General features: G+C 71.4%; 108 protein-coding genes and 2 pseudogenes (2 of these 110 cut by a window edge). 67 read left to right on the forward strand and 43 right to left on the reverse strand.

The window, feature by feature from the left end:
- Nucleotides 1–756, reverse strand: the 5' portion of a protein-coding gene (locus FCN18_RS12110; protein WP_113642476.1) for a GntR family transcriptional regulator. Its footprint begins 153 nt before the window's first position; only the first 756 of its 909 coding nucleotides appear in the window; the start codon lies at nucleotides 754–756; the stop codon falls past the left edge of the window.
- 133 nt (nucleotides 757–889) lie between these two features.
- On the opposite strand from FCN18_RS12110, the gene FCN18_RS12115 reads away from it, so the two are divergent.
- Nucleotides 890–2,302 (forward strand): amidohydrolase family protein, encoded by a 1,413-nt coding sequence (locus tag FCN18_RS12115; RefSeq protein ID WP_206077871.1) that lies wholly within the window; start codon nucleotides 890–892, stop codon nucleotides 2,300–2,302.
- Between the two features lie 39 nt (nucleotides 2,303–2,341).
- Here FCN18_RS12115 and FCN18_RS12120 read toward each other — a convergent pair whose 3' ends face one another.
- Nucleotides 2,342–3,136, reverse strand: a complete 795-nt coding sequence (locus FCN18_RS12120; RefSeq protein ID WP_112275096.1) for a carbon-nitrogen hydrolase family protein — start codon at nucleotides 3,134–3,136, stop codon at nucleotides 2,342–2,344.
- A gap of 93 nt (nucleotides 3,137–3,229) precedes the next feature.
- On the opposite strand from FCN18_RS12120, the gene hisD reads away from it, so the two are divergent.
- From hisD to FCN18_RS39500, 4 genes are read left to right on the forward strand one after another with little or no spacing between them, the layout of a single operon-like run.
- The gene (gene hisD, locus FCN18_RS12125; protein WP_113642478.1) at nucleotides 3,230–4,555 is read left to right on the forward strand and encodes a histidinol dehydrogenase; all 1,326 of its coding nucleotides are present in this window, start codon (nucleotides 3,230–3,232) and stop codon (nucleotides 4,553–4,555) included.
- Nucleotides 4,552–5,688 (forward strand): histidinol-phosphate transaminase, encoded by a 1,137-nt coding sequence (locus tag FCN18_RS12130; RefSeq protein WP_112275098.1) that lies wholly within the window; start codon nucleotides 4,552–4,554, stop codon nucleotides 5,686–5,688. Before hisD ends, FCN18_RS12130 begins: the two co-directional genes overlap by 4 nt.
- The gene (gene hisB, locus FCN18_RS12135) at nucleotides 5,685–6,284 is read left to right on the forward strand and encodes an imidazoleglycerol-phosphate dehydratase HisB (protein WP_112275099.1); all 600 of its coding nucleotides are present in this window, start codon (nucleotides 5,685–5,687) and stop codon (nucleotides 6,282–6,284) included. Before FCN18_RS12130 ends, hisB begins: the two co-directional genes overlap by 4 nt.
- Nucleotides 6,285–6,443, forward strand: a complete 159-nt coding sequence (locus FCN18_RS39500) for a hypothetical protein (RefSeq protein WP_170200543.1) — start codon at nucleotides 6,285–6,287, stop codon at nucleotides 6,441–6,443.
- A 113-nt stretch (nucleotides 6,444–6,556) separates the two neighbouring features.
- On the opposite strand, the gene FCN18_RS12140 is transcribed toward FCN18_RS39500, so the two are convergent.
- From FCN18_RS12140 to FCN18_RS12170, 7 genes are all read right to left on the reverse strand, one after another.
- Complete coding sequence (locus FCN18_RS12140; protein WP_137094971.1) at nucleotides 6,557–7,105, reverse strand: RNA 2'-phosphotransferase; 549 nt, start codon at nucleotides 7,103–7,105, stop codon at nucleotides 6,557–6,559.
- 41 nt (nucleotides 7,106–7,146) lie between these two features.
- Nucleotides 7,147–7,611: a redox-sensitive transcriptional activator SoxR gene (soxR, locus tag FCN18_RS12145; protein ID WP_110342489.1), complete on the reverse strand. Its 465-nt coding sequence runs from the start codon at nucleotides 7,609–7,611 to the stop codon at nucleotides 7,147–7,149.
- 54 nt (nucleotides 7,612–7,665) lie between these two features.
- Nucleotides 7,666–7,854 (reverse strand): hypothetical protein, encoded by a 189-nt coding sequence (locus FCN18_RS12150; RefSeq protein ID WP_112275101.1) that lies wholly within the window; start codon nucleotides 7,852–7,854, stop codon nucleotides 7,666–7,668.
- A gap of 95 nt (nucleotides 7,855–7,949) precedes the next feature.
- A complete protein-coding gene (locus FCN18_RS12155) occupies nucleotides 7,950–8,759 on the reverse strand; it encodes a sugar phosphate isomerase/epimerase family protein (RefSeq protein ID WP_170200544.1) in 810 nt (269 codons plus the stop codon).
- Entirely contained in the window at nucleotides 8,759–9,916 is a 1,158-nt protein-coding gene (locus tag FCN18_RS12160; RefSeq protein WP_137094975.1) for a dihydrodipicolinate synthase family protein, read from the reverse strand. Before FCN18_RS12160 ends, FCN18_RS12155 begins: the two co-directional genes overlap by 1 nt.
- Before the next feature lie 87 nt (nucleotides 9,917–10,003).
- Entirely contained in the window at nucleotides 10,004–11,140 is a 1,137-nt protein-coding gene (locus FCN18_RS12165) for a mandelate racemase/muconate lactonizing enzyme family protein (protein ID WP_137094978.1), read from the reverse strand.
- A gap of 5 nt (nucleotides 11,141–11,145) precedes the next feature.
- The gene (locus FCN18_RS12170; protein ID WP_112275105.1) at nucleotides 11,146–12,174 is read right to left on the reverse strand and encodes a LacI family DNA-binding transcriptional regulator; all 1,029 of its coding nucleotides are present in this window, start codon (nucleotides 12,172–12,174) and stop codon (nucleotides 11,146–11,148) included.
- Between the two features lie 145 nt (nucleotides 12,175–12,319).
- On the opposite strand from FCN18_RS12170, the gene FCN18_RS12175 reads away from it, so the two are divergent.
- The 29 genes and pseudogenes from FCN18_RS12175 to FCN18_RS12315 all read left to right on the forward strand — a co-directional run bounded on the left by FCN18_RS12175 (nucleotide 12,320) and on the right by FCN18_RS12315 (nucleotide 47,658).
- Nucleotides 12,320–13,207, forward strand: a complete 888-nt coding sequence (locus FCN18_RS12175; RefSeq protein WP_137094980.1) for an ABC transporter permease — start codon at nucleotides 12,320–12,322, stop codon at nucleotides 13,205–13,207.
- 26 nt (nucleotides 13,208–13,233) lie between these two features.
- Nucleotides 13,234–14,262 carry an ABC transporter substrate-binding protein gene (locus FCN18_RS12180; protein ID WP_113642483.1) on the forward strand — a complete coding sequence of 343 codons (1,029 nt, stop codon included), beginning with the start codon at nucleotides 13,234–13,236 and terminating at the stop codon, nucleotides 14,260–14,262.
- Between the two features lie 10 nt (nucleotides 14,263–14,272).
- Complete coding sequence (locus tag FCN18_RS12185) at nucleotides 14,273–15,049, forward strand: ABC transporter ATP-binding protein (RefSeq protein ID WP_137094982.1); 777 nt, start codon at nucleotides 14,273–14,275, stop codon at nucleotides 15,047–15,049.
- A gap of 12 nt (nucleotides 15,050–15,061) precedes the next feature.
- A complete protein-coding gene (locus tag FCN18_RS12190; protein WP_137094985.1) occupies nucleotides 15,062–16,222 on the forward strand; it encodes a Gfo/Idh/MocA family protein in 1,161 nt (386 codons plus the stop codon).
- A gap of 107 nt (nucleotides 16,223–16,329) precedes the next feature.
- Complete coding sequence (locus tag FCN18_RS12195) at nucleotides 16,330–19,509, forward strand: ThuA domain-containing protein (protein WP_137094987.1); 3,180 nt, start codon at nucleotides 16,330–16,332, stop codon at nucleotides 19,507–19,509.
- Complete coding sequence (locus FCN18_RS12200) at nucleotides 19,506–20,354, forward strand: sugar phosphate isomerase/epimerase family protein (RefSeq protein WP_113642486.1); 849 nt, start codon at nucleotides 19,506–19,508, stop codon at nucleotides 20,352–20,354. Before FCN18_RS12195 ends, FCN18_RS12200 begins: the two co-directional genes overlap by 4 nt.
- Nucleotides 20,355–20,482: 128 nt before the next feature.
- Nucleotides 20,483–21,442, forward strand: a complete 960-nt coding sequence (gene pip / locus FCN18_RS12205; RefSeq protein ID WP_137094989.1) for a prolyl aminopeptidase — start codon at nucleotides 20,483–20,485, stop codon at nucleotides 21,440–21,442.
- A gap of 9 nt (nucleotides 21,443–21,451) precedes the next feature.
- The gene (locus FCN18_RS12210; RefSeq protein ID WP_112275120.1) at nucleotides 21,452–22,405 is read left to right on the forward strand and encodes a threonine ammonia-lyase; all 954 of its coding nucleotides are present in this window, start codon (nucleotides 21,452–21,454) and stop codon (nucleotides 22,403–22,405) included.
- Nucleotides 22,406–22,445: 40 nt separating this feature from the next.
- Nucleotides 22,446–22,853, forward strand: a complete 408-nt coding sequence (locus FCN18_RS12215; protein ID WP_137094991.1) for a nitroreductase family deazaflavin-dependent oxidoreductase — start codon at nucleotides 22,446–22,448, stop codon at nucleotides 22,851–22,853.
- Nucleotides 22,854–22,874: 21 nt separating this feature from the next.
- Complete coding sequence (locus FCN18_RS39050) at nucleotides 22,875–23,048, forward strand: hypothetical protein (protein ID WP_158303091.1); 174 nt, start codon at nucleotides 22,875–22,877, stop codon at nucleotides 23,046–23,048.
- Nucleotides 23,049–23,107: 59 nt separating this feature from the next.
- A complete protein-coding gene (locus FCN18_RS12220; RefSeq protein ID WP_407675770.1) occupies nucleotides 23,108–23,758 on the forward strand; it encodes a lysophospholipid acyltransferase family protein in 651 nt (216 codons plus the stop codon).
- Nucleotides 23,759–23,766: 8 nt separating this feature from the next.
- Nucleotides 23,767–25,167, forward strand: a complete 1,401-nt coding sequence (gene lpdA / locus FCN18_RS12225; RefSeq protein ID WP_137094993.1) for a dihydrolipoyl dehydrogenase — start codon at nucleotides 23,767–23,769, stop codon at nucleotides 25,165–25,167.
- A 450-nt stretch (nucleotides 25,168–25,617) separates the two neighbouring features.
- Nucleotides 25,618–25,854, forward strand: a pseudogene (locus FCN18_RS40850) (LysR family transcriptional regulator substrate-binding protein); the annotation flags it as partial.
- Nucleotides 25,855–25,867: 13 nt separating this feature from the next.
- Entirely contained in the window at nucleotides 25,868–26,044 is a 177-nt protein-coding gene (locus FCN18_RS40115; protein ID WP_137094995.1) for a type 2 periplasmic-binding domain-containing protein, read from the forward strand.
- A 444-nt stretch (nucleotides 26,045–26,488) separates the two neighbouring features.
- Nucleotides 26,489–27,760, forward strand: a complete 1,272-nt coding sequence (locus FCN18_RS12245) for a lytic transglycosylase domain-containing protein (protein ID WP_158303092.1) — start codon at nucleotides 26,489–26,491, stop codon at nucleotides 27,758–27,760.
- A gap of 70 nt (nucleotides 27,761–27,830) precedes the next feature.
- Nucleotides 27,831–29,351 (forward strand): ArnT family glycosyltransferase, encoded by a 1,521-nt coding sequence (locus tag FCN18_RS12250; RefSeq protein ID WP_137095002.1) that lies wholly within the window; start codon nucleotides 27,831–27,833, stop codon nucleotides 29,349–29,351.
- A 172-nt stretch (nucleotides 29,352–29,523) separates the two neighbouring features.
- Nucleotides 29,524–31,011: a sugar ABC transporter ATP-binding protein gene (locus FCN18_RS12255; protein WP_112275134.1), complete on the forward strand. Its 1,488-nt coding sequence runs from the start codon at nucleotides 29,524–29,526 to the stop codon at nucleotides 31,009–31,011.
- A complete protein-coding gene (locus tag FCN18_RS12260; RefSeq protein WP_137095004.1) occupies nucleotides 31,008–32,066 on the forward strand; it encodes an ABC transporter permease in 1,059 nt (352 codons plus the stop codon). Before FCN18_RS12255 ends, FCN18_RS12260 begins: the two co-directional genes overlap by 4 nt.
- Complete coding sequence (locus FCN18_RS12265; RefSeq protein ID WP_112275138.1) at nucleotides 32,063–33,118, forward strand: substrate-binding domain-containing protein; 1,056 nt, start codon at nucleotides 32,063–32,065, stop codon at nucleotides 33,116–33,118. Before FCN18_RS12260 ends, FCN18_RS12265 begins: the two co-directional genes overlap by 4 nt.
- Before the next feature lie 29 nt (nucleotides 33,119–33,147).
- Nucleotides 33,148–34,263 carry a Gfo/Idh/MocA family protein gene (locus tag FCN18_RS12270; protein WP_369973632.1) on the forward strand — a complete coding sequence of 372 codons (1,116 nt, stop codon included), beginning with the start codon at nucleotides 33,148–33,150 and terminating at the stop codon, nucleotides 34,261–34,263.
- Between the two features lie 48 nt (nucleotides 34,264–34,311).
- On the forward strand, nucleotides 34,312–38,898 hold the full coding sequence (locus tag FCN18_RS12275) for a ThuA domain-containing protein (protein WP_113644406.1): 4,587 nt from the start codon (nucleotides 34,312–34,314) through the stop codon (nucleotides 38,896–38,898).
- Nucleotides 38,899–38,912: 14 nt separating this feature from the next.
- Nucleotides 38,913–40,061: an inositol-3-phosphate synthase gene (locus FCN18_RS12280; RefSeq protein WP_113644407.1), complete on the forward strand. Its 1,149-nt coding sequence runs from the start codon at nucleotides 38,913–38,915 to the stop codon at nucleotides 40,059–40,061.
- 80 nt (nucleotides 40,062–40,141) lie between these two features.
- On the forward strand, nucleotides 40,142–40,993 hold the full coding sequence (locus FCN18_RS12285) for an SCO3242 family prenyltransferase (RefSeq protein WP_112275329.1): 852 nt from the start codon (nucleotides 40,142–40,144) through the stop codon (nucleotides 40,991–40,993).
- Nucleotides 40,990–42,384, forward strand: coding sequence for an EboA domain-containing protein (locus FCN18_RS12290; RefSeq protein ID WP_137095007.1), 1,395 nt, complete (start codon nucleotides 40,990–40,992; stop codon nucleotides 42,382–42,384). The genes FCN18_RS12285 and FCN18_RS12290 overlap by 4 nt, the downstream gene beginning before the upstream one ends.
- Nucleotides 42,381–43,244, forward strand: a complete 864-nt coding sequence (locus FCN18_RS12295; RefSeq protein ID WP_112275147.1) for a TatD family hydrolase — start codon at nucleotides 42,381–42,383, stop codon at nucleotides 43,242–43,244. The genes FCN18_RS12290 and FCN18_RS12295 overlap by 4 nt, the downstream gene beginning before the upstream one ends.
- Nucleotides 43,244–44,341, forward strand: a complete 1,098-nt coding sequence (gene eboE, locus FCN18_RS12300; protein ID WP_137095009.1) for a metabolite traffic protein EboE — start codon at nucleotides 43,244–43,246, stop codon at nucleotides 44,339–44,341. Before FCN18_RS12295 ends, eboE begins: the two co-directional genes overlap by 1 nt.
- Nucleotides 44,338–45,738 carry an alkaline phosphatase family protein gene (locus FCN18_RS12305; protein ID WP_113644410.1) on the forward strand — a complete coding sequence of 467 codons (1,401 nt, stop codon included), beginning with the start codon at nucleotides 44,338–44,340 and terminating at the stop codon, nucleotides 45,736–45,738. The genes eboE and FCN18_RS12305 overlap by 4 nt, the downstream gene beginning before the upstream one ends.
- The gene (locus FCN18_RS12310; protein WP_113644411.1) at nucleotides 45,735–46,742 is read left to right on the forward strand and encodes a sugar phosphate isomerase/epimerase family protein; all 1,008 of its coding nucleotides are present in this window, start codon (nucleotides 45,735–45,737) and stop codon (nucleotides 46,740–46,742) included. Before FCN18_RS12305 ends, FCN18_RS12310 begins: the two co-directional genes overlap by 4 nt.
- 34 nt (nucleotides 46,743–46,776) lie before the next feature.
- Entirely contained in the window at nucleotides 46,777–47,658 is an 882-nt protein-coding gene (locus FCN18_RS12315; protein WP_112275151.1) for a sugar phosphate isomerase/epimerase family protein, read from the forward strand.
- 266 nt (nucleotides 47,659–47,924) lie between these two features.
- Here FCN18_RS12315 and FCN18_RS12320 read toward each other — a convergent pair whose 3' ends face one another.
- The 12 genes from FCN18_RS12320 to FCN18_RS12375 form a co-directional block, all read right to left on the reverse strand.
- Nucleotides 47,925–48,827 carry a prenyltransferase/squalene oxidase repeat-containing protein gene (locus FCN18_RS12320; protein WP_228713893.1) on the reverse strand — a complete coding sequence of 301 codons (903 nt, stop codon included), beginning with the start codon at nucleotides 48,825–48,827 and terminating at the stop codon, nucleotides 47,925–47,927.
- A 91-nt stretch (nucleotides 48,828–48,918) separates the two neighbouring features.
- Nucleotides 48,919–49,347, reverse strand: a complete 429-nt coding sequence (locus FCN18_RS12325) for a hypothetical protein (RefSeq protein WP_112275152.1) — start codon at nucleotides 49,345–49,347, stop codon at nucleotides 48,919–48,921.
- A 42-nt stretch (nucleotides 49,348–49,389) separates the two neighbouring features.
- On the reverse strand, nucleotides 49,390–49,761 hold the full coding sequence (locus FCN18_RS12330; RefSeq protein WP_112275153.1) for an STAS domain-containing protein: 372 nt from the start codon (nucleotides 49,759–49,761) through the stop codon (nucleotides 49,390–49,392).
- Between the two features lie 168 nt (nucleotides 49,762–49,929).
- Nucleotides 49,930–51,216 carry a UDP-glucose dehydrogenase family protein gene (locus FCN18_RS12335; RefSeq protein ID WP_137095011.1) on the reverse strand — a complete coding sequence of 429 codons (1,287 nt, stop codon included), beginning with the start codon at nucleotides 51,214–51,216 and terminating at the stop codon, nucleotides 49,930–49,932.
- The gene (locus tag FCN18_RS12340) at nucleotides 51,209–52,141 is read right to left on the reverse strand and encodes a glycosyltransferase family 9 protein (protein ID WP_137095014.1); all 933 of its coding nucleotides are present in this window, start codon (nucleotides 52,139–52,141) and stop codon (nucleotides 51,209–51,211) included. Before FCN18_RS12340 ends, FCN18_RS12335 begins: the two co-directional genes overlap by 8 nt.
- Entirely contained in the window at nucleotides 52,132–52,806 is a 675-nt protein-coding gene (locus tag FCN18_RS12345; RefSeq protein WP_112275157.1) for an SDR family oxidoreductase, read from the reverse strand. The genes FCN18_RS12340 and FCN18_RS12345 overlap by 10 nt, the downstream gene beginning before the upstream one ends.
- Entirely contained in the window at nucleotides 52,803–54,164 is a 1,362-nt protein-coding gene (gene rfaE2 / locus FCN18_RS12350; protein WP_113644416.1) for a D-glycero-beta-D-manno-heptose 1-phosphate adenylyltransferase, read from the reverse strand. The genes FCN18_RS12345 and rfaE2 overlap by 4 nt, the downstream gene beginning before the upstream one ends.
- Entirely contained in the window at nucleotides 54,161–54,724 is a 564-nt protein-coding gene (locus tag FCN18_RS12355; protein ID WP_112275161.1) for a D-sedoheptulose-7-phosphate isomerase, read from the reverse strand. The genes rfaE2 and FCN18_RS12355 overlap by 4 nt, the downstream gene beginning before the upstream one ends.
- Nucleotides 54,721–55,728, reverse strand: a complete 1,008-nt coding sequence (locus FCN18_RS12360; protein ID WP_113644417.1) for a glycosyltransferase family 9 protein — start codon at nucleotides 55,726–55,728, stop codon at nucleotides 54,721–54,723. Before FCN18_RS12360 ends, FCN18_RS12355 begins: the two co-directional genes overlap by 4 nt.
- Nucleotides 55,725–57,212 carry an HAD-IIIA family hydrolase gene (locus tag FCN18_RS12365; RefSeq protein ID WP_137095016.1) on the reverse strand — a complete coding sequence of 496 codons (1,488 nt, stop codon included), beginning with the start codon at nucleotides 57,210–57,212 and terminating at the stop codon, nucleotides 55,725–55,727. The genes FCN18_RS12360 and FCN18_RS12365 overlap by 4 nt, the downstream gene beginning before the upstream one ends.
- Nucleotides 57,212–58,843 (reverse strand): carbamoyltransferase family protein, encoded by a 1,632-nt coding sequence (locus FCN18_RS12370; protein ID WP_137095018.1) that lies wholly within the window; start codon nucleotides 58,841–58,843, stop codon nucleotides 57,212–57,214. Before FCN18_RS12370 ends, FCN18_RS12365 begins: the two co-directional genes overlap by 1 nt.
- 122 nt (nucleotides 58,844–58,965) lie before the next feature.
- The gene (locus tag FCN18_RS12375) at nucleotides 58,966–59,922 is read right to left on the reverse strand and encodes a UDP-glucuronic acid decarboxylase family protein (RefSeq protein ID WP_137095021.1); all 957 of its coding nucleotides are present in this window, start codon (nucleotides 59,920–59,922) and stop codon (nucleotides 58,966–58,968) included.
- A gap of 60 nt (nucleotides 59,923–59,982) precedes the next feature.
- Here FCN18_RS12375 and FCN18_RS12380 point away from each other — a divergent pair, with 60 nt between their 5' ends.
- From FCN18_RS12380 to FCN18_RS12395, 4 genes are all read left to right on the forward strand, one after another.
- A complete protein-coding gene (locus FCN18_RS12380) occupies nucleotides 59,983–60,849 on the forward strand; it encodes a polysaccharide pyruvyl transferase family protein (protein ID WP_112275171.1) in 867 nt (288 codons plus the stop codon).
- Nucleotides 60,846–61,676, forward strand: coding sequence for a glycosyltransferase family 2 protein (locus FCN18_RS12385; RefSeq protein WP_137095023.1), 831 nt, complete (start codon nucleotides 60,846–60,848; stop codon nucleotides 61,674–61,676). Before FCN18_RS12380 ends, FCN18_RS12385 begins: the two co-directional genes overlap by 4 nt.
- On the forward strand, nucleotides 61,673–62,563 hold the full coding sequence (locus tag FCN18_RS12390) for a glycosyltransferase family 2 protein (protein WP_112275175.1): 891 nt from the start codon (nucleotides 61,673–61,675) through the stop codon (nucleotides 62,561–62,563). The genes FCN18_RS12385 and FCN18_RS12390 overlap by 4 nt, the downstream gene beginning before the upstream one ends.
- Nucleotides 62,564–62,629: 66 nt before the next feature.
- Nucleotides 62,630–65,161: an ATP-dependent Clp protease ATP-binding subunit gene (locus tag FCN18_RS12395; protein ID WP_137095025.1), complete on the forward strand. Its 2,532-nt coding sequence runs from the start codon at nucleotides 62,630–62,632 to the stop codon at nucleotides 65,159–65,161.
- A 425-nt stretch (nucleotides 65,162–65,586) separates the two neighbouring features.
- Here the strand turns inward: FCN18_RS12395 and FCN18_RS12400 are convergent, their stop codons facing one another.
- The 5 genes from FCN18_RS12400 to FCN18_RS12420 are packed head-to-tail and all read right to left on the reverse strand — an operon-like array spanning nucleotide 65,587 to nucleotide 69,532.
- On the reverse strand, nucleotides 65,587–66,795 hold the full coding sequence (locus tag FCN18_RS12400) for a glycosyltransferase (RefSeq protein WP_137095027.1): 1,209 nt from the start codon (nucleotides 66,793–66,795) through the stop codon (nucleotides 65,587–65,589).
- Nucleotides 66,796–66,812: 17 nt separating this feature from the next.
- Entirely contained in the window at nucleotides 66,813–67,757 is a 945-nt protein-coding gene (locus tag FCN18_RS12405) for a glycosyltransferase (RefSeq protein WP_112275181.1), read from the reverse strand.
- 36 nt (nucleotides 67,758–67,793) lie between these two features.
- Nucleotides 67,794–68,225 carry a DUF4383 domain-containing protein gene (locus FCN18_RS12410; RefSeq protein ID WP_113644423.1) on the reverse strand — a complete coding sequence of 144 codons (432 nt, stop codon included), beginning with the start codon at nucleotides 68,223–68,225 and terminating at the stop codon, nucleotides 67,794–67,796.
- The gene (locus tag FCN18_RS12415; protein WP_113644424.1) at nucleotides 68,222–69,046 is read right to left on the reverse strand and encodes an SDR family oxidoreductase; all 825 of its coding nucleotides are present in this window, start codon (nucleotides 69,044–69,046) and stop codon (nucleotides 68,222–68,224) included. Before FCN18_RS12415 ends, FCN18_RS12410 begins: the two co-directional genes overlap by 4 nt.
- A gap of 42 nt (nucleotides 69,047–69,088) precedes the next feature.
- Entirely contained in the window at nucleotides 69,089–69,532 is a 444-nt protein-coding gene (locus FCN18_RS12420) for an ATP-binding protein (protein ID WP_137095029.1), read from the reverse strand.
- Between the two features lie 126 nt (nucleotides 69,533–69,658).
- On the opposite strand from FCN18_RS12420, the gene FCN18_RS12425 reads away from it, so the two are divergent.
- From FCN18_RS12425 to FCN18_RS12445, 5 genes are read left to right on the forward strand one after another with little or no spacing between them, the layout of a single operon-like run.
- Nucleotides 69,659–70,075, forward strand: coding sequence for a phage holin family protein (locus tag FCN18_RS12425; RefSeq protein WP_112275189.1), 417 nt, complete (start codon nucleotides 69,659–69,661; stop codon nucleotides 70,073–70,075).
- Nucleotides 70,072–70,428, forward strand: coding sequence for a DUF3618 domain-containing protein (locus tag FCN18_RS12430; RefSeq protein ID WP_112275191.1), 357 nt, complete (start codon nucleotides 70,072–70,074; stop codon nucleotides 70,426–70,428). Before FCN18_RS12425 ends, FCN18_RS12430 begins: the two co-directional genes overlap by 4 nt.
- Nucleotides 70,428–70,691, forward strand: coding sequence for a DUF4235 domain-containing protein (locus FCN18_RS12435; RefSeq protein WP_112275193.1), 264 nt, complete (start codon nucleotides 70,428–70,430; stop codon nucleotides 70,689–70,691). The genes FCN18_RS12430 and FCN18_RS12435 overlap by 1 nt, the downstream gene beginning before the upstream one ends.
- Before the next feature lie 5 nt (nucleotides 70,692–70,696).
- The gene (locus tag FCN18_RS12440; RefSeq protein ID WP_137095031.1) at nucleotides 70,697–71,347 is read left to right on the forward strand and encodes a HemK2/MTQ2 family protein methyltransferase; all 651 of its coding nucleotides are present in this window, start codon (nucleotides 70,697–70,699) and stop codon (nucleotides 71,345–71,347) included.
- Nucleotides 71,322–71,528: a CDGSH iron-sulfur domain-containing protein gene (locus tag FCN18_RS12445; protein ID WP_112275333.1), complete on the forward strand. Its 207-nt coding sequence runs from the start codon at nucleotides 71,322–71,324 to the stop codon at nucleotides 71,526–71,528. The genes FCN18_RS12440 and FCN18_RS12445 overlap by 26 nt, the downstream gene beginning before the upstream one ends.
- 67 nt (nucleotides 71,529–71,595) lie before the next feature.
- Here the strand turns inward: FCN18_RS12445 and FCN18_RS12450 are convergent, their stop codons facing one another.
- Complete coding sequence (locus tag FCN18_RS12450; protein ID WP_112275197.1) at nucleotides 71,596–72,069, reverse strand: carboxymuconolactone decarboxylase family protein; 474 nt, start codon at nucleotides 72,067–72,069, stop codon at nucleotides 71,596–71,598.
- Between the two features lie 101 nt (nucleotides 72,070–72,170).
- Nucleotides 72,171–73,109 (reverse strand): iron-containing redox enzyme family protein, encoded by a 939-nt coding sequence (locus FCN18_RS12455; protein ID WP_407675774.1) that lies wholly within the window; start codon nucleotides 73,107–73,109, stop codon nucleotides 72,171–72,173.
- A 174-nt stretch (nucleotides 73,110–73,283) separates the two neighbouring features.
- Between FCN18_RS12455 and FCN18_RS12460 the strand changes: the two genes are divergently transcribed.
- The 3 genes and pseudogenes from FCN18_RS12460 to FCN18_RS12470 all read left to right on the forward strand — a co-directional run.
- Nucleotides 73,284–74,168, forward strand: a complete 885-nt coding sequence (locus FCN18_RS12460; RefSeq protein WP_206077872.1) for an RNA polymerase sigma-70 factor — start codon at nucleotides 73,284–73,286, stop codon at nucleotides 74,166–74,168.
- Nucleotides 74,169–74,251: 83 nt separating this feature from the next.
- Nucleotides 74,252–75,382, forward strand: coding sequence for an NAD(P)/FAD-dependent oxidoreductase (locus tag FCN18_RS12465; protein ID WP_206077873.1), 1,131 nt, complete (start codon nucleotides 74,252–74,254; stop codon nucleotides 75,380–75,382).
- A 20-nt stretch (nucleotides 75,383–75,402) separates the two neighbouring features.
- Nucleotides 75,403–75,990 (forward strand): annotated as a pseudogene (locus FCN18_RS12470) (thiamine pyrophosphate-dependent enzyme); the annotation flags it as partial.
- Between the two features lie 4 nt (nucleotides 75,991–75,994).
- Here FCN18_RS12470 and FCN18_RS12475 read toward each other — a convergent pair.
- On the reverse strand, nucleotides 75,995–76,525 hold the full coding sequence (locus FCN18_RS12475) for a hypothetical protein (RefSeq protein WP_137095036.1): 531 nt from the start codon (nucleotides 76,523–76,525) through the stop codon (nucleotides 75,995–75,997).
- Between the two features lie 251 nt (nucleotides 76,526–76,776).
- Entirely contained in the window at nucleotides 76,777–77,583 is an 807-nt protein-coding gene (locus tag FCN18_RS12480) for an alpha/beta fold hydrolase (protein WP_206077874.1), read from the reverse strand.
- A 69-nt stretch (nucleotides 77,584–77,652) separates the two neighbouring features.
- On the opposite strand from FCN18_RS12480, the gene FCN18_RS12485 reads away from it, so the two are divergent.
- From FCN18_RS12485 to FCN18_RS12495, 3 genes are all read left to right on the forward strand, one after another.
- Entirely contained in the window at nucleotides 77,653–78,978 is a 1,326-nt protein-coding gene (locus FCN18_RS12485; protein ID WP_137095038.1) for an aminotransferase-like domain-containing protein, read from the forward strand.
- A gap of 51 nt (nucleotides 78,979–79,029) precedes the next feature.
- Nucleotides 79,030–79,350, forward strand: coding sequence for a DUF2795 domain-containing protein (locus FCN18_RS12490; RefSeq protein ID WP_112275206.1), 321 nt, complete (start codon nucleotides 79,030–79,032; stop codon nucleotides 79,348–79,350).
- An 89-nt stretch (nucleotides 79,351–79,439) separates the two neighbouring features.
- Nucleotides 79,440–79,835: a hypothetical protein gene (locus tag FCN18_RS12495; RefSeq protein WP_112275208.1), complete on the forward strand. Its 396-nt coding sequence runs from the start codon at nucleotides 79,440–79,442 to the stop codon at nucleotides 79,833–79,835.
- Between the two features lie 12 nt (nucleotides 79,836–79,847).
- Here FCN18_RS12495 and FCN18_RS12500 read toward each other — a convergent pair whose 3' ends face one another.
- The 8 genes from FCN18_RS12500 to FCN18_RS12535 all read right to left on the reverse strand — a co-directional run bounded on the left by FCN18_RS12500 (nucleotide 79,848) and on the right by FCN18_RS12535 (nucleotide 88,311).
- Nucleotides 79,848–80,915 (reverse strand): NAD-dependent epimerase/dehydratase family protein, encoded by a 1,068-nt coding sequence (locus tag FCN18_RS12500; protein WP_206077875.1) that lies wholly within the window; start codon nucleotides 80,913–80,915, stop codon nucleotides 79,848–79,850.
- Nucleotides 80,912–81,349 (reverse strand): SRPBCC family protein, encoded by a 438-nt coding sequence (locus tag FCN18_RS12505; protein WP_112275341.1) that lies wholly within the window; start codon nucleotides 81,347–81,349, stop codon nucleotides 80,912–80,914. The genes FCN18_RS12500 and FCN18_RS12505 overlap by 4 nt, the downstream gene beginning before the upstream one ends.
- A gap of 297 nt (nucleotides 81,350–81,646) precedes the next feature.
- Nucleotides 81,647–82,612: an ABC transporter substrate-binding protein gene (locus FCN18_RS12510; RefSeq protein ID WP_113644429.1), complete on the reverse strand. Its 966-nt coding sequence runs from the start codon at nucleotides 82,610–82,612 to the stop codon at nucleotides 81,647–81,649.
- 40 nt (nucleotides 82,613–82,652) lie between these two features.
- On the reverse strand, nucleotides 82,653–83,660 hold the full coding sequence (locus tag FCN18_RS12515) for an ABC transporter permease (protein WP_112275212.1): 1,008 nt from the start codon (nucleotides 83,658–83,660) through the stop codon (nucleotides 82,653–82,655).
- Nucleotides 83,657–85,231, reverse strand: coding sequence for a sugar ABC transporter ATP-binding protein (locus FCN18_RS12520; protein ID WP_113644430.1), 1,575 nt, complete (start codon nucleotides 85,229–85,231; stop codon nucleotides 83,657–83,659). The genes FCN18_RS12515 and FCN18_RS12520 overlap by 4 nt, the downstream gene beginning before the upstream one ends.
- Nucleotides 85,228–86,088, reverse strand: a complete 861-nt coding sequence (locus tag FCN18_RS12525) for an amidohydrolase family protein (protein WP_137095041.1) — start codon at nucleotides 86,086–86,088, stop codon at nucleotides 85,228–85,230. The genes FCN18_RS12520 and FCN18_RS12525 overlap by 4 nt, the downstream gene beginning before the upstream one ends.
- Nucleotides 86,085–87,041 carry an aldo/keto reductase gene (locus tag FCN18_RS12530; protein WP_137095043.1) on the reverse strand — a complete coding sequence of 319 codons (957 nt, stop codon included), beginning with the start codon at nucleotides 87,039–87,041 and terminating at the stop codon, nucleotides 86,085–86,087. The genes FCN18_RS12525 and FCN18_RS12530 overlap by 4 nt, the downstream gene beginning before the upstream one ends.
- Nucleotides 87,034–88,311, reverse strand: a complete 1,278-nt coding sequence (locus FCN18_RS12535) for an L-fuconate dehydratase (RefSeq protein WP_113644433.1) — start codon at nucleotides 88,309–88,311, stop codon at nucleotides 87,034–87,036. The genes FCN18_RS12530 and FCN18_RS12535 overlap by 8 nt, the downstream gene beginning before the upstream one ends.
- A 178-nt stretch (nucleotides 88,312–88,489) precedes the next feature.
- Between FCN18_RS12535 and FCN18_RS12540 the strand changes: the two genes are divergently transcribed.
- Together FCN18_RS12540 and FCN18_RS12545 are read left to right on the forward strand one after the other, a co-directional pair.
- Nucleotides 88,490–89,338: a fumarylacetoacetate hydrolase family protein gene (locus FCN18_RS12540; protein WP_137095046.1), complete on the forward strand. Its 849-nt coding sequence runs from the start codon at nucleotides 88,490–88,492 to the stop codon at nucleotides 89,336–89,338.
- 13 nt (nucleotides 89,339–89,351) lie between these two features.
- Entirely contained in the window at nucleotides 89,352–90,104 is a 753-nt protein-coding gene (locus FCN18_RS12545) for an SDR family NAD(P)-dependent oxidoreductase (protein ID WP_112275224.1), read from the forward strand.
- 183 nt (nucleotides 90,105–90,287) lie between these two features.
- Here the strand turns inward: FCN18_RS12545 and FCN18_RS12550 are convergent, their stop codons facing one another.
- The gene (locus tag FCN18_RS12550; protein WP_112275226.1) at nucleotides 90,288–90,968 is read right to left on the reverse strand and encodes a FadR/GntR family transcriptional regulator; all 681 of its coding nucleotides are present in this window, start codon (nucleotides 90,966–90,968) and stop codon (nucleotides 90,288–90,290) included.
- A gap of 116 nt (nucleotides 90,969–91,084) precedes the next feature.
- Here FCN18_RS12550 and FCN18_RS12555 point away from each other — a divergent pair, with 116 nt between their 5' ends.
- The 10 genes from FCN18_RS12555 (at nucleotide 91,085) to FCN18_RS12600 (ending at nucleotide 101,858) form a co-directional block, all read left to right on the forward strand.
- The gene (locus FCN18_RS12555; RefSeq protein WP_137095048.1) at nucleotides 91,085–91,696 is read left to right on the forward strand and encodes a TetR/AcrR family transcriptional regulator; all 612 of its coding nucleotides are present in this window, start codon (nucleotides 91,085–91,087) and stop codon (nucleotides 91,694–91,696) included.
- Nucleotides 91,697–91,812: 116 nt separating this feature from the next.
- On the forward strand, nucleotides 91,813–92,094 hold the full coding sequence (locus FCN18_RS12560; protein ID WP_110342568.1) for a metal-sensitive transcriptional regulator: 282 nt from the start codon (nucleotides 91,813–91,815) through the stop codon (nucleotides 92,092–92,094).
- Nucleotides 92,095–92,140: 46 nt separating this feature from the next.
- Complete coding sequence (locus FCN18_RS12565) at nucleotides 92,141–92,347, forward strand: heavy-metal-associated domain-containing protein (RefSeq protein WP_112275230.1); 207 nt, start codon at nucleotides 92,141–92,143, stop codon at nucleotides 92,345–92,347.
- Between the two features lie 31 nt (nucleotides 92,348–92,378).
- Nucleotides 92,379–93,260 (forward strand): hypothetical protein, encoded by an 882-nt coding sequence (locus FCN18_RS12570; protein WP_137095050.1) that lies wholly within the window; start codon nucleotides 92,379–92,381, stop codon nucleotides 93,258–93,260.
- Nucleotides 93,257–95,506 (forward strand): heavy metal translocating P-type ATPase, encoded by a 2,250-nt coding sequence (locus FCN18_RS12575; RefSeq protein ID WP_137095052.1) that lies wholly within the window; start codon nucleotides 93,257–93,259, stop codon nucleotides 95,504–95,506. The genes FCN18_RS12570 and FCN18_RS12575 overlap by 4 nt, the downstream gene beginning before the upstream one ends.
- 354 nt (nucleotides 95,507–95,860) lie before the next feature.
- A complete protein-coding gene (locus FCN18_RS12580; protein WP_228713895.1) occupies nucleotides 95,861–96,973 on the forward strand; it encodes an ABC transporter substrate-binding protein in 1,113 nt (370 codons plus the stop codon).
- Nucleotides 96,970–98,067 carry a FecCD family ABC transporter permease gene (locus FCN18_RS12585; protein WP_228713897.1) on the forward strand — a complete coding sequence of 366 codons (1,098 nt, stop codon included), beginning with the start codon at nucleotides 96,970–96,972 and terminating at the stop codon, nucleotides 98,065–98,067. Before FCN18_RS12580 ends, FCN18_RS12585 begins: the two co-directional genes overlap by 4 nt.
- Entirely contained in the window at nucleotides 98,064–98,885 is an 822-nt protein-coding gene (locus FCN18_RS12590) for a heme ABC transporter ATP-binding protein (RefSeq protein ID WP_206077876.1), read from the forward strand. The genes FCN18_RS12585 and FCN18_RS12590 overlap by 4 nt, the downstream gene beginning before the upstream one ends.
- Nucleotides 98,886–98,901: 16 nt before the next feature.
- A complete protein-coding gene (locus FCN18_RS12595) occupies nucleotides 98,902–99,999 on the forward strand; it encodes a hypothetical protein (RefSeq protein WP_137095055.1) in 1,098 nt (365 codons plus the stop codon).
- Nucleotides 99,996–101,858, forward strand: coding sequence for an HtaA domain-containing protein (locus tag FCN18_RS12600; protein ID WP_137095057.1), 1,863 nt, complete (start codon nucleotides 99,996–99,998; stop codon nucleotides 101,856–101,858). Before FCN18_RS12595 ends, FCN18_RS12600 begins: the two co-directional genes overlap by 4 nt.
- Before the next feature lie 83 nt (nucleotides 101,859–101,941).
- On the opposite strand, the gene FCN18_RS12605 is transcribed toward FCN18_RS12600, so the two are convergent.
- Both FCN18_RS12605 and FCN18_RS12610 read right to left on the reverse strand, forming a co-directional pair.
- On the reverse strand, nucleotides 101,942–103,855 hold the full coding sequence (locus tag FCN18_RS12605) for a primary-amine oxidase (protein WP_137095059.1): 1,914 nt from the start codon (nucleotides 103,853–103,855) through the stop codon (nucleotides 101,942–101,944).
- A 21-nt stretch (nucleotides 103,856–103,876) separates the two neighbouring features.
- Nucleotides 103,877–105,298, reverse strand: a complete 1,422-nt coding sequence (locus tag FCN18_RS12610; RefSeq protein ID WP_137095062.1) for an APC family permease — start codon at nucleotides 105,296–105,298, stop codon at nucleotides 103,877–103,879.
- Nucleotides 105,299–105,539: 241 nt separating this feature from the next.
- On the opposite strand from FCN18_RS12610, the gene FCN18_RS12615 reads away from it, so the two are divergent.
- Together FCN18_RS12615 and FCN18_RS12620 are read left to right on the forward strand one after the other, a co-directional pair.
- A complete protein-coding gene (locus tag FCN18_RS12615; protein ID WP_112275248.1) occupies nucleotides 105,540–106,991 on the forward strand; it encodes an APC family permease in 1,452 nt (483 codons plus the stop codon).
- Entirely contained in the window at nucleotides 106,988–107,743 is a 756-nt protein-coding gene (locus FCN18_RS12620) for an IclR family transcriptional regulator (RefSeq protein ID WP_112275250.1), read from the forward strand. The genes FCN18_RS12615 and FCN18_RS12620 overlap by 4 nt, the downstream gene beginning before the upstream one ends.
- A 164-nt stretch (nucleotides 107,744–107,907) precedes the next feature.
- Here FCN18_RS12620 and FCN18_RS12625 read toward each other — a convergent pair whose 3' ends face one another.
- The gene (locus tag FCN18_RS12625; protein WP_112275252.1) at nucleotides 107,908–108,759 is read right to left on the reverse strand and encodes a helix-turn-helix domain-containing protein; all 852 of its coding nucleotides are present in this window, start codon (nucleotides 108,757–108,759) and stop codon (nucleotides 107,908–107,910) included.
- 103 nt (nucleotides 108,760–108,862) lie between these two features.
- On the opposite strand from FCN18_RS12625, the gene FCN18_RS12630 reads away from it, so the two are divergent.
- Nucleotides 108,863–109,411 carry a YceI family protein gene (locus FCN18_RS12630; protein ID WP_137095065.1) on the forward strand — a complete coding sequence of 183 codons (549 nt, stop codon included), beginning with the start codon at nucleotides 108,863–108,865 and terminating at the stop codon, nucleotides 109,409–109,411.
- Nucleotides 109,412–109,424: 13 nt separating this feature from the next.
- Nucleotides 109,425–110,384: an aldo/keto reductase gene (locus tag FCN18_RS12635; protein WP_137095067.1), complete on the forward strand. Its 960-nt coding sequence runs from the start codon at nucleotides 109,425–109,427 to the stop codon at nucleotides 110,382–110,384.
- Nucleotides 110,385–110,410: 26 nt separating this feature from the next.
- Here FCN18_RS12635 and FCN18_RS12640 read toward each other — a convergent pair whose 3' ends face one another.
- Nucleotides 110,411–111,043: a TetR family transcriptional regulator gene (locus FCN18_RS12640; RefSeq protein ID WP_407675771.1), complete on the reverse strand. Its 633-nt coding sequence runs from the start codon at nucleotides 111,041–111,043 to the stop codon at nucleotides 110,411–110,413.
- A 107-nt stretch (nucleotides 111,044–111,150) separates the two neighbouring features.
- Between FCN18_RS12640 and FCN18_RS12645 the strand changes: the two genes are divergently transcribed.
- Nucleotides 111,151–112,215, forward strand: a complete 1,065-nt coding sequence (locus FCN18_RS12645; protein WP_137095070.1) for a ferredoxin reductase — start codon at nucleotides 111,151–111,153, stop codon at nucleotides 112,213–112,215.
- A gap of 13 nt (nucleotides 112,216–112,228) precedes the next feature.
- Nucleotides 112,229–113,176, forward strand: the 5' portion of a protein-coding gene (locus tag FCN18_RS12650) for a fatty acid desaturase family protein (RefSeq protein ID WP_137095071.1). Its footprint extends 174 nt past the window's final position; the window shows 948 of its 1,122 coding nt (coding positions 1–948); it begins with the start codon at nucleotides 112,229–112,231; its stop codon lies beyond the right edge, outside the window.

Here is a 113,176-nt window from a genome sequence, read left to right on the forward strand (position 1 = left end):
CGCTGCTTCGGCCTCGATCGTCGCCCACCACTGCTCATTGCGCAGGCGCGTCTCCTTCTCGGCGTGGAGCTCCCGCAGCGCTCCGAGCGCGAGGCCGTGGACCAGTGCCGGAAGGGCCAGGGCGGCACGCATCCGGGTCCGCGGGTCGAGGTCGAGGTCGGCCAGCGCTGCGAAGGTCCACTCGCTGTGCAGCATCGCCTCCGGCGCGAGCGGTGGCCGGGTCACCAGGGTTAGCTCCGCCAGCCAGGGATGAGACCGGTAGAGCCGCCACTGCAATCGGTACACCGCTTCGAGCCGCTGCCGCCACCCCGCCGGCATCGGGCGCGGGAGCGGGCTGGACCTGAAGACCGCGCGCACCATCAGGATCTCCAGCTCCTCACGCCCCGCGATGTGCCGGTACAGCGCCATGGGAGCCACTTTCAGCACACCGGCCAGCCGGCGCATCGAGATCGCCTCCAGCCCCTCGTGGTCGGCGATCCGCAGAGCGGCCGCGAGGATGCGGCTCCGGGTCAGCGGAACGGGTTCGGGCCGGCGCCCACCGCGCACCACCGTGCCCGAGCCCGTCCGCGTGATCACCACGCCCTCGTCCCGGAGCATCGCCAGTGCACGGCTCGCCGTTGCCATCGCGACACCCCAGTCGCGGACGAGCTGTCGCGTGGACGGGACTCGATCGCCGGGTTTCAGCTCTCCGTTCGCGATCTGCTTGCGCAGTGCGGCCGCGATTCGCCGCGACGGCAGGTCGGTCGGTTCGGGCACAGCACGATCGTACTAGAGCACTTGGCCGCCCGTATCGGGCTTCGGCCAAGTCGTGAAGAGGCGTGAGTGCAGCAAGGACAGGAAGTGCACTGTCCGAGCTACCGCGTTGTGAGTGCGTTAATACGCTGTACACATGACCCGACCCGAGATCCACGCCTACGTCGGCGCGACCGTGATCGACGCGACCGGCGCCCCGCCTCGACCGGACCAGTCCGTGGTCGTCGTCGACCGCACGATCACGATCGTGGGGCCCGCGGCGCAGGTTCCGATCCCGGCCGGAGCTCTGGTGCACGACGTCGCAGGCAAGTACCTCATCCCCGGTCTCACCGACATGCACGTGCACAGTGAGCCGGAGACCGGCGACCCCAGGCATTTCGCCGCGCTGTACATCGCCAACGGCGTGACGGCGATCCGCGAGATGTGGGGCAGGCCCGTGCTGCACGACGTCCGCAGGCAGGTGCGGTCCGGTGAACTCCTCGGGCCACGGATGACCATCGCCAGCCCGCTCCTCGACGGGGAGCCCGCCCTGTGGTCCGACGTCCCCGATGCCCCGGTCGTGCCCATCGGCTCATCCGGCCAGGCACGGCGCGCCGTGGCCGAGGCGATCGACACGGGCGCCGATTTCATCAAGGTGTACTCCCGGCTTTCCCCGGAGGCCTACCGCGCTGTTATCGCCGAGGCACGCCGGCGTGACATCACCGTCGCCGGCCATCGATCCGACAACGTGCCGTTCCTGGAGCAGATCGAGTCGGGCCAGCGGTCGTTCGAGCATCTGTTCGGTGGGATCTGGCCTGCCGCGTCACCGGACGTGGACCGGCTCGAAGCCGCGATGGCCCGGATCCAGACGTCCCCGGAGTTCCACCTCGGCAGTTGGCTGAAGCAGGTCACCCAGGTCGAGTGGGACGCGATCGCGTCGTACGACCGTGCCACGGCGAACTCGGTGTTCGAACGGCTCGTCGCCGCCGATGTCGCCTACACGCCGACCCTCGCGGTGCACGCGGTCATCGACCAGCCTGAGTCGATCCGGCTCGACGACAGCCGCATGGACTACCTGGTCCCCGGCACGCCGGAGTCGTGGGACTTCCTGCGAGAGCGGATCTACTGTGGCGGCGGCCGGTCGGCTGAGGAAGCCGCGCGACATCGTGAGCTGCTCGACTGGCGACGCGCGACCGTGGGCGCCATGAACGAGGCGGGGGTGCGGTTGCTCGCCGGTACCGACTCGGTCGGCCCCGGCCTGTTCCCTGGATTCAGCCTGCATGTCGAGCTGGAACAGCTCGTCGCCGCCGGCCTCACCCCGATGCGTGCTCTGCAGTGCGCCACGCTGGAGCCGGCCAGGTTCCTGGGCCGCGAGCACTGGGCCGGCACTGTCGAGGTGGGTCGCGTGGCCGACCTCGTGATCCTGGACGACGATCCACTTGTCGACATTCGAAACACCCAACGGATCCACTCCGTCGTCGTCGACGGCCGGCACGTCGGACCGCGCGAGCGTGCGGAGCTACTGAGGACAGCCGAGCGGATCGCAAGCGAGCAGCCCCTTCCGCAGTGAAGGTGGCCCTCACCGCGGAAGGGGCTCGCTGAGGAAGGGCTAGCCGAGACGGCGGTTCGCCAGCACGCCGGTCGCCGTGCGCGATTTCTCGGCTACGGAGGGGTCGATGTCGGTGACGAGCAGCTCGGGCGCGGCGCCCAGCTGGGCGTGTACCCGGCCGAACGGATCGGCGACCGTCGAGAAGCCGATGCCGGTGGGCGCCTTCGGGTTCACCTCCACGCCCGCTGCCTTCGGGTCGGCCTGCCCGCAGCCCAGCACCCAGTTGCCCGAGTCGAGCGCACGCGCCCTGACAAGGACCTCCCACTGGTCGCGCTTGCCCTCGCCCGCGCCCCACGACGTCGGCAGCAGCACCGCGCTCGACCCGGCCTTCGCGAGCGCCTGGAACAGCTCGGGGAACCGCACGTCGTAGCACGTCGCGACACCCAGCGTGACACCGTCGACGTCCACCGTGACGACCTCTGAGCCGCCCGCGACCGTGTCGGACTCGCGGAAGCCGAACGCGTCGTAGAGGTGGATCTTGTCGTAGCCGCGGTGCTCGCCGAGCCCGGTGATGAGCAGCGTGTTGCGCACCCGCTCGCCGTCCGGGGTGAACATCCCCGCGACCACCAGCACGTCGTGCTCGCGCGCGATCTCGCCGACCGCGCTCGCCCACGGCCCGTCGACCGGCTCGGCCAGCGGGGCGAGCCTGACCCCGAACCGTGCCATCGCCGCCTCGGGGAACACCACCACGCGGGCGCCCTCGCCCGCTGCCTTGGCCGTCCAGTCGCGGATGAGCGTCAGGTTCTCCGCGGGGTCGGCGCTCGACGTGAGCTGGCACAGGGCGATCCGGAGCACGGCAACCTCCTCGCACGTGTCGTCGTGTCGGCAGTATGCCAGCCATCAGGGCCGTGAGCTGGGTGGTCACACTCACCTCGTACCCTTGAGGGCATGTTGAACCGCACCGACCTGCGAGGTCGCGTCCCCGCACCCGGACAACTGCGCGCGGTGCTCCCGCGCGCCGAGGTGGACGTGGACGCGGCGGTGCATCAGGTGCGTCCGGTGGTCGAGGCGGTCCGCGATCGCGGTGTAGAGGCCGCGCTGGAGTACACCGAACGGTTCGACAAGATCCGGCCCACGTCGGTCCGGGTCCCCGCGGCCGAGCTGAAGCGCGCGCTCGCGGAGCTGGACCCGGCCGTGCGCGAGGCCGTGGAGGAGTCCATCGCCAGGGCCCGCGTCGTGCACGCGGACCAGCGCCGGGAGGACGTCACCACGCGGGTCGCCGAGGGCGGCACGGTCACCGAGCGCTGGGTGCCGGTCGGCCGCGTCGGGCTGTACGCGCCCGGCGGGCTCGCGGTGTACCCGTCGAGCGTCGTGATGAACGTGGTGCCCGCGCAGGCGGCCGGCGTCGGCTCGCTCGTGCTGTGCTCGCCGCCGCAGGCGGAGTTCCGCGGGCTGCCGCACCCGACCATCCTCGCCGCGGCCGCGCTGCTGGGCGTCGACGAGGTGTGGGCGGTCGGCGGCGCGCAGGCCGTCGCGCTGCTGGCCTACGGCGGCACCGACACCGACGGCGCCGTGCTCGACCCGGTGGACATGGTCACCGGGCCCGGCAACATCTACCTCACCGCCGCCAAGCGCATGCTGCGCGGCATCATCGGCATCGACTCCGAGGCCGGTCCCACCGAGATCGCGATCCTCGCCGACGAGACCGCCGACCCGGTGCACGTGGCCGCCGACCTCATCAGCCAGGCCGAGCACGACACCCTCGCGGCGAGCGTGCTCGTCACCACCTCGCCGGCGCTGGCCGACGCCGTCGACGCCGAGCTGGCCAGGCGCGTCGCGGCGACCAAGCACAGCGAACGGGTGGGGGAGGCGTTGCGCGGCAAGCAGTCCGGCACCGTGCTTGTATCCACTGTGGACGACGGCCTCGCCGTGGTGGACGCCTACGCCGCCGAGCACCTCGAGATCCAGACCGCCGACGCCGCGGGCGTCGCCGCACGGGTGCGCAACGCGGGCGCGATCTTCGTCGGCCCGTATGCGCCGGTGTCGCTCGGCGACTACTGCGCGGGCTCCAACCACGTGCTGCCGACCGGCGGCTTCGCGCGCCACTCCTCGGGCCTGTCGGTGCAGAGCTTCCTGAAGGGCATCCACGTGATCGACTACAGCGCCGACGCGCTGCGCGAGGTGGCGGGCAAGGTCGTGGCGCTCGCCAACGCCGAGGACCTGCCCGCACACGGCGAGGCCGTGACGGCGCGGTTCCCGGAGGGTGCCGCGTGAGCCCCGCCGAAGCACGTTTTCCCGCTGAGGCGGCATCGGGCGCCGAGGAGGTGACCCTGGAGCAGCTGCCCCTGCGCGAGGACCTGCGCGGCCGCAGTCCGTACGGCGCGCCGCAGCTGGACGTCCCGGTGCGGCTCAACACCAACGAGAACCCGTACCCGCCGCCGCCCGAGCTGGTGGCCGACGTGACCGAGGCGGTCCGGGCGGTCGCGGCGGAGCTGCACCGCTATCCCGACCGCGACGCGGTGCGCCTGCGGGAGGAGCTCTCGGCGTACCTGTCGGTGTCCACGCGCGTGCCGCTGACGGAACGGAACCTGTGGGCCGCCAACGGGTCCAACGAGATCCTCCAGCAGATCCTGCAGGCCTTCGGCGGGCCGGGCCGCAGCGCGCTGGGCTTCGAACCGTCGTACTCGATGCACCCGATCATCGCCGCGGGCACGCGCACCGACTGGGTGCCCGCGCCGCGCAGGCCGGACTTCACCCTCGACACGGCGCGGGCCGCGGAGATCGTGGCCGAGCGCGCGCCCGACGTGGTGTTCGTGACGAGTCCCAACAACCCGACCGGCGGCTCGATCCCGATCGAGGACCTGGAGGCGGTGCTGCGGGCCGCGCCGGGGATCGTGGTGGTGGACGAGGCGTACGCCGAGTTCTCCTCGCAGCCGAGCGCGGTGAACCTGCTCGACGCCTACCCCGCGAAGCTCATCGTCTCGCGCACGATGAGCAAGGCGTTCGCCTTCGCCGGTGGCCGCCTCGGCTACCTCGCCGCCGCGCCCGCCGTGGTGGACGCGCTGCAGCTCGTGCGCCTGCCCTACCACCTGTCGGTGCTCACGCAGGCCGCCGCGCGGGCCGCGCTGGCCCACGCCGACCAGACCCTCGCGTCGGTGGCCAAGCTCGCCGCCGAGCGTGATCGGGTCGCGGAAGCCTTGCGAGGACAGGGTTTCGCGCCGGTCCCGAGTGACGCGAACTTCGTCCTCTTCGGCCGCTTCGCCGACGCGCCGGCGAGCTGGAAGTCCTATGTAGACAACGGAGTGCTGATCCGCGACGTGGGCATCGAGGGCCACCTGCGGGTCACCATCGGCACCCCTGAGGAGAACGACGCCTTTCTGCGGGCGAGCAAGGAGGTTCCGAGGTGAGCCGGGTAGGCAAGATCGAGCGCACCACGAAGGAGTCCTCGATCCGCGTCGAGCTCGACCTCGACGGCACCGGTCAGGTCGAGGTGGCGACCGGGGTCCCCTTCTACGACCACATGTTGCACTCGTTCGGCGTGCACGGCTCGCTGGACCTGCGGGTGGAGGCCGAGGGCGACGTGCACATCGACGCCCACCACACCGTGGAGGACACGGCGATCGTGCTCGGGCAGGCGCTGCGCGAGGCACTGGGCGACAAGAAGGGCATCCGGCGCTTCGGCGACTGCTGGATCCCGATGGACGAGACGCTCGCGCACGCCGCGATCGACGTCTCCGGCCGCCCGTACTGCGTGCACGTCGGCGAGCCGGAGCAGTTCAACACCTTCACGATCGGCGGCAACTACCCGTTCGTGCTCACGCGGCACGTGTTCGACTCGCTGTCGTTCCACGCGCAGATCGCGCTGCACGTGCGGGTCGAGTACGGTCGCGACCCGCACCACATCGCCGAGGCGCAGTACAAGGCCGTGGCGCGGGCGCTGCGGGCGGCGACGGAACCCGACCCGAGGGCGGGCGGGATCCCCTCCACGAAGGGTGTGCTCTAGATGTCGGGTCAGTGGGTGGCTCTGCTGTTGCTCGCCGTCGCCGGTTTCCTGGCGGGCGGCGTCTGGAGCGCGTGGAAGAACGGCTCCCGCGGCCTCGCGGCAGCGCTCGGCGCCGCCGCGCTGCTGGCGATCGGCGGCGCCGTGGCCTGGCTGGCCTAGGACGGCCCGACCGCAGTGAAGGCCACCATGCCTGCGCCCACCCGTCTCCCGCCACCACCCAAACGGAGGCGCTGCGCGCCGCTGTGTTCGGTTCAACGCAGTGAAGGTGGCCTTCACTGCAGCTGGGTGAGATAGCCGGGTGGGACGTGGCGGGTGAGCCACACGCCGTTGGCGCTCACCCGGAACTCGTGGCCTGCCGTCACGATTGCTGCCGCGTTGACCAGCAGGAGCACCGGCTCGCCGCGGCGGGCGCCGACCGTCATCGCGGTGGAACGGGTCGCCGACAGGTGTACGTCGTGACGGCGCATCGGCCGTAGCCCGTCCCGCAGGATCATAGGCAGGAACCGGGCGACCGTGCCGTGGAACAGCGTCGCCGGAGGGACAGAAACGGGCAGGTCGAGCGCGACGGCGACGCTGTGTCCCTGGCTGGCGCGGATACGCGTGCCGGAGTCGTCGAAGGTGAACCGCTGCTTGTCGTTGCGTTCCACCACCTCGGCCAGCTCGGCGCGGGTGAGCGGAAGCCCGTGCCTGCCGAGGGCGGCGAGCAGCGCGTCGACGGCGACCCAGCCGCCTTCCTCCAGTTCGATGCCGATGCGTTCGGGCGCATGGCGCAGATGCAGTGCGAGTCGCTTGGACACGCGCACAAGATCACTGTTCTTCATCTCGGGCACCATTGGCCCACGCCGGTCAGCGCGTCCGCAACTCAAATACCGCCTTCCGCGGCGGGCTTGAGCAGGGGAGCGCCGGGGCCGAACCGGGCGAGCCGGTCGTCGACGTTGTGCAGACCGCACGTGCGCAGCGAGAGGCAGCCGCAGCCCACGCAGCCGGTGAGCTGGTCGCGCAGGCGCTGCAGGGCGTCGATGCGCGCGTCGAGCTCGTCCTTCCAGTTGCGGGACAGCCGCGCCCAGTCGGCCTTGGTCGGCGCGTGGTCCTTCGGCAGCGAGGCGAGCGCCTGGCCGATCTCCTCGAGGCTCAGGCCCACCCGCTGTGCCGCGCGGATGAACGCGATGCGACGCAGCACGGCGCGCGGGTACCTGCGCTGGTTACCGGCGGAGCGCTCCGAGAAGATCAGCCCCCGGTCCTCGTAGAAGCGCAGCGCCGTGTGGGGTACACCGCTGCGCTCCGAGACCTGTCCGATGCTGAGGTGGTCGGCAAGCTTCGTCGTCACAGCCGCCACAGTACCCCGAGTTATACCTAGGTCGAGGTTGCCTTGCGGTGCAGGTCAGGAGCTTGTCGAGGTCCAGCCGGGCTTGTGCCGGTCGGGCGGACGCGAAGTGTGATCGGTGTCATCCCGCAGCCTGCGACGTATCTGCCGGGGCAGCACGACATCACTGATCACCGGGAAGGGCTCGCTGTCGATGTCCTCGCGCCAAGCCCGCAGCAGGCGGTCGAGTGTGTCTTCCTGGGCCATCGTGGCCTCCTGAGGCAGAACGTGTTCATTCTACTACCCAGAAGGGTGAGGCCCTAAACCTCGAGTTCAGGAAATCTTCCCCCGCCGTTCCAACTTCACGCAACGTGTTCGGCGTAGGACGTGATCATCTGGCGAATCACCTGGTCACCGGGCTGCTGCCACAGCTGCGCGTTGAACACCTCGACCTCGATCGGCCCGAGGTAGCCCGCCGCCTCCACGCACGAGCGGAGCCGGCGATGGTCGATCGGGCCGTCGCCAGGGAGCGCCCGGCCGAGGAACGTGTCGGTGAGGGGCACCAGCTGGTCGCACACGTGGAAGCCGAGGATCCGGCCGGCCGCCTTCGCGATGGATTCCTCGACGCGGGGGTCCCACCAGACGTGGAACTCGTCCACGACCACGCCCACTGCCTCGGCGGGGTGCTCCTCGGCGAGCGCCAGCGCCTGGTCCAGGGTGGAGAGCACCGACCGTTCGGCGCACTGCATCGGGTGCAAAGGCTCCAGGCCGAGCCGCACACCGCGCTCGAGCGCGTACGGCGCCAGCTCGCCCAGCCCGTCGGCCACCCGCTGCCGGGAGCCGGCCAGGTCGTTGTCCGCGATGCCGCCGACCACGAGCACGAGCACGTCGGTGCCCAGCGCCGCCGCCTCGTCGATCGCCTCACGGGTGTCTGCGACGCCGTCCACAGGGGACCCTTCCGGCGTGATGCCGGTCAGAAACCCACCGCGGCACAGGGAGGAAACGCGCACCCCGTGCTTCTTGAGCAGCTTCGCCGCCTCGTCGACGCCGATCTCGGCGACCTTGTCGCGCCACGGGGCGATCCAGCCGACGCCGTTCTCGGCGCAGCCCGCGATGGCCTCGGGCAGCGACCACCGCTTCGTCGTGATCTGGTTCAGGCTCAGCCGCTCCATCACGCCACCCCCGCCACGCTCAGCAGCGGGCGCATCCGCGCGACCGCCAGTTCCGGATCCGTCAGCACCCCGGCCTCGTCGGCCAGCCGCAGCACGTCGGCCAGGTGCACGATCGAGCGCGCCGACTCGAGGCCGCCGACCATGCGGAAGTGGGGCTGGTGGCCGTTCAGCCAGGCCAGGAACACCACGCCGACCTTGTAGTGCTGGGTCGGCGCGCGGAAGATCTCGCGCGAGAGTGCCACGGTCGGGCCGAACAGCTCGTGAAAACCCGCCGGGTCGCCGGCGTCGAGCCGGGCGAGCGCCGCGCCCGCGACCGGGGCGATCGGGTCGAAGATGCCGAGCAGCGCCTCGCTGTGCCCCTGCTCGTCGCCCGCGATGAGGTCGGGGTAGTTGAAGTCGTCGCCGGTGTAGCAGGCGACTCCCTCGGGCAGCGCGCGGCGGAACTCGGTCTCCACGTCGGCGTCGAGCACGGAGACCTTCACGCCCGCGATCACGTCGGCGTGCTCCGCGCACAGCGAGGCCAGCTCCGCCGCCGCGGCGCGGACGTCGGAGTGACCCCAGTAGCCTGCCAGCGCGGGGTCGAACATCTCACCGAGCCAGTGCAGCAGGACCTTGCCCTCGGCTCCGGACAGCAGTTTGCCGTACGCCGAGCGGTAGTCGGCGGGCCCGGACGCGACGGCGGCGAGCGCGCGGCTGGCCATGATCACCGGGGTCGCGCCCTCACCGCTCACGAGTTCGAGCTGCTCGCGCCACGCGGCCACGATCTTGTCCACAGTGGATGGCCCTGGCGGGAGCTGGTCGGTGCCGACTCCGGCGCACCAGCGGCCATTCGACTCGCGGGCCGCCGCTCCGGTGCGCCGGATCAGCTCCTGGGTGGCGGCCCAGTCGAGGCCCATGCCGCGCTGCGCGGTGTCCATCGCCTCGGCGACCCCGAGCCCGCACGACCACAGGTGGTGGCGGAACGCGAGCGTGCTGTCCCAGTCGAGCGCCACCGCGTGCGCGGGATCGCCGGGGGAGAGCGGGTCGGCCACGACGTGGGCGGCGGCGTAGGCGACGCGCGAGCGTGGCGGTTCGGCGGGAGCCTCCGGAACCGTGCGGCCGGACGGCGACCAGTTTTCGAGCGTGCCGTCCCTTGTGGGTAGCAGCAACCCAGTCATGACAACTCCGTCTCTGCTGAAAGCGCTTGCAAGAAAGCGTTTTCAGACACCATAGGACACCGCCCCGAGCCGGGACAAGGACAAGGACTACGCCAGTGGATCGACGGCCAGCTCGCGCACCACGGCCTCGTCCACCTCGACGCCGAGCCCTGGGCCCGTGGGCACGTCGGCCACGCCGCCCTTGACCTCGACGCCGGAGGCGTACACGGAATCGACGAACTGCCTGCCGTTGAGGTCGACGGGTGTGTCGATGCCGAACGCGGCGAACAGGTGCAGCGAAGCCGCGAGCCCGAGGTCGGAATCGGTGAGCCCGGAGCCCATCAGCCGCACGCCGCAGTCCTCGGCGAGCTGGCACAGTCGCAGCGACAGCGTGAGGCCGCCGCTGCGCTGCACCTTGGCGATCGCGACGTCCACGGCGTCGAGCTTCACGAACGTCGCGAGGTCCGTCGGGTGCCGCAGACTCTCGTCGAGCGCGACGGGAACGGGGGAGTCCGCGCGCAGCCTGCGCAGACCCGCGATGTCGTTGGCGGGCAACGGTTGTTCGAACGCGGTGACGCCGAGCGCGTCCAGCTCGCGCGAGAGCCGCAGTGCCGCGTCGACCGTGAAGCCCTGGTTGGCGTCGACCCACAGTGGGGCCTTCGGCGCGGCCTCGCGGACGGCCCGCACCACGGCGAGGTCCTCGCGTTCGCCGTGCAGCCCGATCTTGACCTTGAACGCGTCGTAGCCGAGCTCCCTGCCCTCGGCGACACAGTCGGCGACCTCGTTCGCCGTCTGCCCCGACACCATCCAGCCCAGCGTGATGCGGTCGCGCCGCCGCCTGCCCCACAGGGTGCTCACCGGCACGCCGAGCGCGCGGCCGAGCAGGTCGTGCAGCGCCATGTCGACGGCGGCCTTCGCCAGCGGCGAGCCGATCGTGAAGCCGCGGTTGATCGCGCGATCGAACGCGGTGGTCAGCCCGTCGAGGTCCCAGCAGGGCCTGCCCAGCACGGCGGGTGCGAGGTAGCGGTCGATCGTGGTGACGATCGACTCCGTCGTCTCGTACGTCCACGCGGGAATCGGCGTGGCCTCGCCCCAGCCGTGCACGCCGTCGGCGCTCACCTTCACCAGCACGCGGATGCTCGGGGAGCCCGCGACGGCGACGGAGCCGCCGGAGACGCCGAAGGACCGGAGCGTCGGCAGGGCCACCGCGAACGTCTCGATCTTGTCGATCGTCAGGTCTCGCATCGTTGCTACACCTCTCTCGTACTGGCTCTGACCACGACCTCGCCGGGCAGGCGCAGCACGCGGCTGCGAGTGCCGCGGTTGCCCCGGAACGCCAGCTCCATGGCCCGCTCGCCGAGCTCCTCCAGCGGGAGCTTGACAGTGGTGAGCGGCGGGGACAGGTCGCGCACGACGGGAATGTCGTCGAACCCGGCGAGCGACACGTCGTCGGGCACGGAACGGCCGGACTCGCGCAGTGCCGTGAGCGCGCCGATCGCCATCACGTCGGTGACGGCGAACACGCACGTCGCGTCGAGCCCCCTGGCGAGCAGCTCCGACATCGCGGCGTGGCCGCCGTCGCGGGTGAAGGCTCCCTCCACCACGGCCGATTCGGGCAGCTCAACGCCGGCCTCGGCGAGAGTCTCGCGGAACCCGGCGAGCCGGTCGACCACGGTGGTGAGGGCGCGCGGGCCGGTGAGCACCGCGAACCGGCGGTGGCCCAGCTCGAGCAGCGCCTTGGCGAGCGCCGCGGCGCCCTCCTTGTTCTCCGGCTGCACGCTGTCGACGCGCAGGCTGCGGTGGCGGCTCACCACGGCGACCTGGCCGCCGCCCCTGCGGTAGGGGTCGATCTCGGCGGCGAGCGCGCGTTCCCACGCCTTGTCCTCGAAGCCGGAGCCGACCAGCAGGATGGCCGACGCGCGCTGGGCCCGCAGCATCGAGATGTAGGCGATCTCCTTCTGCGGGTCGCGGAAGGTGCTGGCGAGCATCACGAGCAGCCCGTTGTCGCCCGCCACCCGCATGACCCCGCGGGCGATTGCCGCGAAGTACGGGTCGCTGACGTCGTGGCAGATGACGCCGACTGTGCGGTGGGATGCCCCGGCCAGCGCCTGCGCGTGCGCGTTGGGCGTGTACGCGAGCTTCTCGGCCGCCGCGAGCACCCGCTCGCGCAGGTCCGTGCGGACCTTGGTGGTGCCGTTCAGCGCTCTGGACGCGGTGGCCAGCGACACCTCCGCGGCGCGGGCGACGTCCTCGAGCGTGACGTGTGGGTGAGCGTCCATGCGCAACTCCCGGTTAAAGAAAGCTTGACCGAGTTTCCCGGTCTGCATACTCTACCTGAAAGCGCATTCAGAAAGCGCATTCAGAGATCCGGGTCCCGGTCTCGATCAGGTGCTTTCCGACACGTTCGCAGGCGAACGGAGGGTCATGGTCACGCACAGTCAGTCGGCACGCACCGAGCCCGCAGGGCCACCAGGTCCGACATCCTCGGCAGGAGTATCCGAGCGGGCGCGGCCAGGGATCGCGCAGCGTATCCTCGGCTTCACCGAGCGCGGCTGGCGGCCCATCGCCCTGCTCGTGGTGCTGTTCTTCGCGTGGTGGGCGGTGACGGCGGCGGAGCTGATCGAGCCCTACCTGGTGCCCTCGCCCGGCGACACGTTCGACGCGATCGCCAGCCGCCCGGACTACTTCTGGGAGCACACCTGGGCCACGACCTACGAGACGCTGCTCGGCTTCGTCATCGCCGCGGCCGTCGGCGTCTTCGCCGCCGTGGTGATGGTGCAGTCGGCGACCGTCGAGAAGACGCTGTACCCGCTGCTGCTCTTCGCACAGGTCATCCCGAAGATCGCCATCGCGCCGCTGTTCGTGGTGTGGCTCGGCTTCGGGATCGGCCCCAAGATCGTGGTCGCCGTCCTGATGGCGTTCTTCCCCGTGGTGATCTCGATGGTCACCGGGCTCAAGTCCGTCGACCCCGAGATGCTGCAGCTCTCGGCCACGATGGGCGCCAAGCCGGGGCAGACGTTCTGGAAGATCCGGTTCCCGGCGTCGCTGCCGCACCTGTTCTCCGGGCTGAAGGTCGCCGCGACCATGGCCGTCACCGGCGCGGTGGTCGGCGAGTTCGTCGGCGCCGACGCCGGGCTGGGCTTCGTCATCCTGCAGGCCAACGGAAACCTCGACACCCCGGTGCTCTTCGCGGGGCTGCTGATCATGTCGCTGCTCGGTGTCCTGCTGTTCGTGCTCGTGGAGTGGCTCGAGCACCTCGTGCTCCCGTGGCACGCGAGCAGGCGCACCGAAGGCGTCACCACAACGCTGTGAGATCCCTTGCGAGACAAAGGAAAACCATGAAACTTCCCGCACTAGTGAAGAGTGCCGTCAGTGTGGCCGCCGTGCTGCTGCTCACCGCGGGCTGCGGCGGCTCCGAGCCGGAGACCACCACCAACGCCCAGGGCGAGACGCTCGACAAGGTCACGCTGACCCTCAACTGGTACCCCTACGGCGAGCACGCGCCGTTCTACTACGGCAAGGCGCAGGGAATCTACGAGGAGCACGGGATCGACCTGGAGATCAGGGCGGGCCAGGGGTCGCAGAAGACCGTCCAGGCCACCGCGGCCGGGCAGACCGACTTCGGCTGGGCCGACACGCCGGCCCTGCTCGCGGGCGTTTCGCAGGGCCTCGACGTCAAGAGCATCGGCGTGTTCCTGCAGACAACGCCGTCGTCGGTGCAGTTCTTCAGCGAGCAGAACGTCTCCTCGCCTGCCGACCTCAAGGGCAAGACCATCGCGAGCACGGCGGGTGACGCGCTGACCAAGACCTTCCCGGCATTCCTCCAGGCCAACGGGCTCGCCGAGGGCGACGTGCGCATCCAGAACACCGACGCCGCCGGGAAGATGGCCGCCGTCATGTCGGGCCAGACCGACGCGCTGCTCGGCTACGCGACCGACCAGGGCCCGACGATGCAGGAGAAGGCGGGCAAGGAGGTCTCCTACCTCCGCTTCGCCGACAACGGGCTGAACTTCTACTCGAACGGCCTCATCGCCTCGCAGGAGGTCATCGACGACCGGGGCGACCTCGCCCAGCGCATGGTCGCCGCGACGAGCGAGGCGTGGACCGCGGTGCAGCAGGACCAGCAGGCCGCCGTCGACGCCATGCAGGGCTCCTCGGAGCAGCTGCCGTCGAAGCAGGTGCTCGCCGAGCAACTCGCCTCGACGCTGGAGCTGCTGCACACCGACGCCACGGAGGGCCAGGCGCCCGGGGTGAACAACGAGGAGGACTGGAAGAAGACCATCCAGATCTTCGCCGACGCCGGCGTGATCTCCAGTGCCGAAGAGCCCAGCGCCTACTGGGTCAGTGAGCTCGCACCGAAGGAATGAGTTGAGGCAGATGACTGGCTACGCGGTCGAGATCGAGGACGTCGCGGTGCGGTTTCGCACCAAGAAGCGGGACGTCACCGCCCTGCGCGACGTGACGATGCGGGTGGACCCCGGTGAGTTCGTCGCGATCGTGGGGCCGTCCGGCTGCGGCAAGTCCACGCTGCTGAAGCTGTCGTCGGGCCTGCTGGCGCCCTCGTCCGGCAGCGTGAAGCTGCTGGGGGAGAGGGTCAGCGGCCCGCGCAAGGACGTCGGGTACGTCTTCCAGAAGGCGGCGCTGCTCGAATGGCGCACGGCGCGCAAGAACATCCTCCTGCAGGCCGAGATGCGCGGCATGCCAGCGAAGGAGGCGAAGGCGAGGGCCGACGAGCTCATCGAGATGACGGGGCTCACCGGGTTCGAGGACGCCTACCCGCACGAGCTGTCCGGGGGTATGCAGCAGCGCGTCGCCCTGTGCCGCGCGCTGCTGCACCGCCCGCCGGTGCTGCTCATGGACGAGCCCTTCGGCGCGCTCGACGCGCTCACCCGCGAGCAGATGAACGTCGAGCTGCGCCGGATCTGGCAGGAGACCAAGACCACCGTGCTGCTGGTGACCCACTCGATCGCCGAGGCGGTGTACCTGGCCGACCGGGTCGTGATGATCACGGCGCGGCCGGGCACCGTCGCCGGGGTGATCGAGGTGAACCTGCCGGTGGACCGTGACTACGGCAAGACCATGTCGGAGCCGGAGTTCGCCAAGGCGACCCGGCACATCCGCGACCACCTCGGCGCCGCCGCGGTGGCTGAGTGAGAAAGGTGTTCCATGGCGGCGAACGAGGAACGGTCCGTCGGGATCGTCATGAACGGGGTCACCGGTCGCATGGGCTACCGGCAGCACCTCGTGCGGTCGATCCTGGCGATCCGGGAGCAGGGCGGGCTGCGGCTGCCCGACGGCACGGCGTTGCGTCCTGAGCCGATTCTGGTGGGCCGCAACGAGAGCAAGCTCGCGTCCATCGCGAAGGAGCACGGTCTCGACCGGTGGACGACCGATCTGGACGAGGCGCTGAAGGCACCCGGAGCCGAGATCTACTTCGACGCCCAGGTGACCAGCCGCCGCGTCGACGGCGTGAAGAAGGCCGTCGCCGCGGGACTGCACGTGTACACCGAGAAGCCGACCGCGGAGGACACGGAGACGGCGCTGGAGCTGGCCCGGATCGTGAACGCGGCGGGCGTGAAGGCGGGCGTGGTGCAGGACAAGCTCTTCCTGCCCGGCCTGCTCAAGCTCAAGCGGCTCGTCGACGGCGGCTTCTTCGGCAGGATCCTCTCGGTGCGCGGCGAGTTCGGCTACTGGGTGTTCGAGGGTGACTGGCAGGAGGCGCAGCGGCCCTCGTGGAACTACCGCGCCGAGGACGGCGGCGGCATCATCATCGACATGTTCTGCCACTGGCGGTACGTGCTGGAGGAGATCTTCGGTCCGGTCCGCTCGGTGCAGGCGCTCGCGGCGACCCACATCCCGGAACGGGTCGGCGAGGACGAGCAGCCCTACACCTGCACGGCCGACGACGCCGCGTACGGCATCTTCGAGCTCGACGGCGGCATCGTCGCGCAGGTCAACTCCTCCTGGACGACGCGGGTGTTCCGCGACGAGCTGGTGGAGTTCCAGGTGGACGGCACCGAGGGCAGTGCCGTCGCCGGGCTGCGCCGCTGCCGCGTCCAGCACCGCTCCACGACCCCGAAGCCGGTGTGGAACCCCGACCTGCCCGCGACCGAGGACTTCCGGTCGCAGTGGCAGGAGGTGCCGGACAACGCCGACTTCGACAACGGGTTCAAGGCACAGTGGGAGATGTTCCTCCGGCACGTGGCGGCTGACGAGCCGTTCCCGTGGGACTTCCTGGCCGGCGCGCGAGGCGTGCAGCTGGCCGAGCTCGGGCTGCGGTCGGCAAGGGAGGGTCGCAGGATCGCGGTCCCCGAGCTCACTCTCTGATCCACTTTTCCCTGTTTCACCTTTCCCGGCACGACAACTGAATATCTCCCGGCATGTACGAAGTGAAAGCGCTTTCGGTAACGCTGAAACTCAATGGAGAGGTACACATGTCCGGTCGCAGACGTGCCAGGACACTGGCCGCGCTGCTCGCGTTCCTGCTCGCCGCGGGGGTGGCGTCCGCGCTCCCCGCGGCGGCGCAGGCACGCTTCAGCGTGCTGGTGTTCTCCAAGGTGACCAACTTCCATCACGACTCGATCCCCGCGGGCATCGCGGCGATCGAGCAGCTCGGCGCCGAACACGGCTTCAGCGTCGAGTCCACCGACGACGCGGCGGCGTTCACCGACGAGAACCTCGCCCGGTTCGACGCCGTCGTCTTCAACAACACCAACTCCACCCCCGAGTCGGGCGACCTGCTCGACGCCGCGCAGCGCGAGGCGCTCCAGCGCTACGTCCAGGCGGGCGGCGGCTGGGCCGGCGTGCACGCCGCGTCGGCCAGCGAGCGCGACTGGGAGTGGTACGAGGGCCTGGTCGGCGCCATCTTCGACCACCACCCCGCCCCCCAGGTGGGCCGGGTCAAGGTGCTCGACCGCGTCCATCCGTCCACACAGGACCTTCCGGAGCTGTGGGAGCAGACGGAGGAGTGGTACAACTGGCGGGTCAACCCGACCGGTGCGGTGCACACACTGGCCCAGATCAAGGTGCGCGACGGCGTCACCGGGCTCGACGAGGGAGTCGACCACCCGTACTCGTGGTGCCAGAACTACGACGGCGGGCGGTCCTGGTTCACCGCTGGCGGCCACGCCGCCGAGAAGTTCTCCGACGAGCTGTTCCTCTCGCACCTGCTCGGTGGCATCGAGTGGGCCGCCGGGGCGGTCGAGGGTGACTGCTCGGCGACCCAGACGGGCAACTTCCAGCGGGTCCCGCTCGTCGACGCGGACCTGGCCGACCCGTTCGAGCTGGCCGTGGCCCCCGACCGCCGCGTGTTCTGGATCCAGCGCACCGGTGCGCTGAAGGTCGTCGACCAGGAGACGCTGAACGTCACGACGGCACTGGACTTCCAGTACACGCCCGAGATGACGAGCCAGTCCGACGGTCTGCTCGGCCTCACGCTCGACCCGGCGTTCGCCGAGAACAACTGGCTGTACCTGCTGTACTCCGACCCGCAGGAGAACAAGCTCAACCTCTCGCGGTTCACCGTCGCGGCCGACAGCACGATCGACCTCGCCACCGAGAGTCGCCTGCTGGAGATCCCCACGTTCCGTGGCGAGGGCAGGGCCAACTCGCACATGGCCGGGTCGATCACCTTCGACGGCGACGGCAACCTCTACGTGGCGACCGGCGACAACACCGACCCGTTCGCCTCCGACGGGTTCTCGCCGATCGACGAGCGCGAGGGCAGGAGGGCCTGGGACGCCCAGGGCACGTCCGGCAACACCAACGACCTGCGCGGCAAGATCCTGCGCATCACGCCGCAGCCGGACGGGACCTACACCATCCCGGAGGGCAACCTGTTCGCGCCGGGCACCGAGCTGACCCGCCCGGAGATCTACGCGATGGGCCTGCGCAACCCGTTCCGCATCACGGTCGACCCGCACACCAACGCGTTGCTGGTGGGCGACTACGGCCCCGACGCGCGGCAGGCCGACCCCGAGCGCGGTCCGGAAGGGACGGTCGAGTTCCTGCGCATCACCGAGGCGGGCAACCAGGGCTGGCCGTACTGCACCGGGAACAACACGCCGTTCGTCGACTACGACTTCGCCACCGGTACGTCCGGGGAGACGTTCGACTGCGGCAACCTGGTCAACGACTCGCCGAACAACACCGGCCTGCGCGAGCTGCCTCCCGCCCAGCCCGCGTGGATGTGGTACGCCTACTCGGCCTCGCCGGAGTTCCCCGAGCTGGGCACGGGCGGCGGCGGTCCGATGGCCGGCCCGGTCTACGACTACGACCCGGACAACCCGAGGATCTCGAAGTTCCCCGAGTACTTCGACGGCAAGTGGTTCAACTACGAGCTGACCCGCCGGTGGTTCAAGGTGATGTCGGTGCAGCAGCACGAGCAGACGTTCACCGATCCCCGCTTCGCGCCCGCCCGCCCCGGCGACCTGCTCTCGATCAACGGGATCTTCGCCGACCTGCAGTGGATCCAGCCGTTCGACGCGCACTTCGGCCCCGACGGCTCGCTCTACGTGATCGACTTCGGTGAGGGCAGCGGCACCGGAAGGGGTGGCAGCAACGACGGCGCCGGCATCTACCGCATCGACTACGTCGCCGACGGCCGCCCGCCGACAGCGGCGATCACGCCGTCGACCGACTCGGGCAAGGCTCCGCTCAAAGTGTCCTTCTCCAGCGAGGGTTCCGCGGGCGGCGACGGCGAGCCGGTGACCTACGCGTGGGACTTCGACAACGACGGCACGGTGGACTCGACGGAGGCCAGCCCGACGCACAAGTACAAGGAGCTCGGGCAGTACACCGCCCGGCTCACGGTGACGAGCACCGAGAACCCGGACCTCACCGCCGTGGCCGTCACCGAGATCACGGTGGGCAACACGAGGCCGGAGGTGCGCATCGTGCTGCCGCCGGACGGCGGAATGTTCGACTTCGGCGACACGATCCCCTTCCGCGTGGAGGTCACCGACCGCGAGGACCGGACGATCGACTGCTCGAAGGTGGTGGTGCAGTCGCAGCTCGGCCACGACGACCACCTGCATCCGATGGACAACGTCACGGGCTGCGTGGGTGAGATCGCGACCGACGCCGGGGACAGCCACGGTCCTGGGCAGAACCTGTACGCGGCGCTGAGCGCGCAGTACACCGACGGCGGTGGCAAGGGCGGCGTGCCCGCGCTCACCGGGTCGGCGCACGTGACGCTGGAGCCGAAGCACAAGGAGGCCGAGCACTTCGAGGACCACAGCGGCATCGAGGTGCTGAGCCGCGCCGACGCGTCGGCGGGCAAGCGACTGGGCGAGATCGAGCACGGTGACTGGGCCGCCTACGACCCGATCCACCTGCAGGGCATCGACTCGCTGACCGTCAGCGCCAGCTCCGGTGGCATCGGCGGCACCATCGAGTTCCGCGCCGACGCGCCGGACGGCGAGCTGCTCGGTTCGGCGGAGGTGCCCAACACGGGCGGCTGGGGCGACGTCGTCGACACCGACGTGGCCCTCACCGATCCGGGAAGAACCGTGAAGCTCTACCTGGTGTTCGTCAACCCGGCCTGGACGCCGGACCAGGCGGACCTGCTCTCGCTGGACGTGCTGCAGTTCAACGGAAAGGGCGTGACCTCATGAGTACGCGACGGGATTTCCTGCGACTGGCCGCCGGTTCGGTGGCGGTCGCCGGGGCGAGCGGGCTGCTGGGCGGCACTGCGCTCGCGTCGGGGCCGCGCCGGGTGCCGCCAGGGCACATCGGAATCCAGCTCTACACGGTGCGCTCGCTGATGAGCACCGACGCGCAGGGCACACTCGACGCGCTGGGGCGGATCGGTTACTCGACGGTGGGCGTGAGCGGACTGTACGGGCACACGCCACAGCAGTTCCGCGCGATGCTGGACCGGGCGGGGCTGCGGGCCGTGCTCACGCACCTCTCGCTCGACGCGATCCGTGGTGACTGGCAGCGGGAGCTGGCGAACGCCCACGTGCTCGGCGTGAAGTACGTGGTGGTGCCGTCGCTGCCGAGTTCACTGTGGACACCGGCGGGCTACCGGCAGGTGGCCGCCGAGTTCACCGAGGCGGGCAGGGCGGCGCGGGCCGCCGGGCTCGGGTTCCTGTACCACAACCACGATTTCGACTTCCGGACCGTCGAGGGCGAAGTGCTCTACGACATCCTGGCGAGCGAGACCGATCCGAGGTACGTGGACTTCGAGATCGACCTGTACTGGGCGATCAGGGCGGGCTACGACCCCGTGGAGTACTTCGAGCGCTACCCGGGCCGGTTCCCGGTGTTCCACGTGAAGGACATGGCGCCCGACGGGTCGTTCGAGGATGTCGGCCACGGCACGATCGACTTCCGCCGCATCTTCCGGCGCCGGGACGTCTCCGGCGTCCAGGAGTACGTGGTGGAGCACGACCAGCCGGCCGACCCGCTCGCCAGCGCGGCCCGCAGTTACCGGACCCTGCGCACGATCCGCTTCTAGTAAAGCTCCCCAAGGCCACCTTTGCTGCGTTGAACGCAACAAAGGTGGCCTTGGGGGCAGAATCGGTTCCCCCTTTCGGCGCACGTCGGTTAGGCTGCGGCGCGCGTGCCCTGGGAGGGGAGCCTGCTTTGCCCGAGCCGTACCCCGAGATCGAGCCACGCGATCATGGCCTGCTCGCCGTCGGCGACGGGCACGAGATCTACTGGGAGGTCTGCGGCAACCCGCACGGCAAGCCCGCGGTGTTCCTGCACGGCGGGCCGGGCGGCGGCAGCTCGCCCGCCCACCGCAGGCTGTTCGACCCCGCCCGCTACCAGATCGTGCTGCTGGACCAGCGCGGCTGTGGCCGCAGCATCCCGCATTCCGCGGAGCAGGCTGCCGACCTGAGCGCCAACACGACGTGGCACCTCGTCGCGGACCTCGAGCTGCTGCGTGAGCACCTCGGCATCGACCGCTGGCTCGTCCTCGGCGGCTCCTGGGGCAGCACCCTCGCGCTCGCCTACGCGCAGACGCACCCCGGCCGCGTCACGGAGCTGGTGCTGCGCGGCATCTGGACCATGCGGCGCAAGGAGCTGGACTGGTTCTACGGCGGGGGAGCGGGGTTCCTGTTCCCCGAGCGCTGGGAACGGTTCCTGGAGCCGGTGCCGCCCGAACGCAGGGACGGCGACCTGATCGCCGCCTACCACGACCTCCTGTTCGACCCGGATCCCGCGGTGCACGGGCCTGCCGCGGTCGCGTGGAGCACGTGGGAGGCAGACACGGTCACCCTGCGCCGCCGCCCCGAGCTGGTCGAACAGTTCTCCGACCCCCGGTTCGCGCTGGCGTTCGCGCGCATCGAGAACCACTACTGCGCGCACCAGGGCTTCCTCGCCGACGAGCAGCTGCTCCGCGATGCGGGCAGGCTCGCGGACATTCCGGGCGTGCTCATTCACGGCCGGCACGACGTCTGCACGCCGCCCGTGGGCGCGTGGGACCTGAAGCGGGCCTGGCCGGCCGCCGAGCTGATCATGGTGGAGGATGCCGGGCACGCCTACGACGAACCCGGCATTCTGCGGGAGCTGCTGCGGGCCACCGACCGGTACGCGGAATAGGCTCGGGTCGTGGAACTCGTGACGATCGACGACATCCGTGCCGCGGCCGACCGGATCAGCGGTGCCGTCGTGCGCACCCCGTTGCTGCCGAGCCCGTGGGCGGACGCCGACCGCCCCCTGTGGCTGAAGCCGGAGAACCTGCAGCCGATCGGCGCCTTCAAGCTGCGCGGAGCCCAGAACGCGATCGCGCGGCTCGACGAGCGCACGCGGAACCGGGGTGTGGTGGCCTACTCGAGCGGCAACCACGCGCAGGCCGTGGCCTACGCCGCGCGGACGTTCGGCATCCCCGCCCACATCGTCATGCCGGACGTGACACCGCAGGTGAAGGTCGACAACACGCGCGGTTACGGCGCCGAGGTGGTGCTCGTCCCCATCGGCGAGCGCGAGTCCGCCGCGCTCGAGCTGGTGGAGAAGCTGGGCGCGGTGCTGGTGCCGCCGTTCGACCACCCGGACATCATCGCCGGTCAGGGCACGATCGGGCTCGAGATCGCCGAGGACCTGCCCGATGTCGAGCTGGTGCTGGTGCCGGTGAGCGGCGGCGGGCTCTCCTCGGGCATCGCGACGGCGGTCAAGGCGCTGTGCCCGGAGGCGCGTGTGGTCGGCGTGGAGCCGGAGCTCGCGGGCGACGCGCGGGAGAGCCTGCGGGCCGGGGCGCTCGTGGACTGGCCGATCGAGCGGCGCGCGCGGACCATCGCCGACGGGCTGCGCTCGCAGCTGTCCGAGCTGACGTTCGCCCACCTGCGCGCGCACCTCGACGACATCGTCACCGTGAGCGAGGACGAGATCCGGGGCGCGATGGGCGTGCTGGCCACCAGGGGACGGCTCGTCGCCGAGCCCAGCGGTGCCGTTGGCCTCGCCGCGTATCTCAACCGGGCGGGCGACCTGCCCCGTGGACGCACCGTGATCGTGGTGTCCGGTGGCAACGTGACCCCGTCGCTGCTCTCCGACGTTCTCGGCGCCTGAGCATTAGGGTGGGAGCCATCCGACGAAGGGATTTTCGCTCATGCTGTTCGGAGACGAGCACGTCCGCCGTTATGAGGAGACCGACGGGGAGGTCGGCCACGACTGGGAGAACGGTGCGCCGGTCCTCATCCTGACGACCAAGGGCCGCAAGACCGGCAAGGAACGCAAGTTCGCCTTGATCTACCAGGAGCACGAGGGCGACTACGTGATCGTCGCGTCCAAGGGTGGCGCCGACGAGCACCCCGGCTGGTACCACAATCTGGTGGCCGACCCCCAGGTGACGGTCCAGGTGAAGGCCGACAAGTTCGCGGCCAAGGCCCGGACGGCCAGTGAGAGCGAGAAGGCCGTGCTGTGGCCGAAGATGGCGGCGGTGTGGCCCGCCTACGACGACTACCAGAAGAAGACGGATCGTGATATTCCCGTCGTAGTCCTGGAGCGTGTGGCCTGAACCTCGACGAAGGGGACGAACATGGCGCAGCAGTCGACAGTCGACGTGGCCGGCCTGCTGGCGAAGCTGGCGGAGGCGGAGCATCAGGCCGAGCGCGGGGAGCTGAACCCGGCCGAGCTGCCCGGACTGGTGCGGGCCCAGCGGCTGGTGCGGGACTTCGCGGGCTGGCCGAAGGAAGTCGACTCCGACCGCTGACCGCGCTGCGCCGGTTTCCCCGTCGGGGCCGGGGCAGGTGGTTCAGCCTCGCGATCGACGTGATCGCACCGTTCCTGGCGATGGGCACCCGCCTGCGGGTGACGGGTGCCCACCACCTGCCCCGCGAGGGCGGCGTGCTGGTGGCGAGCAACCACCTGTCCAACGCCGACCCGATCATGGTCACCGTGGCGTGCCTGATGGGCGGTCGCGTGCCGAGGTTCTTCGCCAAGGCGGGGCTGTGGCGGGTGCCGGTGGTGCGCGCCGTCATGACCTCGGGCAGGCACATCCCCGTGCACCGGGGCAAGGCGAGCGCGCTCGAGGCCTACCGCGACACCGTCGACGCCGCGCTGGCGGGCGACTGTGTCGTGGTGTTCCCCGAGGGCACCTTCAGCGACCGCGCCGACGAATGGCCCATGAAGGCCAAGACGGGACTCGCGCGGGTCGCGCTCACCACAGGGACGCCGGTGGTGCCGCTCGCGTGCTGGGGCTCGCAGCACGTGCTGCCGCAGAGCGCCCGGTTGCCGCGCGTGCTGCCGAGGCGCAGGGTGGAGCTGCTGGCCGGGCCACCGGTGGACCTCTCGGATCTGCGGTCGGACAAGCCCACCGCGTCCCAGCTCAGGGAGGCGACCGAACGCATCATGACGGCGATCACGTCGTTGCTGGCAGAGGTGCGCGGGGAGAGCCCGCCACCCGGAAACGTGAAGGCATAATCGCGACCATGAGTGAACACTTCGACGTTGTGGTGCTGGGCGCGGGTCCCGGCGGGTACACCGCCGCGGTCCGCGCGGCGCAGCTCGGCTACGACACCGCCATCATCGAGGAGCGTTACTGGGGCGGGGTGTGCCTGAACGTCGGGTGCATTCCGTCGAAGGCGTTGCTGCGCAACGCCGAGCTGGCACACCTGTTCACCACGGAGGCCCGGACCTTCGGCATTCGGGTCGACGGCGAGGTGTCGTTCGACTACCAGGCCGCGTACCAGCGCAGCCGCAAGGTCGCCGATGGCCGCGTCAAAGGCGTTCACTACCTGATGAAGAAGAACGCGATCACGCAGTTCGAGGGGCGTGGCACGTTCTCCAGCGACAAGGCGATCGAGGTGCGGCGTGCCGACGGCGAGACCGAGACGGTCACGTTCGACCACTGCATCATCGCGGCGGGTGCCACGCCGAAGCTGCTGCCCGGCACGTCGGTCAGCGACCGCGTGGTGACCTACGAGGAGCAGATCCTCTCCTCGGACCTGCCGGAGAGCATCGTGATCGCGGGCGCGGGCGCGATCGGCGTCGAGTTCGCCTACGTGCTGCACAACTACGGTGTGAAGGTCACGATCGTCGAGTTCCTCGACCGCATGGTGCCGCTGGAGGACGAGGAGGTGTCGGCCGAGCTGGCGCGGCGCTACCGCAGGCTGGGCATCGACGTCCTGACGTCCACGCGCGTGGAGTCCATCGAGGAGACCTCCGACGGCGTGCGGGTCACGGTGTCGAAGGACGGCGAGCAGCAGGTGATCGAGGCCGGCAAGGTGTTGCAGGCCATAGGCTTCCAGCCCAATGTGGACGGTTACGGCCTCGAGAACACCGGTGTGCGGCTCACCGAGCGCGGCGCGATCGACGTGGACGGCCGGTGCCGCACGAGCGTGCCGCACATCTTCGCGATCGGTGACGTGACGGCGAAGCTCATGCTGGCGCACGCAGCGGAGTCGATGGCGATCCTGGCGGCCGAGACCATCGCCGACGCGGAGACGATGGAGCTCGACTACCGGATGATCCCGAGGGCGACGTACTGCCAGCCGCAGATCGCGAGCTTCGGCCTCACGGAGGAGCAGGCGCGTTCGGAGGGCCACGACGTCCAGGTGGCCAAGTTCCCCTTCAGCGCCAACGGAAAGGCCCACGGCCTCGGCGACACGGTGGGCTTCGCGAAGATCATCAGCGACGGCAAGTACGGCGAGCTGCTGGGCGCCCACCTGATCGGCCCCGAGGTCACCGAGCTCCTGCCGGAGCTGACGCTGGCCCAGCAGTGGGACCTGACGGTGCACGAGGTGGCCCGCAACGTCCACGCGCACCCGACCCTCGGCGAAGCCGTGAAGGAAGCGGTCCACGGCCTGGCCGGCCACATGATCAACATGTGACCGTTTCGCGAGTCCCCCGCTCAGGCCCGCGAGTCCCCCGCTCGGGCCCGCGAGTTGCCCGCTCGGGCCCGCGAGTTGCTCGTTCGGGCCCGCGAGTTGCTCGTTCGGGCCCGCGAGTTGCCCGTTCGGGCCCGCGAGTCTCGCCTTCCGGACGCCGAGTTGTGCGTTCCGCGGTCCGGCCGGACCGGATGGCGAGTAAGAAACCCTCTCTGGTGACGGCGAGCGGCCGGCTCACCGTCGGGAACGCGCAACTCGGCGGCCTGAGTGCGCAACTCGGCGTCCTGAGCGGGGGACTCGCGGGCGGGAGCGGGGGACTCGCGCGGAACGCGAGCTCACGCGCGCGGGCCTGCTGGCGGCGGAGCAGGCGAGGGCCGTGCTCAGGGAGTCCGACGAGCTGCACAGCATCAGCCAGGTCCTGCGCGGTGAGCTCTCCGGCACCCTGCGGATCGGCTGCTCACCACCCTCTCGCCCTGGCTCCTGCCGCGCATCATCGCCCATTTCGCGCACCGGCTCCCCGGTGTGCGGGTCGAGGTGCTGGAAGCCTCGTCCGATGGGTTGCAGCAGCGCCTTCAGGACGGGGACCTCGACGTCTGCCTGATGTGCGCCCAGCACATCCGCACCCGGCTCGACCACGAGGAGATCGTGCCGGTCCAGCTCGTGCTGCCCGCCGAGCACCGGCTCGCGGATCGCGACGAGGTAGGTGGCGTTCCGCGAGCTCGGCGACGAGCCGGCGGTGCTGCTCGCGGTGCTGCCCGCGCGGGACCTGGTGGAGGAAATCCTGCGCAAGACCGGCTTCACGCCGAACGTGGCCTGGCGCATCGCGAACGTGGAGACCATCCGGTCGATGGTCGGGAGGGGCTCGGCTACTCGGTGCTGATGGCAGACCCGTGCCCGACAACGCCGTGGTGCTCGGCTACCGCACGGCAGCGTTCCGACGGCGAAGGTCCGTGCGCTCGCCGACTGCTGCCGTCGCGAGTTCGCCGAGGAAGGGCATCCCGTGCAGCGACGGCCTCCGGAACGCGCAACTCGTCGTCCGGAACGCGCAACTCGCTGTCCTGAGCGGGCGACTCGCGGGCGGGAGCGGGCGACTCGCGGGCGGGAGCGGGCGACTCGCGCGCGGGCGTAGCCAAAGCCGGGGTGCATGGTGCAGGCTGGCTCTGGCATTCGGCGGATTCATCGTGGCGGCTGCTGGGGCGACAATCCTTTACCGGCGCTGGTGACGGTTCCGGCGGGCGACGACGTTCAAGGGGAGAACAGCATGCACCGATCCCACCGCAGGGCCCTCGCTCGTCGCAGGCGTGCGAACGCGAGAAGAGCCCGAGTGGCCTCGCTGGCCGCCGTGTCATTGGCCTTCGTGCCGTTCGTGGGCGGTGGCGCCGGATCGCTGCCACTGGCCGGAACCGGACTCCAGCAACCCTTCGGCGCCACCGGCGAGCGGCCCGCACAGCAACAGCTCAGCCCGCGGGTCCTTGCCGACGCGGGTGATCCGCTGGCGCTGGCGAGGGGCGGGGCGCCGCTGGGCGTGCCGATTCCCGAGCTCGCGGACGGCACCGGCGTCTCGGGCTCGTCGGCGACCGGCTCGCTCGGCATCCCCGGCGCCGTGCTGAAGGCCTACCACGACGCCGAGCGCTCACTCGCCTCGCTCAGCCCCGGCTGCAACCTCGACTGGAGCCTGCTGGCCGCCATCGGCCGGATCGAGTCAGGGCACGCGAGCGGCGGGCACGTCGACGGCGACGGCCGCACGCTCTCGCCGATCCTCGGCCCCCAGCTCAACGGTGCGGGCGCGTTCGCCGCGATCGCCGACACCGACGGCGGCGCGCTCGACGGCGACCGCGTGTGGGACCGGGCGGTCGGGCCCATGCAGTTCATCCCCGGCACGTGGCGCGCCTACGCCGCGGACGGCAATGGCGACGGGGTCGCCGACCCGCACAACGTCTTCGACGCCACGGTCGCGGCAGGCAAGTACCTGTGCGCGGGCGGCGGCGACCTCGGCAACCCGCAGGACCGCGCGCGGGCCGTCTTCCGCTACAACCAATCGGACTCCTACGTGCGCACGGTCCTGCTGTGGGCGAGCCTCTACGCGGGAGGCGTGACGCCGACGGCGAGCGCGCCCGGCCCGATCGTCCTCGCCGACGGCGGGCCGGTGCCCGGATTCCACCGCTCGCCGAGGGGCCAGAGCGCGCCGCCGCCATCGGCGCCGAGCGTGCGGCCCGGCCCCGCTCCCAGCAAGCCTCCCGCCACGGGCGCCCCTCCGGCCACGGACGCGCCTCCTGCCACGGGCGCCCCTCCGGCCACGGGCGGTCCCGGCACCACCACACCGCCGCCCGGCACCAGCGAGCCGGACCGCACCACGCCGACCACGCCGCCACCCTCCACGGACGAGCCGGATCCCACCACGCCACCGCCGACGTGCGAGCCCACAGAGCCCACAGAGCCGACCGAGCCCACCACGACGGAGCCCACGGAGCCCACCGAGACGACGGAGCCGGCCGAGCAGCCCGCCGGCACGGAGCCCACCGAGACGCCCACGAGCACCGAGCCGACGGAGCCCACCGACACCACGGAGCCGCCTCCGCCGTCCTGCACACCCTGAGAGTGGCCCACGCCGCCGGTGGCGAGCCCCTCGCCGAGCGGGGGGAGGCCGCCACCTAGGGTGCGGCGGCATGGTGGGACAGGGCACGGCTCACGCGCCGCGCGCGGGAGCGCAGGCCGCCGTTCCCACCTTCGCGCGCCTGCCGGTGCTCGCCGTCGCGGGCGCTGCGATGGCCGTGCTGCTCGCCGTCAGCGGCCGCTACGGCTACCACGGCGACGAGCTGTACTTCATCGCCGCCGGGCGGCACCTCGACTGGGGCTACGCCGACCAGCCGCCGATGCTGCCGCTGCTCGCGCTGCTCACCGACACGCTCTTTCCCGGCTCGGTGACCGGTTTCCGGCTGCCCGCGATCCTGTTCACCGGTGCGGGCGTGGCGATCGCCGCGCTCATCGCGCGCGAACTCGGCGGCAGCGCGCGAGCGCAGGCCATGGCGGCCGGTGCCTACGCGTGCTCGCCGTTCCTGCTCGCCGGCGCGGGCCACATCCTCGCCACGCACATGGTCGACGCGTTCCTGTGGACGGTGATCTGCTGGCTCGTGGTCCGGTGGGTGCGGGTGCGCGACGACCGGCTGCTGTTCGCCGCCGCGCTGGTGACCGCCGTGGACCTCCAGGTGAAGTTCCTCATCCCCGTGTTCTGGGCACTGCTCGCGGTGTCCGCGCTCGTGCTCGGGCCGAGGGACCTGCCGCGCAGGCCGCTGCTGCTGGCCGGTGGCGCGATCGCCGTGCTCACGTGCGTGCCGACGCTCGCGTGGCAGGCGGCGCACGGCTGGCCGCAGCTGGAGATGAACGCGATCGTCGCGAGTGAGGTCGCGTTCGCGGGCGGGCGAGCCACCTTCCTGCCCATGGCGCTGGAGCAGGCCGGGATCGGCGTCGGCGCGCTGGCGCTCGTGCTCGGTGTGTGGTGGCTGCTGCGCTCGCCGCGGTTGCGCCCGTACCGGTTCCTCGGCCCCGTGGTGCTCGGGGTCACGACCGTCTTCTGGTTCACCGCGGGGCGGCCCTACTACGTCGGCGGACTGTTCGCGCTGTGTTTCGCCGTCGCCGCCGTGGAGCTGGACCGTGTGCTCGTCCCGCGCTGGCGGCCGGTCGTGCTGCTCGCCTACGCGCTTTCGGCCGTGGTCGCGGTCAGCTGGCTGCCCGTCAAGCCCGTCTCGGACTACGCGGGCAAGCCGTACAGCCCGATGAACATGGCGCTCGAGGAGTTCGGCTGGGAGGGCGTCGCGCGCAGTGTCGCCGCCGCCTACACGTCGCTGCCGCCGGGCGACCGGGCCCGCACGACGGTGGTCACCGAGACCTACTGGCAGGCCGCCGCGATCGAGAAGTTCGCTCCCTGGCTGCCGGAGCCGTACAGCGGAAGCAGGGGCTACTGGTACTTCGGTTCGCCGCCCGAGCAGGCCGTGGACGTCGTGTTCGTCGGCTCGACGCGTGAACGTCTGCTCGGCTACTTCGCCGGCGTGCGCAAGCTCGGCGAGGTCGACAACGGCCACCGGATCAACAACGTCACGCAGGGCGAGCCGATCTGGCTCTGCGAGGGTCGCGTGGCTCCGTGGACGGAGCTGTGGCCGCGGCTTCGCCACATGTCTTTCACCTGGTAGAGCCGCTTTTCTCCGACGACTACGCCAAGTAGTTGTTCACAAGCGCGCAACTTCACCTTGACGGGTGTTGTGGGTCACTCTACTTTTGCATGTCACAGGAGGAAGTGGGGCTGATGTGGATTTAAGTCTGCATGCGGCGAGCGCTGACGAGGGCGTCGAGCCACTGCTGGCGATGCGCGGCATCGTCAAGCTCTTCCCCGGGGTCCGTGCGCTCGACGGCGTCGACCTCGAGGTTCGCGCAGGCGAGGTGCACTGCCTGCTCGGCCAGAACGGCGCGGGGAAGTCGACGCTTATCAAGACGCTGGCCGGGGCGCACCAGCCCGACGCGGGCGAGATCGTGTGGCGCGGGGAGGCCATCACCCTGCCCTCGCCGGTGGCCGCCCTCAAGCGCGGCATCGCGACGATGTACCAGGAGCTCGACCTCATCCCGAGCCTCTCGGTGGCGGAGAACGTCTTCCTCGGCCACGAGCGGGCGCGGTTCGGCTTCACCAGGCCCGCCGCCGCCCGCGCCGAGACGGCCGCGCTGCTGGAGCGGCTCGGCCACGCCGAGATCTCGCCGGACGAGGAGGTCGGCAGGCTCTCCGCGGCGGGCCAGCAGCTGGTCTCGATGGCGAGGGCACTCGCGCACGACGCGCGGCTCATCGTCGCCGACGAGCCGACGGCCGCGCTCGCCAGCGACGAGGTGGACAACCTCTTCCGCATCATCGCCGAGCTGACCGCCTCGGGCGTCGCGGTGGTCTACATCTCCCACCGGCTCGAGGAGATCCGCCGCATCGGCCACCGCGTCACCGTCATCAAGGACGGGCGCACGGTCGCGGCCAACCTCGACGCGCGCGAGTCGCCGACCTCCGACCTCGTCGACCTCATGGCGGGCCGCAAGGTCCAGACGGCGTTCCGCGAGGTGGGCGAGGCGACGGTCGAGTTGGGCGACGTGCTGCTCGACGTGCGCGGGCTGAGCCGCGACGGCGAGTTCCGCGACGTCACGTTCTCCGTGCGCGCGGGCGAGATCGTCGGGCTGGCGGGGCTCGTCGGCGCGGGCCGCAGCGAGGTGCTGGAGACGATCTTCGGGGCGCGCAAGGCCGACGCGGGCACCGTGTCGGTCGACGGCAGGACGCTGCGACCCGGCAGCGTCGCGTCGGCCGTCAAGGCCGGGGTGGGCCTCGCGCCCGAGGAGCGCAAGAGCCAGGCGTTGCTGCTCGACATGTCGGTGACCCACAACGTCACACTCGCGAGTCTCGACGAGTACAGCAGGCTCGGCTTCTCGCAGCGGGGCAGGGAGACCAGGGACTCGGCGTCCACTTTGGATCGGCTCGACCTGCGGCCGGCCGACCCGTGGCGGCTCGTGCGCACGCTTTCCGGCGGCAACCAGCAGAAGGCCGTGGTGGCCCGCTGGCTCGTGCACGGCTGCCGGGTGCTGCTGCTCGACGAGCCGACGCGGGGTGTCGACGTCGGCGCCCGCGCCGAGCTGTACCGGCTCATCCACGAGCTCGCGGCCACCGGGGTCGCCATCGTGCTGGTGTCCAGCGAGATCCCCGAGGTGCTCGGACTCGCCGACCGGGTGCTCGTGCTGCGGGAGGGCGACGTGCTGGCCGACCGGCCCGCGAACGAACTGACGGAAGGCGACGTGCTGGACATGGTCATGGAAGGAAGCGCAGCGTGACGAAGGCACTCGACAGACCGCCGGTGCGCTCCGCGGGCGTGAGCGCACTGCGCCGCTCGGTGCGGTTCGACGTGCGGTTGGTGGGCCTGGCCGGTGTGCTGGTCCTGCTGTGCGTCATCGGGCTCATCACCAGGCCGGAGACGTTCCTGACGCAGGACAACCTCTCCACGATGCTGCGGCTCGCCGCCGCGATCGGCGTGGTGAGCGTCGGCATGACGTTCGTGATCATCGCGGGAGGTATCGACCTCTCGGTCGGCTCGATCGTCGCGCTCTCCAGCGTGTGGATGACGACGCTCGCCACGCAGTCGTACGGACCGGTCGTGATGGTCCTGTGCGCGTTGCTGGTCGGCCTCGGCTGCGGACTGATCAACGGGGCGCTGGTCTCCTACGGCAAGGTCGTCCCCTTCATCACCACGCTCGCGATGATGGCCTCGGCCCGCGGTCTCGCCGAACGGCTGTCGGGCAGGCAGACGCAGGTCGTGACGGAGACCGGGTTCACCGACTTCTTCCGCGCGTCGGTTCTCGGCATTCCGGTGCTCGTGATCATGCTCGCGCTGGTGTTCGCGGTCGGCTGGATCGTGCTCAACCGCACCACGTTCGGCAGGCGTACCTACGCCATCGGCGGCAACGCCGAGGCGGCCCGCCTCTCCGGCATCAACGTGAAGCTGCACACCGCGCTCGTCTACGGAATCAGTGGCCTGTGCTGCGGCATCGCGGCGATCATGGTGGTCGCGCGGACCACCTCCGGTGCCTCCACCAACGGCCTGTTCTACGAGCTCGACGCGATCGCGGCGGTGGTCATCGGTGGCACGTTGCTCTCCGGCGGCCGGGGCAGCCTCATCGGCACCCTGATCGGCGTCCTGATCTTCACCGTGCTCAACAGCATCTTCACGCAGAACAACCTCGACACCGACATCCAGAACATCGCCAAGGGCGCGATCATCGTCGGCGCCGTGCTCCTGCAGCACACGACGGCGAGGCGGCGCAAGCGAAAGCCCCCCGCTCGAACGGACCCCGACCCGCAACCGACCAACACCAACGGGAGCCAGTCATGATCCAGACCAACTTAGCCCGACGCGGATTCCTCTTCGGCGCGGCCGGACTCGGCGCTGGCGCGGTGCTGGCCGGCTGCACGTCGAACGAGCCCGAGCAGCAGAACAACCCGCAGCAGCAGAACCTCGCGCAGGGTGACAACGCCCAGCCGGGGCAGCCGGTGACCATCGGATTCTCCGCGCCCGCCGCCGACCACGGCTGGATGGCGGCGATGACGATCAACGCGAGATCCGCCGCCGAGCAGTTCTCCGACGTCACCCTCAACGCCACCGAGGGCACCAACGACGTCAACCAGCAGATCGCGCAGGTCGAGTCGCTCATCAACGCCGGGGTCGACGTGCTCGTGATCCTGCCCTTCGACGGCAAGGCGCTGACGCAGGTCGGCCGTCAGGCCATGGACGCCGGGATTCCCGTCGTCAACGTCGACCGGGTCTTCGACACCCCGCTCGCGTACCGCGCGTGGATCGGCGGCGACAACTACCGCATGGGCGTCAACGCCGGCAACTACATCGCCGAGCGGCTCCAGCGAGAGAACGTCAACAACCCCGTGATCGGCGAGGTCGCCGGCATCGACTCCCTGCCACTGACCCAGGAACGCAGCCAGGGCTTCCGCGACGCCCTGCAGCGCCACGGGCTCAGCGTGGGCCCGCGTGTCTCGGCCGAGTTCACGCCGGAGTCCGGCGAGCGGCAGACGGCGAACCTGCTGCAGGGCGCGCAGACCCTGCACGCGCTGTGGAACCACGACGACGACCAGGGTGTCGGCGTGGTGGCCGCGATCGAGAACGCGGGCCGCAACGACTTCTTCATGGTCGGCGGCGCGGGTTCCACGAACATGATGAACCTGATCAAGGCCGACTCCGGCCCGGTCAAGGCGACGGTGCTCTACAGCCCGTCGATGGCGTCGTCGGCGATCGCGATGGCCCGGCTGCTCGGGCAGAACAAGGGCCTCGGCGACCTCGCCGAGCACGAGATCCCCTCGGAGATCACGACGTACTCGGCCGTCGTCACGAGGGAGAACGTGGACAACTACATGGACGTCGGGTTCGACTCGTGACGGATGGTGCACAGTCGCTCGGCATCGCCATGGTGGGGCACGCCTTCATGGGTGCCGTCCACTCGCACGCGTGGCGCAACGTCCACCGCTTCTTCGACGTCCCGCTGAGCCCGCGTCTCGTGGTGCTCGGCGGGCGCGACGAGCAGCGGGCCAAGGAAGCCGCCGGCCGCTTCGGCTGGGAGTCGGTGGAGACCGACTGGCGGGCGATCATCGAGCGGGAGGACGTCGACCTCGTCGACATCTGCACGCCGGGTGACACGCACGCCGAGATCGCGATCGCCGCGCTGGAGGCGGGAAAGCACGTCCTGTGCGAGAAGCCGCTCGCCAACACGGTCGCCGAGGCCGAGCGCATGGCCGAGGCGGCGGCCCGCGCCGACGCACGCGGCGTACGGTCGATGGTCGCGTTCAACTATCGCCGGGTGCCCGCGCTGTCGCTCGCGCGCAGGCTCGTCGCCGAGGGCAGGCTGGGCGAGCTGCGGCACGTGCGTGCGGTGTACCTGCAGGACTGGCTCTCCGACGCCACATCGCCCATGACGTGGCGGCTGCGCAAGGAGCAGGCCGGTTCCGGGTCGCTCGGCGACATCGGGGCGCACATCGTGGACGCGACGCAGTTCGTCACCGGTGAGGTGATCACCGGTGTCGCGGGCCTCACGGAGACCTTCGTGCGCAGCAGGCCCGGCGCGGGCGGCGCCGAGGAGGCCGTGACGGTCGACGACTGCGCGGTGTTCCACGGCAGGCTCTCGTCGGGCGCCGTGGCGACGTTCGAGGCGACCCGGTACGCGCTCGGCCGCAAGAACGCCATGCGCATCGAGGTCAACGGCTCGCGTGGCAGCCTGGCCTTCGACTTCGAGGCCATGAACGAGCTGTGGTTCTACGACGGCGACGAGCCGGGGGAGACCGCGGGCTTCCGCCGCATCATCGCCACCGAGCCGGAACACCCTTACGTGAGCGCGTGGTGGCCGCCCGGCCACGGCCTCGGTTACGAGCACACGTTCACCCACGAGATCGCCGACCTCCTGCGGGCGATCGGCGACGGACAGTCCCCCGAACCCGGTTTCGCCGACGGCCTGCGCGTGCAACGCGTGCTGGACGCGGTGGAGAGCAGCGCGGCCGACTCTTCGCGCTGGAAACAAGTGGAGGAATAGACGACCAACGGCACGGTCCCCGCCGGTCGAACAAGAGGAAAGGTACAAGTGCGACGAAGCAGTAGTACCACGCAACGTAGACGATCTCCTCGCAGTTGGTGGCGCTTCGGCGCCGCCGCATTGGCCTTCTGCACCGGTCTCGGCGGGTTCGCGTTCAGCGCGACCGCCGAGACCGCGCAACCCGAGACCCAGCAAACCGCCAGCGTCCTGGTCTTCTCCAAGACCGCAGGCTTCCGGCACGACTCGATCCCCACGGGAATCGCCGCGATACAAGAACTGGGGGCTGCCAACGGCTTCACGGTCGAGGCAACCGAAGACTCCGCGGCGTTCACCGACGACAACCTCGCCCGCTTCGACGCGGTGGTGTGGCTGTCGACCACGGGCGACGTGCTGAACGACGAACAGCAGGGCGCCTTCGAGCGCTACGTGGAGGGCGGCGGCGGGTACGCGGGCGTGCACGCCGCGTCCGACACCGAGTACGACTGGCCCTGGTACGGCGACCTCGTCGGGGCCTACTTCGATTCCCATCCGCAGATCCAGGAAGCCTCGATCGACGTCGAGGACCACGAGCATCCCTCCACTGTGGACCTGCCGGACCGGTGGACGCGCACCGACGAGTGGTACAACTACCGCGAGAACCCGAGGCAGGACGTCCACGTGCTGGCCACGCTGGACGAGTCCAGCTACGACCCGGGCTCCGGCGCGATGGGCGACGACCACCCGATCGCGTGGTGCCACGAGAACAGCGGCGGCCGGGCCTGGTACACCGGCGGCGGCCACACCGTCGAGTCCTACGCAGAGCCCGAGTTCCGGCAGCACCTGCTTGGCGGCATCCGTTACGCCACGGGCCAGGCCGAGGGGAACTGCGCGACCGAACCCGGCGGCGAGACCCCGGTCGACGAGGACTTCGACCAGATCACGCTCGCGCAGGGCGCGGCGGTGACCGGCGAGCCGATCGCGCTCGCCGTGCTGCCGGACCGCCGGGTGCTGCACACCTCACGCGACGGCCGGGTCTTCCTGACCACGCCCGACGCGACCACCACGGTGGCCGCGACGATCCCCGTCTACAACCACGACGAGGACGGGCTGCAGGGCATCGCGGTGGACCCGGACTTCGAGAACAACAGCTGGGTCTACCTCTACTACGCGCCCCCGCTGGACACTCCGCCCGGCGACGCGCCGGAGAACGGGACCGCGGCGGACTTCGAGCCGTTCAAGGGCCACAACCAGCTGTCGCGCTACAAGCTGACCGAAACGGGCACCCTCGACCTGGCCAGCGAGCAGCAGATCCTGCGGGTGCCCGCCGACCGCGGCATCTGCTGCCACGCCGGTGGCGAGATCGACTTCGACGCCGACGGCAACCTGCTGCTGTCCACAGGGGACGACTCCAACCCGTTCGCCTCGGACGGCTACACGCCGATCGACGAGCGGGCCGACCGCAACCCCGTCTTCGACGCGCAGCGCACCTCCGCCAACACCAACGACCTGCGGGGCAAGATCCTGCGCATCAAGGTCGGCGAGGACGGCGGCTACACCGTTCCGGAGGGCAACCTGTTCGCGCCGGGTACGGAGGGCACGAAGCCCGAGATCTACGCGATGGGCTTCCGCAACCCGTTCCGGTTCGCTGTCGACAAGGAGACCGGCTGGATCTACCTCGGCGACTACGGCCCGGACGCCGGTTCGGCCAACCCCGAGCGCGGCCCCGGCGGCACGGTCGAGTTCAACCTGATCAAGGAGCCCGGCAACTACGGATGGCCGTACTGTGTCGGTGACAACCAGCCGTTCGTCGACTACGACTTCGCCACAGGCGCCTCCGGCGAGCCGTTCGACTGCGCGGCGCCGAAGAACGAGAGCCCGCACAACACCGGGCTCGTCGACCTGCCCCCGGCGCAGCCCGCGTGGATCCCATACGACGGCGGTTCGGTGCCGGAGTTCGGCACGGGCGGCGAGTCGCCGATGGGCGGCCCGACGTACGACTACGATCCCGAGCTCGACGTCGTGACGAAGTTCCCGGAGTTCTACGACGGCAAGAACTTCGCCTACGAGTGGGACCGCGGCTGGATCAAGACGATCGAGGTCGGGGAGAACGGCGAGCGCGGCGCGATCGAGCCGTTCTTCGAATCGATGCAGCTGACCAGGCCGATGAACATCGAGTTCGGCCCCGACGGCTCGCTGTACGTGCTCGACTACGGCAGCGGCTACTTCGGTGGCGCGGCCGACTCGGCGGTGTACCGGATCGACTACACCAAGGGCAACCGGACCCCGCAGGTGAGCCTGACGTCCGACCGGACGTCGGGACCGGCTCCGCTCGAGGTGACCTTCGAGCCGGCCGGCACCAGCGACCCCGACGGGGGCGAGCTCGCCTATGCGTGGGACTTCGACGGTGACGGCACCACCGACTCCACCGAGGCCGGCGCGGTGACACACACCTACACCGAGCCCGGCCAGTACACCGCGCAGCTGGCGGTGACCGACGAGACCGGGCTGACGGGCGCCGCGAGCGTGGTGGTGACCGTGGGCAACACGGCGCCGACCGTGACGCTCGAGACCCCGGTGAACGGCGGGTTCTTCGGCTTCGGCGACACGGTGCCGTTCAAGGTCACCGTCACCGATCCCGAGGACGGGCCGATCGACTGCTCGCGCGTGACCGTGGAATACATCCTCGGCCACGACAACCACGGCCACCCGCTTTCGCGGGCCACTGGTTGTGAGGGCGTGCTCGAGACCCCCGCCGACGAGGGCCACGGGCTCGACGCGAACGTGTTCGGCGTCATCAACGCGAGCTACACCGACAACGGTGCGGGCGAGGTGCCCGCGCTGCCCGGCTCGGACGAGGTCGTGCTGCAGCCCAAGCTGAAGCAGGCCGAGTTCTTCACCGAGCACAACGGCATCCAGGTGGTCGACGCCGCCGGGGCCAGCGGTGGCAAGCGGGTCGGCTACATCGAGGACGGTGACTGGATCTCCTTCGACCCGGCGAACCTGAAGGGCATCGAGGCGATCGGCTACCGCGTGTCCTCGGGTGGCGCGGGCGGCACGATCGAGGTGCGCTCCGGCGCGCCGGACGGTGAGCTGCTGCAGACCGTTCCGGTGAGCAACACCGGCGGCTTCGACAACTACGCCGACATAGCACCGGTCCCCGTGACCGACCCGGGCGGTACCAAGCCGCTCTACCTGGCTTTCAGGGGAACGGGCGTCGGCGGTCTGTTCGATGTGGACAACGTCCGGTTCACCGGAGCGGGCGTGGCCGAGCCCGGCACGCCGCCCGCGTGTGAGCCCGCGCAGCCGGAGGAGGGCTACTCGATGCTCTTCGACGGCACCGCGGCGAGCATGGAGGCGTGGAACCAGGCCGGACCCGGTTCGTTCGAGCTGCAGTCCGACTGCACGATCAAGTCGGTGGGCGGCATGGGCCTGTGGTGGCACGAGAAGGAGTACGCCGCCTACAGCCTGAAAATGGACTGGAAGATGGCGGGCGACGACAACTCCGGTGTCTTCGTCGGGTTCCCCGATCCCGGCAACGACCCGTGGATCGCCGTGAACCAGGGCTACGAGATCCAGATCGACGCCACCGATGCCGACGACCGCACGACGGGCGCGATCTACACGTTCCAGTCCGCCGACCTCGCCGCGCGCGATGAGGCGCTCAACCCGCCGGGGGAGTGGAACTCCTACGAGATCGTGGTGCAGGGCCAGACCATCAAGGTCTACCTCAACGATGTCCTCATCAACGACTTCGTGAGCACCGACCCCGCCAGGGACCTGGCCCAGGGCTACATCGGGATCCAGAACCACGGCAACGGCGACGACGTGTTCTACCGTGACATCCAGATCAAGGAGCTGGACGTCACGGCGCCGGTGACCGAGGCGGCGTTCGCCGAACCGGGTTCGGCGGGCTGGCACCGGGGTGAGGTCGCCGTGACGCTGTCGGCGACCGACACCGGATCCGGGGTCGAGCGCATCGAGTGGAGCCTCGACGGCGGCGAGTGGACGACGTACTCGGAGCCCGTGGTGGTCTCCGGCGACGGCGAGCACACGCTGCTGTACCGGGCGGTGGACGCGGCGGGCAACGTCGAGTCGGACAAGGCCGCGTCGATCAGCATCGACGCGACCAAGCCCACGGTGATGGTGGCCGGGGTCGCCGACGGACGGGTCTACGGTGACGCCACCGATCTGGTGGTGTCGTGGCTGGCGGGCGACGAGACGTCGGGCGTGGCGAGCCAGTCGGCCACGCTCAACGGGCGGCCGGTGACCTCGGGCGCCACGGTGCCGCTGCACGAGCTGCCGCTCGGCGTGCACTCGCTGACGGTGACGGCGACCGACACGGCCGGCAACACGGCTGAGCGGTCGGTGACGTTCGCGTCGACGACCTCGCTGCGGGACATCGGCCAGCTCGTCGAGCGGTTCCGGGCGGCCAACCGGTTGTCGCTGGCGGACTACGTGGCCCTGTCGTCCCAATTGTCCAAGGCCCGCAAGGCGGAGGCGAACGGCAACGACGGAAAGGCGGTCAAGGAGCTACGAAAGTTCGTCGACCGAGCGGAATCGGTGCCGGACAATGGAGTTCGCGACACGCTCGTGCGTGACGCGGAGGCAGTCATCGGGCACATCGAGGGTGGCGCACCACTCGCCGCCGCGAGTTAGAAGGGCCTAGCTCCATGGAACCCACAGGGTTGTGGTTGATCGGTGCACGCGGTTCGGTCGCCACCACGGCGATCGCGGGACTGCTCGCACTGCGGGCCAGGGTGGTGGAACCGACGGGCTGCGTCAGCGCGCTGCCCCGGTTCTCCGACCTGGGCCTGCCCGGCTGGGAAGAGCTCCACGTCGGCGGGCACGACATCGCGGACCTCGCTTTGGACAAGCGTGCGGAGCTGCTGACCGATGCCGGGGTGATCCCGCACCGGGTCTTCGAGGCGGTCCGCCCTGCGCTGTCCGAAGTGGACTCCGAGCTGCGTCCGGGCTATCACCCGGCCACCAACCCGGGTTCCCAGGCCGACGCCGCGCGGCGGCTCGCCGACGACATCGGCGAGTTCGCCGCGCGGAACGGGCTCGCGCGCGTCGTGGTGGTCAACGTGTCGTCGACGGAGCCGGTGTTCCCTGCCCTGCCGGAGCACGGCACGCTGGCCGCGCTCGAGGCCGCGATGGCCGTGCCAGGGCGTACCGTGCTGCCGCCGAGCTCGGTGGCTGCGTACGCGGCCCTGCGGGCGGGCTGCCCGTTCGTCGACTTCACGCCGTCGACGGGTATCCGCCTGGCCGCGCTGGAGGAGCTGGCGGCGGTGAAGGGGCTGCCGTACGCGGGTTCCGACGGCAAGACCGGCGAGACGCTCGTGCGGAGCACGCTCGCGCCGATGTTCGCGGCGAGGGCGTTGCACGTGCGGTCGTGGTCGGGCACGAACCTGCTCGGCGGCGGCGACGGGCTCACGCTCGCCGACGCCGAGCACGCGGGCAGCAAGCTCGCGTCGAAGGGGCGGGGGCTGGCGACGCTGCTGGGCGGCGACGTCACCTCGCCGCTGCACATCGACAACGTGCCCGATCTCGGTGAGCAGAAGATCGCGTGGGACCACGTGTCGTTCGAGGGGTTCCTCGGCGCGCGGATGAGCCTGCAGTTCACGTGGAGCGGCTACGACTCGGCGCTGGCGGCGCCGCTGGTGCTGGACCTGGCGCGGTTCGCGGCGCTCGCGCACCGGCGCGGTGAGTCGGGCCCGATCGGCGCCCTTGGCTTCTTCTTCAAGGACCCGATGGGCACCGAGGAGCACCGCCTCGCCGAGCAGTTCGCCGCGCTGACGGCGTGGGCGGAGGCGCGATGACCGCGGTGACGGCCCCGTTCGCGACGGTTCCACCTTCCCCCAAGGCCACCTTTGTTGCGTTGAGCGCGCCTAAGGTGGCCTTGGGGGCCGTCGCCGAGCTCGTGCGGGCGCCGGCGGCCTTGACAGTGCTGGGGGACACGGTCGCGGGTGCGGCGGCTTCGGGGTCGCCGTTGCGGGGCAGGCGCTGGACCCTGCCACTCGCGTCGGTGGCCCTCTACTGGGCGGGGATGGCACTCAACGACTGGGCCGACCGGGACCTCGACGCCGTCGAGCGCCCCGAGCGGCCGATTCCCTCCGGTCGGCTGAGTGCGGGCGCGGCCCTGGCCACTGGGGGTGTGCTGACCGCTGCCGGGCTGGGGATCGCCTGGTTCGGCGGCGGTCAGCGCTCTCTCCGGGTCGCCCTCCCGCTCGCGGGCGCGATCTGGGCGTACGACACCAAGCTGAAAGGAACGGCTGCGGGACCCTGCGGCATGGCGGCGTGCCGGGCGCTGGACGTGCTGCTGGGCGCGGGCGGCCGGTGGCGGGACGCCGCCCCGGCCGCCATCGCGCTCGGGGTCCACACCCACGGCGTCACCGCGCTCTCGGCGGGGGAGGTCCACGGAGGGTCCGCCCGCACGGCCCGAACCGCGCTGGCGGGCACGGCCGTCGCCACCGCGCTCGCCGTGGCAGGGCGACGGGGGAGCAGGCGTGACCGGCTGGCCGCGCTCGGCTTCGCGGGCGGGTACGCGGCGACGGTCGGCAGGGCACAGTACGGCGCCGCCGAGCGGCCGTCCGCGCCACGGGTGCGCGCTGCCACGATGGCCGGCATCCACGGCATGGTCCCCCTGCAGGCGGGACTCACCGCCCGGTACGGCGCGGCCAGGGTCGCCGCCGCGCTGGCGACGGCGTTGCCGCTCGCCCGCCGCCTCGCGAGGAAGGTGAGCCCCACGTGAGCGCCCTGCGATTCGGCTACGGCACCAACGGTTTCGCCAGCCACCGCCTCACCGACGCGCTCGCGGTGATCGCCGACCTCGGCTACAGCGGCATCGCGCTGACGCTGGACCACGACCACCTCGACCCCTTCGCCAGGGATGTCGCCGAGCAGACGCGGCGCGTGCGCGCCCGGCTCGGCGAGCTGGGGCTCGGCGTGGTGGTGGAGACCGGCGCGCGGTACCTGCTCGACCCGTGGCACAAGCACCAGCCCACGCTGGTGTCGGCCGACCCCGCGCCGCGCATCGACTTCCTCCGGCGCGCCACGCGCATCGCCGAGGACCTCGGCGCCGAATGCGTGTCGTTCTGGTCCGGCGTCAAGCCCTCCGATGTGGACGACGAGACGGCGTGGCGGCGGATGCGCGACGGCGTCGCCGCCGTGCTGGAGACCTCAGGCGTGAAGCTCGCGCTCGAACCGGAGCCTGGGCACTTCGTGCAGCACCTGGCGCAGGCGCTCCGGCTCCGCACGGAGCTGGGCTCGCCAGAGCTGCTCGGTATCACTCTCGACGTCGGGCACTGCGTGGCCGTGGAACCGAGGAACGCGGCCGACTGCGTGCGCGAGGCCGGGGACCTGCTGTTCAACGTGCAGCTCGACGACATGCGGCCAGGCGTGCACGAGCACCTCGAGTTCGGCGAGGGCGAGCTCGATCTCACCGGCACGCTGGCCGCGCTCACTGAGATCGGCTACGAGGGGCTGGCGGCGGTCGAGCTGCCCCGGCACAGCCACGCCGCACCGGACGTGGCCCGGCGCAGCATCACCGCGCTGAGGGCGGCCGACTGGCTCGCGGGCGCGGAACGGTCTGTGCGTGCCGACCCGGTGAAGATCCGCACGCTGTTCCCCGCCGTGGGCCGCAAGGTGGGCCGGTCGCCGCTGGATGCCCGCGGTCTCGTGCACGGCACCACCGACGACCACGCCAGGGCCCGCCTGCTGGCCGCGCTCGCCGATGCGCTCTCGGGAGGGGAGCTGGCCAAGGAGGTCGCCGGGCTGTACCGCTACGGCGACGGCGCCGAGCGCAGGGGAGTGCTGCGCGGATTGCACCTGCTGCCAGCCGACGACGAGGTGGTCGACACGGGCCTGCGGCTGGTCGAGGACGCCCTGCGCGCCAACGACATCGGGCTCGTCGCCGCGGCGCTCGGACCGTTCGCGCAGCGGCACCTCGACGCGCACACGTGGCGGCATGGCGTGCTCAAGTGCCTGTTCACCGGCGTGCCGGTGGCGGCGGTGAGCGGGCTGGCGCAGCGGGCCGACGCCGAGCTGGTCCGCATGGTCACCGACTACGTGGCCGAACGGAGGGCCGCGGGCCGCGACGTTCCGCCGGATGCCGATCTCGTGCTCCAGGAGGCAGGACAATGAGGATCTTCGACCCGCACATCCACATGACCTCGCGCACCACCACCGACTACGAGCAGATGTACGAGGCCGGGGTGCGGGCGCTCGTCGAGCCGGCGTTCTGGCTCGGCCAGCCGCGTACCAACGTCGGCTCGTTCACCGACTACTTCGACGGTCTCATCGGCTGGGAGCGGTTCCGTGCCTCGCAGTTCGGCATCCGCCACCACTGCACGATCGCGCTGAACCCCAAGGAGGCCAACGATCCCCGCTGCGTGGACGTGCTGGACGTGCTGCCGCGCTACCTCGCCAAGGACGGCGTGGTCGCGGTGGGCGAGGTCGGCTACGACTCGATGACCGAGGCCGAGGAGAAGGCGTTCGCCCACCAGCTGACGCTCGCGATCGAGCACGAGCTGCCGGTGCTGGTGCACACGCCGCACCGCGACAAGCTCGCCGGGACCAAGCGCACGCTCGACGTGGTGCGCGAGTCCGGAATCGCGCCCGAGCTCGTGGTTGTGGATCACCTCAACGAGCTGACAGTCGGCCTCGTCGCCGACGCGGGCTGCTGGATGGGCTTCTCGATCTACCCGGACACCAAGATGGACGAGCACCGCATGGTGACGATCCTCAAGGAGCACGGCACGGACCGGGTGCTCGTGAACTCCGCCGCGGACTGGGGGCGCTCCGATCCGCTCAAGACCCTGCGCACGGGCGAGGCCATGCTCGCGGCAGGCTTCACCGAGTCCGATGTGGACAAGGTGCTGTGGCAGAACCCCGTGGAGTTCTACGGTCAGAGCGGCAAGCTCATGCTCGACCCGCTGGAGACCGATGCGCCGACCGGCGAGACGTTCGAGGGCAACTCGGTGCTGCGCGGGGCGAGACAGTGATGTTGTCCTACTGCACCAACGTGCATCCCGCCGAGGACCTCGACGGGATTCTCGCGCAGCTCGACACCTACGCGGTCCCGGTGCGCGAGAAGCTGGGCCAGGACCGGCTCGGCGTCGGGCTGTGGCTCGCGGCGGGGGTGGCCGCGGGCCTCGCAGCCGACCCTTCGGCGAGGCGCAGGCTCGCCGCGGAGCTCTCCGCACGCGGCCTGGCCGTGCAGACAATGAACGCCTTCCCCTACGGCGGTTTCCACGCCGACGTGGTGAAGCACTCCGTCTACCTGCCTGCGTGGACCGACCCGCGCCGCCTGCGCTACACCCTCGACTGCGTCACCGTGCTCGGCGACCTGCTGCCCGAGGACGCGGCCTACGGCAGTATCTCGACGCTGCCGCTCGCGTGGCGGGAGCCGTGGAGCTCCTCGCACGACGTGCGCGCGGGCATCGCGTTCGAGGAGGTGACCCGGGTCCTGCGCTCCGCGCTGGCCCGGAACGAGCAGCCGATCAGGCTCGCGATCGAGCCCGAGCCGGGGTGCGTCCTCGACACCGTGAGCGACGCCGTCGCGTGGCTCGCCGGGCGCGTCGATCCCGAGTACATCGGGCTGTGCCTGGACACCTGCCATCTCGCGGTGTCCTTCGCCGACCCCGCGAAGACGGTCGAGGACATCCAAGCCGCGGGTCTGTCGGTGGTCAAGGTGCAGGCGTCGGCAGCGCTGCACGTCGAGCGGCCCGGCACCCCCGAGGCCGTCGCCGCGCTGAAGGCGTTCGCCGAACCCCGCTACCTGCACCAGGTGCGCGAGCTGCTGCCGACGGGCGAGGTGCTGGCCGCCGACGACCTGCCCGCCGCGCTGGAGACCCTGCCCGCGCGCGGGCCGTGGCGCGTGCACTTCCACGTGCCGCTGCACGCCACGCCGGCCGCGCCGCTGGAGTCCACCACCGGCGTGCTCACCGGGGCGCTCGGCGCGCTGGCCGCCCAGGGTCCGCTGCCGCACGTCGAGGTGGAGACCTACACCTGGACCGTCCTTCCCGAGAGCGGCCGTCAGGAGCTCGCCGCCGGCATCGCCGACGAGCTGCGCTGGGCACGCATGGAGGTGCACACATGAAGAAGCTCGTGGTGATCGACGTCGTCGGACTGACGCCGAAGCTGTTGCGCCACATGCCGAATCTCACCGCGCTGTCGACGCGGGGCTGGCAGGCCGAGCTGGGCACGGTGCTGCCCGCGGTGACGTGCAGCGCGCAGTCGACGTTCCTCACCGGGCGCATGCCCGCCGAGCACGGCATCGTCGGCAACGGCTGGTACTTCCGCGACCTCGGCGAGGTCTACCTGTGGCGCCAGCACAACAGGCTCGTCCAGGGCGAGAAGCTGTGGGAGACCGCGCGGGCGGCCTCGCCCGGCTACGTCGCCGCCAACGTGTGCTGGTGGTACGCGATGGGAGCCACCACCGACTTCACCATCACCCCGCGCCCGATCTACCACGCCGACGGCCGCAAGTCGCCCGACTGCTACGCGCGGCCCCCGGAGCTGCACGACGCGCTCACCCGCGAGCTGGGTCCGTTCCCGCTGTTCCAGTACTGGGGCCCGACGGCGTCGATCGCGTCGACGAAGTGGATCGTCGCGGCGTCGCGGCGGCTCCTGCGCACCGACGGGCCGGACCTTCTGCTCGTGTACGTCCCGCATCTGGACTACGACCTGCAGCGGTTCGGGCCCGGCTCGCCGCAGGCCGTCGCCGCCGCGAGGGCCGTGGACGCCGAGCTGGCGCCGCTGCTGACCGACGCGCAGGCGGCCGGGGCAGCCGTGGTGGCGCTGTCCGAGTACGGCATCACGCCCGCCGACACCCCGGTGGACGTCAACCGGGCGCTGCGCCGGGAAGGGCTGCTGGAGGTCTACACGCAGGACGGGATGGAGTACCTGGACCCGTGGACGTCGCGCGCGTTCGCCGTGGCCGACCACCAGGTCGCACACGTCTACGTCGGCGACGAGCAGGACCTGCCGCGCGTGCGGGAGATCCTGGCCGCGCTGCCCGGTGTGGAGGAGGTGCTCGACCGCGAGGCGCAGGCCCGCTACGGTCTCGACCACGAACGCGCGGGTGAGCTGGTTGTGGTGGCAGAGCCCGACGCGTGGTTCACCTACTACTACTGGCTCGACGACGACAGGAAGCCGGACTTCGCGAAGGGCGTTGAGATCCACCGCAAGCCCGGCTACGACCCGGCCGAGCTGTTCTTCGACCCCGACGATCCGCTGGTGAAGGCGAAGGCGGGCCTGAACCTCGTGCGCAAGAAGGTGGGCCTGCGCTACGCGATGAACGTGGTGCCGACAGATCCGCGGTTCGTGCGAGGCTCGCACGGCAGGCTGCCCGATTCGCCCGCCGACGGCCCCGTGCTGGTGTGTTCCGAGCCGAGCATTCCGTCCACTGTGGAGTCGTCCGGCCGTCTACAGGCCACCGAGGTCCGCGACCTGCTGCTGCAACTGCAAGGAATCCGAGAGGGAGCTTACCGATGAGCCGACCGGTTACGCTGTTCACCGGCCAGTGGGCCGACCTGCCCTTCGAGGAGGTGTGCAGGCTCGCGTCGAGCTGGGGCTACGACGGGCTGGAGATCGCCTGCTCCGGCGACCACTTCGAGGTGGACCGCGCGCTGTCCGAAGAAGACTACGTGGCCGGCAGGCACAAGCTGCTCGAGTCCTACGGCCTGAAGGTGTGGGCGATCTCCAACCACCTCGTCGGACAGGCCGTGTGCGACGACCCGATCGACGACCGGCACCGCAACATCCTGCCCGCCCGCATCTGGGGCGACGGCGAGCCCGAGGGCGTGCGGCAGCGGGCAGCCGCCGAGCTGGCCGACACCGCTCGCGCCGCGGCCAAGCTCGGCGTGGACACGGTGATCGGCTTCACCGGCTCGAAGATCTGGAAGTACGTCGCGATGTTCCCGCCCGTCTCGCAGGAGGTGATCGACGACGGCTACACCGACTTCGCGACTCGGTGGAACCCGATCCTCGACGTCTTCGACGAGGTCGGTGTGCGCTTCGCCCACGAGGTGCACCCGAGCGAGATCGCCTACGACTACTGGACCACCAAGCGCGCGCTGGAGGCCGTGGACCACCGGCCCGCGTTCGGGCTGAACTGGGACCCGTCGCACTTCGTGTGGCAGGACCTCGACCCGGTGGGCTTCATCCTGGACTTCGCCGATCGCATCTACCACGTCGACTGCAAGGACACGAAGAAGCGTTTCGACGGGCGCAACGGGCGGCTCGGCTCCCACCTGGCGTGGGCCGATCCGCGGCGGGGCTGGGACTTCGTGTCCACGGGGCACGGCGACGTCGACTGGGAGAGCGCGTTCCGCGCGCTCAACTCCATCGGCTACACCGGTCCGATCTCGGTGGAGTGGGAGGACGCCGGAATGGACCGGCTGCGGGGCGCCGCCGAGGCCGTGAACTACATCCGCAATCTGAACTTCGACAAGCCCGCGGCGGCGTTCGACGCCGCGTTCTCCACTGATCGTTCCTGAGCTCTCCCCACCTTTGACCGAAAGGGAACCGAGAATGAGCGATTCACCGAAGTCTCGCCTGTCTCGCAGGGCCATGCTGCGCACCACGGCGGGTGCCGCGGCCGTCGCCGGTCTCGCGGCGGCCACCGCGGGTACCGCGCAGGCGGGCTGGGGCCACGGCGGCGGCCACGGGGGCAGGCGGCTGCCGAAGGAGCGGATCGCCGTCCAGCTGTACACGTTGCGCAACGCGCTGGAGGCCGACCTCGAGGGCACGCTCGAGGAGCTGTCCGACATCGGCTACCGCAACGTCGAGCTGGCGGGCACCTACGGCCGCACCGCGAAGGAATTCCGCGCCATCCTCGACCGGTACCGGCTGAAGGCGGTCTCCGCGCACGTCGACTTCCGGGGCGCGGACGTCGACCAGCTCATCGACGACGCGAGGATCCTCGGCTACCACATGGCCGACTGCGCGTACGCCAACTTCGGCACGATCGCCGAGTGGGCCTCCTTCGCGCAGGAACTGGAGACGGCGGGCAAGGCGTTCCGCAAGGCCGGGATCGCCTACGGCTACCACAACCACGCGCACGAGTTCCAGGCGATCGACGGCGTCCGGCCGTTCGACGTCATCGCGCGCACCACTACCCGCCGCAACATCCACTTCGAGTACGACCTGTACTGGCTCGTCGTCGCGGGCGTCGACCCGGTGCGGGAGTTCTACCGGCAGTTCGGCCGGGTGCGGCAGTTCCACGTGAAGGACCGCGCCGACGACGGCGGCTTCGCCGATCTCGGCACGGGCAACATCGACTTCGCGCGGATCTTCCGGGAGACGTGGGCGGGCGGCGCGGTCCTGCACTACGTCGTCGAGCACGACCAGCCCACCGACCCGCTCCACACCGCCGAAGTGGGCTACGACTACCTGCGCAACCTCCGCTTCTGACCTTTCCCCAAGGCCACCTTTGTTGCGTTCAACGCAACAAAGGTGGCCTTGGGGGCTGTTGGCTGACTGCAGTGAAGGCCACCTTGCCTGCGTTGGACGCAGTGATGGTGGCCTTCACTGCATTGGGGTGTGGCCACATTGCCTGCGCCCACCCGTCTCCCACCGCCACCCAGACGGAGGCGCTGGCGCGCCGCTGTGTTGATCCAACGCAGTGAAGGCCACCTTGCCTGCGTTGACCGCAGTGAAGGTGGCCTTCACTGCGGATGTCACTGCGCGTGGGCGGCGGCCTGGAGGATGCGGACCGCGTTGACGGTCTGGTAGCCGCGCCACTCCAGGGTCGCCTGCGGGGAGTAGCTGTCGAAGTCGACCCGCCAGCCGCCGTCGTCCTGCTGGCCGTCGGCGAGCCTGCGCAGCTCGGCGTCGATCACCTCGGGCGCGAACAGCCTCCGCGCCGGCCGGCCCGGCAGCGGGGCGAAGTCCAGCGGCCGCATCGCCTCGTCCTCGGCGCCGCCCTCCACCGGCACGAGGCCGTCGGCGGGGACGTACCGGGCGAGGTGGTCCAGCAGCTCAGCCGCCTCCGGGCGGGTGTCGGACGCGGCGTCGAGGAACCCCACCGCGAACGCGAGCACGAGCGCGTGCGGCCTGCCGTCGAGCCCGCGGATGGCGGAGAGGCAGTAGTCCGTCGCCCGCGCGAGCCACGGGTGCTCCGCGACGGCCGGGTCGTGCGCGGCGACCCGCAGCGCGTTGGCGGTGGTGATCGCGGTGATCTGCAGCGACGACTCCGCCGGGTCGGCCGTCACCCAGAAGGGCGCGCAGCCGGACGGCGACGTCACGGGCAGCGCGAACGGAACCCCGCCGTCGGGCAGCGTCACGGAGTCGAGCCAGTCGCACAGGGCCGCCGCGTGCGGGCTGGTGACGGGAGCGACCTCGGCGAACACCTCGAAGGCGTGCAGCGCCGGGCCGGTCTGGCTCTCCGGGGAACGCAGGTCCGGTTCGAGGCCGTGGCCGTACCCGCCGTCGGCGTTGCGGTAGGCCGCGAGCGCCGCGAGGGTCGCCTCCGCGTCGCCCTCACCGATGAGCAGTTCGAACCGGCGCTGGTCGAGCAGCCTGGCGTGCGTGCGCTGGAAGGTCGCCGCGGCGGCGAGATCGAAGGACAGCTCGGGTGCCATGCCGTCCATCCTGGCCCGGAACGGCCCGCATGGTCTTGAACGGAACGGACGCCACCGGGTGTCGTCCTGACCGGGCCGGGGCAGGGCCCGGTCAGGACGACTGCGTGCGCCGCGGGATACGGGCGCGCAGGGCCTCGGCGAAGTACTCGGGGTCGTCGACGGTGACCGTGAAGTCGCGGTGCCGTACGCCGATCGGCTCGTGCCCGTGGACCGGCTCGTGGAAGGTGATGCGCACCTTGCCGTCGACGGTGGTCACGTCGGCGATGTTGGCCAGTGGCGTCTCGAAGCGCCAGTGGCCGTAGCTGACCTGGAGGCAGTCGCGGTCCACGCGTACCCGCGAGTTTCCCCGGTACACGCCGAACAACGGCAGCACAGCGTGCAGGGGGCCGCTGAAGGTGAAGCCGGAGGCGAGGAGCCCCTCTGGATTCGGCAGGTGGGTCTCGGCCGCGCGCCACGGATCGCCCGAGCTGCGGCACTCCCTGCGGAGCTGCGCTGCGAAACGGCGGTTGTACGAAGTCACGACGTCGAGGTACCCACTATGGTGCCGCGCGAACCGGCGGGTTCAGCGCGAGTGTGCGAGGGCGTCTTCCACCGTGGAGTACAGCCGCAGCGTGTCGTTGAGCCCCACCACCTCGATCGGGCGGGTGACGGCCCGCTGCCCTGCGACGATGTGGAGGCTGCTGCCCTTGCTCTCGGCGGTGTCGTGCAGCCGCAGCAGCAGGGTGAGCCCACAGGAGCCGATGAACGCGACGCCCGACAGGTCCACCACCAGGGGCTCGGGCGGCCGCACGTCGGCGAAGGCGTGCTGGAGGTGCTGCTCGAGCTCGGGGCCGGTGCACAGATCGACCTCACCCTTCACCCGCACCACGAGGGTGGTCCCGTGGTGCTCGTCCGCGACGTGGAGCAGCGGACTGGGCGCGGGCAACTCGGGCACTCGACCTCCAGTGGGGTGACCGCCTGACGGTCAGAGCCTAGCCCTGCCCACGACGGGTGCAACCACTTCTGGCCGTGCCGCGTTGCCTGGAACCGGCGCCACGGGGGCCCCGAGCCCCTTGAATCGGTGGGAACTCCTGGTAGCGCCGGGGTCGCACACCGTTTTCGATCAGCACCTGCCGAGACCCGAATAGGTGAAACCCGCCTCGGCGAGTTCGCCCGGATCGAGGAGGTTCCGGCAGTCCACCACGGTGGCCTTTTCGGCCAGTTGGGCGAGCTGGGGCCAGTCGAGGTCCCGGAACTCCGGCCACTCCGTGAGCAGCACGAGCCCGGCCGCGTCCTTCGCGACGAGCGACGGCTCGTCCACCAGCTGTACCTCGCCGAGATCGGCGGCCCTGCGCACGCCGGGGTCGTACCCGGTCAGCTGTGCGCCCTCGGCCGCCAGCCGCGCGGCGATCGCGAGAGCCGGCGACTCGCGCAGGTCGTCGGTGCCCGCCTTGAACGTCAGCCCCAGCAGGCCGAGCCGCACGCCGGAGAGCGAGCCGTCCTCCGCGCCGGTCACCGCCTGCCGGACCTTGGCCACCACGCGGTCGAGCTGGCGCGCGTTGGCGGTGACGGCGTCGGCGAGCACCGTGAAGTCGACCCCGGCCTCGGCGGCGGCGTGCAGCAGCGCCCGCGTGTCCTTTGGCAGGCACGAGCCGCCCCAGCCCGGCCCCGGCGACAGGAAGGCGGAGCCGATCCGCTCGTCGAGGCCCATCGTCCCGGTCACGTCGGTGACGTCGGCGCCGAGCCGCTCGCACAGCTCGGCCAGCTCGTTCACGTACGACACCTTGAGCGCGAGGAACGCGTTGCTCGCGTACTTCGCCAGCTCCGCGCTCGCCGGATCGGTGTGGAGGACGGGCGCGTCGAGCCCCGCGTACAGGGCGGTCGCCACCGCTCGGGCCCGCTCGTCGCGGGCGCCGATCACGATGCGGTCGGGGTGCAGGAAGTCGTGCACCGCGTGCCCCTCGCGCAGGAACTCGGGGTTGCTCACCACGGGGTGGCCGAGCGCGGTGGCGGCCCGCTCGGTGGTGCCGACGGGCACGGTCGACTTGATCACCACGACGCATCCGGGTGAGACGGTGTCGCGCAGCGTCGTCACGGCCGCGTCGAACGCGCTCAGGTCGGCCGTGCCGCCCTGGCCGGTCGGGGTCGGCAGGCACAGCAGCACCACGTCGGCGTCGCGCAGCGCCGCGTGCTCGGTGGTGAACGCGAGCCGGCCCGCCGCGAGGTTGCCTTGCACCAGCTCGGGCAGCCCCGGTTCGTGGATGGGGATCTCGGCCTCGCGCAGCCGCTCGACCTTCTCCGCGTCCACGTCGACGCACGTGACGGTGTGCCCCAGTTCGGCGAGGCACGCCGCGCTCGTCAGGCCGACGTAGCCCGCGCCGACCACACCCGCACGCAGCCGCTCACGCATTGGTCGCCTCCGGAAGCAATGTCCGTGCCGCCACGAGTACCTCGGCCTCGGTGAGCCGCAGCAGACCCGGGTCCGGCCGGTCCGCGAACGGGTCGCCCCTTCGGCCTGCCCACAGCACCTTGTGCCGCGAACGGTTCACGGGCGGGCCCCAGCGGCTCGGTGGAGTGGGGCCGAACAGCAGCACCGAGGGCGTCCCGAACGCCGTCGCGAGGTGGCCCACGCCGGTGTCACCGCACACCACGAGCGCGGCGTCGGCGATCACCGCCGCCAGCGCGGCGAGGTCGGTGCGACCCGCGAGCACGGCGTCCTCCCCGAGCCCGGCAGCCTCGGCGACCTCCCGTGCGAGCCCTTCCTCGCCCGCGCCGCCCGTCACCACCACGCGGTGTCCGGCGAGCGCGCGGGCCACCGCCGCGAAGCGGTGGGCGGGCCACCGGCGCGACGGGAACGCGGCGCCGGGGTGCAGCACCACCGCGCCGGGCGCCGGGTTCGGCACCTTCGGCGCGGGCAGGCCGACGTCGTCGGGGTCGGCCGGGATGCCCGCCGAGCCCAGCAGGTCGCACCAGCGCCGCACCTCGTGCACGTCCTCGCGCCACGCGGGCCCCCGCACCTCGGGCAGGTCCGGATGCCGGTGGGTGATCAGCTCGGCGGGTTCCGTCGCCAGCAGGTCGGTGATGCTCTCCGGGCCGCTGCCGTGGAGATTCACGGCGAGAGCGGGCGGCTCGCCGGGCAGGTGCAGCTCACCGAGCCCCGAGGTCGGCAGCACCTCGTCCACCGCTCCGGTCAGCTCGGCGAGCGGCGTGAGCGCGGCGGGAGCGGCCAGCACGATCCGGTCGCCGGGCCGGGCCGCGCGCAGCGCGCGCAGTGCGGGCACGGCGGTGAGCAGGTCGCCGAGGCCGAGCGCCCGCAGCACGAGTGTCACGGCCATGAGCCCTCTTCCTCGTGGCACACCACGAGCTCGCGCACCTGGCAACCCGGAGGCTGGCGCAGGGCGTAGAGCACCGTCCGGGCGACGTCCTCCGGCCGGTTCAGCTTGGCGTCGGGCGGCGGCTTGTACTGCTCGTCGCGGTTGTCGAAGAACTTCGTGTGCATTCCGCCGGGCACGAGGAGCGTCACGCCGACACGGCCCGCCGTCTCGGCGGCCAGCGCCCTGGTGAAGCCGACGACTCCGGCCTTCGCGGCGCAGTACGCGGTCGCGTCGCTCACCGAGCGCAGGCCCAGCGTCGAGGAGACGGTGACGAGCGTGCCCCGCGACCGTTCGAGGTAGGGCAGTGCGGCCCTGGCGACCGCGGCCGTGCCGAGCAGGTTCACCTGCACGACGCGCTCCCACTCCTTGGCGGGCACGTCGGTGAGCTTGCCGGGGTGGTCGATGCCGGCGGCGGTGAACACGGCGTCGAGCCCGCCCGCCCGGTCGGCCAGCTCCCGCACGGCGTTCTCGGCGGCGGGGGAGTCGGCGAGATCGGCGAGTTCGTACTCCACATCGGACTGTGGCGGCACGCGGTCGAGCACGAGCGGCGTGTCACCCTGCTCGCTCAGCGCCGCCACGGTCGCGGCGCCGAGCCCGGAGGAGCCGCCGGTGACCAGTACCTTCATCGAGTCATCGCCTCCTGTACGAGTCGGGTGGTGGAATAGCCATCGACGGTGGGGACGAGCACGATCTCGCCGCCGTGCGCCCGGACGACACTCGCCTCGGGCAGCTCGGCGCCCGCGTAGTCGCCGCCCTTGACCCACACGTCGGGGCGCAACCGGTCGAGCAGCGGCGCCGGGGACGGTTCGTCGAACACCACCACGGCGTCGACGGACTCCAGCTCCTCCAGCAGCCGCACGCGGTCGCTCGCGGACACGATCGGCCTGCCAGGGCCTTTGAGACGCCGCACGGAGTCGTCGGAGTTGACGCACACCACGAGCGCGTCGCCCAGCGCCCTGGCCTGCCGCAGCAGGCTCACGTGGCCGGGGTGCAGCAGGTCGAAGCAGCCGCCGGTGGCGACGAGCCTGCCGCCCCGCCTGCGCACCCGCTCGGCGAGGTCGAAGGCCGACGCGGCCGGTCCGGCCGAGGGCACGCCGTCGACCGACAGCGCGGCGGCGCCGCCCGCCGCGACGAACCGCGACGCGGCGTCGACCGCGGCGGAGACGGCGGCGGGCACGTCAGAGCCTTCCAGCAGGGAGGCCGCGGCGGCGCTGGCGAACCGGTCGCCCGCGCCGCACGTGTCGGGCCGCGACTGTCCGGTGACCGCCGCCTTGGCGGGCACGGGCACGCGCACGACGCCGTCGTCGCGGGGCCCTGACAGCAGCGCGCCGCGCGCGCCGACCGTCACCGCCGCGGCCTCGCAGGACCACTCGCGGCGCAGCGCAGTCGCCGCCTCGGCCGGGTCGCCGCAGCGCGTGAAGCCCAGTGCCTCCTTGTCGTTGGGCGTCACGAGCGTCGCGCCCGGCACCGGCGCGGGCCCGCGCGGATGCGGGTCCCACACCACGGGTACGTCCAGCTCGCTCAGCAGTGCGCGCACCTCGGGATGGGCAGCGACCCCGCGGCCGTAGTCGGAGACGAGCACCGCGCCCGCCGAGCGCAGCGCGCGGACGGCCCGCGCGGGCAGCGGCGCGTCGGCGGCGTGCCCGCCCCCGGTGTCCACGCGCACGAGCGATTGCCCCTGTGCGCGCACGCGCGTCTTTCGCACGGTCGTCCCGTCGAGTGGCAGCCGCACCACCTGCACGTCGCGCCCGAGCAGCGCGGCGAGCCCGCGGCCCGCGTCGTCGTCGCCGAGCGCGGTGACGAGCACGACCTCGGGCGCGGTGCGTGTGGCGAGCAGCGCCGCCGCGAGCCCGGCCCCGCCGGGCCGCAGCCACTCGCCGCTCACGTCCACCACCGGCACCGGAGCCTCGGGACACAGGCGCTCGGCCCTGCCCTCGATGTCGACGTCGAGCAGCGCGTCCCCGATCACCACGAGCGGCTTCACGCGGGCACACCCAGCGTCTCGTCGAGCGTGGCGCACAGCGCGTGGACGATGGCGAGGTGCACCTCCTGGACCGTGGCGGTGCTCGGCGCGTCCACCGCGATGACGTCGTCGGCCAGCGCGGCGAGCGGGTTGGGCTCCGGCCCGGTCAGCGCCCACGTGGTGAGGCCGAGCTCGTGGGCGGTCTTCACCGCCGCCACCACGTTCTGGCTGCGCCCGCTCGTGGACAGGGCCACGAGCACGTCGCCGGGACGGCCGTGCGCGCGCACCTGCCGGGCGTACAGCTCGTGCTCGCCGTAGTCGTTGACGATCGCCGTGGCCGCCGAGGTCTCGGCGTGCAGCGCGATCGCCGACAGCGGTTGCCGGTCGTGCAGGAACTTTCCGACGAGCTCGCCCGTGAGGTGCTGGGCCTCGGCGGCGCTGCCGCCGTTGCCGCACGCGAGCAGTCGCCCGCCTCCGGTGAGCACCGCGGCCAGGTGGGTTCCCCAGCGGTCGATCGTGGGCGCCGCGGACTGCACGCGGCTGAGCGCGCCGCTGAGCGCGGCGAAGTGCTCTTCGATCACAAGACACCTCCTGAGAGTTCGTGGACGGACCTCACGACGTCGGCCGGGTCGATCGCGAGGCACGGGTGCCCCTCGACGGGGCACTGCCGCGCCCGCGTGTTCCGGCACGGCGCGTCCTGGTCGCCCAGCACGACGGCGGGCACCCCGTACGGGGCCCACCGCGCCGAGGGCACGACGGGGGCGAACAACGAGACCACCGGCGTGCCGACGGCGGCAGCCAGGTGGGCGGGTCCGGTGTTGGGGGCGACCACCACGCGCGCCCCGGCGAGCACGGCGGCCAGCTCGGGCAATCCGGTCACCCCACCGAGGTCGAGCGCGACCTCACCCGCGACCTCGGCGGTGAGCCGTCGCTCGCCGGGAGCGCCGGTGACGATCACGCGATGGCCCGCCTCGGCGAGCGCGCGCACGATCGCCCGCGATCGCTCGGCCGTCGGCTGCCGCGCCGGCACCGAGGCCGCCGGGTGCACCACCACGTAGCCCGGTTCGCCTGTGAGCCCGGTGGTCTCCGGCAGCGGGCCGCGCAGGGCGAGCCGTCCGTCGTCGCCCTCGGGCAGGGTGAACCCCGCCGCGGTCGCCAGCGACAACGCGCGCTCGGCTTCGGGCGGGTCACCCTCGACGCGGTGGCGAAGGTCGAGCAGAGAGCCCGGGTAATCCTCGCTGATGGCTCCGATCCACGGCACCCCGGCCATCCGCAGCACGAGCGCGAGCGGCAGCGGGGACTGGTGGAACGACGTGAGGACCAGTGCCGCGTCGAGCCGAAGGTCCCGCAGCTGCTTGGTCAGCGCCTCGATCGACTCCTGCGTGAGCTCGGGCGGTTCGGGGTCGATCCAGGGCGCGCACCACTCGATCACCTCGGCCACGCCGGGCAGCAGCTCGGCACCGGCCCGCCCGCGCGGACCGGCGAGCAGCACGACCTCGTCGGAGCCCGCCGCGACGGCCCGCACGCACGGACCGGCGAGCAGCACGTCGCCCACGTTGTCGAGCCGCGCCACGAGTGTCCTCATAGGACCTCCATGGCGAGTCGCACGGCGGACGTCAGGTCCGGCGCCACCGCGGCCTCGCGCCGCGCGTGCTCGACCTCGCCGGGCAGTGTGCGCGGGGTCGGCACGAGGATCCCCTTCGCCCCCGCCGCGGTCGCGGCCTCGACATCGGCGCCGATGTCGCCGACAACCACGCACCGGCTCACGTCAACGCCGAGCGCCTCGGCCGCGCGGAGCACGAGGCCGGGCTGCGGCTTGCGGCACGCGCACGCGTCGTCGGGGCCGTGCGGGCACCACTGCCACGTCTGGAAAGGGCCGAGGAGTTCGTCGACGCGGGCGTTGACCCTGCGAACCTCGTCGTCGGTGAAGTAGCCCCTGCCGATGCCCGACTGGTTGCTCACCACGCCGAGCAGCACGCCCGCGTCCCGCAGCGCGCCGAGTGCGGCGCGCGCTCCGGGCATCGGGCGAACCTGCTCGGGGTCGGCGAGGTAGGGCACGTCCTCGATGAGTGTGTCGTCGCGATCGAACAGCACCGCGACCGGCTCCCGTGCCCGCAGCTCGCCGCGCAGGCGGTGGGCACACGCGGCGGGCGGGATGAACGCGCTCGTGACAGCCATGCGCGTGACCTCGGCGGGGGTGCGCGGACCCGGCGCGATCCGGCTCGCGGCGAACTGCGCGGTGAGCCCGGCCCAGGCCCCGCCCGCGAGCGTGGCGGCCCGGCGGCGGCCCGCGGCGAGCAGGCCCAGCGCGGCGGCGCCCGCGACCGTGGTGAGCGCGTGCCTGCCGAGCCTGCCGGGCCCCTCCCCGGTCAGCTGCCGCCAGTGCCTGCCGTGCTTGGCGCGCATGAGCGCGTTGTCCGCGTTGCCCCGCTGCCTGCGCACGCTGGCGAAGAAGTCGCCGCCGCGCGCTGGGTGCGTGGTGACCCGGCGGCCCTCGGCGATGCGGTAGCCCGCCTGGCACACGCGCAGCGCGAGATCGGCGTCCTCCCGGAACGCACGCGGGAAGCGCTCGTCGAACCCGCCCACTTCCACCAGCGCGCTGCGCCGGTATGCCATGTCAGCGGTGATCCACCTGGCGTGGGTGAGCGCGAGCGTGTCCCGCTCGTCGTCGGTGGGGCGCCGGTCCTCCGGCAGCGGCACGACGATCTTCGCGACCGACGCGGCGATCCCGGGGCCGAGCCCGTCCAGGTCCTCCGACAGCCGTTGTGTCCAGTCCACATCGGTCAGCACGTCGTCGTCGAGGAAAGCGATCCACTCGGTGCGGGCGAGCCGCCAGCCGGTGTTGCGGGCGGCGGCGGGGCCGCGCCCGCCGGATCGGACCTGCCGCAGTGGAAACCGGATTCCCGGCAGCGTCAACGGATCGCCCCCTGGCCGGTCGTCCACCACGATCACCTCGGAGGGGTGCGGGCCGTGTGAGCCGTCGAGCGCCCGCAGCAGCATCGAGAGCTGGGCACGTCCCGTCGTCGGGATGACGATCGTGTAGCGCAGGGACTGCAGTGGGTGCACCATCAGGCGTTCCTCCACACGGCGAAAGGTCCGATGGCGAGCAGGTCGACCGGGGCGGACCCGAAGCACTCGAGCGCGTCGCGCGGGTCGTCCACCATCGGCCTGCCAGCGGTGTTGAGACTGGTGTTGACCACCGTCGGCAGGCCGGTGCGCGACTCGAACCCGCGCAGCATCCGCGCAAGCACCGGCTCGTCATCGGCATCGACGGTCTGGATGCGGGCCGTACCGTCCACATGAGTCACCGCGGGAACCCGGTCCCGCCACTCCTCTGCGACGTCGTGGACGAACAGCATGTAGGGGCTCGGAATCGGGCCGCGACTGAACAGCTCGCGCGCGCGGTCGGCCAGCACCATCGGCGCGACCGGCCGGAACTGCTCGCGGCCCTTCACGTCGTTGAGGCGCTCCAGGTTCTCCTTGCGGCCGGGGTGGGCCAGCAGCGAGCGGTGTCCGAGCGCGCGTGGCCCGAACTCCGCGCGGCCCTGGAACCACGCCACCACCTTGTCGTCGGCGAGCGCGTCGGCGACCGTCTCGGCGATGTCGGCGGGCCGTTCGTAGCGGATCCTGGCCCGCCGCAACCAGTTCTCCAGCTCCGCGTCGGTCCAGCCCCGGCCGAGGTCGGCTCCGCGCATCGGCGCGGCGCGCTCGCCGAAGTCGGCGGCCAGCTGCAGGGCGGCGCCCAGCGCGGTCCCGGCGTCACCGGCGGCGGGCTGCACCCAGACGCGTTCGAACGGGCTCTCGGCGTGCAGCCGGGTGTTGGCAACACAGTTGAGTGCGGTGCCCCCGGCGAGCGCGAGATCGGTGTGGCCGGTGCGCTCGTGCAGCCAGGCGGCCAGCTCCAGCAGCACGTCCTCGACCACGCGCTGCACGCTCGCGGCGAGGTCGGCGTGCTCGGGAAGCAGCTCGTCGGCGCTCGTGCGGGCTGGCGCGAACTCGGTCCAGTCGAGTGGATCGGTGCGGAACCCACCGTCGCCGGTCGCACGGATGTGCTCGGCCACAGTGGAAAGGAAGCGTGGCTTGCCGTAGGAGGCGAGTGCCATCACCTTGTACTCGTCGCTGGAGCGGTGGAAGCCGAGGTGCTCGGTGAGGGACTCGTAGGCGAGCCCCAGCGAGTGCGGAAGGCGTTGGGAAGCAAGCTCTTCGAGCTTGCCGTCGCGGTACTCGCCGGCCAGGTAGGACTCCGCCTCGCCGCGCCCGTCGGAGGTCAGCACGGCGCAGTCGCCGAACGGCGCGGCGAGCGCGGCCGACGCGGCGTGCGCGACGTGGTGCCGGACGAACCGAACGATGCCGGGGTCCACACCGGGCAGAGCGGTCTTCAGGAACGCGGGCGCGCGGCGGGCGTACAGCGTGCGCAGCCGTTCCCAGCCGCCCTCGTCGGTGCCGTCGGCGTCGTCGTCGGCGAGCGCGGGATCGTACGAGTAGCCGATCGCGTCCAGGTCGGCTGGGGCGAGACCTGCCTTGTCCAGACACCATTTCGCGGCCTGCTCCGGCAATTCCCATGCCGAGAACGGCACGGCGGACTTCCCGTGCTTGCGACGGCTGAAGCGTTCCTCCTCCGCCGCGGCGACGATCTCGCCGTCCACGACCAGCGCCGCGGCGGGGTCGTGGAAAACGGCGTTGATCCCGAGAATGCGCACCTCTCTACCTCCCGCCAGTGGTGGCCGCCGACCGTGTCCAAGCCGGCACTAAGTCGCTACCCGCCGAAGCGGCTCTCAAACGGAATCGGTGGAAAAGACCAGGACGTCGCTACACAGCGTGGTTACGCTGCCGCGCCGCTTTCCGCGGCGAACCAGGCGATTGTCCGCCGGAGACCTTCACGAAGGGTCACCTCCGGCCGCCAGCCGAGTTCCTTCTGTGCCATGGAGATGTCGGGGCAACGGCGCCGCGGGTCGTCAACCGCGCCGGGCACCTGCCGCACGGTCGACGCCGTGCCGGTGAGCGCGCGGATCTCGTCGGCCACCTGCCACACCGGCAGCTCGTGTGGATTGCCGATGTTCACCGGTCCGGTCAACGTGCTGCGGGCGAGCGCGAGCAGGCCGGAGACCGTGTCGTCCACGTAGCACACCGAGCGCGTCTGGTCACCCGATCCGGCGATCGTGAGTGGTTCACCCGCGAGCGCCTGCGTGATGAAGTTCGGGATCATGCGGCCGTCGTCGGCGCGCATACGCGGCCCGTAGGTGTTGAAGATCCGGGCGATCGCGACATCCGTTCCGTGCTGCCGCTGATGGGCCATCGTCAGCGCCTCGGCGTAGCGCTTCGCCTCGTCGTACACGCTGCGCGGGCCGACGGGGTTCACGTTGCCCCAGTAGTCCTCGCGCTGCGGGTGCTCCAGCGGGTCGCCGTACACCTCACTGGTGGACGTGAGCAGGAACCTGGCTCCGTGCCGCTGCGCGAACGCCAGCGCGTTGCGCGTGCCCAGTGCACCCGCCTCCAAAGTCTCGATGGGCAGCCGCAGGTAGTCCCGTGGCGAGGCCGCCGAGGCGAGGTGCAGCACCAGCCGCGTGTCCCCGAGGTCCGGCAATGGGCGGGTCACGTCGTGCTCGAGCATCGTGAACCCGTTGTGCCGCCTCAGCTCCGCGATGCCGTCCGGGGAGCTCGTCGCGAAACTGTCCATACAGGTCACTCGATGCCCGTGGCGTAGCAACCGTTCGCACAGATGCGAGCCGACGAAGCCCGCGCCGCCGGTGACCAGCACGTGTTCCGAGTCAGCGACCATGGCAGCCGGTTACCCGGGAGAGTCGGTGTGAAACGGTGAGGCAGCGGGTACCAGCGGCCCATGCGTGTTCTGGTCACCGGCTGGCCGAGCTTCCTGCACGGCGAGGCGACAGCGGGCGACGTGCTCAGCATGCGCCGGATCGGCGCCGCGCTCGCCGAGGCGGGTGTGGAGACCGATTCGGCGTGGAGTCCCCGCTTCCGTCCGGGCGCCCTGCGTCTCGACGACGCCGCCCCCGATCGCTACTCCCACCTCGTGTTCGCGTGCGGGCCCGCGCACGGCGAGCAGGTGCGCGGGCTGCACGAGCGCTACGCCTCGTGCCGTCGGATCGCCGTCGGCGTGTCCGTGATCGACCCAGGCGACCCCGCCGTGACCGGCTTCCACCAGGTGCTCGCCAGGGACGGCGCTGGGCCGCCACGGCCCGACCTCGCCGCGTCCGCCCCGACGTCGCCCGTCCCGGTCGCAGGGATCGTGCTCGCGCCGGGACAGCGTGAGTACGGCGATCGGCGCAGGCACGAGCAGGTGCACAAGGCGCTGCTGGCGTGGGCGGCCGGGCTCGACTGCGCGCGGGTGCCGCTCGACACGCGGCTCGACGCCGCCGACTGGCGGCACTGCGCCACGGGTGACCAGTTCGTCTCGCTCCTCGGCAGGCTCGACGTCGTGCTCACCACCCGGTTGCACGGCCTCGTGCTCGCCCTGCGCGCCGGGGTGCCCGCGCTCGCCGTCGACCCGGTCGGGGGCGGAGGCAAGGTCTCCGCACAGGCGCGGGCACTCGGCTGGCCCGCGGTGGTCGCCGCCGAGGACGTGACGGACGAGCGGCTCGACCAGTGGTGGCGCTGGTGCCTCTCGCCGTCCGCGCGGCAGCACGCCGTGACGCGCGACGACTCCTCACCGCTCGTGACCGCGCTGCTGGCCGAGGTGGGCGCGTGAACACCACGGTCGTCATCGCCACCCGCAACCGCTCCGCCGAACTCGCGTGCACGCTGGGGAAGCTGGCCACGTTGCACCCTGAGCCGCCGGTGATCGTCGTCGACAACGCCTCCACCGACGACACGGTGACCCGGGTGCGCCGAGAGCACCCCGGCGTGCGGCTCATCCCCTCGCCCGTGAACGCCGGTGCCGCCGCGCGCAACCTCGGAGTCAGGGCCGCCACGACGCCGTACGTGGCGTTCAGCGACGACGACTCCTGGTGGGCGCCCGGCGCGCTGTCCCGCGCGGAGGAGGCCTTCGCGGACTGCCCCCGGCTCGGCCTGCTCGCCGCCCGCACCCTCGTGGGGCCCCGCGAGGAGCCCGACCCGGTGTGCGCGCTGATGGCCGAAAGCCCGCTCGGCTCCGAGCCCGGGCTGCCGGGCCCGAAGGTGCTTGGCTTCCTCGCGTGCTCGGCGATCGTGCGCAGGGATGCGTTTCTCGACGTCGGCGGGTTCAGCAGTCTCCTGCACTTCGGCGCGGAGGAGAAGCTCCTCGCCTGCGACCTCGCCGCGAGGGGCTGGGCGCTGTGCTACGTCGAGGACGTCGTGGCGCACCACCATCCCTCCAGCAGCAGGCCGCCGGCCGCCTGGCGGCACCGGATGGAGGCCCGCAACAACGCGCTCATCGCGTGGCTGCGCCGCCCGGCGGGGGAGTGCGTGCGCGCGACGAGCCCGCTGCTGCGGCACCCCGGCGCCGCGGCCGGCGCCCTGCGCAGGCTGCCGCGCGCGCTGGCCGGGCGGCGGCGCCTGCCGCCTTCCGTCGAACGGCAGCTCAGGGAGCTGGCATGAGCCGAACCACGGTCGTGATGATCACCCACAACCGGCGGGCGGAGGCGCTGCGCACGCTGGAGCACATGACGAACCTGCCCGACGGGGCACCGGTCATCGTCGCCGACAACGCCTCGTCCGACGGCACCGCCGACGCGGTGTCCCGGCACTTCCCCGGCGTGGAGCTGCTGTGCTGCGACCGCAACCTCGGCGCGCTGGCCCGCAACCTCGCCGTGCGGCACGTGCGCACGCCCTACGTCTCGTTCTGCGACGACGACACCCGCTGGCAGCCCGGCTCGCTGCGCAGAGCCGCCGAACTGCTCGACGAGTACCCCGGGCTCGGCTCGGTGACGGGGCGCTGCCTCGTGGAACCGGAGCTGAGGGAGGACCCGATCACCCCGGAGCTGCGGGAGTCGCCGGTGCCCGGACCCGACTGGCTGCCGGGGCCCGCGCTCATGGGCGTGATGGCGGGGCTGACGACATTCCGCGTCGAGGCGTTCCGCGAGGTCGGCGGGTTCTCGCCGCGCATGTGGCTGGGCGGCGAGGAGGAGCTGCTCGCGATCGACCTCGCCGCACACGGCTGGTGGATGTGCTGGGCCGAGGACGTGGTGATCCACCACGCGCCCTCGAAACAGCGCGATCCCCGGCGCCGCCGCCAGCTCGGCATCCGTAACACCCTGTGGACCCTGTGGCTGCGCAGGCCCGTGCGCAGCGCCGCCCGGCGCACGGCCGCCGTGCTGCGATCCGCGCCGGCCGACCTGGCGACGGCCTCGGCCGCCTTGGAGGCGCTGCGGGGACTGCCGTGGGTGCTGCGGGAGAGGTGGGTCGTTCCGCAGCGGGTGGAGACCGGGCTGCGCTCGCTGGAGGATTCGCAGCGCCGGTCGGTGGCCCGGCGCTACGTGGGTTGACGCGGCGCCGCACCGGGTAGGCCCGGGGAACGGACTTTCCCGATCTGCCGCAGAGGGAGGCTGCCCATGACCGGCTTCTTCGGTGATCCCGGCCCCAGCCCGTTCGACCAGCTGCTCGCCCAGTTCTTCGGCAATGCCATGCCGGGGCGGCAACCGTACGCCGTCGGCATCACCCGGCTGATGAGCGAGCAGGCGCTGGCGCTGGTGTCGGCGGCTGTCCGGCGGGTCGGCGAGTGGGGCGGCAACGAGCTCGACTCGGTGCACCTGCTGTGGGGCGCCACGCAGGTCTCCGGCAGCAGGGAGCTGATCCAGCGGGCGGGCGGCGACCCCGACGCGATCGCCCAGCGCATCGAGCGCGACGCTCCGCACCCGCGGAGCGCGCCCACCCCGACACCGACCCTCACGCCCGGCGCCAAGCGCATCCTGCTCGACGCCCACCAGATCTCGCGGCAGCTGCGCTCGTCCTACATCGGCCCCGAACACGTGCTGCTCGCGTTGGTGGCGCATCAGGATTCGCCGGCGGGCAGGCTGCTCGGCGGCGCCGGGGTGACCCCGGAGACCGTGCGCAGGGCCATCGCCGGGCCCGCCGTCGGCGCGACGCCGGGACAGGCCCGCCAGCAGCGGCAGGCCCCCAGCGGGACGGAGACGCTCGACAGCTTCGGCCGCGACCTCACCGCCATGGCCCGCGAGGGCGAGATCGACCCGGTGGTCGGCCGCGACGACGAGATCGAGCAGACCGTCGAGGTGCTCTCGCGGCGCACCAAGAACAACCCGGTGCTGATCGGCGAGGCCGGGGTCGGCAAGACCGCGATCGTCGAGGGCCTCGCCCAGCGCATCGCCGACGGGCAGGTGCCGGTGTCACTCGAGGGCAGGCGGCTCGTGCAGCTCGACGTCACCGCGATGGTGGCGGGCACGCGGTACCGCGGTGACTTCGAGGAGCGCATGACCAAGCTGCTGGAGGAGATCCGCGAGCACCGTGACGAGCTGATCGTCTTCATCGACGAGCTGCACACCGTGGTCGGTGCGGGCTCCTCGGAGGGCTCGATGGGCGCGGGCAACATGCTGAAGCCCGCGCTCGCCAGGGGCGAGCTGCACATCGTCGGCGCCACCACGCTCGACGAGTACCGCACCAACATCGAGACCGACCCCGCGTTCGAACGGCGGTTCCAGCCGATCCTGGTGCCCGAACCCAACGTGGAGGACACGCTCGCGATCCTGCACGGCCTGCGGGACCAGTACGAGGCGCACCACCAGGTGCGGTTCACCGACGAGGCGCTCTCGGCCGCCGCGACGCTCTCCGACCGCTACATCACCGACCGGCACCTGCCCGACAAGGCGATCGACCTCGTCGACCAGGCGGGCGCGCGCGTGCGGATGCGCACGGCCAAGCGGCCGGAGGGCCTGCGCGACATGGAGGCCAGGCTGGAGCAGCTGTGCCGCGACCGCGACCAGGCGGTGAGCGAGGAGCACTACGAGCGGGCGTCAGCGCTGCGTGACGAGATCAACGAGCTGCGCACCCGGATCGCCGACACCCGCAGTGACGACACGCCCGCTGGCGTGCCCGAGGTGGGGACCGTCGACATCGCCGAGGTCGTCGCCCGCAGCACCGGCATCCCCGTGGCGCAGCTGACGCAGGAGGAGCGGGAGCGGCTGCTGCACCTGGAGGACCACCTGCACGGGCGGGTCGTCGGCCAGGACGAGGCCGTGCAGGCGGTCGCGGAGGCGGTGCGCCGCACACGGGCCGGCCTCTCCGAACCCGACCGGCCGTCTGGCAGCTTCCTGTTCCTCGGGCCCACCGGCGTCGGCAAGACCGAGCTCGCGCGAGCACTGGCGGAGGCGCTGTTCGGCGGAGAGGACCACATGGTGCGGCTCGACATGTCCGAGTACGGCGAGCGGCACACGGTGTCGCGGCTGATCGGCGCGCCGCCAGGGTACGTCGGCTACGAGGAGGCCGGGCAGCTGACCGAGGCCGTGCGGCGCAGGCCGTACTCCGTGGTGCTGCTCGACGAGATCGAGAAGGCGCACCCCGAGGTGTTCAACGTCCTGCTGCAGGTGCTCGACGACGGCAGGCTCACCGACGGCAGGGGCCGTACGGTCAACTTCACCAACACGGTGCTGATCATGACCAGCAACATCGGCTCCGAGCTGGTGCTGAGCGGCACCCAGGGCGCGCTGGGCTTCTCCCCGGCGCGGGAGACCGACACCGAGCAGCCGCTGCGCGAGCGGCTCATGCGCAGGCTGCGCGAGTCGTTCCGCCCCGAGTTCCTGAACCGGATCGACGAGATCATCGTGTTCCGCAAGCTCACGGAGGAGCAGCTCGAGCGCGTGACGTCCCTGCTGCTGGAGGAGACGCGCCGCAAGGCGCAGGCGCAGGACGTCGAGGTGGACGTCGTGCCCGAGGCGGTCCGCTGGCTCTCCGAGGCGGGTTACCAGCCCGAGTACGGCGCCCGTCCGCTGCGGCGCACCATCCAGCGGGAGGTGGACAACGTGCTCTCCCGCATGCTCCTCGGCGGCGAGGTCACGTCCGGTTCCCGGGTGCGCGTGGGCGTGGAGGACGGCAGGCTCACCTTCGACGTGAGCACCCCCGCGAAGGTGTAACCCGCGCGAGTCCCCCGCTCAGACCCGCGAGTCCCCCGCTCCGGACGCCGAGTTGCCCGCTCCGAACGCCGAGTTGCCCGCTCGGGTCCGCGAGTCGTGCGCTCTGGACGCCGAGTTGCCCGCTCGGGCTGGCGAGTTGCCCGCTCGGGACGTCGAGTTGCCCGCTCGGGACGTCGAGTGGCCCGCTCGGGCTGGCGAGTTGCCCGTTCGGGCTGGCGAGTGGCCCGCTCGGGCTGGCGAGTCGTGCGCTCGGGACGCCGAGTTGCGCGTCGGGGCGGCCAACTACCGGTCTCGGTTCGAGCCGGTACACCGGAGCGCACGACTCGCCCGCGTCTCGGAATGCAGAACTCGCGGTCCGGAGCGGGGGACTCGCGGGCGGGAGCGGGGGACTCGCGGGCCGGAGCGGGGGACTCGCGGCAGGGGCGTCAGCCCGTTTCCTCCGCGGTCACCAGGGCCGGGACGGCGCGTTCGTACACCCGGTACGTGTCGGCGGCGACGCGGTCCCACGAGTAGCGGCAACGGGCGCGGTCGGCGCCGGCGATGCCGAAGGCCTCACGGAGCGTGCGGTCAGCGAGCAGCCTGCGCAGCGCGGCGGCCAGCGCGTCGGGTCGGCGCGGCGGCACGTGGCTACCGGTGACGCCGTCCACCACCGTGTCGGTCAGCCCGCCCACCGCGGAGGCGACCACCGGGACACCGCACGCCATTGCCTCCAGAGGCACGATCCCGAAGGGCTCGTACCACGGCGTGCACACCACGACGTCGGCGGAACGCAGCAGCGCGGGCATCTCGGCGCGGCCGACCTGACCGAGCAGGCGCACGCGGTCGGCGACGCCCAACCTCTCGGCGCGGGCCACCAGCCGCCGCGCCTCCTCGTCGTCGGCGAGCCGCCCCTCCTGAGGGCCGCCCGCGATCACCAGCTCGGTATTCGGCAACGAAGGCAGGGCCGCGATCGCGATGTCGAAACCCTTGCGCGGCACCAGCCTGCCGACTGACACGATCCGCTGCCGCACGCCGCGGGAGGCGGTCTCACCGTCCGGGGTGAACCGGTCGAGGTCGACGCCGCAGAGCACCACCGACATCCGGTCCCTCGGCAGCCCCAGCCGCACCAGCTCGAACACCTCGTCCGAGCACGTCGCGGCCACCCGTGCCGCGCTGCGCCCGACCAGCCGCTCCAGCCGGATGCGGTCGGCCGGGCTCGTGTCCTTTGCCCCCTGGTGACGGCGCTTCACCACGCCAAGCGCATGGAACGTCTGCACTACGGGAACGTCCACCGCGCGCGCCGCGATGACCGAGGCCAGCCCGGACATCCAGAAGTGCGCGTGCGCCACATCCGGCCGCCGCACGCTCCACTCCTGCTCCAGGAACCGCGCGAAATCGCCCATGTGCGGCAGCAGCTCGTCCTTGGGCACGTGCCGGGGCGGCCCCGCCGGCACGTGCACGACGCGGTAACCGGCCGGGGCGACGACCTCGTCGGGCTGCTCCCGGTCGTCGCGTCGCGTGTAGACGGTCACGTCGTGCCCGGCGCGGGTGAGGCCCGCCGAGAGCTCGGCGACATGAACGTTCTGCCCTCCGGCATCGACCTCGCCCAAGGCCGCGAGCGGGTTGGCGTGCTCGGAAACCATCGAGATCTTCACGTTTCCTCCAGGTCGAGTCAGGGCAGCACGCGGTGGAGCAGGTTGTCCCAGTTGCGCAGGAACGCGTCGAGGCCGTAGTGGGTCAGGGCGTACTCCCGCGCCGACTTGCCCATCCGCACGGCCAGTTCCGGCTGCTCCAGCAGCGTCCGGACGCCTTCCACCAGCATCGTCACGTCGGTGGACACGAAACCGGCCTCCGGGGGCACCGCCGTGGCCACCTCGGTGCTCGCCACCGCCGCCACCGGCATGCCCAGTTGCATGGCCTCAAGCAGCGACAGCCCGAGCGAGGTCCACCTCGCGGTGTGCACGTACACCCTGCGCAGGGCCATCTCCCGGTGCAGCGCGGTCTGCCCGAGGTCGCCGACCGGGGTGACGCCGGGGATCTCGAGGCCGTCGAGGCCCATGCCGTACAGGTCGACGGGCGCGGCCTCCGCGAACACGGGCAGCAGGTCGGTGCCGACGATCCGGTTCCGCCGAACGGGCTCGTTGATGAGCACGGCACTGTGCGGCAGCTCGCCGGTGTACTGGTAACCGGGGTCCACGATGCCGTGCGGGATCACCACCGTCGGCGCGATCCCGTTGTCCCACATCAACTCGTTGAAGTGCGTGACGTGGGCGAGCACGATGTCGCCGCGGTCGGCGAGCGGATGCCGGGTGGTGGCGGCGCGCTCACGCGGAGCGTTGTGCTCGACGTACACGGCGGGCACGTCGATCCCGGGCCGTCTGCCGAGCCAGCGTTCGGTCAGCGCGAGCTCTTCGGGTCGCTGCAGCACCACGACGTCGATCTCCGTGTCCCGCAAGGAATCCACGGGAACGTCGATTGCGTTGTCCGGCCAGTCCCGGCCGCAACGGCCCCGTCCCCAAGGGTCTTCAGTGTCCACATAGGGCAGTAGGTAGGTGTGCCCGCCCTGGACGAACGACGTGCACCAGGAACCGTGTACGTGCCAGACGAGCAACTGCATAACGGGTAGTTGCCCGCACGCGCGGACGGCTAAACACTATGGACGCCGCGTGCGCACACCGCCCAGCGCGAGCACGAGGCCGATGAGGCAGGTCGCGCCGTACAGCCACGCGTTGGCCGCCGTGACGTTGACGAGGTCGCCCCACTCGTCGAGGACGGTCGCGAGAATGCTGTACGCCGTGAGCCCCGCGAAGGCGAAGAAGCTCGCCCATCCGAACAGGCGAGCGGTCACGGACTTGCGGGTGGCGATCAACGCGAGCACCCCCACCACGGTGTGCACGATGTTGAGCAGCGTGCTGACGCCGAACAGCCAGACGGTGCGCGACGATTCCGGCCCCATGCCGTCGTGCAGCGCGAATCCGGTGACGCCCACGACCAGATACCAGAGGCCGACGATCCCCACCACGATCTGCGGCCACGACAGCCGCGCCGTCAGGCCCCGCCCGGTCGCGGAGGACGCCGTGCTCATACCCGCCTCCAGCCGTCGTCGGTCAGCGCGGCGCTCGCCTGCGGTCCCATCTGCGCCATGCCGCCGTCCACGAGCCATGAGGCGCCGGTGACGTAACCGGCGGCCGGCGTGGCCAGGAAGGCCACCACGGACGCCACTTCCTTGGCGTGGCCCGGCCTGCCAAGCGGGACGCCCGGCCGGTGCTGCTTCGCGGGGTCGGCGTTGTCCTGTCCGGTCATCGGCGTCGAGATCTCGCCGGGTGCCACGGAGTTCACGGTGATGCCGTGCTCGGCGAGCTCCAGCGCGAGCACCTTGGTGAGCGCGCCGAGACCGGCTTTGGCGGCGCAGTACGGCGCGGCGCCGACCTTCGGGTAATGCTCGTGCACGCTGGTGATGTTGATGATCCGGCCGCCACGGCCCGCGTCGATCATGTGCCGCGCCGCACGCTGCGCGCAGGCGAACGCGCCGTCGAGATCCACGGAGACGACCTCGCGCCACGCGTCGAAGTCCAGGTCCATCACCGGTGTCGCCTCGCCGGTGCCGGCGCAGTTGACCAGTACGTCGAGCCCGCCGAGTTCCTCGGCGAGGTCATCGATCACTGCGGCCTCGGTCGGCAGGTCACGCAGGTCCAGCCGCCGCACGGCGGCCGTGACGCCCTGCGCCTTGACCTCGTCGGCGGTGTTCGCGGCCCCCTGCTCGTCGGCGTGGTATGTGACACCGACGTCGAGGCCGCCGCCCGCGAGCGCCACCGCGATCGCCCTGCCGATGCCGGAGTCCGAGCCCGTCACGACGGCGGTCCTCGGCCGGTCGGTTTGCTCGGGCAATGGTGCGGATCGGGTCACTGAGGACACCTCCGTCACGGATATGCCAGGCCTGTTCACCGGCTACCCGCCCGCACGTGCGGCAAACCGCTTCGCGAACCGGATGTGCACCACCCGGTCGACGCTGCGCTGGGGATCGTGCTCGTACCGCCAGGCCGACAACGTGTCGGTCATCGTGTCGAGAACGCGCCAGCCGAGCGCGTGAGGGCTCGGCACGCGGCCCTCCAGCGTCGTTGTGGAAACGCTCACGGTGAGTCTGCCGAAGGCGAACACGAGGCGGCACGTCAGCATCGCGCCGGGCGCCGACCAGCGGATGAGGCAGGTGCACGCCGCGTCCACGGCCACCGTCAGGTCGGTCAGCTCGTTCTCGGTGAACCCCTCGCGACCGCCGAAGTCGCGGGCCACCATCCGAAGCGTCGCGAGGTGCCGTGCGTGTGCGGGCACCCGCAGCTCCACCGGGCCGGCCGTCCCCGGTCCGGCCCATTCGGCGAGTTCCTCTCTGTGCATGATCCTCCCGAATACCCGGCGAGATCACGGGCATACCTGCGGCGGTACGGCTTTTCGGACCGGCCTCGATGTTTGTGGGACGAGCGCTGAGGGCAAACCGGTGACCAGCGCCGAGATGGAGGAATCATGGTCTACGACGAACACCGCGACGTCGTGGTGGAGGACCGTTCCGTGGCACAGCTGGTCAGCGATCTTTCCGAGCAGACCAGCAGGCTCGTCAGGGACGAGATGAAGCTCGCCGTCGCGGAGATGCAGGACAAGGGCAAGCGGTTCGGGATGGGTGCCGGTCTCGCGGGCGGTGCCGCCGTGGTCGCCTGGTTCGGCGCGGGGGCGCTGGTCGCGGCCGCCGTGCTGGCGCTAGCGCTGGTACTGCCGGGCTGGGCGTCGGCGCTGATCGTCGGTGGTGCGCTGCTGCTGCTCGCCGGCCTGCTGGGGCTCCTCGGCAAGAACCAGGTCCAGCGCGCGACGCCGCCGGTGCCGAGTGAGGCGAGCGAGAGCGTCCGGCAGGACGTCGAGACGGTGAGGGAGAAGATGCGCCGATGAGCACCCCGAAGGAGAGCCCGAAGGAACGTACTGAGGAGAGCGAGGAGTTCCCCCGGAATCCGGAGGAGGCCCGGCTCGACATCGAACTCACCCGGCAGGAGCTGGGTGACACGGCGCACGCGCTCGCGCACAAGCTGAACGTGCCCGCGCGGGCGAAGGAGCAGGCGCAGCAGCGCGCGGCCCGGTTCAAGGGCCAGGCCCAGCAGCGCGCCACGCAGGTGAAGGGACAGCTCAAGCACGGCACGGCCAAGGCGACCGAGACCGTGCGGGGCAACCCGGTGCCCTTCATCGTCTCCGGTGCCGTCGCGGCGGTCGCGGTCGGAGGTGTGATCACGTGGAAGGTCAGGCATTGATGAAGGCGCTCTACAAGCCGCTGAGCCTGGTGGTGAGCACCGGCGGGGCGTTGCTCGCGAGCACGGTTTTCAAGCAGGTGTGGCAACGCGTGAGCGGTGAGCCCGACGCGCCGGACGCCAGGGATCGCAAGTACGCGCTGTGGCAGGTGGTCACCGCCGCCGCCGTGCAGGGTGCGATCTTCGGAGCGGTGAAGGCCGCCGTCGACCGGGCGGGAGCCGCCGGGTACGAGAAGGCCACCGGCGCCTGGCCCGGCGACGAGTAGCCGTCATGTGGCTGTTGCGGCCTCCCGGGGTGTACCGCCCGCAGGAGGACACGAACCTGCTCGCCGGCGCCCTGCGCACCGCTTCGATGCCCGTCGACGCGCGCGTGCTCGACGCGTGCACGGGCACGGGTGCGCTCGCGCTCGCGGCCGCCCGCGCGGGCGCCGGTGAGGTGGCCGCGGTGGACGTGTCGCGGCGGGCGCTCGCGGCGGCGTGGTGCAACGCGCGCCTGCGTCGGGTCCCGCTCAGCGTGCGCCGTGGTGACGTGACGGCGCTGGCCGGGCTCGGGCGCTTCGACGTCGTGCTCGCCAACCCGCCGTACGTGCCGTGCGAGCGCACGTCCGTCGCGAAATGGGACGCCGGAGCCGACGGCCGGGCCGTTCTCGATCCACTGTGTACGCTCGCGCCCGATCTGCTGAACTGGCAGGGATTCCTGCTGCTGGTGCAGTCGGAGTTGAGCGGGGTGGACGAGACGGTGGGCGCCCTGCGGACGGCGGGGCTCAAGACCTCCATCGTCGCGCGACGGCGGATTCCGTTCGGCCCGGTCCTGCGTGGCCGGGCCCGTTTTCTGGAGGAGCGCGGCCTGATCGAACCGGGCCGGCGCGATGAGGAGCTGGTGGTGATCCGTGCCGATCGGGCAGAGCGAACCGCGGCGTGAGCCGCGCAGGGTGACGGTGGTGCCGGGCGGACCGATCCTCGTGGAGGGCCCGGTGGAGCTGACGCTCGACGACGGCGAGACCGTCACCTCCGACCGGTTCCAGGTCGCCGTGTGCGCCTGCCGTCGCAGCAAGGCCTACCCCTTCTGCGATGCCAGCCACCGCAGGCGCACCCGGAGTTGACCAACCGCAGTGAAGGCCACCTTGCCTGCGTTCAACGCAGGCAAGGTGGCCTTCACTGCGACCGTCGTCAGCCGAACTGGCCGGGCTGGTAGTCGCCCGCGGGCTGCTGGACGAGGACGTTCACGCGGTTGTAGGTGTTGATGAGGGCGATGATCGACACCAGCGCGCCGAGCTGCTCCTCGTCGTAGTGCTTGGCGGCATTGGCCCAGACCTCGTCGCTCACCCCGCCCGCCGCGTCCGCGATGCGGGTGCCCTCCTCCGCCAGCTCCAGCGCGGCGCGCTCGGCCTCGGTGAACACGGTGGCCTCCCGCCAGCCCGCGACGAGGTGCAGGCGCGTCGCGCTCTCCCCGGCCTCCGCGGCATCCTTGGTGTGCATGTCGATGCAGAAGGCGCAGCCGTTGATCTGGCTGGCCCGGATCTTCACCAGCTCCTGCGTCGCGGCGGGCAGCGTCGAGTCGGCGACCACCTTGCCCGCCGAGACGAGGTGCTTCAGGAACTTGGCGGTGACCGGGTTTCCGAAGAGGTTCACGCGGGCGTCCATCGTGTACTCCTTGCCGTTGTCGTGGGTGGCTACACCCTTTCGACAACACAGCCCGGCGAGTTGTGACAGGTCTGGACGTGACGTGCGTCTCGCGGGGTAGATCAGCCCAGGGGCTGCCGCAGCGCGGAGCGACCCGCCTCCCACGCGCCGAGCACGTGCTGGGCGAGGCGGTCCTCAAGCAGTCCGGTCGCCTGGATGCCGAAGACGACGTCAGGCGCCAGCTCGGGCTCGCGTTCGAGCAGGTCGCCGATCACCTCGCGGCGCATCACCTGCTCGTGCACGGCGTCGGCCTCGACGTGCTCGTCGAAGAACCGCACGCACGCGTCGTCGGCTCCTACCCGGCGCAGTGCCTCGGCAAGCCGCCGCGCGCTCGGCGCGGTGGTGATCTCGGCGGCGGCGAAGTGCCCGACCAGCGCGCCGCGCAGACCCCGGTGCAGGCCGAACATCGACATCAGGTTCACCGGCGCGAACGCGGGTGCGAGGGCGTGCTCGGCGTAGTGCAGGTAGCCGGATCGCAGCCCGGCGGCGTCCAGCAGGTCGGCGTAGAGCCGCGAGTGCATGCGCTCGTACCGCCCGCCGCCGTACTCGTCGAACTCCACCGCCACGAGTGCCGCCTTGGCCTGCCCGCGCAGCCTCGGGATGGCGAAGGCGTGCGGGTCGGCCTCCTTGAGGTGGTAGATCGAACGCAGGACGAAGTACTCACGCAGGTGCTCCCACGTGCCGTTGTCACGCAGCCAGTGCGAGACCCCGGTGCCGTCGACGGGCTCCACGAGCAGCTCGTCGAGCGCGCCCCGCACGTCGTCACCGCCCGCGACGTCCCGCCGCAGCCCGGCGAGGAACTGCCGTTCGAGCGCGTTGCGGGTCTGGATCAGGTCGGGCTGCCATTCCCACCCGGGGTCCACGCCCTCGAAGCCCCGGTAGTGCAGCTCGTAGCAGACCTGCAGCGCCAGCTGGAGGTCCTCGCCGTATGGCTCGGCCTTGCCCGCGTGATGGGGCAGTCCCTGCGGCTGGTGCGGGTCGTCGTGCAGCGCCCTGGCGATCACCTCGGAGAACGGACCCCGTGGGCGCGGGAGCACTGCCACGTCGCGTGTCGTCGTCTGCACGGTCGCCGATTACCCGATGCGGAGGGGTTCACACCTGTTCACGCCCCCCAAGGCCACCTTTGTTGCGCTCAACGCAACAAAGGTGGCCTTGGGGGCGGTTACGCTCTCGGCATGTCGATCGCGGCCGAGGAGGTTCGGGAGTTCGAGCGGCAGCGGCCGCGGCTCTTCGCGATCGCCTACCGCCTGCTCGGCTCCGCGAGCGAGGCCGAGGACGCCGTGCAGGACACCTACCTGCGCTGGAGCGCCGCCGACCACGGAGCCGTCCGGACGCCCGGCGCCTGGCTGACCAAGGTGCTCACCAACCTCTGCCTCACCCGCCTCACCTCGGCGCGCGCCCGCAGGGAGACCTACGTCGGGCCGTGGCTGCCCGAGCCCGTCGACACCACCGGTTCCGCGCTCGGCCCGCTCGACACCGCCGAGCTGCGTGAGTCGGTGTCGCTCGCCCTGCTGCTCCTGCTGGAACGCCTGACCCCGCCCGAGCGCGCGGTGTTCGTGCTGCGCGAGGCGTTCGGCTACGGCCACGCGGAGATCGCGGAGGTTCTCGACCTGACCGAGTCGAACTGCCAGCAGCTGTACCACCGCGCCCGGCAGCACGTCGCGAGCGAACGCCCACGCTTCCACCCCTCGACGGAGGAACGCGTGCGCATCACCCAGCTGTTCCTCGACGCGGCCCGCGGGGGCGATCTCGAAAGGCTGAGGAGCCTGCTCGCCGACGACGTCGTGTCGTGGGCCGACGGCGGCGGCAAGATCCACGCGGCCCGCAAGCCGATCCGAGGCGCCGAGCGCGTCGCGCAGTACCTGGGCCGGCTGAGCCGCGAGGCGGCGGGCGTCGGCTTCGTGCTCACCGAGCTGAACGGCCAGCCCGGCGTCGTCGCGACCGTCGACGGCGTGGTGCTGCTCGCGGTGGCCCTCGACATCGCCGAGGGCGGGATCGCGACGATCCGAATCGTCGCCAACCCTGACAAGCTCGGGTTCCTCACCGCGCAGCTGGTGTGACCGACGGCACGCCACCGGGTTGTCAGCAACCGCGGGGTCACGTGGTTCAGGAGGTGATCTCACCATCCTGAAAGGAGAATCCCGTGGCACACCGCATCGTGGTACTCGGCGGCGGCTACTCGGGGCTGATCGCGGCGAACCGGATCGCCCGCAGGCTGAACGGAGCCGACATCATGCTGGTCAACGAGCGGCCGAGGTTCGTGGAACGCGTGCGCCTGCACCAGGTCGCGGCCGGGCAGCGGCTCCCGGAGCACCTGCTCGCCGACCGCGTCCGGCCCGGCGTCGGGCTCACCATCGGGCGAGTCACGGCGTTCGACGCCGACCGGCGTGAGGTGCGCGTCGGTGACACCGTGCTCGGCTACGACACCCTCGTCTACGCGCTCGGCAGCGGGGCCGTGGTTCCGGAGTCCGCGGCCGGCGCGGTCACGGTCGCCGGTGCCGAGAGCGCCGAGGAGGCGCGCAAGCGGATCGCGGACCTGGCGGCGGAGAACGGAATGCTCGCCGTGGTCGGCGGTGGGCTGACCGGCATCGAGGCCGCGGCCGAGCTCGCCGAGAGCCATCCCGGCCTGCGCTTGCGGATGCTCACCGCGGGCGAGCCGGGCGACTTCCTGTCCGCGCGCGGCAAGGCCCATGTGCGGCGCGTGTTCGACCGGCTCGGGATCGAGGTGCTGACCGACGCCGAGGTGGAGGAGGTCCGCGAGGACGCCGTGGTACTGCGGGACCGGCGCGCCGTCGGTGCGGGCCTGACGGTCTGGTCCACCGGCTTCGGAGTGCCCGCGCTCGCCGCACGGTCGGGGCTCGCGGTGGACGCGCACGGGCGGATCAGGGTCGACCCCACGCTGCGCTCGCTGTCGCATCCCGACGTCTACGCCGTGGGCGACAGCGCGGCGGCCGCGCGGAGCAACGGGCGCGAGCTGCGCATGGCGTGCGCGACCGGGATCCCGGCGGCGTACTGCGCGGCCGACGCGATCGCGGCACGGCTCACCGGCGGGGAGGCGAGGCCGCTGCGGTTTCGTTACGTCAACCAGTGCGTGAGCCTCGGCCGCCGCGACGGTCTGATCCAGTACGTCGACGCCGACGACAATCCACATCGGACGATTCTGGCCGGGAGGATCGCCGCCCGCTACAAGGAGGCCATCGTGCGCGGCGCACTGTTCGTCACGGTGAGATCGGGCCCCTACTCCTTCACCCGGCGCCGCCCCGTACTTGGCTGAGGTGCTACCGCACCGGTGTGGACTCCTCGCCCGGCGGGCGCATCGACCCGCGCGCGCTCAGCGCCGGCCTCGACGACCTGCTGCCCGCCGAGCGCGTGGTCGCGGTGGGCTCGGACAACTTCATGGGCTACCCGAGCGCGTACCTCTCGGTACCCGACGAGTACGGATTCTGCTTCACGCAGGCGTTGCAGTCGATCGGGCTCGGCCTGGCGAGTGGGATCGGCGCCGCGCTCGCCAGGCCCGGCCGGCTACCGGTGACCGCACTCGGCGACGGCGGTGCGCTGATGAGCGTGGCGGAGTTGGAGACCGTGGTGAGGCTGGGCCTGCCGATGGTGATCGTGGTCTACAACGACGCCGGCTACGGCGTCGAGGTGCACCACTTCGCCGGCCCCTGCGTGGATCTGGACGCCGTGCGGTTCCCCGACACCGACGTCGCGGCCATCGCCCTCGGCTTCGGCTGCGACGCCGTCACGGTGCGCGGTGAAGCGGAGCTCGGTGTGGTTTCCGGCTGGCTCGCCGGTCCGAGGGACCGCCCGCTGCTGATCGACGCGAAGATCGCCGACGACGGCGGATCCTGGTGGCTGGCGGAGGCGTTCCGCGGCCACTGAACCGTCAGCAGAAGATCCAGAACCAGCAGTCGTCGTCCTCGGGCGGCGTCGTGGTCGTGGTGGGCGCCTGCGAGGAGGACGACGACGTCGGCGACGGCGGGGGCTCCTCCAGTGCGGACGGATCCGGGGGCTCCTCCCCGGTCGGCTCCGGCTCGGGCTCCGTGGTCGTGGTGGTCGCCTCGGTTGTCGTGGTTGTCGTGGTGGTCTCGTCGGTGGTCGTGGTCGCCTCCGACGTCTCCGGCTCGCCCGGGTCCACGGTGGTGGGGGAGCGGGTGATCTCCCGCGTGGGCGTGGTGTCCGGGCCGGCGGTCCCCGAGGTGCGCGTTGGCAGGGCGATCACCACGGCGTCGTCCGGATCGGGGGTGGGCTCGTCGTCGCCGCCCTCGGTGGTCACGAAGAACGCCGCGACCCCGCAGCCGATCACGACGGCGCCCATCACGGCGAGGACCCGCAGCCGGGACCGCGGGCCCGGTGGGACCCGGTCGTTCCAGCGGTCTTCGTCGGACAGCCGAGTCACCGACGCGTCGTCGTACACCGGGCAAGCCTTTCGGGCGGGGAAGGCAGCTGTGGACCGGCAAGTTGTGACTCGCAGTGGTCCAGCGGAGCTTTTTTACCCTAGAACGGCACCCGATGGGGCGACATCGGGGGGATTGTTCCCACGGAATCGATACGCTGTGGCAAAATCACTGCCTTTTGTCACACAGACCTAACGCACCGCGATCATCACCCCGCCCCCGTCCGCAGTGAAGGCCACCTTCACTGCGGTCAACGCAGTGAAGGTGGCCTTCACTGCAGTGGGGCCGACCTGGTGAGGAAGTCCAGCACCGCGTCGTTGAACGCCACCTCGCGTTCCAGGTTCGGCAGGTGCGCCGCACCCTCGATCACGGTCAGCTCGGCCCCGGGAATGCGCTCGTACAGGAACTTCGCGACCTCCACCGGCGTGTACTCGTCCTCGTCACCGACCACGACGAGGGTGGGCACCGCGATGTCGGTCAGAACCGGCACGTAGTCGGGGCGCTCCGCTCGCCCGCGCAGCGCCGCCGCCGCGCCCTCGGCGGAGGTGCCCTTCATCATCCGCAGCACGTGCTTCGCCGTGGCGGGCAGCGCGCGGATGTTGTGCGGCGCCAGCATCTTCGGCAACACCTCGTGCGCGTACTGGGCGAGTCCCTCGCCCAGCAGTCGTTCCGCCAGCTCCCGCCGGGCCGCCTTGCTCCTGGGTGTCTCGGCGTGCGGTGTGGTGTCGGCCAGTATCAGGCCGAGGACGCGGTGGGGGAAGTGGCGCAGGCACTCCAAGACGATCTGCCCGCCCATCGACAGTCCACCGAGGACGAACCGCTCGACGCCGAGCGCGTCGAGCAGCGCCCCGATGTCCCGCGCGAACGTCTCCAACCGGGTGCTGCCGGGGACGACGGTGCTCTCCCCGTATCCGCGCAGGTCCGGGGTGATCACGCGCCAGCCCTCGCGCGCGAAGCGCTCGGCCTGCGGGCGCCACATCGAGCGATCGAACGGATGGCCGTGCACGAGGACCAGAGGCGCCCCGCTGCCCGTGTCGTCGTAGCCGACCGTGATGTCGTTGACGGCAAGTGTGCTCACGCGTCTGACGCTATCCAGTGCAATATCTCGGTGCAATGAAAACATTGACCTCGGTGCAATAATGCCGCCATGGACGACTACCGCGCCATCGCCGACGCCGTCGCCGCCGACATCGCGGCGGGCAGGCTCCAGCCGGGCCAACGGCTGCCGCCCCAGCGCCGCTTCGCCCGCACCCGGGGCATCGCCGCCTCCACGGCCGCGCGGGTCTACACGGAGCTGACCCGGCGCGGGCTCGTGGCGGGCGAGGTCGGCAGGGGCACGTTCGTGCGGGCCGGCCTGCCGCTCGTCGAGCCCGCGCTGGTCGAGCCCGCCACCGCACGCGTGGACCTCGAGCGGAATTTCCCGGTGCTGCCGGGCCAGGCCGAACAGCTCGCGGCCTCACTCACCGGCCTGCTGCGTTCCGACGCGCTCGGCGCGGCACTGCGTCCGGTCGGCGTGTCGGGCACGCGGACCGCCCGCACGGCGGCAGTGCGACTGCTGTCGCGTGCGGGCTGGTCACCGGAGCCCGAGCGGATCCTGTTCTCCGGCAACGGAAGGCAGGCCATCGCGGCCGCCGTCTCCGCGCTGGTCCCCGTCGGCGGCAGGCTCGGTGTCGAGGCACTGACGTACCCCGTGGTGAAGGGGATCGCCCCGCGCCTCGGATGCACGCTCGTCCCGCTCCCCACCGACGAGGAAGGGATGGTGCCGGGCGCGCTGCGGTCGGTGAACGTGCACGCCGTCTATGTCCAGCCGGTGCTGCACAACCCGCTCGGCGTCACGATGTCCGCCAGGCGCCGCGCCGAGTTCGGTTCGGTCGTGCGGGAACTCGACCTGCCCGTCGTGGAGGACACCATCTACGCTTTCCTGCGCGACGAGCCGCCACTCGCCACGGAAGCGCCGGAGCACACGGTAGTGACCGACAGCCTCTCCAAACGCCTGGCGCCCGAGCTGACCCTCGGCTTCGTCGTCCCGCCCGCCCGGTTCGCCGACCGCGTCGCCTCGGCGTTGCGGTCGGGAGCCTGGACAGCGCAGGGATTCGCGATCGACGCGGCGACCCGCTGGATCGGCGACGGCACCGCGGACGCCGTCCAGAACGCCAAACGCGCCGACGCAGCGCGCAGGCAGCAGCTCGTGCGCGAGCACCTGGCGGGATTCGCCGTGCGGGCCGATCCCGCCGCCTACCACTGCTGGTGGGAGCTGCCCGCGCAGTGGAGGGCGGAGACGTTCGTGGCGGCCGCCGCGCGCAGGGGCATCGCCGTGAGCCCGGCGGGCGCGTTCACCGTGGGCTCCGGACACGCGCCCAGCGCCGTGCGGCTCGCGCTCGCCTCCCCACCCGAGCCGGTGCTGGCCTCGGCTCTCGGCGCCCTCGCCGCGCTCGCCGGTGCGGCGCCGGAAGACGAGACGGCGATCAGCTGAGCCGTTTCGGTGGAAAGCGACGGGGGTATCTCGCGCCCGGAGGTGACACACATGGCGACAACGACCACCGCCGAGCGCGTGCGCGCCGTGCTGTCCGATGCGGACTTCCCCGCGGAGAAGGCCGATCTTGTGCGCTGTGCCGAGAACGCCGAGGCCGACCCGGACACCATCAAGGCGCTGGGCGCCATGCCGCCCGTCGAGTACGCCAACCTCGCCGAGGTGCTGCAGTCGGTGCCGCTCGACCAGGGGCAGAGCCCGGCCGAGGAGGCGGCCCGGCGGCAGGAGCACGACAAACCCGGCCTCGCACAGCAGGAAAAGGACGTCTCCGGGCATCCGATCGTCGACGAACTGGGCGAGAACCGGGGCAGCTGAGCGGCTTCGCGACGCGGGGCGGTTTCGGTTTCCGGCTTACCGGGTAGCTTCCTGGCGCGAGTCCGCTTCACCGACAGGACGTCCCCATCATGGATCTGACCGGTAACAGCGACGTGGACACCACGGCCGCCGCCTTGGCCGCCCGCGCCGAAGACGCCGCCCGCGCGCTCTACCAGCGCACCGCGGGCCAAGCCGACGAGGAGAGCATCACCGACACCGACGAGGTGCACCGGATGCTCGGCTCACTCAAGCTCGTGGTCGAAAACCTCGCGCGCTGCCTTCCGGAGCTGAACACATGGCTGGAGCAGCGCATGTGGTCCGGAACGCTCGGCAAGAGCGACGACGCGTCCTTCGACGAGCTGACCAAGTCGACCTTCGAGGTCGCCGCCGCGCTGGCCAGGGCCCACCGGATGAGCGCACAGCTGGGCCGGGAACTCCAGGCCGCGCAAACCGCGAGCCGCGAGCTCGCCGCGAAGACGACGTAACGTCGCTTCCGCTCAGGGCTTCTCGCCGACTCCCGTCGCCAACTCGCCGAGCCGGCCGCCGGGCACCGAGGACGCCAGCGGGGGAGTGGCCATGCCCTCCCGCTCACGCAGTCCGGTGAGGAACTCGGCGAGCGCGTCGGCCGCCGAGTAGCGCGCGGTCCACGCCAGGTCCGTCCTGGCCCTGGTGGTGTCCATCAGCGGGAGCCGCAGCACCGCGTCGAACAACCCCGGTGACGCGGGCACCGTGTGCAGCTTCCAGGCCGCGGTGACGGCGGCACGTGCCAGCACCGCGGGCAGCGGAACGGTGCGGGCGCCGAGCAGCCTCGCGATCAGCTTCGGGTCGACCACCGGCTCCGCGGCGAGGTTGAACGCGCCCCGCACGGGGTTCAGCGCCGCCAGGCGGAACGCCTCGCCGACGTCGGCCGAGTGCACGGCCTGCATCGTGAGGCCGGGGACGTCCGGCACCACCGGGACGAGACCGGGCCGCACAAGGCTCGCGGGCACCAGCGGGCCCGCGAAGAGCCTGCGCTGCTCGGAGGCCGCCTCGCGCTTGAAGACGAACGCGGGCCGCATCCGCACTACACGGATGTGCGGATGAGTGCGGGTGAACGCGTCGAGAACCCGCTCCAGATACGCCTTCTCGCGGGTGTAGGCGGCGCCGGGCCAGCCGTGCGTCGGCCACTGCTCGTCGACCGTGCGGTCCTTCGGTCCCGGCGAGTACGCCCCCACCGACGACGCGTACAGGAGCGCCGGCACCTCGCAGCGGGCGACGGCGTCGAACACGCGGAGGCCGCCGAGCACGTTCACGTCCCACGTCCTGACCGGGTCACGCGTCGGCTGGAACAGCCATGCCAGGTGGATCACCACGTCGGCGCCGGTGAAGATCCGGTCCAGCTCGTCCTCGCCCGCCTTCGGCAGGTCGAGAGTCTCGATGGTGAGCTTCGGACGAGTCCATTCGGGCTCCCTGCGAGCGATGCCGGTGATCGACGCGACGCGCGGGTCCTCCGACAGCGCCTCGACCACGCTCGTGCCGAGGTTGCCGGTCGCCCCGGTGACGACGACGTGCAGCCGCTGGTTCATGCCTGCCGCCCTCCGGTCTGCTCGGCCACCAGCGCGGCGAGCCGGTCGAGAGCCTCCTCGATCCTGCGGTCGGCCTCCTCGCTCAGCTCCCCGCCGAGCGCCTCCGCCTGCTCGCCGGCGAAGGTGAGGTGCATGGTCGCGACGCTGCCGGACCGCGCGTCGTCGGCTGGATCGATCTGCAGCCAGCCGTCGTAGTGCTCGTCGCCGGAACCGCCCCAGGAGAGCCTGCGCCGCTCGCGGTCGACGTCGACGAACCCGGTGGCGTCGTGGACCTCGCTGCCGCTGGACACCCACGCGTGCAGCGCGCCCTCCCCGGCGGGCTCCACGTCGACGCCCTCGGGCGTCCATGCGTTCAGCGTGCCCGGCCCGGAGGCGATGTCGAACGCGGTCAACGGATCGGCGGGAATGGTGCGCTGGTGCTCGAATTCGGACATGCCCGAGACGTACCCACGCCTCACGCGGATATGCGGGAGGCCCATCTGCAGTGAAGGCCACCTTCACCGCAGTCGCTCTGCTCGGCTCGCCGGGTGGGTACTTGTCGGCCTTCTCGGATTCCTCGATGCGGCGCCTGCTTAAGTTGAGTCGCCAACGCTCAACTTATTCAGGCCGGAAACTGACCGGTAGGGCTCGTAGCGTGAGCGGCATGCCTGACCCGCCAGACTGCAGTGAAGGCCACCATCACTGCGTTCAACGCAGTGATGGTGGCCTTCACTGCAGACCGCGGATAGGGGCTACTGGTACAGGACGGCCTTGATCTTCGGGTCGTCCACGTTCGTCTTGTCGTACCAGTAGTAGTTGGTGTCGATCGTCTTCGGCAGCTGCTCGCCGTCGATGGCCTTGAGCGCCGAGTCGACGAGCTGCCTGCCCATGTCGATCGGGTCCTGGGTCACCGCGCCGGCCATCACGCCGCTCTTGATCGCGTCGATCTGGGCCTTGCCGGAGTCGAAGCCGACCACCGTCACGCCCTTGCGGCCACTCTCCTGCACACCCTTGATCACGCCGATCGCCGAGCCCTCGTTGGATGCGTAGACGCCCTTGAGGTCGGGGTTGGCCGACAGGATCGACTTGGTGATGTTGGCGGACTCCAGCTGGTCACCGCCGCCGTACTGCGGTTGCAGCACCGTGATCCCCGGTGCGTTCTGCTTCATCCACTCCAGGAAGCCGTCGCGACGGTCGATGCCGGAGCGGCTGGTCTGGTCGTGGACCACGAGCGCGACCTTGCCCTTGCCCCCGATCTGCTCGGAGAGGTGCTTGGCGGCCTCGGCCGCCGCGGCCTTGTTGTCCGTGGCCACGGTGGTCACCGGAATGTCGCTCTCCACTCCGGAGTCGAACGCGATCACCGGGATGTTCTGCGACTGGGCCTGCTGCAGCAGGGGGGCGGCGGCCCGCGAGTCGAGCGCGGCGAAGCCCACCGCCTGCGGTGACTTGGCGAGCTCGTTGGTGAGCATGTTCATCTGCTCTTCCACATCCTGCTCGGTGGCGGGGCCGACGAACGTCACGCGCGCGCCGCGCTCGGCGGCCTCCTTTTCGGCGCCCTGCTTCACCGCCTGCCAGAACTGGTGCTGGAAGCCCTTCGACACGATCGCGATCAACGGGCCGTCCCCGCCACCGCCGGAGCCGCCTTCGGAGCCACATGCGGCGAGCGTCAGCGCGAGCGCGCCGCCCGCGAGCGCCGCGACGACCTTCCTCATTCTCATCACCAGATCTCCTTTGTCCTGGTCGTGGTCTCCCGGGCTGTCACGTTGTTTCCTTCTTCCGGATCCGGTCCGTGTAGACGGCGACGAGGATGACGCAGCCGAGGATGACGTTCTGCCATTCCTGGGGAATCGACATGATCTGCAGGCCGTTGTTCAGCACCGAGATGATCAGCGCGCCGATCAGGGTGCCGACGATCGAGCCCTTGCCACCGGACAGCGACGTGCCGCCGATGACCACCGCCGCGATCGCCTGCAGCTCGTAACCCATGCCCGTCGCGGGCTGCGCCGAGCCGAGCCGGGCCGAGATCATCACGCCGGCCAGCCCGATGAACAGCCCGGCGAAGGCGTAGATCGCGATCTTCCACTTGCGCACGTCGATGCCGGACAGCGAGGTCGCCTCCTCGTTGCTGCCGATCGAGTACGTGTAGCGGCCGAGCACGCTCTTGGTGAGCAGCACGCCCGCGATCAGCGCGATGGCCAGCAGCACCAGCACCGCGTTCGGGAAGTTCACACCGGGGATGAGGTTGCCAGTGGAGATGTCGGTGTAGCCAGGCACGTCGTTGAAGTAGATCGGCGTGCTGTCCGAGAGCACGAGGGCGAGCCCCTCGGCGACGAGCATCATCGCGAGTGTCGCGATGAACGGCGGGATCTTCAGCAGTGCCACGTTGATCCCGTTGACGAGCCCCATGAGCCCGCCGAACAGGACCGCCGCGGGCACACCCAGCCACAGCGGCAACCCCAGATGCACCAGGAACACGCCGGACATCACCGCGCACAGCGCCATCCCGGTGCCGATGGAGAGGTCGATGCCGCCCGCGATGATCACGAACGTGGTGCCGATCGCGAGCGTGCCGATGACCACCGTGGAGAACAGGATCGCCGTGAAGTTGCCGTACGAGAAGAAGAACGGGCTCGCGAACGAGAAGAACGCGAAGATGACGATGAGACTCGCGAACGCCAGTAGCTGCTGCAGGCGGCCCTTCACCGCCGCCGCGATCCCGCCGCTCGCCTGTGCCCGGTCACGGGCCGGGGCTTTGACCGCTGTCATGGCTGCCCTGCTTTCCCTACCTCGATGCCGAGCTCCGCGGCGTCGGCCGGATTTTCGTCCGGGCGCAGCGTCGCGTAGTGCATGATGTTCTCCTGGCCCGCCTCCGCCGCGTCGAGCACGCGCGTCACCCTGCCCTCGCTCATCACCACGACCCGGTGCGACATGCGCAGGATCTCCGGCAGCTCCGACGAGATCATGATGATCGACTTGCCCTGTGCGGCCAGCTCGTTGAGCAGCTGGTAGATCTCTTCCTTCGCGCCGACGTCGATCCCGCGCGTCGGCTCGTCGAAGACCAGGACGTCACAGTCCTTCGCCAGCCACTTGGCGATGACCACCTTCTGCTGGTTGCCGCCGGAGAGGTGCTTGGCGGTCTGCTCCAGCGACGGCGTCTTGATGCGCAGCGTGCCGACGTACTCGCGTGCCTTCTCCCTCGCGGCGCGGTCTCGCACGAACCCGGCCCTCGTGAACTGGTCGCGCAGTGCGCCGAGCGCGATGTTTGCCCGCACGTCCTGCTCCAGCAGCAGCCCGAAGCGTTTGCGGTCCTCGGAGAGGTAGCCGATGCCGTGCCTGGCCGCCTCGGCGGGGTTGGCGACGCGGATTCTCTTGCCCCGCAACGTGATCGTGCCGCCGTCGATCCGGTCGGCGCCGACGAGCGCCCTGCCCACCTCGGTTCGACCGGCGCCCATCAGCCCGGCGAAGCCGAGGATCTCGCCCTCGCGCAGGTCGAACGAGACGTCCTTGAGCAGCGCCTTGGTCGACAGCCCTTCGACGCTCAGCACCACGTCGCGGTCCGCCCGCACACCCTCGGGCTTCGCGTCGGTGTCGATGGCCCTGCCCACCATCAGCGCGATGATCTCCGGTGTGCTCGCGCCCGCCATGTCGAGCGTGTCGATGTACTCGCCGTCGCGGATCACCGTCACGCGGTCGGCGATCCGCTTGATCTCCTCCATGCGGTGGGAGATGTAGATGGCGCCCGTGCCTGGGCGCACGAACCGGCGGATCAGCTCGTGCAGCGTCTCGACCTCGGCCTCGTTGAGCGCCGCCGTCGGCTCGTCCATGATCAGCACGCGCGGCTCGTAGGACAGCGCCTTGGCGATCTCCACCATCTGCTGGTTCGCGACGGTCAGCTCGCCGACCACGGCCTTCGGGTCCAGCGGCAGGTGCAGCCGCTCCAGCAGGGCCGCGGCATCGGCGTTGAGCCTGCGCTCGTCCAGCAGCAGCCGCCCGCGTCTCGGCTCGCGCCCGATGAACACGTTCTGCGCCACGGTCAGGTGGGGCACCAGGTTGAACTCCTGGTGGATGATGCTGATGCCCAGCTCGAGCGCGTGCCGGGGGCTCGTCGCCTCGAACGGCTCGCCGCCGAGGCGGAACCGCCCCGTGTCGGCGGTGTGGATGCCCGAGAGCAGCTTCATGAGCGTGGACTTGCCCGCCCCGTTCTCGCCCACCAGCGCGAGGACCTCGCCCGAGCGCAGCTCCAGCCGCATGTCGTGCAGCGCGCGCACGCCGGGGAAGCTCTTGTCGACGCCCTCGACCTCGAGCAGCGGCTCCGTCATCGTCGCGACTCCCGTCATCGCACCGGCTCCGGCACTCCGTACACCGCGCTCGCCGTGCCGTGGGCGATGCTCGCACGTTCGTCCGGCGACAGCTCGCCGATCAGCTCGGCCAGCACCCGCCACGTGGGCTGATAGCCGCCGAACGGCACGGTCATCGGCCAGTCCCCGCCGTACATCAGCCGGCTCGGGCCGAAGAGCTCGAGCGCGGTGTCGACCACGGGGCGCAGGGCGGCGACCGTCAGCGGCTCGCCCGCCACCTGCAGCCCGGACACCTTCGCGACCGTGTTGGGGCGAGCCGCGACCTCGCGCAGGGCGGCACGCCACGCGTCGTAGCCCGGGCGGCCCCGGGGCGGTTTGCCGAGGTGGTCGACCACGATCGTCAGTTCCGGCAAGGCGGCGGCCAGCTCGGCCACGCCCGCGAGGTGGCGGGGCCATGCGTCGGGCACGTCGAACGGGAGCCCGCGCTCGGCGAGCAGCCCCAGCGACCGGCGCACGGCGGGCAGCGCGAGGAAGTCGTCGCGCGGGTCGTCGTGCACGAGGTGCCGGATGCCGCGCAGTGCCGGGTGCTCCTGCCAGCGGTCGAGCTGCCTCGTCGCCGTGCCGGGGTCGTCGAGGCGCACCCAGCCGACCACGCCGGTGATCCAGTCGTGTGCGCTCGCCTGCGCGAGCATGAACTCCGTGTCGGCCTCGGAGTCCTCGGCCTGCACGAGGATCGCGGTGGAGACGCCCGCCTCGGTCAGCTCCGCCCGCGCGCTGTCGGCGGTGAACGTCGCGTGCAGCTCCGAGCCCTTGGGCAGCCACGCGTACTCGCTGACCGTGAGGTCCCACAGGTGCAGGTGCGTGTCGACGACGTGGTCGACGGCGGGCGAGGTCATGACCGGGTCAGTCCTTTGTCTCGCAGGGTCGTCCACAGCTCGTCCGGTACGGACGACCGCAGGCGCTCGTTGTTCTCGCGGACCTCCCGCGCCGAGGCGGCTCCAGTCACGACGGTGCGCACCACCGGCTCCCGCAGCGAGAAGTGCAGCGCGGCCGTGGGCAGGTCGGTGCCGAACTCGGCGCAGACGTCGGCGATCGCCCTCGCCTTGGCGAGCACGGCGGGCGGCACCGAGCCGTATTCGTACCTGCTCTCCGCGGACGGCACGGGTGTGGCGAGCAGGCCGGAGTTGAACACCCCGGCGTTGACGATCCCGGCCGAGCGCGCCCGGCACTCCGGGATCACCGCGTCGAGAGCGGGTTGTTCGAGCAGGGTGAACCGGCCCGCGACCATCACCAGGTCGAGCATCCCGGTGCGGGCACCGGCGAGCAGCGCCTCCGTGGACTTCGAGCCGAGGCCGACCGCGGTGACAACGCCCTGCTCGCGCAGCGCCGCGACGGCGGGCACGCCTTCGGCCAGCGCGGGGGAGAGGTCGTATTCGTCGGGGTCGTGCAGGTACACGATGTCGACGGCGTCCAGGCCGAGCCGCTCCAGCGAGGCGTCGAGGCAGCGCCGCACGCCGTCGGCGCTGAAGTCCCACACCCGGCGGTGGTCCGCGGGAACGGCGTAGTGGTTGGCGTCGTCGAGCCGGCTCGCGCCTGCCGGATCGGGTACGAGCAGCCTGCCGACCTTGGTGGAGACGACGTAGTCCCCGCGCGGCTTGCCGGCGAGGAAGGCGCCGAGGCGCCGTTCGGCGAGCCCCAGCCCGTAGTGGGGGGCGGTGTCGAAGTAGCGGATGCCGCACTCCCACGCCGCGTTGAGCACGGCGTGCGCGGTCTCGTCACTCATGGGCTCGTAGAGGTTGCCCAGGCTCGCGGTGCCGAGCCCGAACCGGCCGAGCGCAGGGCTAGCCATGCTCGTACTCCACAATGGACTCCGCGAGCATCTCCGTGCCCGCGCCGGGGGACTTGGGCGCGTGGTAACGGCCGTCTCGCACGTCGACCGGGGTGACGAAGTGCTCGTGCAGGTGGTCGACGAACTCGATCATGCGGCCCTCGGTTGTGCCCGAGACGGCGACGTAGTCGAACATCGCGAGGTGCTGCACGGCCTCGCACAGGCCGACGCCCCCGGCGTGCGGGCACACTGGGACGCCGAACTTGGCCGCCAGCAACAGGATCGCGATGTTCTCGTTGACCCCGGCCACGCGCGTGGCGTCGAGCTGCAGGATGCCGAGCGCGTCCGCCTGCAGGAACTGCTTGAACAGCACGCGGTTGGCGGTGTGCTCGCCCGTGGCGACCGGCACCGGCGCCACGGCCTTCGCGATCGCCGCGTGCCCGAGCACGTCGTCGGGGCTCGTCGGCTCCTCGATCCAGGCCAGGTCGAACTCCTTCAGCGCGTCCATCCAGCGCACGGCGTCGGCGACGTCCCAGCGCTGGTTGGCGTCGACGGCGATCCGCACGTCCGGCCCGCACACCTCACGTGCAATCCGCAGCCTGCGCACGTCGTCGTCCAGGTCGCCGCCCACCTTGAGCTTGATCTGCGCGAACCCCTCGGCCACGGCCTCGCGGCACAGCCGGGCGAGCTTGTCGTCGTCGTATCCGAGCCAGCCGGGGGTGGTGGTGTAGGCCGGGTAGCCCTCGCGCACCAGCGTGGCCTCGCGCTCGGCGCGGCCCGGTTCCGCCGCGCGCAGGATCGCGAGCGCCTCCTCGCGCGTGAGCGCGTCGGTGAGGTAGCGGAAGTCGACGAGGTCGACGATCTCCTCGGGCGTCATGCCGGCCAGCAGCTGCCACAGCGGTTGGCCCGCCCGCTTGGCCTTGAGGTCCCACAGCGCGTTCACGGCCGCGCCGATGGCCATGTGCATGATGCCCTTCTCCGGGCCGAGCCAGCGCAGCTGCGAGTCGTGCACCAGCTCGCGCCACACGCCGCCGAGGTCGGCGAGCAGCTCGTCGACGTCGCGGCCGACGAGGTGGTCTTCGAGTGCCCGCAGCGCGGCGACCTGCACGTCGTTGCCGCGTCCGATGGTGAAGACGAAGCCGTGCCCCTCCAGGCCGTCGTCCGCGTCGGTGCGCAGGCGCAGGTAGGCCGCTGAGTAGTCGGGATCCGGGTTCATGGCATCGGATCCGTCGAGGGTCTGCGAAGTCGGAAAGCGCACGTCGTGCGTCTGCAGCGCGATGAGGCGAGCCACGGTGCTCCTGTCGTATGAGCTACGTCACCGCCGAACGATAGACATCCGATGTCTGTACCGTCAAGGCTCGATGTTGAGGCATATTACGCCTACCATTCGCAATACCTGTCGTCGTTTTTGCTGATGATCTACAGTCGGCCCGGCAGAGACACCCGACCACTGGCGTGAGGAGTGCACCGTGAAACTGGCCCGGCTCGGCCCTGTCGGTGAGGAGCGGCCCGTCCTGATCGACGGCGGGCGGACCTACGACCTGAGCGGCCTGACGGCGGACCTCGACGGCGCGTTCCTCGCCGGAGGCGGGCTCGGCGCGGTGCGCGCCGCGCGCGACGCCGGACAGCTGCCAGAGCTGGAAAGCGTTGGGGCACAACGGATCGGCCCGCCGATCGCCCGCCCGAGCGCGGTCGTGTGCGTTGGCATGAACTACGCGGCGCACGCCGCCGAGTCGGGCTCGGAGCCGCCCGAGACCCCGATCCTGTTCCTCAAGACGCCCAACACCGTCGTCGGCCCCGAGGACGCCGTCACCATCCCTCCGGGCAGCGAGCGCACCGACTGGGAGGTGGAGCTCGGGGTCGTGATCGGCAGCCGGGCGGCCTACCTGGACTCGCCCGCCGACAGCATGGCCCACGTCGCGGGCTTCGTGCTGGGCAACGACGTGTCGGAGCGGCAGTACCAGCTCGTCGACTCGGGCGGGCAGTGGAGCAAGGGCAAGTGCGCGCCCGGCTTCAACCCCGTCGGCCCGTGGCTCGTCACCCCCGACGAGGTGGACCACACCGCGCTGCGCCTCCGCAGCTGGGTAAACGGCGAGCCGAGACAGGACTCGACCACCGCGGATCTGATCTTCGGCGTCGAGTTCCTGGTGTGGCACATCAGCAGGTACCTGACCCTCGAGCCGGGCGACCTGATCATGACCGGCACGCCGCAGGGAGTCGCGCTGTCGGGGAAGTTCCCGTATCTGCGGGCGGGCGACGTGGTGGAGCTGGAGATCGAGGGGCTCGGCCGTCAGCGGCAGGAGTTCGTCGCGTACTAGGAAGGCAGGCAGCATGGCGGAGTTCGACGGGCGGGTCGCCGCGGTCACCGGAGGAGCGTCCGGCATCGGCGCCGCGGTGGTGGCCGCGCTGCGCGAGCGGGGGGCGCGCGTCGCGGCGCTGGACCTGCGGCCGGTGCCAGACGCCGACGGCGTCCTCGGCGTGCGGGCCGACGTCACCGACGACGCGTCGGTGCGGGAGGCCATCGACGCGGTGGCCGACCGCTTCGGCGGGCTCGACGTGCTGGTCAACAACGCGGGCATCGGGGCGCAGGGCACGGTCGCCGACAACGACGACGCGGAGTGGCTGCGGGTGCTCGACGTCAACGTGCTCGGCATGGTGCGCACCGCCCGCGCGGCCCTGCCGTACCTGCGGAGGTCGTCGTCGGCGGCGATCGTCAACGTGGGCTCGATCGCGGCGACGGCCGGGCTGCCGCAGCGGGCGCTCTACAGCGCGTCGAAGGGCGCGGTGCTGGCGCTGTCGCGGGCGATGGCGGCCGACCACCTGCGTGAAGGGATCCGGGTCAACTGCGTCAATCCCGGGACCGCCGACACCCCGTGGATCGGCAGGCTGCTGGACAGGGCCGACGATCCGGAGGCGGAGCGGGCCGCGTTGTGCGCGCGGCAACCGCACGGCCGGCTCGTCTCGCCCGAGGAGGTCGCCCACGCGGTGGTCTACCTCGCGAGCCCCCTTGCCGGCTCCACGAGCGGCGTCGGCCTCGCCGTCGACGGCGGCATGCAAGACCTCCGCCTCCGCCCCGCCCAGTGAGCTGATCGCTCCCCAAGGCCACCTTAGGTGCGCTCAACGCAACAAAGGTGGCCTTGGGGGAAGTCGGGACCGCCGAGAGGGTTCCCTTGGCGGCAGGAGGGTCCGCGCGCCAACTGCAGTGAAGGCCACCATCACTGCGTTCAACGCAGGCAAGGTGGCCTTCACTGCGGCTGGGCAGGCGGGTCAGTTTTCCACGAGGGTTTGGCGGATCCACTGCTCTACGCCGGCGATGTGGACCGTTGCCCAGGCTCGGGCGACGTCGGGCTGTCCCGCCGCGAGCGCCTGCTGGATGGCGCGATGCTCGGCCAGCGTGCGCTCCACCGCCGCCTCCTGTGTGATGCCCCGCCACGTCCGCGCGCGCTGCGTTCGCCCCGAGACGCTCTCCACCAGCGACGAGAGCACCTGGTTGCCGGAGCCCGCCGCGATCCGGCGGTGGAACTCCAGGTCGTTGGCGACGAGTTGCTCGACGGTGGGCTTGTCGCCGAGGGAGTCGATGAGCGTCGCGAGGCCTCCGATGTCTTCCTGCGACATGTTGGTGGCGGCCATCGCGGTCGCCGCCGGTTCGAGGATGCGCCGCGCCTCCAGGAACTGCAGCACGGTGTCGTCGCGGTGGAAATCCACCACGAAGCTCATGGCATCCATGAGCAGTGCCGGCTCGAGGCTCGTCACGTAGGTGCCGTCGCCCTGTTTGACGTCGAGCACGTGAATGAGCGACAGGGCGCGCACGGCTTCACGCAGCGAGTTCCTCGACAGGCCGAGTCGCTCGGCGAGGTCGGGCTCGCGGGGGAGCCGGTCGCCGGGGCGCAACTCGCCGTCGACGATCATCTGCTTGATCGCCTCGATGGCGGCGTCGGTGACGGACATCGTTCTCCTCGCTGTTCCGGCCGCGCCGGGCGGCGGGCCGCGGCCGCGTCAGAGTCAGGATACATCGGATCTTTACTTTGCTTCGCTATCACGGTGCCGGAGCGTAAAATCCGTGTGTGGTGGCGCGGAACCGCGAGCTGGAACGCAGCGACGCGGCGCGTCACGCCCTCGTCGTCGCGGCGGTGGATCTGTTCACCGAGAAGGGGTTCGCCGACACGGCCACGAGTGAGGTCGTCAACCGCGCCGGGGTGACCAGGGCCGCGCTCTACTACCACTTCACCGACAAGGAAGCGCTGTTCGCGGCCGCAGCCGAGGCGGTGGAGGCCCGCGTGGCCGACCGCGTGCGCGCGGCGACGGCCGGCCTCGACGGTGATCCGGCGGAAGGCCTGCGGGTCAGCGCACAGGCGTTCCTCGACGCGTGCCTCGAACCGGAGGTGCGCAGGCTGCTCCTGCGCGAGGTGCCGTCGGTGCTCGGCTGGCGGTGGTGGAACGGCTCCGAACGTACGCGCGGGCCGTGGGGCTTGCTCGTCGAGAGGCTCGCGTCGGCGATCCGCGACGGCGTCCTGCCCGTTCAGCCCGCCGAACCGCTCGCGCACCTGCTCCATGGCGCCCTGTTGCAAGCCGGTGTCGTCATGACCTCGGACGTCCGTGACGAGGACGCCCGCGCCGCGATGGGAACCGCCGTGCGACGGCTGCTCGACTCACTGCTGGCCGGCGACCGTCCTTGACAATGCCCTACCCCCCTAGGGTATAAATGTCCCACCGGAGCACCCGAGATGGCTTCGACCTATACGGGTAGGGGGTACACTCGAGGTGATCCGGCGGTAGTAGAGGGAGAAGAGCGATGCGGGGATACACCGGCGACAAGGACGCCTACCTCAAGCGGCTGCGCCGCGTCGAGGGACAGATCAGGGGACTGCAGCGGATGGTCGAGAACGACGAGTACTGCATCGACGTGCTCACCCAGATCGCCGCGGCCACCAAGGCACTGCAGGCGGTGTCCCTCGGGCTCATGGACGAGCACCTCAAGCACTGTGTGGCGCAGGCCATCGCCGAGGGCGGCGAGACCGCGGAGGAGAAGGTGCGCGAGGCCAGCGACGCGATCGCCCGGCTCGTCCGCTCCTGACACCACGACGAAACCGACAACCACAGACAGAGCAAGGAGAACCGCGATGACCGAGACGACCTACACCGTCACCGGGATGACCTGCGAGCACTGCGCGCGCTCGGTGAGTGAGGAGGTCGGGGCCATCGACGGTGTGACCGACGTGTCCGTCGACGTCCCGACGGGCGCGGTCACCGTCACCAGCGCGAAGGAACTGGGCCTCGCCGACGTGCGAGCCGCGGTCGAGGAGGCCGGGTACCAGCTCACGGCATAGCACTTCGACAAGAAGCGACGACAGGACCGACATGAACACAGCAGCGAAGCTGTCCGCCTACGGTGTCACGCTCGCCCTCCTCGCCACTGGCGCGTGGGCGATCGGAACCGCTGTCGGTCCCCTCACCAGCGAGGCTGGTGCCCCCGGTCAGGAGGAACACGCCGGGGGCGGGGACGAACACAGCGGCACCGTCGCGGAAGCCGAGCACGTCGACCAGCCCGAGGGACTGGCGTCGGCCAGGGGCGGCTACACCCTCACGCCCACCCGCACGACGCTGACCCCGGGGACCACCGAGAGCTTCTCGTTCCGCATCACCGGCCCGGGCGGTGACCCCGTCACCCGCTTCGAGGTCGAGCACGAGAAGCGCATGCACCTCATCGTGGTGCGCCGCGACACCGCGGACTTCCAGCACATCCATCCCGAGATGACCGCCGACGGCACGTGGTCCGTGCCGTTGAACCTGCCCGATCCAGGGGCCTACCGCGTGTTCGCCGACTTCGCGCCATCGGGCGGTGAGGCGATGACACTCGGCGCCGACCTCTTCGCGCCTGGCGACTTCCAGCCGGTGACCCACGAGCCCTCGCGGGTCTCGCGCGTCGACGGCTACGAGGTCCGCCTCGACGGGCATCTGGTGGCCGGCGAAGCATCGGAGGTGCGGCTCACCGTCAGCAAGGACGGCAGGCCGGTAACCAACCTGCAGCCCTACCTCGGCGCCGACGGACACCTCGTGGCGCTGCGCGGCGGGGACCTCGCCTACCTGCACGTCCACCCCGGCGGCGAGAACAGCGGCGGCCCGGTGATCCCGTTCATCGCCGAGGTGCCGTCGGCGGGTACCTACCGGCTTTTCCTGGACTTCCAGCACGACGGCGTGGTGCGCACGGCCGAGTTCACCGTGGAGGGGGAGCGGTCATGACGGCCGGAGTGCGGGAAACAGTCGCGGGCCACGAGATCGAGCTCGAGATCGGCGGCATGACCTGCGCCTCGTGCGCCATGCGCGTGGAGCGCAAGCTCAACAAGCTCGACGGTGTCACCGCCACGGTCAACTACGCGACCGAGAAGGCCAGGGTCAGCTACGCGGACGGCGTCGAGCCGGACCAGCTCGTCGCGCAGGTGGAGGCCGCCGGATACACGGCGACCCTGCCGCCGGAGCCCACGGAGGAGACGGCGCGGCGGGAGCCGGAGGACGAGGACGACCCGCTGCGCGCCCCACGCCAGCGGCTCATCGCATCGGTCGTGCTTTCGGTGCCGGTGATCCTGCTCGCCATGGTCCCGGCCTGGCAGTTCGAGTACTGGCAGTGGATCTCGCTGACGTTGGCCGCGCCGGTGGTCGTGTGGGGCGCGTGGCCGTTCCACAAGGCCGCGTGGGCGAACCTGCGGCACGGCGCGGCGACCATGGACACGCTCATCTCGATGGGCACGCTCGCCGCGCTCGGCTGGTCGCTGTACGCGCTGCTGCTGGGCGAGGCCGGCATGCCGGGGATGACGCACGGCTTCGATTTCACGCTCGAGCGCGGCGGCGGCCAGGCGTCCATCTATCTGGAGGTCGCTGCCGGGGTCACCACGTTCATCCTCGCCGGGCGGTACTTCGAGGCCCGTTCGAAGCGGCGCGCGGGCGCGGCGCTCCGGGCGCTGCTGGAGCTCGGCGCCAAGGACGTCGGGGTGCTACGCGACGGCCGCGAGGTGCGCGTTCCCATCGGGCAGCTGGCGGTCGGCGACCGGTTCGTCGTGCGGCCCGGCGAGAAGATCGCCACCGACGGCGTGGTCGAGGAGGGCAGCTCCGCGGTCGACGCGAGCATGCTCACCGGCGAGTCGGTGCCGGTCGAGGTCGGCCTCGGCGACACCGTGACCGGCGCCACCGTGAACGCGGGCGGCAGGCTGGTCGTGCGGGCGACCCGTGTCGGCTCCGACACGCAGCTGGCCCAGATGGCGAAGCTGGTCGAGGACGCGCAGACGGGCAAGGCGGCCGTGCAGCGGCTGGCCGACCGGATCTCGGCGGTGTTCGTGCCGATCGTCATCGCGCTCGCACTGGGCACGCTGATGTTCTGGCTCGGCGCCGGCGTCCCGGCGGCGGAGGCGTTCACGGCCGCGGTCGCGGTGCTGATCATCGCCTGCCCGTGTGCCCTGGGGCTCGCCACGCCCACGGCGCTGCTCGTCGGCACCGGGCGGGGCGCGCAGCTCGGCATCCTGATCAAGGGCCCCGAGGTGCTGGAGTCCACCCGGCGCGTGGACACCGTCGTGCTCGACAAGACCGGCACGGTCACCACGGGCACGATGGCGCTCGCGAACGTGCACGCGGCCGACGGCGTCGACGACGCCGAGGCCCTGCGGCTGGCGGGTGCGCTGGAGAACGCCTCCGAGCATCCGATCGCCAAGGCCATCGCCCGCGGCGCGCGGGAGAAGGTAGGCGAGCTGCCTGTGGTGGAGGAGTTCACCAACGTCGAGGGGCTCGGCGTCCAGGGCGTCGTCGAGGGCCACGCAGTGGTGGCCGGGCGGCCCGCGCTGCTCGAACAGTGGGGCCTGCACCTGCCGGACGGGCTCGCCGAGGTCAAGGCCGAGGCGGAGGCGCGTGGCCGTACTGCTGTGGCGGTCGGCTGGGACGGCGATGTCCGCGCGGTGCTGGAGGTCGCCGACACCGTCAAGCCGACCTCGGCCGAGGCGGTCGCGCGGCTGCGGGAGCTCGGACTCACGCCGGTGCTGCTCACGGGTGACAACGAGGCCGTGGCCAGGACCGTGGCCGCCGAGGTGGGCATCGACGAGGTGTTCGCCGAGGTCCTGCCTCAGGACAAGGTGGACGTGGTCAAGCGGCTGCAGTCCGAGGGCAGGGTCGTCGCGATGGTCGGCGACGGCGTCAACGACGCCGCAGCGCTCGCGCAGGCCGACCTCGGGCTGGCGATGGGCACGGGCACCGACGTGGCGATCGAGGCCGGCGACCTGACGCTGGTGCGTGGTGACCTGCGGGTCGCCGCCGACGCGATCAGGCTCTCGCGGAGCACGTTGCGCACCATCAAGCACAACCTGTTCTGGGCGTTCGCCTACAACGTCGCGGCGCTGCCACTCGCGGCCGCCGGGCTGCTGAACCCGATGCTCGCCGGTGCCGCGATGGCGCTCAGCTCCGTGTTCGTGGTGAGCAACAGCCTCCGGCTGCGGCGGTTCCGCTAACGGGTGTGGTGATCGAGCACCCGGGTGAGCAAACCGACGAGCTGCTCGCGTTCGCTGGCCGACAGCGGCGCGAGCAGCTCGTCCTTGTGCCTGGGCCACCACCTTCTCCAGGCGGTTGAGCGTGCGCCTGCCCGCCGCGGTGATGCTGATGATGTTGCGCCTGCTCTCGTCCGGGTCGGGGCCGCGCCGCGCGAGTTCCCGCCCGGCCAGGTCGTTGAGGGTCGCGACGAGGCCGCTCGGGTGAACACCGCTGCCGCGTCTGAGGGCCGGCCGGCTCGCCGGAAGTGGTAACGACTCAGTAAAGAAGGGTAGGCTTGCCTACCCAAAAGGATAAATTTGGTTAGCCTCACCTAAGTGTCCAGACGCTTGGGGTTACGGCGAGCCGCGCTCGCCGGGATGGTGCTGGTGCTCGCGGGCTGCGGCCCCGCACCACAGCCGGGATCGAACGCCGCCGTTCCCGAGGGGATCGCCGACCAGACTCCGCTCGCGGAACTGACCCCGGTCGCCGACCCGCGCGCCCACGAAGGGCCGTCCACGGCGGTCGTGGCACAGCCCGACATCCAGCCCATCGAGCCCGCGCCGGCCCCGCGGCTGCCCGCGACCGTCACCGACCACCAGGGCACCCGCGTCACCGTCACCGACACCAGCCGCATCCTCGCCCTCGACCGCTCCGGCACGCTCGCCGCGACGGTGTTCGGCCTCGGGCTCGGCGACCGCGTGGTCGGCAGGGACTCCTCGACCGGTTTCCCGGCCGCGGCGGACCTCCCGCTCGTGACGAGCAACGGCCACCAGCTCAACCCCGAGGCCATCCTCGGCCTGCGGCCAAGCGTCGTCCTCACGGACACGACGCTCGGCCCGTGGAACGTCGTGCTGCAACTGCGCGACGCCGGTATCCCGGTGGTGGTCGTGACGCCGCGGCGCACGCTCGACAACAACGGCGAAATCGTGCGCGCCGTCGCCGCCGCGCTCGGCGTCGAGGCCGCCGGACGGCAGCTCGCCGACCGGCTGGACCGGGAGGTCGCCGCGAAGAAGGCGGAGATCGCGAAGCTGGTGCCGGACGAGGAGTCGCGCAGGCCCCGCGTCGTGTTCCTGTACCTGCGCGGCTCCGCCGGCGTCTACCACATGTTCGGCAGGGGTTCCGGCGCCGACGCGCTGATCTCCGCGCTAGGCGCCGTCGACGTCGCGAGCGAGGTGGGCATCAACGGGATGCGGCCCATCAACCCCGAGGCGCTCGCCAAGGCCAAGCCGGACGTGATCCTGCTGATGACCAAGGGGCTCGAGTCGGTCGGCGGCGTGGAGGGCGCGGCCAGTATCCCCGGCGTGGCACAGACTCCGGCCGCACAGCGCCGTCGCTTCGTGGACATGAACGACTACCAGATCCTCGGCTTCGGCCCGCTCACCCCATCGGTGCTCGACGCGCTCGCGCGGGCGCTCTACGCGCCGGACTCTCTCGAGGCGGCCGGGTGACCGCCACCGTCAGCCCGCCGGTGACCTCCGGCGGGGACCTCGTGCCGCCGCCGAGACGCAGGCCCGCGCGCGTGGCCGCACTGTTCACCGTGCTCACCGTGGGGCTGGTGATGGTGAGCATCGCCTCCGCGGCCGTCGGCCAGTTCGGCATCCCCGCGTCGCAGGTCGTCGGCTCGGTGCTGAACCGGATCGGCATCGACGTGCTCGCCGCGCCCGCCGACCCCTTCGCCGAGGCGGCGCTGTGGGACGTGCGTTTCCCGCGCGTGGTGCTGGCGCTGCTCGTCGGCGGTGTGCTCGGCGTGTGCGGCGCGCTGATGCAGGGCTGCTTCGGCAACCCGCTCGCCGAACCCGGGGTGGTGGGCGTTTCCTCGGGCGCCGCTGTCGGGGCGTGTCTGTCCATTGTGTTCGGCTGGACGTTCCTCGGCGCGTTCACCACCCCGGCGCTCGCGTTCGCGACCGGGCTTGTCACCACGCTGGCGGTGTACGTGCTCGCGCGGTCGAAGGGCCGCGCCGGGGTGGTCACGATGATCCTCACCGGCGTCGCCGTCAACGCCGTCGCCAACGCCGCCATCGCGTTCCTCGTCTTCGCGGGCGACCAGGCCGCGCGCGAGCAGATCGTGTTCTGGCAGCTCGGTTCGCTGGCAGGCAGCCGCTGGGCCTACGTCGCCACGATCGCGCCGCTCGTCGCGGTGTGCGTCGCCGTGTCGATGTTGCTCGCCCGGCGGCTCGACTTGCTGGCGCTCGGTGATCGGCAGGCCCGGCACCTCGGCGTGGACGTCGAGTCGCTGCGGCTGGTGACGATCGTGGTGGTCGCCGTCGCCGTCTCCGCCGCGGTGTCGTACTCGGGCATCATCGGCTTCGTCGGGCTCGTGGTGCCGCACCTGATCCGCATGATCACCGGGCCGGGTCACCGCGTGCTGATCCCCGCGAGCCTCCTCGGCGGCGCGTTGCTGCTCGCGGCCGCGGACCTGCTGGCCCGCAACGCCTTCCACTACGCGGACCTGCCCATCGGCATGCTGACCGCGCTCGTCGGCGGCCCGTTCTTCTTCTGGCTGCTGCTGCGCACCCGGCGCAGGGAAGGAGGCTGGACGTGAGGCTCCTCTCGCGCGCACCGGCACGCCTGCCCGAACCGCCGGCCGAGGGCGACGTGCTCGCCGAGGCGGACGCGGTGGTGGTCACGATCGGCGGGAAACGCCTGCTCGACGGCGTGTCACTGCGGGTGCACGCGGGCGAGGTGCTCGCACTCGTCGGCCCCAACGGCGCGGGCAAGTCGACGCTGCTCAGCGTGCTCGCCGGCGATCTGGCCCCCTCGGCGGGCACGGTCTCGATCCACGGCAGGCCCGCGCCTTCGTGGTCCACAGTGGACCTCGCGAGGCGCAGGGCCGTGCTGCCGCAGCACAACCCGGTGTCGTTCCCGTTCGACGTGCTCGCCGTGGTGGAGATGGGCCGGGCACCCTGGGAGGGCACGCCCGCCGAGGACGACGACGAGCGGGCGGTGGCCGCCGCGCTCGCCGACACCGAGCTCACCGCCTTCGCCACGCGGACCTATCCGACGCTGTCCGGAGGGGAGCAGGCGCGCACCGCGCTGGCCCGCGTGCTCGCGCAGTCGGCGAGCCTGCTCCTGCTCGACGAGCCCACCGCGGCGCTGGACCTTCGCCACCAGGAACAGGTCCTCGCGCTCGCCCGCGCGCGGGCGTCGGAGGGCGCCGGGGTGCTGGTGGTGCTGCACGACCTCGGCCTCGCCGCCGCACACGCCGACCGGATCGCGGTGCTCGCGGCGGGCGGCCTCGCCGAGGCCGGGCCCCCGGAGGACGTCTGCCGCGCCGAGCTGCTCTCCGGCGTCTACCAGCACCCGGTGGAGGTGATCAGCCATCCCCGTACCGGAAAGCCCATCGTCCTGCCGTACCGGTAACGAACAGGAAAGGCCCATGACCAAGTCCCCCTCTGGCAGACGTGCGCGTGCCGCGGCACTGGCCACGCTGCTCGCCGCGTTCACCGCCCCGTTGACCGGCACCGCGAGCGCCCAGGGCGCGTCGGTGAGCGTGTCGCCGTCCACCGCCGACCCCGACTACGCCACGATCGTCCAGCTGCGCGGCACCGGGTTCCAGTCCGTCCACGGTGGACACGGCGGCGTGTACGTGCTGTTCGGCTGGGTGTCGAACCCGGCGGGCGCGTGGCAGCCGAGCCAGGGCGGTGCCGCGGGCAGCACATACCGCTACGTGCAGGACACCGAGTCGCGGGACAACAACGGCTTCCAGCGTTATCTCGCCTTCCCCGGCAGTGACACGGGGTCGAGCGCGAACGGCGTGGTCAACCCCGACGGCACGTGGCAGGCGCAGCTCGTGATACCCGGCGCCCGTTTCCAGGCCGTCGACCGGGAGGGCAACACGACTCAGGTCGACTGCACGCGGGTGCAGTGCGGCGTCATCACGATCGGCGCACACGGCGTGGTGAACCCTGCCAACGAGACGTTCACGCCGGTGCGCTTCGCCGTCCCCCGGCAGGAGCCCGCGGCGGCGCCGCCCTCGCGGCAGGCCCCGCCCGCGACGACCACCACCACGGCGCCCGCGCCGACGCCCTCGGTCGAGACCGCGACGACGCAGGCCCGTGCAGGGGACCGGATCGAGGTCACCGGCACCGGTTTCACGCCCGGCGAGAACGTCGGCGTCACGCTGCACTCCGACCCGGTGACCCTCCCGCCCGCGCGGGCGGGCGACGACGGGCGGTTCACGTACACGGCGACGATCCCCGAGCACGTCACCGAGGGCACCCACCGTCTCGTGTTCACCGGTGAACGGTCCACTGTGGAGACATCCGTCGAGCTGTCGGTCCGAGCGGCGGCGCGAACGTCACCGTCGCCCCCGCCTGCGGAGCCCCCCGCGCAGGCGCAGGTGCAGGGGGAGAAGGGCAGCGCACTGCTCGTCGCGCTGCTCGTCGGGGGAGCGGTCCTACTGGTGGTCGCGGTGGTCGCGGTCGTACTGCGGCTGCGCCGCCGGACCCGGGATATCGAAGGGAACGACACGTGAGAACGATCTGGCGAAGAATGGGAGCCGCGGCGGGCACGCTCACGCTGCTCGCCGGTGGCGCGCTGACGGCGGGTCCCGCCGCCGCGCAGGACACCGGAGGCGAGGAGGCGTCGGCCACGGGACTGCACTGGGGCATCAAGCAGTCGTGGCGCAACTACATGACCATGTTCGGCGGCACGGTCACGCCCGCCGACGGCGCGTCGGCCGACCCGGAGCCGTTCTCGTGGCCGCAGCGCGCGTCCACGTTCGACCCGGAGACGGGCACGGGCACGGTGGAGTTCGGCGGCTCCGTCGGGTTCGCGATGCCCGGCCACTTCATCTGGGACTTCACCTTCGCCGACCCGAAGGTGACCTTCGACGGCGACGGCACCGGCTCGCTCAAGGGCACGGTGAGCTACGCGTTCTACGGCACGGCCGACGACCCGCAACAGGTGCGGGAGCCCACCGAGGTGGTGTTCGCCGACCTGACGTTCGAGGACGCACCCGTGGCCGAGGGCGACCACCTCGCCGCCACCATCACCTCGGCGACGCTCACCGAGGAGGGCGCGGCGGCCTTCGCGGGCTTCTACGAGCCGGGTGCCGCGCTCGACGCGGGCAGGCTCGTGTTCACGCCACCCGCCACGGAACCACCGCCGACGCCCTCGGTCACCGTGACCCCGTCGACCGGGCTGAACCCGGACGGCGCCGAAGTGACCATCGCGGGCACCGGCTTCGCGCCCGATGGCAACGGGGACAAGGGTTACCGGCTGCGGATCGGTCCCGGCCTCGACGTGCTCAAGGATCCCGCGGCGGGCGGTGCCTACCAGCTCGACCAGGCCATCCCGGTGAACGGCGACGGCACCTGGCAGATCACCACCACCGTCAAGGCCGCCTACACCGGCGCCGACGGCGTGGCGCGCACCGCGGCGGCGACGCCGTTCAGCGTCTACACCTTCGCCGCCGAGTCCACCGACACGACGTGGGACACGGTCACCGCGCTGACGTTCGCGCCGCCGTCGACCGATCCGGGCGCCGACCCCGGCCCCGACGGCGACGACGATCCGGCGCCGACGTGTGTGCTGACCCAGGAGAACGCCGCCAAGGGCGACCTGCTGTGGGGCCTGCGCAAGAGCTTCCGCAGCTACGTCGGGGTGGGCATCGGCGGTGCCGAGGGCAACAGCATCACCGCCACCGACGGCGCCGTGATCACCGGCGTCGACGAGGTCGCGCGTGACGGCGTGCCCAACCCGGCAGGAGTGCCGACCGGTGCGTACCGCTTCGCGTTCGGCTCCGCGCAGTTCACCTCCGCCGAGGCCTTCACCGTGCAGTACCGCGGCACGGTGACGTTCTCCTACCCCTCGCACTTCTTCACGTTCGTGCTCGGCGACCCGAAGGTGGTCGTGGACGGCGGCACCGGCACGCTCTACGCCGACGTCGAGCTGCGCACCGAGGAGGGCGCGCCGTCGGAGCCGGTGAACCTGCCGGGGGTGGCGCTCGCGAACCTCGACCTCGCGGGCGCGCAGAAGACGAACGAGGCCGGGGTGCTGTCCGTCGGGAACGTGCCCGCGACCCTGACGAGCTCGGACGCCTTCGGCGGCTTCTACGAGGACGGCGCCGAGCTCGACCCGGTGTCGCTCACGCTGGGCGCCGACTGCGCGACCCTGCCGGGCGGCCCCGGCGGGAACACGGGTGGCGTCAGCACCGGTGGCGGAAACTCCGGTGACGACCTGGTGCCCGACGTGCGGTTCCGGCCGCAGGCGAACCCAGGCGACCTGGCCTACACCGGCCTGGGCTCGTGGCCGATCTACGTCGGCGTGACCCTGCTCGTGGCCGGCGTCGCGCTGACCCTGCTGGCGAACCGCCGCCGCAGCAGAGCCTGACCCGACCGCAGTGAAGGCCACCTTGCCTGCGTTCAACGCAGGCAAGGTGGCCTTCACTGCGGCTGTGTGAGCTGTGATCGGACCTAGCCTTCGTGGTGGCAGGTGTTCGTGGGGGGTACGTCGAGCGTGGGGTTGCGGTCGAAGAAGCCCACCGGCTTGAGCGTGAACCCGGCGTAGTCCACGGGCATCACCGGCCAGTCCTCAGGGCGCGGGAAGTGCGTGAGCCCGAAGGTGTGCCACAGCACGATGTCCTCGCCGTCGATGCCCCGGCCCTCGGCCGCCCACTTCGGCAGGCCGTCGCCGCCGGGGTTCTGGTTCACGAGGTCACCGGCCGGATAGCGGTGCGCCGGGTCGTACTTCGTGACCCAGAGGTGCTTCGTCGCGAACGTCGCCCTCGCGTGGATCGACGACGACTCGTCGGCGAGCAGCGTGGGCTGCCCCTGCGGGTGCAGCGCGTAGGCGACCGGCTGGCCGAGCCGGTTGGTCACCTCCGGGTTCACGACGTGCCACACCCGCGCCCGTGTGTTGTCGGCCAGCCGCTTCGCGTCCGACTCCGTGGTCAGGCGCGTGCGCGCCTGGCGGAAGGCGTTGCCGTACGGGTTGTCCTCGCTCACCGGCACGCGCTGCGCCTCGACCTCGTCAACGGCGTTGCGCTGCCCGTCGACACCGACGTCGAGCCGGGCGCAGAACAGATGCTGGTGGTACGGGGCGCCGAGCCCCGGCGCCACCTCGGTCGCGTACTCGTGCCCCCGCTCCGGGTAGGCGGAGGTGAACGTGACGCCCGTGGCCTTGGCCTCCAGCTGGATCGTGCCGTCGAGGTAGAGATACCAGTAGAAGCCGTAGTCGTAGTTGCCGATCGTGGTGAAGAACGAGATCACCAGCCGCCGCTGCCGCCGCGTCTCGTGCGAGCCCGCGAACAGGTCGGAGTGCTTCCACAGCACGCCGAAGTCCTCCTCGTGCATGCAGATCGCGTTGCGGATCGTGCGTGCCTCGCCGAGGTCGTCGGCCACGACCGCGTCGAAGTAGCGGATCTCGCCGAGACAGTCGCAGCCCAGCTCCAGCGAGTTGGTGTAGCGGGCGAACATGTACTCGCCGCAGTCGAAGTAGTTCTGCCAGAACCGCACCGGCGACGGGTCGGCGTAGGGCACCACCATCTCGGCCACCGACGCGCGGTACAGCACCGGCCGCTCGTGGAAGGAGAGCTGGTGCAGGGTCAGCCCCTCGCGCTCGTTGAAGCCGATCCGCAGATCCCAGTTCTCCCACCGCACCCGGCTGTCCTCGACCTCGAAGCTCGGCCCGTGCGGCTGCGTGATCTCGATCGGCTTGAGGCTCGTGCGAGCGGGGCCGGTCTGCTCCGGGTCGTCGAAGTTGCCCGGCTCCCGGGGCACCGGCAGCTTCTCGTGGTCGATCACCCTGGTCACCGTGCGGCTGGTCAGGTCGACGTAGGCCACGAGCCCGTCCACCGGGTGCGCCCACGGGTGGTCCTTCTCGTGCAGCTGCTGGAAGCCGAGCGAGCGCACGACCCGCTTGCCCTCCTCGCCGGGCTCGTCGTAGCAGCCCGCCGAGAGGGGCACGGCACGCACGGTCGCCGGGTCGAGACCTCGTCGTGCCAGCGCGGACGTCCACTGCTCGTCGGCGTTGAGGATGTCCTCGATCAGTTCGAACTCGGTGTCGAGGATCGGCGGCTGTCCCGCCGCCACGGGGTCGATGTCCACCACCGAGTCCACAGCGGACCTGGTGGTCGACACGACCACGTCGCGCGAACTGCCGTCGGCGAGGTTCAGCAGGATCGCCCTGAACCGGCGGTCGAGTTGGGCGCCAGGCGTGAACGCCAGCACGTCGGACTTCTCCGGCTCCTCCAGCGCGAGGAACGCGAACCGCACGGGCTCGGCGAGCAGCCCGGCGTCGGCGAGGACCCGGCGGATCTGGCCGACCTCGTCGGCGCTCATCGGGTCCAGCGGATGCGTCGCGGTGGTCCTGTCTTCGGCGATGGTCATCTCTGCTCCTCTCGGTGGAAATCAGGCGGTTTCGACAACGGTTTCCGGTGCGAGCGGGGCCTTTCGCACCACGGCGCAGAGCGCGAGCCCGAACACGAACGAGCCCGCGAGCACCGCGCCGATCACGGCGGCCAGCCCGGCCGAGCCGCCGATCAGGGTGGGGAAGTTGAGGATCGTCAGCGCCAGGCACGTGCCGAGCCCGGCAAGCCCGAGCACGGGCGCCACGAGCGTGTGCCAGGCGCGCTGGTCCACTCGCGTGCGCCGGAAGAACACGACGACGGCCAGGCACGTGAGCGTCATCAGCGCCAGCACGCCGAGCGTCGCCGTGCCCGCCATCCACGCGAACACCTGCGTCACCGGGTCCATCCCCAGCGCCGCGAACAGCACCGTGAGCAGCACCGCGCTGCCCGACTGGGCGAGTGAGGCGACGTGCGGGGAACCGTGCCGCTCGTGACTGCGGCCGCACACCGAGGGCAGCGCGCCGGCGTTGCCGAGGGAGAAGGCGTACCTCGCGACGACGTTGTGGAAGGCCAGCAGCGCGGCGAACAGGCTCGTCACCAGCAGCACCTGTGCGACGTCGGCGCCCACCGCGCCGAGGTGGTCGCCGATGGTCGCGATCAGCATGTTGCCGGGATCGGCCGCGGCCCGCTCGACGGCGGCGGCGTCGCCCCACGCGGACACCACGGCCCAGCTGGAGAGCGCGTAGAAGCCGGCGATCAGCAGCAGCGCGGCGTACGTGGCCCGCGGGATGGTGCGGCCGGGATCGCGGGCCTCGTCGCGGAACACCGCAGTGGCCTCGAAGCCGATGAAGCTCGCGACGGCGAACATGATCGCGATGCCCAGCGAACCGGACCCGATCTGCGCGGGCTGCAGCAACGCCGTCGACAGCCCGGCGTCCCCGCCGCCCTTGGCCGCGACCACCGCGTCGAACACGAGCACGATCCCGACCTCGCACAGCAGCAGCACGCCGAGGACGCGGCTGCTGAGCTCGATGTGCCGGTAACCGAGCACACCGACCACGGCAGCCGCGGCCAGCGCGTACAGCCACCACGGCAGCGCGGGCCCACCGTAGTGCTGGACGAGGCCGTCGAGCGTCGCGCCGAGGTAGCCGTAGACGGCGAGCTGCACCGCTGTGTAGGTGACCAGTGCGAGGAACGCCGTGCCGAGGCCGGGCGCGCGGCCGAGTCCGCGCTGGACGTAGGAGTAGAACGCGCCCGCGTTGGGCACGTGCCTGCTCATCGCGCAGAACCCGACGGCGAACAGCAGGAGCACGGCGCAGCACAGCACGAACGTCGCGGGGAAGGCCGCGCCGTTGCCCAGCGCCACGCCGAGCGGGACGCTGCCAGCCACCACGGTGAGCGGGGCCGCCGCGGCGACGACCATGAAGACGATGGAACCGGCACCGAGCGAGCCGGACAGCGAGCGGGGAGCGGATGTGTCCATGCGGACCTCCGGTGGAGAGCGGCTTCTCTGACTCGCTGCAGCGTTGCCAGAAGACGTTGCCGCGCCGCGCCCGTCCGGTCAAACGCCGGTCTCCTCGGCTGGTAAGACGCGACACACCGTTCTCGGAACACGGGAACGGCCTCGCCCGGATTCTCATTTGACTCGCTCGTGTGTGACGTCAGCGGTCACTCCGCGGTTACAGTCCCTCGTTAGCGTGCTGGTCCTGCGTTGAAGGAGGCCGATGTCGCGAGCGTCGGGGTACCGGGGTGCCGTGGCGGTACGTCGCGAGTCTCCCATGTCGGGGCTCGACCGCCGCAATCTCGGCCCGCTGCAGGTGTTCGCGCAGTCGATCTCGGGTGCCGCGCCGTCGGCGGCGATGGCGGCCGCCCCCGCCGTGGCGGCGGCGACCGCGGGCGGGGCCGTGCTGTGGTCGTTCGTCGCCGCCACCGTGCTGGCCCTGCTGATCGGCGTGTGCGTCGCCCAGTTCACCCGGAGGATGGCCGCGGCCGGCTCGCTCTACAGCCTCACCGCGAAGGGGCTCGGCCCGGTCGCCGCGTTCGCGGCCGGGTGGGCCCTGCTCATCGGCTACGGGCTGCTCGCGATGGCCGCGCTCGTCGGCGCGGGCACGTATGTGCACGACGTGCTGCGGCGGATGGGCCTCAGCCCCGGCTGGGGCGCCGTGGCGGGCACCGTGGTGGTGCTCGGCGTGCTCGCGACGGTGCTGACCGTGCGTGGCGTGCGCCTGTCGGCCAAGGTCGTGCTGGTGACGGAGGCCCTGTCGATCAGCGCACTGCTCGTCGTGTTCGGGCTGCTGCTCGCCCGGGTCGCGCCCGAGCTGGGGTTCACGCCGTTCACCACGGAGGAGGGGCTCGGCGGTGTGGCGGGAGCGGTGCTGCCCGCGCTGGGCGCGTTCGTCGGCTTCGAGGCGGCGGCGTCCTTCGGTGTCGAGGCGCGGCGCCCGTTCCAGAGCGTGCCCCGTGCCGTGCAATGGACAGCGGCCCTGTGCGGCGTGCTTTACCTGGTCGCCGCGTACACGCAGGCGGCGGGGCTGAGCCAGCTGCCGGGCGGGCTCGCCGGGCAGCCGGAGCCGATGAGCACGCTCGCCGAGCTGGAGGGGCTGCCGTGGCTGCCCTACGTGCTCGACGCCGGCATCGCCGCGTCGTTCTTCGCGTGCACGATGGCGACCAGCAGCGCGCTGGTGCGGGTGCTGCTGTCGATGGGCCGAGAGGGCATCGTCCCTCGCCGCCTCGGCACCACCCACCCCCGCTACCGCACGCCGCACGTGGCGATCCTGCTCGTGCTGCCCGCCGCGACGCTGCTGCCGGTGGTGCTGCTCGCCGCGGGCGTGTCCACCCGGGAGCTGTTCGTGGCCCTGCTGAACATCGCCGTGTTCGGTTACCTCATCGCCTACCTGCTCGTGTGCGCGGCGGCGCCGGTCTTCCTGCACCGCATCGGTGAGCTGACGCGCGGCGCGCTGGCCGCGTCGGTGGTCGTGGCCCCCGTCCTGCTTGCCGTGCTGGTGCTGTTCACCGTGAACAACGCCGACGGGCCGTACCCGCTGGCGTTCACGCTCCTGCTCGCGGCCGGGCTGGCGTGGTACGCGTGGGTGCGGGCGCGCAGACCGCGGCAGCTGGCCGGGATCGGCATCTACGACGAGACGTCGGCGTCCGACCTGCTCGGCGGCAGGCCATGAGCCCGCCCGCCGAGCAGGCACCGCTGTCGGGACGACAGCCGAAGGCCGTCCGCAACGCCCTCGCCGTGCTGGAGGAGGTGGTGGCCGCGGGGCCCGGTGTGACCGCGAAGGAGATCTCCGCCGCGCTGAAGCTGCCGCCCGCGACGACGTACCGGCTGCTGAACCTGCTCGTGGGCGAGGAGTACCTGGTGCGGCTGCCGGACCTGCGCGGGTTCGCGCTCGGCCGCAGGGCGGGCAGGCTCACGGTTCCCGTCGCGAGCGGTCCACCCGCGGCCGCCAGGGCGGTGGTGGAGCGCCTGCGGCAGCGCGTGCGCTGGGGCGTGCACCTCGCGTCGTACCAGTCGGGGCGGGTGGAGCTCGTCGACGCCGACCCCGACCACCCGCCGTCGGACGGTGCCCTGCTCGCCCGCTACCCGCATGCCTCCGCTCTGGGCAAGCTGCTGCTCGCCGATCAGGCCGAATGGCGGGCCATGGTGCGGGACCTGCGCCCGTTCACGACGGCGACGATCACCGAGGCGGGGCGGCTGGAGACCGAGCTGGCCGACGTGGCGCGAACGGGGCTCGCGCGCCAGTGCGGCGAGCTGTACCCGGGGCGCGGCTGTCTCGCGGTGGCGATCCGCGATGTCGTGCACGGAACCCTCGTGGCGGGCCTCGCCGTGAGCGGACCGACCGAGCGTGTCGCCGAACCGAACCCCGACCTGCTGGCCCTCGTGCGCGAACACGCCGACCAGCTCGCGCCCCTGTTGGCCTGACCGATTCGCGCCACTGCAGTGAAGGCCACCTTCACTGCGTTGAACGCAGTGAAGGTGGCCTTCACTGCGGACGGAAGCAGGAGGAGAGGCTGCCCCCAAGGCCACCTTTGTTGCGTTCAACGCAGCAAAGGTGGCCTTGGGGGGCAGTTATTGCACGTGTGCGGTCAGCCGGTGACGGCGCGGAGGGAGCCGGGGCGACGGCCGGTGAGCTGGTCGAGCGCGGCGCCCGTGGCCTCGTCGGCCGGCAGGTAGACCAGCAGGCGCTGGTCGTCGTCGGGCAGGGCCAGTGTCTCGTACGCCAGCAGCAGTCCGCCCACCTCGGGATGCACCAGCCGCAGCTCCCCGGTGTCCGGTACCAGCGAGGGCGGACACCGCAGCCGGTCGGCGAACGGGGCGCCCGCGGTGACGGTCAGCTCGTCGGTCAGCGCGGCGAGATGCGGGTCGTCGCCGGGAGGGCCGAGCTTGAGGTTCGCGACGTGCTCGTCGGCGACGCGCTCCCAATCGGCGAAGACGGTGTGCGCGCGGGCGTCGGTGAACAGGAACCGCACCAGGTTCGGCGCTTCGGCGTCGAGCAGCCCCGCCGGCCCGGCGAGCCGCTCGTAGGCGGGGGTGTACGCGAGCACGTCGCTCAGCCGGTTCAGCAGCAGCGCGGGAGCGGGTTCGAGCCGGTCGAGCAGCGCGCGCACGGTCGGCCGCACCGTGCGCGCCGGCGGCATGCCTGCCGGGCAGAGCGCGGCGCCGGCCAGCGACTTGGCGGTGTGGGCCAGCAGCTGGCGGTCGGTGAGCGACAGGCGCAGCGCGTCGGCGATCGCGCCGAGCACCTGAGCCGAGGGGTGCCGGTCGCGGCCCTGTTCCAGCCGCGTCAGGTACTCGACGCTGATCCCGGCCAGTGTCGCCAGCTCGGACCGGCGCAGGCCGGGCGTACGGCGGCGCGGCCCGCTCGGCAGGCCCACCCGCTCGGGCGTGACCGCCTCGCGGCGGGCGCGCAGTAACGTCCCCAGCTCGTTGTCGCTCACTCCCGAAACGCTACCCGCGGCGGGTACCTCGAAGGGTGGCCCTCGTGGGGCCAGTCTCAGCGCGGCCTCCCCGGCGACCCGGAAGCGCGCGAGGCTCGCCGTCATGACGACAGAGAACGTGACCACCACCGGCCTCCCGCTCACGCCCGGCGCGTGGACGCTCGACCCCTTCCACTCCGCGGTCAACTTCACCATCCGCCACCTCGGCATCTCCAAGGTGCGGGGCCGTTTCGCCGAGTTCGACGCCGCGCTGACGGTCGGCGAGACGCTGGCCGACTCGTCGGTGACCGCCACCGTCGCGCTCGCCTCGATCGACACCGGCAACGCCGACCGCGACGCGCACGTCCGCGCGCCCGACCTGCTCGACGTCGCCACGCGGCCGACGATGCGGTTCGTCTCGACGCGGCTGGACGGCGAGGGCGAGGACTGGACGATGGATGGCGAGCTGACCATCGGCGACGTGACGCGGCCGGTCACCTTCGCCGTCGAGTTCGGTGGTGTGGACAGGATGGCCGAGGACGCGCCGAGGCACGCCGGGTTCGAGGCGACCGGCGAGATCCGGCGCGGCGACTTCGGCCTCAGGTTCGCGCCCGGCATCCTGGGCGAGGTCGTGAAGATCCAGCTCGACGTCCAGTTCGTCGAACCGGCCTGAGGGGAGCTCATCGATGCGGTACCGCCCGCTCGGTCAGACCGGACTGCGAGTCTCCGAGCTGTTCCTCGGCACGATGGCGTTCGGCGCGCCCGTGCCCGAGAGCGACTGCCGGGAGATGCTCGACGGCTTCGCCGACGCGGGTGGTAACGCCATCGACACCGCCGTCGTCTACCGCGGCGGCGAGAGCGAGAGGATCCTGGGCGAGCTGCTTCGGGGCCGCCGGGACCGGTTCGTGCTCGGCACGAAGTACGCGCTGAGCCGGGACGCCACGGACCCCAACGCCTCTGGCAACCATCGCAAGAACCTGCGCCTTTCGCTCGAGACGAGTCTGCGCAGGCTGCGCACCGACTACCTCGACCTGTACTGGGTGCACGTGTGGGATCTCCGCACGCCCGCCGAGGAGATCCTGCGGGCGCTGGACGACGCCGTGCGCACGGGGAAGGTCCTGCACGTCGGCATCTCCGACACCCCGGCGTGGTGGGTCAGCCGTGCGAACCAGCTCGCCGAGTCGCGGGGCTGGACGCCGTTCTCCGCGGTGCAGGTGCCGTACAACCTGCTGTGGCGTGATGTCGAGCGCGAGCTGCTGCCGATGGCGGAGGCGCTGGGGCTCAGCGTCACCACGTGGAACCCGCTGGCGGGCGGCGTGCTGTCCGGCCGATATCTCGACGGCGGAACCGGTGGCGGCAGGCGGGATCCCGCGACGCTGACCGAGCGCGACCACGCCGCGGCGCGCGTGGTGCGCGACGTCGCCGGGGAGCTGGGCGCGACGCCGTCGCAGGTGGCGATCGCATGGCTGCTGGCCCGCTCGCCGTCGGTGCTGCCGATCCTCGGGCCGCGCACGCCCGCCCAGCTGAAGGACGCACTGGGCGCGGCCGGCCTCGAGTTGCCCGGGGAGGCCATCGAGCGGCTCACCGGTGCGGTGCCGTTCGAGCGCGGGTTCCCCGCCGACTTCCTCGAGGGTCTCGACATCTAGGGCCTGGCGCGGCCTACCCTGCCCGGTCAGCCTGCGCTTCGCCAGCCGGGCACGCCGAGGGTGATCAGCCGGAGCCGTTTCTCGGCCGTGCGGATGATCCGCTCGTCGGCCTCGGTGTCGCCCTGGCGGGCCTCCAGCAGGTCCAGCACCGTGCCCAGCATGGCCGTGACGATGAGGTCGGCCATCATGTTCAGGTCCTCGGTGCTCCACTCCCGCAGGTACTCGAAGCGCGCGAGGTCCACGGCGAGCTCGCGGGAGAACAGCCGCAGTTCGATGCCGATCGCCTGGCGTACCTCGCCGGTGCCGCCGTAGCGCTCCCTGATCAGGAACCAGTAGTGCGCTTCGTTCGCGCGCACGTGCTCGGCGAGCGTGCGCACCGACGCGCGGATGATGCCGGTGGACGTCCTCGGGTCGTTGCGGGCCGAGCGGATCATCCCGCGCAGCGTGCGCATGGACTCATCCACGAGCGCGACGCCGAGGGCCTCCATCGACGCGAAGTGCCGGTAGAACGCCGTCGGCACGATTCCCGCCTGTTTGGTCACCTCGCGCAGGCTGACGCCGCCGAAGCCGCGTTCGGCGAACAGCCGCAGCGCGGTGTCCAGCAGCGCGCGCCGGGTGCGTTCCTTGCGCTCGTGCCGGCTCACCGGTTCCACAGTCACGGCGTTCAGCGTACGTACGTCCACGTTGTAGGCCACCTCACATTGCGGGCTTCGAGCAGTCCCCCCACTATTGAGTGTACGGGTGTGCACTGAATTGGAGGTGTGAGATGGGCAGACTCGCCGCACTCGCCGGCACGCTGCTCACTCCGCACGGCATCGACCGCTACCTCGAACTGATCGACCCGATGCTCGTGCGCGAGGAGATCAGGGCCGAGGTCACCGAAGTCCGCAGGCAGACGCCGGGCACGGTGACGCTCACGCTGCGTCCGAGCAGGGCGTGGCCTGGCTTCACCGCGGGCCAGTACATGCGCGTGTCTGTGGACATCGACGGTGTGCGCCGTACCCGCTGCTACTCGCCAGCGGGCTCGGCGCACCGGCCGGACCGGCTTGAGCTGACGATCAGGGCTCACGAACACGGCCTGGTGTCGCGGTACCTGCACCACACCGCGCGGCCAGGGCTCGTGCTCGGGTTGTCCCGGCCGGAAGGCGTGTTCACGCTGCCGCAAGCCCGTCCGGAGAAGCTGTTGCTGATCAGTGGCGGCAGCGGCATCACCCCGGTGCTCTCGATGCTGCGCACGCTCGCCGACGAGGACCATCGCGGAGAGGTGACGTTGCTCCACTACGCGGCCACCGCCGCCGACGTGCCCTATCGCGAGGAGCTGGCGTCGCTCGGCACGCGGCCGGGCACCCGCGTGGTGCTCGCCCACACCCGGGACGGAGAGGGACACCTGCGCGGCCGTTTCGGCGAGCGGCACCTGGCCGAGGCCGCGCCGTGGTACCGCGACGCGCGGACCTACCTGTGCGGTCCCGAACCGCTGCGGGACGCCGTCTCGGAGCTCTACGCGGAGGCGGGTTTGAGTGAACGCCTGCACACTGAGGAGTTCACGCCACCCGCGCTGCGGCTCGACACCGGCGGCGCGAGCGGGCGCGTGCGCTTCGCCCGCAGCGGCACCGAGGCCGACAACACCGGCAGGCCGCTGCTGGAGCAGGCCGAGGCCGCGGGCCTGAGCCCCGAGCATGGCTGCCGCATGGGCATCTGCTTCTCGTGCACGCAGGTGAAGGCGAAGGGCGCCGTGCGCGACGTGCGCTCCGGCGAAGTGTCCGACGACGAGAACGAAGAGATCCAGCTGTGCATCTCCGTCCCCGTCGGGGACGTCGAGATCGACTGTTAGGGAGACGACGACCATGACCGGACTGCAGGACCGCCTCACGCCGCAACAGGTCGAGGATTTCGGACAGGAGATGGACGAGCTGCGCCAGCGCGTCGTCGCCGACCTCGGAAAGTCCGATGTGGACTACATTCAGAACGTCATCAAGATCCAGCGCAGTCTGGAGATCTCCGGGCGGGCGCTGCTGTTCGCCGGGTTCTTCCCGCCCGCGTGGATCGCCGGGGTCGGCGCGCTGTCGCTGTCGAAGATCCTCGACAACATGGAGATCGGCCACAACGTCATGCACGGCCAGTACGACTGGACTCGCGACCCGGCGCTCAGCTCCCAGCGGTTCGAGTGGGACACGGTGGCACCGGCGGAGAACTGGCGGCACTCGCACAACTACATCCACCACACCTACACCAACATCCTCGACAAGGACCGCGACGTCGGCTACGGGATCCTGCGCATCGACCCCGAGCAGAAGTGGCACCCGTACTACCTGGGCAACCCGGTCTACGCCGTGGTGCTCGCCTTCATGTTCCAGTGGGGCGTGATGCTGCACGATCTCGAGTTCGACCGGGTCGTCAAGGGCGAGCGGAAATGGTCGGAGTTCGCGGAGGTCCGCAAGCGCATGCTGCGCAAGGCGTCGCGTCAGGTCGGCAAGGACTACGTGCTGTTCCCGCTGCTGACCGGCCCGCTCGCGCCGCTGACGCTGCTCGGCAACGCCTCGGCGAACGTGGTGCGCAACCTGTGGGCGTTCTCGATCATCTTCTGCGGGCACTTCCCGGCCGACGTGGAGAGCTTCACCGAGCGGGAGACGGAGGGCGAGAGCAGGGGCCAGTGGTACCTGCGCCAGATCCTCGGCTCCGCCAACATCACCGGCGGCCCCCTGTTCCACATACTCTCGGGCAACCTCTCGCACCAGATCGAGCACCACCTCTTCCCGGACATCCCGGCCTGCCGGTACCCGAAGATCGCGCCC

Origin of the sequence: Prauserella endophytica (assembly GCF_005146945.1) — a bacterium.
Taxonomy (GTDB): domain Bacteria; phylum Actinomycetota; class Actinomycetes; order Mycobacteriales; family Pseudonocardiaceae; genus Prauserella_A; species Prauserella_A endophytica.

Bases quoted from the DNA above. Each gene is read 5' to 3' on its own strand.
- FCN18_RS12115 (WP_206077871.1), top strand. From the start codon at position 890: ATGACCCGACCCGAGATCCACGCCTACGTCGGCGCGACCGTGATCGAC.
- hisD (WP_113642478.1), top strand. From the start codon at position 3,230: ATGTTGAACCGCACCGACCTGCGAGGTCGCGTCCCCGCACCCGGACAA.
- FCN18_RS39500 (WP_170200543.1), top strand. From the start codon at position 6,285: ATGTCGGGTCAGTGGGTGGCTCTGCTGTTGCTCGCCGTCGCCGGTTTC.
- FCN18_RS12140 (WP_137094971.1), bottom strand. From the start codon at position 7,105: ATGAAGAACAGTGATCTTGTGCGCGTGTCCAAGCGACTCGCACTGCAT.
- FCN18_RS12150 (WP_112275101.1), bottom strand. From the start codon at position 7,854: ATGGCCCAGGAAGACACACTCGACCGCCTGCTGCGGGCTTGGCGCGAG.
- FCN18_RS12155 (WP_170200544.1), bottom strand. From the start codon at position 8,759: ATGGAGCGGCTGAGCCTGAACCAGATCACGACGAAGCGGTGGTCGCTG.
- FCN18_RS12160 (WP_137094975.1), bottom strand. From the start codon at position 9,916: ATGACTGGGTTGCTGCTACCCACAAGGGACGGCACGCTCGAAAACTGG.
- FCN18_RS12165 (WP_137094978.1), bottom strand. From the start codon at position 11,140: ATGCGAGACCTGACGATCGACAAGATCGAGACGTTCGCGGTGGCCCTG.
- FCN18_RS12170 (WP_112275105.1), bottom strand. From the start codon at position 12,174: ATGGACGCTCACCCACACGTCACGCTCGAGGACGTCGCCCGCGCCGCG.
- FCN18_RS12175 (WP_137094980.1), top strand. From the start codon at position 12,320: ATGGTCACGCACAGTCAGTCGGCACGCACCGAGCCCGCAGGGCCACCA.
- FCN18_RS12180 (WP_113642483.1), top strand. From the start codon at position 13,234: ATGAAACTTCCCGCACTAGTGAAGAGTGCCGTCAGTGTGGCCGCCGTG.
- FCN18_RS12185 (WP_137094982.1), top strand. From the start codon at position 14,273: ATGACTGGCTACGCGGTCGAGATCGAGGACGTCGCGGTGCGGTTTCGC.
- FCN18_RS12190 (WP_137094985.1), top strand. From the start codon at position 15,062: ATGGCGGCGAACGAGGAACGGTCCGTCGGGATCGTCATGAACGGGGTC.
- FCN18_RS12195 (WP_137094987.1), top strand. From the start codon at position 16,330: ATGTCCGGTCGCAGACGTGCCAGGACACTGGCCGCGCTGCTCGCGTTC.
- FCN18_RS12200 (WP_113642486.1), top strand. From the start codon at position 19,506: ATGAGTACGCGACGGGATTTCCTGCGACTGGCCGCCGGTTCGGTGGCG.
- FCN18_RS12215 (WP_137094991.1), top strand. From the start codon at position 22,446: ATGCTGTTCGGAGACGAGCACGTCCGCCGTTATGAGGAGACCGACGGG.
- FCN18_RS39050 (WP_158303091.1), top strand. From the start codon at position 22,875: ATGGCGCAGCAGTCGACAGTCGACGTGGCCGGCCTGCTGGCGAAGCTG.
- lpdA (WP_137094993.1), top strand. From the start codon at position 23,767: ATGAGTGAACACTTCGACGTTGTGGTGCTGGGCGCGGGTCCCGGCGGG.
- FCN18_RS12250 (WP_137095002.1), top strand. From the start codon at position 27,831: ATGGTGGGACAGGGCACGGCTCACGCGCCGCGCGCGGGAGCGCAGGCC.
- FCN18_RS12255 (WP_112275134.1), top strand. From the start codon at position 29,524: ATGCGCGGCATCGTCAAGCTCTTCCCCGGGGTCCGTGCGCTCGACGGC.
- FCN18_RS12265 (WP_112275138.1), top strand. From the start codon at position 32,063: ATGATCCAGACCAACTTAGCCCGACGCGGATTCCTCTTCGGCGCGGCC.
- FCN18_RS12270 (WP_369973632.1), top strand. From the start codon at position 33,148: ATGGTGGGGCACGCCTTCATGGGTGCCGTCCACTCGCACGCGTGGCGC.
- FCN18_RS12280 (WP_113644407.1), top strand. From the start codon at position 38,913: ATGGAACCCACAGGGTTGTGGTTGATCGGTGCACGCGGTTCGGTCGCC.
- FCN18_RS12295 (WP_112275147.1), top strand. From the start codon at position 42,381: ATGAGGATCTTCGACCCGCACATCCACATGACCTCGCGCACCACCACC.
- eboE (WP_137095009.1), top strand. From the start codon at position 43,244: ATGTTGTCCTACTGCACCAACGTGCATCCCGCCGAGGACCTCGACGGG.
- FCN18_RS12305 (WP_113644410.1), top strand. From the start codon at position 44,338: ATGAAGAAGCTCGTGGTGATCGACGTCGTCGGACTGACGCCGAAGCTG.
- FCN18_RS12310 (WP_113644411.1), top strand. From the start codon at position 45,735: ATGAGCCGACCGGTTACGCTGTTCACCGGCCAGTGGGCCGACCTGCCC.
- FCN18_RS12315 (WP_112275151.1), top strand. From the start codon at position 46,777: ATGAGCGATTCACCGAAGTCTCGCCTGTCTCGCAGGGCCATGCTGCGC.
- FCN18_RS12320 (WP_228713893.1), bottom strand. From the start codon at position 48,827: ATGGCACCCGAGCTGTCCTTCGATCTCGCCGCCGCGGCGACCTTCCAG.
- FCN18_RS12335 (WP_137095011.1), bottom strand. From the start codon at position 51,216: ATGCGTGAGCGGCTGCGTGCGGGTGTGGTCGGCGCGGGCTACGTCGGC.
- FCN18_RS12340 (WP_137095014.1), bottom strand. From the start codon at position 52,141: ATGGCCGTGACACTCGTGCTGCGGGCGCTCGGCCTCGGCGACCTGCTC.
- FCN18_RS12345 (WP_112275157.1), bottom strand. From the start codon at position 52,806: ATGAAGGTACTGGTCACCGGCGGCTCCTCCGGGCTCGGCGCCGCGACC.
- FCN18_RS12360 (WP_113644417.1), bottom strand. From the start codon at position 55,728: ATGAGGACACTCGTGGCGCGGCTCGACAACGTGGGCGACGTGCTGCTC.
- FCN18_RS12365 (WP_137095016.1), bottom strand. From the start codon at position 57,212: ATGGTGCACCCACTGCAGTCCCTGCGCTACACGATCGTCATCCCGACG.
- FCN18_RS12375 (WP_137095021.1), bottom strand. From the start codon at position 59,922: ATGGTCGCTGACTCGGAACACGTGCTGGTCACCGGCGGCGCGGGCTTC.
- FCN18_RS12380 (WP_112275171.1), top strand. From the start codon at position 59,983: ATGCGTGTTCTGGTCACCGGCTGGCCGAGCTTCCTGCACGGCGAGGCG.
- FCN18_RS12390 (WP_112275175.1), top strand. From the start codon at position 61,673: ATGAGCCGAACCACGGTCGTGATGATCACCCACAACCGGCGGGCGGAG.
- FCN18_RS12395 (WP_137095025.1), top strand. From the start codon at position 62,630: ATGACCGGCTTCTTCGGTGATCCCGGCCCCAGCCCGTTCGACCAGCTG.
- FCN18_RS12405 (WP_112275181.1), bottom strand. From the start codon at position 67,757: ATGCAGTTGCTCGTCTGGCACGTACACGGTTCCTGGTGCACGTCGTTC.
- FCN18_RS12410 (WP_113644423.1), bottom strand. From the start codon at position 68,225: ATGAGCACGGCGTCCTCCGCGACCGGGCGGGGCCTGACGGCGCGGCTG.
- FCN18_RS12420 (WP_137095029.1), bottom strand. From the start codon at position 69,532: ATGCACAGAGAGGAACTCGCCGAATGGGCCGGACCGGGGACGGCCGGC.
- FCN18_RS12425 (WP_112275189.1), top strand. From the start codon at position 69,659: ATGGTCTACGACGAACACCGCGACGTCGTGGTGGAGGACCGTTCCGTG.
- FCN18_RS12430 (WP_112275191.1), top strand. From the start codon at position 70,072: ATGAGCACCCCGAAGGAGAGCCCGAAGGAACGTACTGAGGAGAGCGAG.
- FCN18_RS12435 (WP_112275193.1), top strand. From the start codon at position 70,428: ATGAAGGCGCTCTACAAGCCGCTGAGCCTGGTGGTGAGCACCGGCGGG.
- FCN18_RS12440 (WP_137095031.1), top strand. From the start codon at position 70,697: ATGTGGCTGTTGCGGCCTCCCGGGGTGTACCGCCCGCAGGAGGACACG.
- FCN18_RS12450 (WP_112275197.1), bottom strand. From the start codon at position 72,069: ATGGACGCCCGCGTGAACCTCTTCGGAAACCCGGTCACCGCCAAGTTC.
- FCN18_RS12460 (WP_206077872.1), top strand. From the start codon at position 73,284: ATGTCGATCGCGGCCGAGGAGGTTCGGGAGTTCGAGCGGCAGCGGCCG.
- FCN18_RS12485 (WP_137095038.1), top strand. From the start codon at position 77,653: ATGGACGACTACCGCGCCATCGCCGACGCCGTCGCCGCCGACATCGCG.
- FCN18_RS12490 (WP_112275206.1), top strand. From the start codon at position 79,030: ATGGCGACAACGACCACCGCCGAGCGCGTGCGCGCCGTGCTGTCCGAT.
- FCN18_RS12495 (WP_112275208.1), top strand. From the start codon at position 79,440: ATGGATCTGACCGGTAACAGCGACGTGGACACCACGGCCGCCGCCTTG.
- FCN18_RS12500 (WP_206077875.1), bottom strand. From the start codon at position 80,915: ATGAACCAGCGGCTGCACGTCGTCGTCACCGGGGCGACCGGCAACCTC.
- FCN18_RS12505 (WP_112275341.1), bottom strand. From the start codon at position 81,349: ATGTCCGAATTCGAGCACCAGCGCACCATTCCCGCCGATCCGTTGACC.
- FCN18_RS12510 (WP_113644429.1), bottom strand. From the start codon at position 82,612: ATGAGAATGAGGAAGGTCGTCGCGGCGCTCGCGGGCGGCGCGCTCGCG.
- FCN18_RS12515 (WP_112275212.1), bottom strand. From the start codon at position 83,660: ATGACAGCGGTCAAAGCCCCGGCCCGTGACCGGGCACAGGCGAGCGGC.
- FCN18_RS12520 (WP_113644430.1), bottom strand. From the start codon at position 85,231: ATGACGGGAGTCGCGACGATGACGGAGCCGCTGCTCGAGGTCGAGGGC.
- FCN18_RS12525 (WP_137095041.1), bottom strand. From the start codon at position 86,088: ATGACCTCGCCCGCCGTCGACCACGTCGTCGACACGCACCTGCACCTG.
- FCN18_RS12530 (WP_137095043.1), bottom strand. From the start codon at position 87,041: ATGGCTAGCCCTGCGCTCGGCCGGTTCGGGCTCGGCACCGCGAGCCTG.
- FCN18_RS12545 (WP_112275224.1), top strand. From the start codon at position 89,352: ATGGCGGAGTTCGACGGGCGGGTCGCCGCGGTCACCGGAGGAGCGTCC.
- FCN18_RS12550 (WP_112275226.1), bottom strand. From the start codon at position 90,968: ATGTCCGTCACCGACGCCGCCATCGAGGCGATCAAGCAGATGATCGTC.
- FCN18_RS12560 (WP_110342568.1), top strand. From the start codon at position 91,813: ATGCGGGGATACACCGGCGACAAGGACGCCTACCTCAAGCGGCTGCGC.
- FCN18_RS12565 (WP_112275230.1), top strand. From the start codon at position 92,141: ATGACCGAGACGACCTACACCGTCACCGGGATGACCTGCGAGCACTGC.
- FCN18_RS12570 (WP_137095050.1), top strand. From the start codon at position 92,379: ATGAACACAGCAGCGAAGCTGTCCGCCTACGGTGTCACGCTCGCCCTC.
- FCN18_RS12575 (WP_137095052.1), top strand. From the start codon at position 93,257: ATGACGGCCGGAGTGCGGGAAACAGTCGCGGGCCACGAGATCGAGCTC.
- FCN18_RS12595 (WP_137095055.1), top strand. From the start codon at position 98,902: ATGACCAAGTCCCCCTCTGGCAGACGTGCGCGTGCCGCGGCACTGGCC.
- FCN18_RS12605 (WP_137095059.1), bottom strand. From the start codon at position 103,855: ATGACCATCGCCGAAGACAGGACCACCGCGACGCATCCGCTGGACCCG.
- FCN18_RS12610 (WP_137095062.1), bottom strand. From the start codon at position 105,298: ATGGACACATCCGCTCCCCGCTCGCTGTCCGGCTCGCTCGGTGCCGGT.
- FCN18_RS12615 (WP_112275248.1), top strand. From the start codon at position 105,540: ATGTCGCGAGCGTCGGGGTACCGGGGTGCCGTGGCGGTACGTCGCGAG.
- FCN18_RS12620 (WP_112275250.1), top strand. From the start codon at position 106,988: ATGAGCCCGCCCGCCGAGCAGGCACCGCTGTCGGGACGACAGCCGAAG.
- FCN18_RS12630 (WP_137095065.1), top strand. From the start codon at position 108,863: ATGACGACAGAGAACGTGACCACCACCGGCCTCCCGCTCACGCCCGGC.
- FCN18_RS12635 (WP_137095067.1), top strand. From the start codon at position 109,425: ATGCGGTACCGCCCGCTCGGTCAGACCGGACTGCGAGTCTCCGAGCTG.
- FCN18_RS12645 (WP_137095070.1), top strand. From the start codon at position 111,151: ATGGGCAGACTCGCCGCACTCGCCGGCACGCTGCTCACTCCGCACGGC.